The sequence below is a fragment of the Pantoea sp. USHLN298 genome, from assembly GCF_037149395.1.
GTDB lineage: Bacteria > Pseudomonadota > Gammaproteobacteria > Enterobacterales > Enterobacteriaceae > Pantoea > Pantoea astica.
Map to the genome: position 1 here is coordinate 115,344 of NZ_JBBCRO010000002.1, position 113,920 is coordinate 229,263.

The following is a 113,920-nucleotide window of genomic DNA, read 5'->3' on the forward strand; positions in this document are numbered from 1 at the left end:
CCGGTCACGGCTGTCACCCTGCAACAGGCGCGGCGTGAAGCGCTGACCAATTTCACGGTCTTCTGCCAGCACATCAGCCTGATGCCCACCTTACGCAGCCTGCTGTCCCAGCAGGATGTGCGGATTGATGCCTTTCTGGCACCGGGTCACGTCAGCATGATCACCGGCACCGCGCCATACCGCTTCATCACTCAGACCTTTCGCAAGCCGCTGGTGATCAGCGGCTTTGAGCCACTCGACATGCTGCAAAGCGTGCTGATGCTGGTGAACCAGATTTGCGAGGGGTCCTGTAAAACCGAAAATCAGTACCGCCGCGTGGTGACGCAACAGGGTAACCTGCTGGCACAACAGGCGATGCGCGAGGTTTTTACGCTCTCCGGTAGCAGTGAGTGGCGCGGCCTGGGGCTGATCGAAACCTCGGCAATAGCCCTGACGCCAGCCTATGCCGCGTTTGATGCGGAACGGCGCTTTCGCCCGCAGGCGCAGCCGGTCGCGGACGATCCGCGCTGCCGGTGCGGTGAGGTTCTGACCGGGCGCTGCAGACCGCATCAGTGTCCGCTGTTTGGCAACGGTTGTACGCCCCACAACCCCTTTGGGGCGCTGATGGTCTCTTCTGAAGGCGCGTGCGCGGCGTGGTATCAGTACCGGCATCAGGAAACGACCACGGCGGCAACACCGCAGCAACAGCTTCAGCAACAGAAGGCAGGCCTGAATGAGTAAGGATAACGAGGTTGTCACCCTGGCGCACGGCAGCGGGGGACGGGCGATGCAGCAGATGATTGAACAGATCTTCCTGCGGGCGTTCGACAATCCCTGGCTTAATCAGCAGGAAGATGGCGCGCGGTTGTTGCTGGGCAGCCTGAGCGCGCAGGGCGATCGGCTGGCGTTTACCACGGACAGCTACGTGATCGATCCGGTTTTTTTCCCTGGCGGCAATATCGGCAAGCTGGCGGTGTGCGGAACCGCCAACGATCTGGCGGTGAGCGGCGCAACACCGGCTTATCTCTCCTGCGGTTTTATTCTGGAGGAGGGCTTACCGCTCGCCGATTTGCAGCAGATCGTCAGCCTGATGGCGCAGACCGCGCGTGAGGCAGGCATCGCGATTGTCACCGGCGACACCAAAGTGGTGCAGCGCGGCGCGGCCGACAAAATTTTTATCAATACCGCCGGGATCGGGGTCATTCCGACGGCGGTTAACTGGTGTGCCAGCCAGATTAGCGCGGGCGATAAAGTGATCGTCAGCGGTACGCTGGGCGATCACGGCGCAGCAATCCTTAATCTGCGTGAAAAGCTGGGAATGGTGCTGGGGGTGGAGAGCGACTGCGCGGTGCTGGCACCGATGATTGCACCGCTGCGCGGGCTGAGCGGGGTTCATGCTCTGCGCGATGCGACGCGTGGTGGCGTCAATGCCATTTTGCATGAGTTCAGCGCGGCCAGCGGATGCGGCTTCTGCATTGATGAGGATGCGCTGCCGGTTAAGCCAGCGGTGCGTGGCCTGGCAGAACTGCTGGGACTGGAACCGCTGAACTTCGCCAATGAAGGCAAAGTGGTGGTGGTGGTCTCTGCAGAGGCAGAAGAGCAGGCGCTTTCCCTGCTGCGCACGCATCCGCTGGGTGCTGATGCCGCAACCATAGGTGAAGTGACCCGGACGCCGCAGGTCTCTCTGCGCGGGACGCTGGGTATTTCACGCCAGCTGATGTTGCCGCATTCGGAGCCATTACCTCGTATTTGTTGATCTCATCAGGGCGACGGCGGCGCGGAAAGCGGTAGACTTTTCAACGCGGTTCGCCCCCCAGGAACAACTTATTTCACTCAATTTCGATATCCAGAGCCAACGCTATGCAGAGTGCAACCATGAGCACCTCCCCACACCAGGGATTACTGGAACTGACACGCATGTTACTGCTTCAGCAGACCATGCCAGCGCTGCTGCAAGCCCTGAACCAGGTGATTCAGACCGCCGGAATGGCAGATAGCGTGTCGCTGGTGTTGTTCGACAACAACAGTGAGCGCGTCAGTTTTTACGGCCTCGACGCGCATCATCAGCCGATCAGTTATCAGGATCAAACCCTGCTGGCAACCGGCCCGGTGCAGGCGTTGCGGAGTAATCCAAAAACCCAGGTCTGGCGCAGTGAAGCGCTGCACCTTCGCTATCCGCAACTGGCGGCACTGAACCTCTATCCGCCGTTCAGCGACTACTGTCTGGTGCCGCTGCTGGCCTCGTCCGGCTTGCTGGGCGGGTGTGAGTTTATCCGCCAGCAGGCCGCCCCGTTCAGTGAGGAGGAGAAGAGCAGCCTGTATGAGCTCGCCACGCTGGCGGCGATTGCGGTCGGGCAGATTCAGCTGCGCGAAAACGCCTTACTGCAGCAATCCCTGCTGCGTCACGAGCGTGACGATTTTCGTATTCTGGTGGATATCACCAATGCGGTGCTGTCCAAATTAGATCTCGATGAGCTGACCGGCGAAATCGCCAAAACCATTCATCACTTCTTCCATATCAACGCCATCAGCATCGTGTTATGTGATGCCGGTCAGGAGAGCGAGCAGGCAAATGTTTACGCCACCCATTACCTGCAGGCCGATGTTGCGGAGCGAGAGCAATCGCGGATGACGCTGGCCGGCACGCTGGAGCAGCAGGTGATGAAAAGCGGCGAGATGCTGCTGACGCATCTGAAGCCAGAGGGAGAAACTGAAGAGCGAACGCTGTTCCATCTGCTGTGGCGCGATCAAACCAAAACGCTGTGCGTTCTGCCGCTACGCTTCGGGCATAAAACGCTGGGAGTGTTAAAGCTGGCGCGCTGTCAGCCCGATAATTTCAATTCCACCAACCTGCGGGTGCTGCAGCAGATCGCCGAGCGCATCGCCATCGCGGTGGATAATGCACTGGCCTATCAGGAAATCAAAAGCCTGAAAGAGAAGCTGCAGCATGAAAACCTCTATCTGACCGAGCAGATCAACAGCAACAATCCTGACTTCAGTGACATCGTCGGGCGCAGCCCCCGTATGTCAGCGGTGTTGAAACAGGTGGAGATCGTGGCGAAAAGCGACTGTTCGGTGCTGATCCTCGGTGAAACCGGCACCGGTAAAGAGCTGATCGCCCGGGCCATCCATAATCTCGGCGATCGCCGCGATCGTCGCATGGTAAAAATGAACTGTGCGGCAATGCCTGCCGGGCTGATGGAAAGCGATCTGTTTGGCCATGAGAAGGGCTCCTTTACTGGCGCAACGGCGCAAAGAATGGGGCGCTTTGAGCTGGCGGATCAGGGCACGCTGTTTCTCGATGAGGTCGGCGAGATCCCACTGGAGCTGCAACCGAAACTGCTGCGCATATTGCAGGAGCAGGAGTTTGAGCGGGTCGGCGGTAACAAACTGATCTCGGTGGATGTCCGCATGATCGCGGCCACAAACCGTGACCTGAAACAGATGGTCGCAGACAAAGAATTTCGCAGCGACCTCTATTACCGGCTGAACGTCTTCCCGATTGTTATTCCGCCGTTACGTGAACGTCCGGAAGATATCCCGCAGCTGGTGAAGTTTCTGACCTACAAAATCGCCAAACGCATGAAGCGGACGATCGACAGTATTCCGGCCGAAACACTGCGTTTGCTGAGCCGGATGCCGTGGCCTGGAAATGTACGGGAGCTGGAAAATGTCATTGAGCGTGCGGTACTGCTGACGCGTGGAACGGTGCTGGAGATGCCGTTTGAAGAGTTTAATCAGCCCCTGACATTCGCTGCACCGATCCTGCCATCCGGGGCGCCGCACTCCGCGCCCGTTTCCTCCCTGAGCGAAGAGGATGAACGTCAGCGAATTATTGCCATGCTGAAGGAGACGAACGGCGTCGTTGCCGGACCGCGCGGAGCCGCCGTGCGTCTGGGGCTGAAACGAACCACGCTGTTATCCAGAATGAAAAAAATGGGCATTGATGTGAACCCGTCATAGCGATAGCCGACGGCTGAACGTTTTTGCTGCTGAGCTGAATCTTGCTGCTTTCTTCCCCGCGTTATCCTCTCATCGGTGAAATTAAAAACGCGCGCGCCGGGCGTTTTTAATTCACCTCGCCGTGGCCTGTCGGGTGAAAAACGTGGCCGAACCGGAAAAAATGAGGCGGAAATCACAAATCTGTAACGACATCACCCGGCGATTAACGCGGCCGGTGAACCCTCAGCCTGATTCCCGTCGGTCAAAGCCTAACCCACTGATTTATTTAAGTTCTGTAAATCTCCGCCGCGGCTTTAATTTGTGATCCTACTCACAAATAATCCGGTTAATTAGCCGCTGTCAATCTCTTCACCAGAAATATACCGCGCGTAACTGTGATCTCCATTGCAAATAACAACCCCTTATCCCGGAACAATGAACGCCAGCACCAATTACGTCAGCGGGGTGAAAATGATGCGGATCGGAATGGTTATTAGCGGCGGCGATGTCAGCGGTATTAATAATTTTGTTTTCCAGCTCGGTCGTCTGGCTCAGGCGGAAATCGTGATATTCGATGGGGGTATTCCAGGCTTATTAGCGCATCAGCATCGTGATATTAGTCCGCGCGATCTGCTCGACTTTTCTATCGCCCCGATTCCGGTGATGCAATCGGGCCGGACGCAAAAAAAATTGTTGCGCAGCGAATATGAACTCATTGCCCGTCAATTGAAAAGTGCCCGCATTGATCTATTAATCATGGCGGGCGGGGATGGTTCATTGCAATTTCTGCATCATCTGTCGGAGTTCGGCGTGAATTGTTTTGGCGTCGGCATGACGATAGATAACGATGTCTTTGGCAGTGACTATACCCTCGGCTTTTCCACCGCCTGCGAGCAGGTCCTGAAGGAGGTGGCAAAACTGCGTAATACCGGACGTGCGCTGCCCGGACGGGTTTTTATGCTGGAGCTGCTCGGCGGCTATTGCGGCGAGCTAACTCTGCAGTCGGCCCTGAAATCCAACGCCGATTTTGCCCTGATCCCGGAGTGTCAGATCCCGCTGCCGCAGCTGGCCCAGCGTATCACTCAGCGGCTGGCGCAGCAGAACAGCGTGGTGATCCTCTGCTCAGAAGGTTACACCCGTGAATACTCGCCCGGTTTTCAGGGGGCGATCGATACCTTAATCAAACAGCTTGAACCGTTAATTGGTGTGCGTATCCGCAAAACCATTCTCGGTTACGGATTGCGTAATGGTGAACCGACCTGCGAGGAAATTTATCAGGGCACCATTATGGCCAGTGAAGTGGTGCGTTGTATTCAGTCGGGAATGCGTAATAAAGCCGTCATTATTAATGGCAGCAATAAACCGATTCCGATTGATTTAATAAGCATGCAAAAACGCCTGGTCGATACTGACGGGCATCATTACAAACTCGCTAAACAACTGAATATATTGTGAGGAGATAACCATGCTGAAAATTTTATGTGTTTGTGGCTGCGGATTAGGGTCCAGTTTTGCGATTGAGATGAGCGCAAAAGCGGTATTAAAAAAGCTGGAAATTGACGCGGATATTGACCACACCACCATTTCAGAAGCCAATGCGTTTAAATCAGACATGATTCTGACGCAAAAAGCCTTTGCCGATGTGTTAAATGCCGACGCCAGTCCGGAACAGATCAAACGGGTCATTATTCTTAATAAGCTCACCGATAAAGCGGAAATAGAGCAGAAGATTGTGGCCTTTTTAAAAGAACGCAACATGAAGGTCGCTGCCCATGAATAGTGTGATCGACTTCCTGGTAAAAGACTTATTAGGGCAGGCCTCGATTCTGATCGCCTTTATTGCCCTGATCGGTCTGTTGCTGCAAAAAAAATCGGCGGGCAAGGTGGTGGAAGGCACCTTTAAAACCCTGCTGGGCTTTTTAATTATGATGGCCGGGATCAATATCATCGTCGGCACGCTGACCTTCCTTAACACCATCTTTACCCACGGCTTCGGCATGCAGGGCTATATCACCGATGTGGCGGCAATTGCCGGGCTGGCGAACCGGGAACTGGGATCGGAAGTGGCGCTGACGCTGCTGGTGATTTTTATCGTCAATATCATCATCGCCCGCATTACGCCGTTTAAGTACATCTTCCTTACCGGCCAGGCGCTGCTGTGGATGGCGACGATTGGCGCAGTGATTGGCTACAAAGCCGGGCTGACCGGTCTGCCGCTGATCCTGACCGGCGGTATTTTTGGCGGGATTATGGCGGTGGTGATGCCTGCGCTGGCGCAGCCGGTGGTGCGGCGGATTACCGATTCCGATGATGTCGCGCTGGGTCACTTCTGCACCATTGGCTATCTGGTGACGGCGGCGGTGGCGAAAGTGGTCGGCAAGGGATCGCGCTCCACCGAAGACCTGAAGCTGCCGGATAACTTCAAATTCCTGCAGGACACCTATCTGTCAATGGCGCTGGTGATGGTGCCGATGTACCTGATCCCGGCGGTGGCGGCCGGTCCGGCGTTTATCGCGCAGTACAGTAACGGCATGAACTACCTGATGTACGCCTTTATGCAGTCGATTCAGTTCGTGGCCGGGGTGTTCGTGCTCTACAGCGGGGTACGTCTGCTGCTGAACGAACTGGTGCCAGCCTTCCGTGGCATTGCGATGCGGCTGGTGCCGGACGCTAAACCGGCGCTCGACTGCCCGGTGATGTTTCCCTACGCGCCGAACGCGGTGATCGTCGGCTTCCTGGCCACCACGCTCGGCTCCATTGTGGGCATGCTCATCTTTCCGATGTTTGGCCTGGCGATGATCCTGCCGGGACTGCTGACCAACTTCTTCGCTGGCGGCACTGCCGGGGTGTTCGGTAATGCCATCGGCGGACGGCGCGGGGCGATGATTGGCGGCTTTGTCCACGGCCTGTTCATCACGCTGCTGCCCGCCATTCTGGTACCGATGCTGGAGAGCTACGGCTTCACCGGTGTCACCTTCAGCGACTCCGATGTGATCAGCACCGGTCTGGTACTGGGCCACGCCTTCCAGAACAACTGGCTGTTTGTCGCGCTGTTCATCGCTTTTGTTACTGCACTCGCCTGGTTTGTTAACGGGAAATCCACTAAGCCGCAAGAGGAAAAAATCCATGAAACTTTATAATTTCGCCGATCTGTTACAGCTGGCTAAGCAACGCGATTTTAAAGCGGTCGGCTCCTTTAATCTGCACTGTCTGGAGATGCTGCCCGCCTATTTTAAAGCGGCGGAAAAAACCAATAGTCCATTAATGATTCAGATCTCTACCGGCACGGCGAAATATCTCGGCCATAAGCTGCTGGTTGATGCGATTAAATCGCTGTCAGAGAGTATGAAAGTACCGACCTGCCTGCATCTCGATCACTGTTCCGATTTAGCGGCGATTCAGACCGCCATCGATGCCGGCTTCAGTTCGGTGATGTATGACGGTTCGCACCTGCCGATTGACGAGAATATTGCCAATACCCGCCGGGTAATCGATATGGCGCGGCCACATAATGTCTCGGTAGAAGCGGAGCTTGGGGCGATTGGCGGGTCGGAAGATGGTAAATGCGTGGAGATGGAGGCGATAGCCTTTACGCCGGTGGAGGATGCCAGACGCTTCGTCGAAGAAACCGGCGTCGATATGCTGGCGATTTCAATCGGCACCGTGCATGGCCTCTATACCGGGAAAGCGCATATCCAGCATCAGCGGCTGGCGGATATCACGGCCGCCACCCACACGCCGCTGGTGCTGCACGGCGGGACCGGCGTCAGTGACGAAGATATGCGTTTAGCGGTCAGCAGCGGCATTGAAAAGGTGAATGTCGGCACGGAAATGAACGTTCAATGGGTGGCGCAGTGCAAAAATAGTTTTGAAAAAGGCAAGGTCAACGACAGCGTGCGTAATTTCCTGGTGCCTGCCAATGATGCGGTAACCAGCGTGCTGGTGGAGAAGATGCAGTTATTCCGTTAACCGGCGAAGGTAAGGGCGCGTCAGTCGTCAGCCAATCTCTTCACCGGCCGTTCCAATGTTAATTAAGCCATAACCTGAGGTGCCCCGGCGCCATTCGGGGCAGGAGACGCTATGTTTGGATTCTTAAAAAAGTCGCCGCCGGCCAATCAGCCAGACGCCGATCAGCAGGATCATCTGGCGGAATTAAGCCGTGAAAAAATAACCGAGCTGGAAAATAAGCTGGCAATCGATCCGCGTAATGGCGAAACGCAAAAACAATTAATGCTGGAATATAATCGGGCATTAACGTTATTTGCTAAAAGCCGTCACTACCGCAATGAAATTGATGCGCTGTTTGTCAAAATCGATGAATTACGCAACGTCATTCGCCAGTCGATTTAAGGAGCCGTGATGAGCATTAAGCAGTTATTGCAGCAAGCCAACGCGATTCAGGTAGGGATTGACGCCACGGACTGGCGTCAGGTAATCGCGCTGGCCGCCGAGCCGCTGGTCAGCGGTGGCTATCTTCACGCCAGTTACCCGGACGCGGTGATCGCCAATACCCTGGCGCATGGTGCCTATTATGTGTTTGAAGAGGGGATCGCCATTCCCCATGCACGGCCGGAAGCCGGAGTGATTCGTGACTGCTTCAGCCTGATTGTACTGACAGAGCCGATCGCCTTTGACGGCAGCGATAAAGCGGACATTGTGATTATGTTTGGTGCCCGCGACAGTAATGCGCATATCGAAGAGGGTATCCGCGCCATCGTGTCATTGCTGGAGGATGCGGAGACGCTGGTCAGATTGCGCCAGGCCAGCAGCGTTGCGGAGGTCATCGACATCTTATGACCACCAACAATTCGTTAAAGCGCGTGGTGCTGGTCAACGGCATTCCCGCCTCGGGGAAAAGCACGCTGACGCGGGCGCTCTCCCAGCGCTTCGGCTGGCCGGTGCTGACGCTCGACAGCCTCAAGGAACCCTTTATGGCCTGCTTCGCGCCGGTGGATCGGCAGCGCAACCGGCAGCTCGGCTGCGCCGCCTATCAGGCGATCTGGAACATTGTCGGCCAGGCGCCAGCCAGTCAGATCTGGCTGATAGATGCCTGGTTCGGCTTCCAGCCGCGCGCGCTGCTGGAACAGGGACTGCAACAGGCCGGCGTTGGCGCGGTACTGGAGCTGTGGATGCAGATCACGCCGGAGGAGGCCGTGGCGCGTTACCAGGCGCGGCTGTCGCAGCGACTTCCGGGTCATCCCGGCGCGGAATACCTGCCCGAACTGCGCCAGCTGGCGCAACAGGCGCAGCCGATGGCGCTGGGGCCGGTGCTGCAGGTTGATGCCTGCGCTCTGCATGAGGCAGCGGTCGCCCGCTGGTTACAGCAACAGCTGGAGAGAAACAGCTACACTTCACCTCAATGTTCACCCATTGAGGAGTTGCAGGATGTCATCACCCCCTTATCTGCAAACCGGTGAGAGTGCCGTGCTGTATGACGGCGTCTGCAAGCTGTGCAACGGCTGGGTCCGGTTCCTGCTGCGCCATCGGCTGGCGCGGCAGGTTCGTTTTGCGGCGGTACAGAGCGAGCAGGGCAAGGCACTGCTGCGCTGGGCGGGCTTACCGGAAGAGAACGTCAGTACCATTGTCTATATCGCCGGTGACCAGCACTGGCTGCGGGCGCAGGCGGTCTTTCGCGTCATGCGGCATCTGCCGGCACCCTGGCGCGGCCTCGGCGTGCTGCGCCATTTCCCTGACGCCATCAGCAATTTCGCCTACGACCGCATCGCCTTAAACCGCTATAAGCTGTTTGGTCGCTACGACAGCCAGCAGGCGATTACGCCCGATTATCCTGAGCGCTTTTTGCATCCGCTGAAACCGTCGCGCTGAAGCGGCGTGAGATATTACAGCGTAAACACCGTCCGGCAGCGGCTGTCGTCTTCGTCCCACGCCTGCGCGACCTCGCTTAACGGACGGGTGCGGAAAGGCACGGAGAATGGGTGGGCTCCGGCGGCCCGCAGCATTTCGCCAATCGAGGCGATCAGCTCGCCATCAGAGACGCTGCCGAGGCCGCTGCCCATCAGCGTCAATCCGGATGAGCGCAGCAGTTTACTGTGCAGCGGAATCTCCTGTCCGCTCAGCGAACCAATCTGTACAAAGCGCACCACCTTGTCGCCGCCACGCACCGCCGCCGTCATAATCGCCAGCGCACTGTCACCCCACAGATAATCCAGCACCACATCCACGCCTTGCGCCATCAGGTCGGGCAGCGCTGTTGGCAGCGCATCCAGCGTCAGGGTGATATCAGCCCCCTCATGCTGTAATTGTTGCAGCGTCTCTTTGTTGCGGCCGGTGGCGATGATTTTCCTCGCGCCCAGACTACGGGCAATGTGGATCGCCAGCCGACCCGAGGTGGAGGTAGCTCCGTTAATCAGCACCGTTTCCCCTGGCCGCAGCGCCGCCCGGCGGGTCAGGGCGGCCCACGAAGACATACCGGGATTGGCTATCGCCGCAGCGATGACCGGGTCGAGCGTCGGCGGCAGCGGAATCAGGCTTTTGCGACGTACCAGAGTGGTCTCTGCCATGCTGCCCCAGCTTCCGTCAAACGCCAGAAAGTAGACCGCATCGCCGTTATCGAGATAGCCAGTGCCGTCAATGCCGGGGATAAACGGATAGTGCGCGGCTGAACTGTAATGGGTACCCGCCGCGCGGGATTTTGCCAGCTGGCTGATGGCAGCGGCTTTCACCCTGACCCGCAGCTGCTCTGCTGTTGCCTGGGGTTCAGGAAAATCACCGTAGTGTGGTTTTTCGCCTGGCTGCGCGATGATGGCTGCTTTCATGGCTATGGACCTTCTGTTGTGGGTTTAATGAGTGTAGATTACACACATTATTCCTGCCTCTGGATAGCGTCAATGAAAAAGGTGCAAAATACACATAATGGTCAGTTTGATCCGCTGCACAACAGCTTACTGACCCTGGTCGGGGCGTTTAACCGCCCTCAGCGCGACCTGGCCATGATCAAAGGTGCCGGGATTGAGCTTGATCGCGCGCTGTTTCCGCTGCTGGTGCAGATCGGCCGGTTCGGTCCGATCGGGGTTGGAGAGCTCGCCGATCGGGTGGGGCGCGATTACACCACCGTCAGTCGGCAGGTGGCGAAGCTGGACGAGACCGGGCTGGTGCAGCGCCAGAAAAATGCCAGCGACAAACGGATCAACGAGGCGGCGATTACCCCAGCCGGTAAAGCGATGACCGATAAAATTGATGCGCAACGGGAGCAGATCTACCAGCGGGTGTTTGCGCACTGGCCGGAGGAAGATCGTGCCGCGCTGGAACAGTTACTGCAGCGTTTCGTCACCGATTTCAGCGCGCTGCGTGGCGACGAGCGGGAGGAGGCCTGATGCGCAACAGAGGAGCAAGTCACCATGCCGGTTAATGTCGATCTCAACGATCTCTATGCCTTCCGCGCGCTGGTGGAGTATGGCAATTTTCGCCTCGCGGCGGAATCGATCTGCCTGTCGCAGTCGGCCCTGAGCCGCAGAATAGACAAGCTCGAAACGGCGCTGGGTATTCGCCTGTTTGAGCGCACCACGCGGCGGGTCACTCTGACGCTAAAGGGACACGCCTTTGCCGAGCGATCGGACAAGCTGCTGGTGGATTTTGAAGAGGTGATGGCCGATCTGAGTGAGGTCAGCCTGACCCGTACCGGCCTGATCACCGTCGCCTGCGTGCCTTCCGCTGCCTATTACTTCATGCCCAATATTATCCGGCTGTTTCAGGCTCGCTATCCGCGGGTGCGGGTCAAGCTGATCGACAGCAGCGCCGCCAATGTTTATGACGCGGTGACAGGCGGTCAGGCGGATTTTGGCATCAGCTTCTCCGGCCGCAGCCAGCCCGATGTGCATTTTCTGCCGCTGCGCGACGATCCTTACGTGGCGGCCTGTCGGCATGAAGATCCGATTGCGGCCAGAGCGAGCCTGAGCTGGCACGAATTTTATCAGCAGAGCTGGATAGGGCTGGATAAAACCTCCGGTAACCGTAACCTGCTCGATCAGGCGCTGGCGCACATTGTGCCGGAGAAAGCCTGCATCTGCGAAACCCGGCATGTCACCACGATGCTGGGTATGGTTGAAGCGGGGCTGGGCATTGCTGCCGTGCCCGCGATGTCGATGCCGGTTTCCGGGCATTCTGCGCTGACCTCGGTGCCGCTGACCGATCCGCCAGTCAGGCGCACCGTCGGGCTGCTGCGTAAAAGCGGCCGCACGCTGTCGCATCTGGCCGTCGAGCTGGAAACGCTGATTATTGAACAGTATCAGGCTGTCTGACCGGCCGGGTGACGCCGGTCGGCTGCGACGTCACGATCGGGTGCAGCCCGGTCTCACGTACCACTTGCTGTACCTCGGGCGAGGCGAGCCAGCGCAGCAGCTGACGCGCCTCGTCCGGCTGCGCGGACTGCCGGACCACTGCACCGGCAAAGCGGGTGGTGTATTGCAGTGTGTCCGGCAACTCGCCCACGAAAGTCACGCCAGCGACCGGCAGCAGCTCACTGACCTGCTGAAACCCGATGCTGTATTTGCCTGCCGCGACTTGTGAGGCGACCGGGATGCGTTCGACTTTAAACGCCTTCGCCCTGACCTGATCCGCAATTCCCAGCCGGCTGAACAGCTGGCTGCTGACATATTTGCCGCTGGCACTGTCTGAATAGGCGATCGAGCGGGCGTTGAGCAGCGTATTGCGCAGCGCGCTTTCGCTGTCGATAGTCACCGGCGTTGCACCCTGTCTGATCACCGCACCGATGCGGGAATCGGCCAGTTCAACCCGTGAACCGGACAGCGTGCGGCCCTGTTTTTCCAGATCGGCCAGCGCGTCGCCCACCATAATCACCAGATCGGCGGATTCACCCCGCGCCAGCCGCGCCGGGATCGCCTGCGGCGTCTTGCCCATCGACGGACCGGCGACGGTGCGGATCTGAATGCCTTCACGTTGCGCATAGCGCGGGGATAATTGATCCCACGCCGCTTTAAAGCCGCCTGAGATCATCACGGTCAATGCTTTGGTCTGCGCGCAGGCACTGCCCGCCACGCTGATCAGCAGAGCGAATAAGACAAAATAACCTTTCATGCGGGTTTCCTTAGCTGAAAGAGTTGCGGGTCTGCGGCAGACGTTCACCGGTCCGGCGGTAGAGGTAGAGAGTGGCCAGCAGCGCACAGACGGCAGCAAAACTCATCCAGTAGCCGGGCGAGGCTTTATCCCCGGTCAGCTCAATCAGGCCGGTAGAGATCACCGGCGTGAAGCCGCCAAACAGCGCCGTCGCCAGGCTGTAGGCCAGCGAGAAGCCCGCCACCCGCACTTCGGCTGGCATAATCTCGGTCAGTGCCGGGATCATCGCGCCGTTATAGAGACCGTAAATCATCGACAGCCACAGCAGTACGCCCAGCATCATTGAGAAGCCCGGTGCCGCCGCCAGCAGGCTCAGTGCCGGATAGGCGGTCGTCAGCGCCAGCAGGGTCATGGCGATCAGGATCGGTTTGCGACCAAAGCGGTCGGAGAGCGCGCCGCCAATCGGCAGCCAGATAAAGTTCGATACCGCCACCAGCAGGGTCACCAGCAGGCTGTCGGAGGCGCTGAGCAGCAGCACTTTCTTGCCAAAGGTCGGGGCGTAAACCGTAATCAGGTAAAACGCGGTCGTGGTCATCGCGACCATCAACATCCCGGCAATCACCACCTGCCAGTTGGCGAGCAGGATGCGGAACACCTGTTTCACATCAGGATGGCTGCGCCGCGCGTTGAAGGCCTGCGTCTCTTCCAGCTTGCGACGCAGCACGAAAATAAACGGCACGATCAGGCAGCCGAACAGGAACGGAATCCGCCAGCCCCAGTCGCGGATCACCGATTCTGCCAGCAGCGCATTGAGAATAAAGCCCATCGCGGCGGCCACCATGATCGCCACCTGCTGGCTGCCCGACTGCCAGCTGGTGTAGAAGCCTTTACGGCCCGGCGTGGCGATCTCAGCCAGATAGACAGAGACGCCGCCCAGCTCAGCACCGGCGGAGAAGCCCTGCAGCAGACGGCCCAGCAGCACCAGCAACGGCGCCCACAGGCCAATGCTCTGGTAAGAGGGGATCAGCACAATCATGAAGGTGCCGGCCGCCATGATCGACAGCGTCACAATCAGCCCTTTACGGCGACCCACTTTGTCGATGTAGGCCCCCAGCACCACCGCGCCGAGCGGACGCATCAGGAAACCGGCACCAAACACGGCAAAAGTCATCATCAGCGAAGCAAATTCACTGCTGGCCGGAAAGAAGGTATGGGCGATGTAGGTGGCATAGAAACCAAACAGGAAGAAATCAAACTGCTCAAGAAAGTTGCCTGAGGTAACACGGAATATTGCGCCAATCCGGGCGCGGGTGGAAAGCGTAGAGGGTGAGGGAATTTGCATCAGTGAGCTCCAGTCTGTGAATGACGCTTTTTACCGCGCCTGTCATCGAAGAGTGGATCAGCGACCGGCGGTAAATAAGTGCAAAAAGGGCATCGATTGATGCGTGAACTGCATGATTCAGACAGGATGAAGCAATAAAGCCAGCAATATCAGGTGATTATTTGTCGGGCGCAAAATTAATCCGGCCATGTTAGCCGCGACCTCAGTTTGCAGAAATGTGACAGGATTCATAACTGTGTTACAGCGGGCGTGGGATGAGGCTGGCGGTATCCTGATGGTGGCCGCCAGGCGATGGCAAAGCCAACTTATTGGTGCTTCAGACCAAACCTTCTTATAAGACCCGCAGCGTGCGAGCTGTATCCCTCCATGCCTCCCATGAAAAAAAATGCTATCCGTTTTGTCTGCGTTAGCCAATGAGCAGTTAGATATATTGCAAGAAAAGCAGCATATGCTCGAGTTCATGATGTTTTTGTACATCAATTCGCTCGTACTAAATCTTTTCGAGATGGCGTGCTACAGGCTCAACCTCGTAACAATATTATTGAATTCGAAATGGCCGAAGCGATGGCATACTCATGGTGGCTTCTAAGCTACATGTTCGGAATGAACATTGGCTTCGGTTTATACTCAAGTCGTCATGATGCCAGACACGCATTGCTAGTAAATGACACTGAGTTGCCTTTCATTAAATCCGTTCAGCCGGTTGTAAACGTGCACCCGTTAGTTTCAGAGACAGAGTTCACTGCACCTGAATACGCGAATCTTTATTGTTCGATTTCTCCTCGCATTGCATACATCATCTGCGATTCTGGTCGTTTTTTATCAGGTAAGAATAAGGTTGATGAAGTCATCGTTACTGATTTGAATTCTAAAATGGTGGCTCAAGCTATGGTACATATCATCGGAAATACTGAGGATGTTATTCTCTCCTTACGAAATCATATTGGATTGCGCTATGCCAGGAAGAATGTAGCGCTACTGATTTAACAAATACTTTGGAGTCACTCCACACGGCTAGAAAAAGTCTTAATGATCTGTGGCGATTCAGTGTAAGAAAAATGACATAAATTTTTAGGTAAGGTGAAAGCGTGGCAATCTTTGACATTGAAAAAGACGAATTATTTCTACTCACCGATACTCAGCTAGAAGAGCTGATTGCTCGGCTTGCAGAAGCTGAAGTAGCATTGCACGGACATAGCCCAGCATGTGTGAATTGGTCAGGTTCAATTACCGCTCCTGACGGAGGAATTGATATCCATGTTCAGGTTCCAGTTGATCAATTTAAAACAGGTTTTCTTCTAAGGCCTGATACGGTCTTTCAGGCAAAAAAACATAAGATGCCAAAGGCTGCAATTGAGAAGGAAATGGGCGTCGGCAAAGCGCTTTCACCGATCATATCTGAACAAGCCAGAAAACAAGGCAGCTATATCATTGTCAGCCTGCGTGATGATTGCTCACCATCAGGAAAGGCGGAACGTCTCAAAGCGATGAGGGATGCAGTAAAAGATAATCCTAACAAAAGCACTCTTCATCTCGATTTCTACGACCGTTCCAAACTCATTCAATGGCTGCGCCAACATTCATCAGTCATGCTGTGGGTAAAAGGGAAGCTTGGGCAAGGGTATTACGGTTGGCAACCCTACGGAGCTTGGAGCAATCCACCCCAAGGTGTTACAGACACTTTAATCTCAGCCCCAGGAGTAACCATTACTTTACCGTCGGGAAAGGGGAAAAAACTTAAAATTGATGAAGCAATTAGCCCAATGCGTGCCCTTATTCGTTCGACGAATAAGGCGGTTCGTATTACAGGATTATCTGGTGTCGGGAAGACTCGGATCGTTCAGGCGCTCTTTGATGAAACTGTTGGAACAGATGCGCTTGACCGGACAGTAGCTATTTATGTTGATACTGGTTCTGAGCCAGTACCGTCGGCTACAGCAATGCTTGATAAGCTGATCGCTGAGGACCGACGAGCAATTATGATACTTGATAATTGTCCATCAGAACTCCATGCTTCGCTTGCCAGTAAGGTATCAGCCACAGGAAAAGAAGTAAGCCTCATCACAATCGAGTACGACATTAGGGATGACAAGCCACAGACAACTGAGGTCATCCATATTGAGACAGATGGTCCAGAGGTGGCAGAGCAACTTCTTATCCGTCGCTTCCCTTCTATTGGTCAGAATAATGCCCGTCGTATTGCTGAGTTTGCAGATGGGAATGCAAGAGTTGCTTTGGCTATAGCTGAGAGAGGGGAGGAAGGCGAGAGTTTGGCTCTACTTTCTGATGCGCAGTTGTTTAATCGCTTGTTTGAACAGCGTAATCATCCTGATGGTAATTTACGGGAGCAAGCTGAAATATTGTCACTGGTGTATTCATTCTCGCTATCTAGTCCAGATGCTGCTACCGACGAACTGGAAATATTAGGGACGCTCTTTGGGTATTCCAGAACCCAGTTATTTAAAGCCGTTACGAAGCTGATGGAACGTCATATCGTTCAGAAAAGATCTCACTGGAGAGCTATCTTACCTCATGCCATTGCTAACAGATTGGCAGCATCCGCACTCGACAGTATTCCCGTCGATCAACTTAGGGCGACTTTTGAAGCTCCTGGTTGTGAGCGTTTATTAATGTCTTTTTCACATCGCTTGGGGTTGTTGCATGACCATCCTGTTGCGAAAGAAATTGTAGAAGCCTGGCTTCAGCCTGAAGGGATGTTAGGAAGAATAGCCGAGTTAAATGATATTTCGTTACGAATACTTGGGTATATCGGACCGGTTGCACCTGAAGCATTGCTCAACAGAATTGAGGCCGTACTCTCATCATCTGATTTCAAAGGTATGGAACCGGGCTACAATCCGCAGCGACGTAGTATTCTGCGTCTTTTACAAATGATGGCATACGAACCGAACGCCTTTGAACGATGCGCCAGGCTTCTTATTCAAATGGCAGAGGACGAAGCCGATAATAATGACCTGGACTCTGCTCGAAACATGGTCCCAAGGTTTTTCCAGGCGTATCTGTCTGGTACTCATGCATCACTAAGCCAGCGTATTGCTTTAATGAACGAATGCATTCCATCAAACATTATTACGCGTAGATCTTTGGGCTTCAAGATGCTGTCAACCGCCCTGGATGGCCCACCGTGGTCAGGGTTTGGGGTTGGTGAGTTTGGAGCTCGACCAAGAGACTATGGATACGAACCCAACTATGATGAACTTGTCGAATGGCGCAGCGCCTTTATTGACGTCATTATCCATTTAGCGGCATCCGGAGCTCCTGAGCTTGAAAGGCCTGCAAGATCAATCCTGGCTGACAAATTCAGGGGAATTTGGTTTCAAGAAGCAATGCGAGACAAACTCGTCGATGCTGCCCGTACATTAAATGCTTTAAGTCCTTGGGGGGAAGGTTGGAAAGCCGTTCGTTCAACGGTCTATTTTGACTATACCAAGCGTAGCGATGGAGATGATGTTGAGCAGTTGCCGGATAGTCTTGCTGCCTTAGAGAAGGAGTTGGAGCCCATTGCGTTAATTCCAACAATAAAGACATACGTGTTGAGTATAAATCATGATTATTGGGCTCTGGATGCGGATTTTGATCATGAGGACTCCGATAAATATACCGCAGCCGGAAAACGACTTGAAGCTAAAGCACTTCAATTGGGACAGGACTTTGCCTTATCAAATCATGTGCTTGAGGAGTTAGGAGCAGATCTGTTCTCCATCGGTGGAATGCCTTATCGCGCTGTCTTTGGTCGAGGACTTGCTCGAGGGGCACATGATCTAAGTATTGGCTGGCAGCGACTTGTTGAACAAATTGAAAAACAGCCAGATGCTAACAAAGACTTTGGAGTTATTGGGGGATTCATCGAAGAAGTTGACTCTGTCGATCCATCATTAGCACAGAAGTTTCTCGACCAATGTGCGCAGCATCCTGAACTTCGACAAGTATTGGTTGGCTTGCATCCTTGGGGGAAATTTACAGTAAATGATCTGGATCGCTGTATGAAGCATTTGGACGATCCAGACATTCGCCCTTTCATGTATGAGTCGATTTTATGGCGAGAACAATACGCCAATTTGCCGAGAATTCGTCTTCTCGAGCTTGCTGAGCAACTCCTGAGTAAAGCAAGCGGAGATAATGTCATTTTGCATGCGCTCTCCATGAGACTGCATGGTAAAGACAAATCGGCAGATACGCTTGGCGCAGACTTTCGGTTGATTGGTCTTGCTGCTGCAATCCTGCGGATTAATAACAGCGACAGAGGCCAAATAGGGACAATTGATTTTTACATGGAGCGAGTTATCGATGCCGCATTGCGTTTCGATGGTAATGAGGCAAAAAAAATTGAGTGGTTGGACGCAATTTTCAATGTCATTGATGAACACTATGGATATTTTTTGGGATTCGAGAAGACTATAGCAACAACTGTTGCGTTAATGCCTGAATCATTTCTCAATTGCATTTTTGAATGCACCGAGGAACAGCAGCAGGGAAGACAGTTCTTTATTCGTCGTGGCAGTTTACGCCGTTCTCCTCTTGCTGATGTAAGTACTAGCGTCTTGATTGAATGGTGCCGTGCCAGAAATGATCCCAGCGTTTGGCCTGCTATTGCTGGAGGCGTAACTCTTTGGTCAAACAAGGATGAAGAGGGGGTACTGACAATACATGAAGCGGCTAGAGAACTTTTAGAGGCGTCACCTGAGCCACTAGCTGTACTAGGGGCTTTTGCTGAACGAATCACTCCATCATCCTGGACTGGTAGCCTGGCGAACTTAATGCAAGCTAGAGCAAGCGCCATCGGTGCGCTGAGTAAACACGAGCGTCCAGATATCGCCGAGGCGGCCAGAACAATTTGTGGAAAAATGATTCAGTGGGTGGAACGCGAAAAAGACCGCGAACAACGGGAAGATAGTGAACGGGAGCAGCGGTTTGAATAAAGGCTATAAGCACCAGCCTATGCGCAGCGAGTAACCGGCGAAGAGTATCTCACGGCCTTCACGTTGGGCAGCCTGATGCTGCGGGTTGTTTTTCCAGGCCAGCACTGCCGCTTCATCGCGCCACCAGGAAAGTGAGAGGATCTTTTTCTCATCGGTCAGGCTTTGAAAGCGCTCAATAGCGATAAAACCGTCGATCTGAGCCTGGGCTTAAAACAGTACAGCGATCATCGGTTGCCTTCTTAGGGGGGCAGCAGCACAGTAGCGGACGGGGCGGCGTGATGCTTCGGCCTGCCACGAAATATGCCTGTACGGTTAATCAACCAGACAATCATTTCACAATCATGGAGCAGGTAATATGTTCAGCGGACTGAGTGCGTTTCCCCTGACCCCTTTTACGGCGGATAAGCCGGATGAAGCGGCATTTTTACGGCTGTTGCAGCGGCTGACGGAGGCGAAAGTCGATTCGCTTGGCGTGCTGGGTTCTACCGGCAGCTACGCCTATCTGACCCGCGCCCAGCGCAGGCGGATCACCGAACTGGCGGTTGCCCATTCAGAGGCGATTCCGGTGATGGTGAGCATTGGTGCGGTCAGCACGACCGAAGTGCTGCAGCTGGCTGAGGATGCCCAGCAGGCGGGTGCGGCGGCATTACTGCTGCCGCCACTCGGCTATCAGGCGCTGCGCGAAGAAGAGGTATTCACGCTTTATCAGACGGTCGCGTGTCACGTCTCGGTGCCGATCTGCGTCTATGACAATCCGGGTACCACCCATTTTGCTTTTTCCGATGCGCTGCTTGGCCGCATCGCCGCGCTGCCGGGCATTGCCTCAATAAAAATTCCCGGCGTACCCGCCGATTTGCAGGCGGCCCGCGAGCGCATTGCACAACTGCGGTCTCGGCTGCCGGAGAGGGTCTCAATCGGGGTCAGCGGCGATGCGTTTGCCGCCACCGGTCTGCTGGCAGGCTGCGATGGCTGGTACTCGGTCTGCGGCGGGCTGTTTCCCCGGATCGCACAGGCGATGACCGCGGCAGCAAAGGCGGGCGATGATCAGCGTGTCAGCGCGCTGGATGCGCAACTGCAACCGTTATGGGCACTGTTCCGCCAGCATGGCGGAAGCCTGCGGGTAATCGGCGCCGCAGCGGGGCTGCTGGGCCTGACCGAACGCGACTGCCTGCCGCGCCCGCTGCTGCCGCTCTCCGATGCGGATTGCCAGCAGATTGCTGCCGTGCTCGCGGCGCTCGATCTCTCTTAATCCCCACCTCAGAAGGCGTTAACCATGTCGCACCAGGTTAAAGCCTTCTTCCTCCTGCGGCGGGTCGAAATAGCGGGTAATCAGCGCGAACTGTTCGTCCGTTGCGGCAAAGGCGTGTTCGCCGCCCTGATTACGGGCGTGCAGACGCGATTTACACAGCGCATCCGGGACGTCCAGATAATGCAGGCGATGGTCAGCAGAGGATGCCTTGATTAGCGACATCATCCAGGCACGATTCGCCTTGGTGTTGGCGGGAAAATCGAGCACTACCGGGACGCCCGCCCGGAGCAGCGCTACCAGGTGCGGGGTCATCGCCGTTTTCAGTTGTGCCGCACAGCGGACATAGTCGGCGACCGACTGCATTTGATCTGCATAGAGCGCAGCCAGCCAGTGATCTTCACTCAGAATGACGCAACCAGGCTCTGCGGCGAGACGGGCAGCGAGGGTTGATTTACCGGAGGCGATTTTGCCGCACAGCAGATGCAGCGTTGCGGGTGTCAGGGTATCAGGATTCATAGGGTTCCTTATCGGGTTAACGCCGGTAAGGCCCGCCTTACCGGCGGGAGAAAGAGACAGGCTATCCCACCGCGATACAGACGGTGTTAATCATCTCTGACTGGGGTAAAGCGTATCGGTTCATCCTGTGAGACTAGCAAAGTCTGCGGGATTAAGCAGCCAGATATCGCGCCGCTGGCGCCTGACAGCAATTGTGGTCACGCCGCGCTGAAGGGGAATAGGCCAGCCAGCGGCGGAGCGCTGCCGGGGCGGAGGAGCAGCGGGCGCGGTGACAGCCTGCTATCAGCAGCCCGCAAAGGGACGCAGTCACCGCGTTGCCGCAAACGGTCACCTTCACGCCTGTTTCGCCATCAGTAAGGTCAGCAACTCCCGGCAGCACGCCTCTTCTTCCGCGCTGTCTGCGGCAGCCAGATGACGCAGCAGCGCCATACAGCTGGTTTCCTTGCCCGCTTCCATCAGCTCTTCGACCAGAAAATTCAGTTTATCCTGTTCAGTCGCGTGAAACGCCGGATTGATCAGGTGGACATTTTCCTTCACGGCCAGGGTATTGCTCTCTGTATGGTTCATAGAATTATCCTGTTTTGGGTTAAAAAATGACCTGGTGAACCCTTTAAACCTATACATGAAACGTGTTTTTGTACAGATTTTGACGGGAATCTTTTTAAGCGCAACGGGTATCAGAGGCGGGGTGAAGAAAATAAGAATAGTTGAGCAAGCCCCGGTTGGCGCGGGATGCGGAGCGGCAATCGCCGGGAATTGCGTAGCGGGTAAATATTAAAAGCCTGCTAATCATTTGGTTAGCTAACCAGTCTGCCGGAAAAAAAAGGTGAAAAAATAATCCGCGGTCCGGCCAGCGGCAGCCGGAGCCGTCAGAGACACGCCAGACCGATGCGGGAGAGTATTCAGCATCAGCCAGCGCGCGACAGGTTGCACGCCGACTGATTCACGCTTTGTCAGGCGGTGGCGTCGCGGGCGGGCAGGAAATCGTCGCGTTGTGGAGTAAAGGTATCCAGCAGCACGCCGGGTTCGAGGCAGACGCAGCCGTGTACCACATCGGGCGCTTTGTAGAGCGTATCGCCCGGACCCACTTCCCGCGTTTCCCCATTGATGGTGAAGGCGAAACGGCCGCTGAGCACATACGTTAACTGCTCATGCGGATGGTGATGTAGCGGGCCGACGGCATCTTTTTCGAAACTGACTTCGACCGCCATCAGGGTACCGCCATACGCCAGCACCCGACGGGTTACGCCGTTGCCTAAATCTTCCAGTGGCCGCTCTTTTTTATAGATAAACATCAGAACTTCCTTATGCAGGTGGACGCCAGGGTAGCCGTTTTGTGACGCTACTCACAGCGCGGAGGTGAATTAGTCCATGCACTTTAGCGGTTTTTCATTAAAATGAAACGGTGTTTCAATTAAATGCTAAGGGCAGATCATGAAAATCGCGTTAATGATGGAAAACAGCCAGGCGGCTAAAAACGCTATCGTGTTGAAAGAACTGGAAGGCGTTGCGCAGCCGCTGGGCCATCAGGTCTTCAACGTCGGGATGAGCGACGAGCAGGATCACCATCTGACCTATATTCACCTCGGCATCCAGGCCAGCCTGCTGCTGAACAGCAAGGCCGTTGATTTCATCGTAGCGGGTTGCGGCACCGGACAGGGCGCGCTGATGTCGCTCAACATTCATCCGGGCGTCAACTGCGGATACTGTATCGATCCGGCTGATGCTTATCTGTTTGCGCAGATTAATAACGGTAATGCGCTGGCGCTGCCGTTCGCTAAAGGTTTCGGCTGGGGCGCTGAGCTCAACCTGCGCTTTATCTTCGAAAAAGCCTTTACCGGCGAGAAAGGCATGGGCTATCCGCCAGAGCGCAGAGAGCCACAGGTGCGCAATGCCGGTCTGCTGAATCAGGTGAAAGCGGCGGTGATCAAAGAGAACTATCTGGATACGCTGCGCGCGATCGATCCTGAACTGGTGAAGACTGCGGTCAGCGGCCCGCGCTTCCAGCAGTGCCTGTTTGAGCACGGACAGAACGCGGAGATCGTCTCCTTTGTGCGTCAGCTGACTCAGTAAACGCGCCAGGGTGCAGAAGCAGAAGGCCAGGGTGACCTGGCCTTTTTTATGCCTGCCGCCCGTCGCCGTATTCAGTGCGCCTTTACCGGCGTAGCGTGGCGGCTCGCCTCCACCAGCATTCGGGTATAGGGCATACTCGCCCGATTGCTCACCAGCGTCGGGACATCCAGCGTCTCCAGCACCTTGCCCTGTTGCATCACCGCCACCCGATGACAGAGGTGCGCCACCACGCCCAGATCGTGCGTCACCATCAGATAGGTCAGGTTATCCTGCTGCTGCAGGTCACTCAGCAGGTTAAGGATCTCCGCCTGCACCGACACATCAAGCGCCGAGGTCGGCTCATCCAGTAACAGCACCGCCGGTTCCAGAATCAGCGCTCTGGCGATCGCCACCCGCTGACGCTGACCGCCGGAGAGCTGGTGGGGATAACGGGTCTGCCAGGCGCGATTTAATCCGACTTTCTCCAGCATAGCGATCACCCGCTGCTGACGCTGGCCGATGCCCTGAATCTGAAGCGGCTCTTCGAGGATATCGCCAATCGTATGGCGCGGATGCAGCGAACCGTAGGGGTCCTGAAACACCATCTGCACCCGACGGCAGCGAGCCCGATCAATGCAGTGCGCCAGCGGCTGGCCGTCAATCTCCAGCGCACCCTGCCAGTGGTTAAACAGTCCCGCCAGGCATTTCAGCACCGTGGTTTTGCCCGATCCTGACTCGCCGACCAGCCCAAAGATTTCGCCCTGGCTGACCTGCAGATTGACGTCGAACAGCACCTGACTGCGGGCGCTCTCCTCACCAAAGCTGAGATTAAGATTGTTGACGGTAATCATGCTTTCTCCTTATTCGGTTAACCAGCTGGCGTGACGTTGTAACACCGGCAGGCGGCTGCGACGGTGATCGAGGTCCGGCAGCGCCGCCATCAGGCCCTGGGTGTAGGGATGCTGCGCCCGATCCAGTTCGCTGGCGGCCAGCGACTCCACGACGCGACCGGCATACATCACCAGCACCCGATCGCAAAAACGGCGCACCAGGTTAATGTCGTGGCTGATAAAAATCAGCCCCAGCCCGCGCGCCTTGACCAGATCGTCGAGCAGCGCCAGCACCTGCAGACGCACCGACACATCCAGCGCGGAGGTGGGTTCATCGGCAATCACCAGCTCCGGTTCGGTAATCAGCATCATGGCTATCATCACGCGCTGCCCCTGGCCGCCAGAAATTTCATGCGGATAAAGCTGATAGACCCGTTCAGGATCGCGAATTTGTACTACCTCCAGCATCGCCAGCGCCCGCTGACGGGCTGCCGCCTGCTGGCCGCGATGATGACTGCGCCACGCCTCGGCAATCTGCTCGCCGACCCGGACCACCGGATTGAGCGAATATTTCGGGTCCTGCATGATCATCGAGATCCGTTTGCCGCGGATGTCGCGCATCCGGGCCGGCGTAGCGTGCAGCAGATCGACATCGCCAAACTGCATCCGGCTGGCCTCAATCCGCGCTTTCGCCGGTAGCAGTTGCAGCAGCGCCCGGCCAACGGTTGATTTACCGGAGCCGGATTCACCCACAATGGCCAGTTTCTCCTGGCCGAGCTGAAAGGATACGCCGCGTACCGCCGGGGTGCTCTGACGTCCGTTAACAAAATTTACGTGCAAATCGCGCACGTCGAGCAACGGCGAAGCGTTACTCACTGCGGGGATCGAGCAGGTCACGTAGGCCATCTCCTAAGAAGTTAAATGCCAGGCTGTTAATCAGAATTGCCAGACCGGGTACGGTGACGACCCACCAGCACTCCAGCATGTAGGTGCGACCACTGGCGATCATCGCACCCCATTCCGGATCGGGCGGCTGCGCGCCGAGGCCGAGAAAGCCGAGGCCCGCGGCGGTGAGAATGATGCCCGCCATGTTCATGGTGATGCGAATAATCACCGACGGCAGGCAGAGCGGGATGATGTGCTTCCACAGCACCCGCAGCGGCGATGCCCCTTGTAAACGCACCGCAGAGATAAAGTCCGCCTGACGCAGCGACAGGGTTTCTGCCCGCGCCAGGCGGGCAATCGGCGGCCAGGCGGTAAGGGTAATGGCGATCACCACGTGCTCCAGTCCCGGACCCAGCGCGGCGACAAAGGCCAGCGCCAGCACCAGGCTGGGAAAGGAGATAAAAATATCGGTGACGCGCATCAGTACGGCATCAACCTTGCCGCCAAAATAGCCGGCGGTCACGCCCAGCAGCAGGCCGAGCGGCCCGACGGTCACCGACACCAGCAGTACGATATAGAGGGTGATACGCGCCCCCCAGACCAGCCGGCTGAAGATGTCACGGCCAAATTCGTCGGTGCCGAACCAGTGTGCGGCACCCGGCGGCATCAGCGCATTGTTGAGGTCCTGGATCAGCGGATGATAAGGGGCGATCCACGGTGCAAACAGCGCCACGATACAGAGCAGCAGCACAATGCCGCCGCCGATGGCGGTCAGCGGATTACAGGCCATGCGCCAGATAAAGTATCCGCTACGGGCAGCGAAACGGCGGCAGCGCGCCAGTCGCTCACGCGTGGTGCTGGTGGCTGGCGCATCTAAGGAAATCGTCATACTTTGGTCCTCGGATCAAACACCTGATAGAGCAGGTCGGAGAGCAGGTTAAGCAGCACGAAAATCAGGCCGACCACCAGTACGCAGCCCATCACCGCGTTCATATCGCCCAGCATCAGGCTGCCGGTCAGATAGGAACCAAAGCCCGGCCACGAGAAGACGGTTTCAATCAGCACCGCGCCTTCCAGCAGTGAACCGTACGCCAGCGCGACCACGGTCAGCAGCTGCACCAGAATATTGCGGAAGGCGTGTTGCCAGATGACTTGCCACTCGGTTAAGCCTTTCACCCGGGCGGTGAGGATGAACTCCTGCGACAGCTGCGCCAGCATAAAGCTGCGCGTCATGCGGCTGATGTAGGCCAGCGAATGAAAGCCCAGCAGTGAGGCGGGTAACACCAGATGATTCAGCGCATTCCAGAATACCTGGCTGTTGGCGGCCAGCAGGGCGTCGATCAGCATAAAGCCGGTGCGGCGTGGCACCACGCCATCCAGGCTGAAGTCAACCCGGCCCGCGCCACCGACCCAGCCGAGATGGGCATAAAACAGCAGCAGGCCCATCATCCCGACCCAGAAGATCGGCGTTGAGTAACCCGCCAGGCTGATCATCCGCACCAGATAATCGATCACGCTGTTACGCCGGGCGGCGGCCAGCACGCCCAGCGGCACGCCGAGGCCGGCACCCAGCACAATCGCCAGCGTTGCCAGTTCAACCGTCGCCGGAAAGACGCGCAGAATATCGTTGACCACCGGCTGACCGGTGAGCAGCGCATGGCCGAGATCGCCGTGCAGCAGCGCATTGAGGTAGATGCCGAACTGGACCCACAGCGGCTTATCAAAACCGAGCTGATGATAAACCTGCTGATAGGTCGCCTGATCGGCATCCGGTCCGACAATCGCCAGCACCGGATCAAGCGGCATCACCCGCCCGATAAAGAAGGTCAGCATCAGCAGGCCAGAGAGGGTGATCAGCACCTGCAGGCCGCGTTTGCTGATGCGACGGCAGTGATTTCGGGTGAGCGTCAGAGTCATTGTGCACCTCCGGCCAGGCTATCAGGGGTTTTCCAGACGTCGCGCAGAAAGGTGGTGGCCGACGGATGGGGCTGATAATCCTGCACCCGGTTGTTGACCACCACCGAATCGAGCATCTGGGAAAGGGGCATCAGCGCCGGCACCAGCTGGTCATAGCGTTGCTGAATGGCGAAATAGGCCTGCTGTTGCCGGGCGATGTCGCGTTCCACCAGCGCGCGATCGATCATGCTGTTGAGTTGCGCATCATAAAAACCGGTGCGCCAGCCCTGGAAATTGGTCAGGCGGGCGCTGTCGGCGTTGTTCGGGTTATAGACCAGTGAACGCAGGCTGGAGTGCGGATGCGGCTCCACGCCGCTGCCGCCGCGGCCGACCAGCAGGTTGAACTGACGATCGCGCATCGCCCCGTAGATCTGATTACCGGTGCCGGTGATGATTCTGGCGCGGATGCCCGCCTGCAGCAGCGTTGACTGAATGGCAATGGCGATATTGAGGAACGGCTGATCGGCCAGCACCCGCAGCGTGGTGTCGAAACCGTCCGGATAACCCGCCTCGGCCAGCAGTGCTCTGGCGCGCGGCACATCCAGCCGGTAGCCGGGATCGGGCAGCGTGGCCGGCATACCCGCCTGAATCGGCCGCTGATGCAGTTCGCCATAGCCGGTCATCAGGCTCTTGTTGATCCCCTGATAATCCACCAGATAACGCACCGCCTCGCGTACCCGGCGATCGCTAAAGTGCGGGTCCTTCATACTCATCGCCAGGTAGTAGAGGGTGCCTCTTCTGACCGCATCAATCGCCAGATCGGGATCGTGGCGCAGGGCGCGGACATCGGGAATCGACATATTACTGGCGATGTCGAGATCGCCTTTTTGCATCATCAGTCGCAGCGTCTGCGACTCCTGCAGATGACGGAACACCACCCGTGACATTTTTGCCTCGCCGCGCCAGTAACCGTCGGCCCGGCTCATGCGCAGCACATCTTTTGCCTGCCAGAGATCCAGCCGGAACGGACCGGAACCCGCTTCATGGGTGGTGAGCCAGCGGTTGCCCCAGTCACCATTGACCTCATGCTGCTGCACCGTTTTACGATCCAGCACCACCATGCTGCCGAGCGCAGCCAGCGAGTAGATCACCAGCTGCGGGTCGTTGGGTTTTGGCAGGGTAATAACCACGGTGCGGGCGTCAGGGGCGGTGATCATCTGGTCAACGTTGTCACGGCTGAACCCGTAGGATTTCCAGACCGACGCCTGCGCCAGATTAAGGTGCAGTACCCGCCGCATCGACCAGACCGCGTCGTCACTGGTCAGCGGGTTGCCGGAGTGAAAAGTGACATTGTCACGAAGATGAAAGGTCAGGGTTGTTTGGTCGGCGCTGACCGACCAGCGTTCGGCCAGCGCCGGACGCACGTCGGTCAGCTGTTTCGGGTTGAGTTCCACCAGCCCGTCATAAAGATTAACCACGATGCCCACCACCTCATTACCGGTCATTGCGGCCGGATCAAGAGTGAGCAGGTTATTCATGTTCATGCCGACGATCAGCTGGTCATCCGGGGTCTTTGCCTGGATTGACGCGCTGCCCGTCAGCATCAGCAGCGTGATCAGCCACGCGCCACATCGTTGTGTCAGGGTCATAGGTAAAGTCCAGCGGGTCAGAGGTTTTCCCGTTTACGACTCTGCCTGCTGCTGGCCAACGGGATGGCAGGCAGCAGGCGGGCGACGGGGTTATTATTGTTTGACGTATTTCGGTAGTGCGATTTACCAGCGGTTCAGCGTGTGCGTCTCGATCCAGCTAAAATTAATGTCCTCACCCAGCCCGGCGCGGGTCGGCAGAGTGACAAAACCCTGTTCATCCATCGGATCGACCAGGCTGTTGAGATAGGCGGGTGGCGTCTCATAGTCGAGGAACGGATGCAGCAGGCCGCGTTCGTACCAGCGGCAGTTGCGGATTGCGCCGACCACCGCCAGGCTGGCGGCACCGTTGCCGTGAACTTCACAGTCCATGCCAAACGCCTCGGCGAGGTTGGCTACTTTGAGGGTGGCAGAGATGCCGCCGACGCCGTTGGCCCCGGCACGCAGAATGTCGCAGGCCCCGGCGCGCACCCAGTCGGCACGGCTGTGATGCTTGCCACCCAGACTCTCCGGGCCGAGGACGTCAATCGACAGGTTCTCCGCCAGCCAGGCGTAAGAGGCCATGCTTTCCTCTTCCATCGGCTCTTCAAACCAGGCGAAGTTGAGTTTTTCCAGCGCCTTGCCGATGGTCAGGGCATCGCTGCGGCTGTACCAGTGGTAGCCATCCAGCATCAGCGCGATATCCGGGCCGACCGCTTCCCGCACTGCGGCGCAGGCTTTGATATCCATCGCCGGGCTGGGGGCAAACGAGACCGGCGGCATCCAGGTGTGCAGTTTGATCGCCTGATAGCCGCGCGCCACCAGTTTTTCAGCGAACTGCGCATACTCATCGGGGGTTGAGAGGCCGCCGTGCAGCTCATCGCCGCACATGGTGCTGCCATAGGCCGGGATTTTTTCCCGATAGCCGCCCAGCAGCTTGTGAACCGGCTGGTTAAGTTTGCGGCCAATCAAATCCCACAGCGCCTGTTCGACCGCCGACAGCGCCCGCTCGGTGAGCTGATGGGCGCTGCCGCGCTGCCAGTGCGCCAGATCCTGCCATAACCGCTCGCGGTCAAAGGCGTTCTGACCGATCAGCACCTTACGAAAGAAGGCATTGACCACATGCGAACGGATCACTTCTGGCGGGGCAAAGGCGTAACCGCAGGTGCCGTCCTCACTGGTCAGGGTGAGCAGCGCCATCTGCGCCTCGTTTTCCGGGCCGGGATGGGAATGTCCGGCGCTGTCGCTGCAGCGTTGGGTCGGGTAGGTAAAGAGAGTGACATCAATCGCGCTGATCTTCACGGCTAAGCTCCTGTGGCTGACGGTCCTGACGATTATTAAAACGTCGTTTCATTTTTCAATCTAACTGCAACATTTTGTTAACGCATTAGCCAAAGCGATTACATTGATGGCGAATATGTGGGCAATCGCCCTGGGCGCTGTGAGCATATTCACGAAAGCCGGCCATTTTGTGAGCAGTGACACAGCCGCTTTCTGGCGTTATCCGGGGAATAAAGGAAGTCAGGCAGCGTTCCATGCGCTGGCGGGCGCAACTTACCCGGCTGATGCGGGCGCTAAAACATTTCCCGTCACCACTTCCCCTGATGCTGTTTTTAAGTGATAGTAACGCCGCTTGACATTAATAATTCTCATTATCATTACTCTGGATGTTAACAATGAAAAAATGGTTTTTAGCGCTGGGGCTAATAACGCTGGCAGGGATGGCGTCAGCCAAAACCCTTACCGATGTGGCAGGTCGTCAGGTTGAGGTGCCGCAGGAAGCAAAACGCATCATTCTGGGCGAGGGACGTCAGATCTACCTGCTGGCTGCGTTTGATACCGACGCGCCGTTTAAGCGGGTGATTGGCTGGCGCGATGATTTTCCGAAAGCGGACTGGGATGGTTATCAGGCCTATGAGCAGCGCTATCCGCAGATCAGGCAGCTACCCACCTTTGGCGGCGCGAAAGATGGCACCTTCAACGTGGAGCAGGCGTTAACGCTGAAGCCCGACCTGGTGCTGATGAACCTGGAGTCGAAAGCGGCCACCGACGAAGGCAAGCTGATTGAAAAGCTGCAGGCGGTGGGCGTACCGGTGGTGTTTATCGATTTCCGTGAATCCCCGTTTGTGAATGCGGAAAAAAGTATCCGCATTATGGGCGAACTGCTGAATAAACCTGAGCGGGCGCAGGCGATTATCGATTTTCGCCAGCAGCAGATTGATCGGGTCACCTCAAAACTGGCCAATTTCACCGGCTACCGGCCAAAAGTGATGATTGACCGGGCTGGCGGCTACAGCGATGAGTGCTGCATGTCATTTGGTAATGAAAACTTCGGTCAGATGGTGGAGATGGCTGGCGGCCGTAACATCGCTAAAGATCTGATCCCCGGTACCTTTGGCACGGTTAACCCGGAGCAGATTATTGCCAGCCAGCCGGATGTGGTGGTGGTGACCGGCGCAAACTGGAAGAACTACAACACCGTGGGTAAATGGGTCGGCGTCGGACCGGGTGCTAATCAGGCAGAAGCCATTGCACGATTGAAAAACCTGATGATGCGGGACGCGTTCAAAACCCTGCCGGTGGCACATAACGGCAAGGCACACGCCATCTGGCATCAGTTCTACGACAGCCCGTATCAGTTTGTTGCGATTCAGGTGCTGGCCAAATGGCTGCATCCCGATCTGTTTGCCGATCTTGATCCGGACGAGACCTTCCGCGCGTTCCATCAGCAGTTCCTGCCGCTGCCGTATCAGCCGGGTTACTGGGTGACGCTGCCCGCCGATAAGTCCTGATCCCCTGGCGGTGACGGCGCTGTCACCGCCCTGATTTTCACTTCCTGCCGAATTAACCCTTCGCTTTTCTTCATGTTTACTAATCTTTTACAGGCGCGAGATCGGTTGTTGCCGGCAGCTTCACGGCTGGCCCGATCCGCTTTCATCGCTAAAATGGAGAGAAACATGCGCAATACCTCGGGAAGATCGGCGTTCGCCGTGACGCTGTACGCTCTGCTGGAGCCGGTGCCGCTGGGCTTTTTTGTCGCCGCCTGGCTGTTTGACATCCTCTATAGCCAGACCTTCGTGCTGTTCTGGACCGATGCGGCCGGCTGGCTGATCGCGCTGGGGCTGGTGCTGGCGATTGTGCCGCGACTCATCGCGCTGGTTTATCTGTTTCGCGGCAGCGACAGCGCAGAAAAGAGCCATTTCTGGCTGTGGCTGGTGGCGATTGTTATCGCCATCGTCAATGCGTTTATCCACAGCCGCGATGCCGCCGCCGTGATACCGCTTGGCGTAACGCTTTCCACGCTGGTGGTGGCGCTGCTGCTGCTGGCGAATGTGCAACTTGCGTTACGTCAGCGTAGCGCTTAAGGAGGAGCCACCATGAAAATGCAGCATAAATCCTTACTGGCGCTCACCCTGACGGCTCTGCTGGCCGGCTGTGATGATGGTGCGCTGGTCGATCCGCAAAAACAGATCGGACCCAACCCGGAATTGCCGCAGGCGCAGAACTTCTTTATGCCGCCGATGCAGGTGCCGGAAGGGACACCGTGGAAAGCGGGCGAGATGCCTGAAGTGGCACAGGGGCTGAAAATCGAGAAAATCGCGGAGAATCTGCAACATCCGCGGCAGGTTTACGTGCTACCGAATAATGACGTGCTGGTCGCCGAATCCAACGGACCGCCGAAGCCAACCACCCGTCCTAAGCAACTGATTATGGGGATTGTGCAGAAGGCGTCAGGCAAAGGCGGTGCCGGCGGAAATCGCATTACGCTGCTGCGTAACGTCAACGGGAAGTGGGAACAGCACCGCTTTATTGAAAATCTGCATTCGCCGTTTGGCATGCAGCTGATTGGCAATACGCTTTATGTCGCCAATGCCGATAGCCTGGTGAAATTCCCGTATCAGGAAGGGCAGACGGAGATTCGTACGCCGCCAGAAGAGGTGACCGAGCTGCCGGGCGGCCCGATTAACCACCACTGGACCAAAGCGCTGTTAGCCAGCCCGGATGGCAGCAAACTCTATGTCGGCGTCGGCTCGAACAGTAACGTCACCGAAAACGGCATTGGTGCGGAATACCGGCGCGCGGCGGTGCTGGAAGTGGACGCGGCCAGCGGGGCCAGCCGTATCTACGCCAGCGGACTGCGCAATCCGACCGGCTTACAGTGGGAGCCGCAGAGCGGCAAACTGTGGGCGATCGTCAACGAACGTGATGAAATTGGTTCCGACCTGGTGCCGGACTATCTGACCTCGGTGCAGGATAAAGGCTTTTACGGCTGGCCCTACAGCTACTTTGGTCAGCATGTCGATAGCCGTGCCGAACCGCAGCGTCCTGACCTGGTTGAGAAGGCGATAAAACCCGATTACGCGCTGAGCTCTCACGTCGCCCCGCTGGGACTGCTGTTTTACGGCGCAGATAACATGCCGCAGTATCGCGGTGGTGCCTTTATCAGCGAGCACGGTAGCTGGAACCGCACGCCGCTCAACGGCTATAAAGTGGTGTGGGTGAAGTTTGAAAACGGCAAGCCGGTCGGACAGCCACAAACGGTGGTATCTGGCTTCCTGACGGAGGATGAGAAGCAGGTGCGCGGTCTGCCGGTTGGCCTGGCCAGCGACCAGCAGGGCGGCGTATTAATCGCCGATGACGCCGGCAACACCGTCTGGCGGATCAGCGCCGCCAACTAATACCGGTATGACGGGCATAAAAAAAGGATTTGGCATGATGCCAAATCCTTTATTTTTTTGTTCGCTACCCGGCTGGTAACCGCGCTGCGAACGAGGTGCTCAGCCCTCTCCACACAGCAGATTGTAAAATGTGCGGCTAAGGATTTCAAGTTTCGCCAAAATACTGTATGTTTATACATGTGTTGAGTGTTGGGCAACGCCTCATTGTCGACTGGCCGCTCCCAGGGGCACGGTTTCCAAAATCCCGGCAGGCATCAGGTGGTGCTGGCCTGTGGCTTTAACCATGAGTGCCGCTCAGCCCTCTCCACAAAGATGTGCTTAGGCGCCCGGCGGGTAGAGTCAAAGCCTCGGTTGCCGAACAGCGCGCTCCTGTTAAAGGAGAAGGAAAGTGATGGAACTGACTAAGCTGATTCTGGATCTCATCCGGGTCATCTTGCAGATCATCGTTGCCCTTATGCAACTGACCGGTCACGCAGGTTAACCGGAACTTGAAACAAGGCGGAGCTAACCACTCCGCCTTTTTTCGCTGTCAACGGGCTGTCATGCTGGCCGGGTAGAGTGTGGCGGCAGCGTGACGCCAGCCCGGTGTCACCTTTTGCCATCGGGAGCCTTATGTCAGAGACCGCCGTTATGCCCGCCAGACTCCAGCAGACCCGGATTGATGAGAGTGTGCGTATGCGTGAAACCCGCATCGGTCAGCAGTGTGAAATTCTGGCGAACTCGACGCTGGAATATTGCGAGCTGGGCGACTTCTCCTACGTCGGGGAGCATTGCAGCATCGCCGATAGCCAGATTGGCCGCTTCTGCGCCATCGCCAATCAGGTGCGCATCGGGGCACCCAATCATCCGATGGATCGCGCCTCTCAGCATCGCTTCACCTACTGCCCGGAATATTACCAGGCTGACGCCACGCGCGATCGCGGCTTCTTCGCTGCGCGTCGGGCCGATCGGGTGATCATCGGTCATGATGTCTGGATCGGTCACGCGGTGATCGTGCTGCCAGGCGTGACCATCGGTGATGGTGCAGTACTGGCCGCGGGCGCGGTCGTGACCAAAGATGTGGCGCCTTACAGCGTGGTGGGCGGCGTACCGGCTAAACCGCTGCGGGTGAGGTTTACCCCGGCGATCGCCGCCAGCCTGCAACGCATTGCCTGGTGGAACTGGCCGCTGGAGAAACTGCTGGCCAACCTGGCGGACTTTCAGCACGGCGATATTGAACAGTTTTGCCAGCGTCACGACGCCCGATCAGCCTGACGTCAGATCAAACGCCTCCCCGGCGTTAACCGAAGAGGCGACCCGTCAGGCGGCGGAGGTTTCCGCTACGTCAGATGACCGGCTCTCCGCCACCAGTGGTTTCTCCGGTTGCAGCAGGGTCATCGCCAGCATACTGCCAAAGGCGATCAGCGCGGTGACGGTGAACATCGCGTTATAGCCATAGTATTCCGCCAGCCAGCCGCACAGCATCGGCGAGATAATTGCCGCCAGGTTGGCGATCGCCAGCGTCATTCCGCTGTAGGTGCCGACCGAGGCTTTGGGTGTCACGTCAATGACCACGGACCAGTAAACATTATTCACCAGCGCATTGAGGGCGTTACCCAGCGTCATCAGAGCAATAATTCCGGCAGCTGATGATACGTAAGGGATCGCCATAAAGCAGCAGGCGGTCCCGCACAGCGTCACGGCGGCAAACAGGTTTCGCGCCAGCCGCAGATTGTTAAAGCGCGCCAGCAGCAGGTCAGCAATGCGTCCGCCCAGCAGTACGGTCAGGCAGGCTCCGCTCCACGGGATCATTGCCACGTACCACAGTGAATGCAGGTCGTAATGGAAATTATCCTGCAGGTATTTTGGCATCCACGTCACCAGGGTAAAGGTGATGTAGAGGAAAGAGAAATAGCCCAGCGCGTTACACACCAGCGTGCGGCTGGTGAAGAAGCGCCACCACGGCAGCGCCACGCCATCGGAGTCGCGCTGCCGCTGACCGTCGCGGATCAGGCTGCGTTCTGCGGCGCTGGTGGCAGGACTGCTCTCCGGGCCGTCACTGAAGGTGCGGGCAAACAGCGCCATCGCCAGCAGCGAAAAAACGCCGAGCAGGATAAACATCATGCGCCAGTCACCGGTCAGCAGCAGCAGCCCGACCGCTATCGGCGCAGTCAGCAGTGCCCCGACCTGGGTAGAGAGCAGGCCAATGCCCAGCGCAAAACCACGCTCGTTATCCGGTGCCCAGTGGGCAATCGCCTTGTTCATCAGCGCATAGGCGGGGCCTTCCGAGAAGCCGAACAGGATGCGCAGGGCGGCAAACCCCATCAGGGCGGAACCGCCAAACAGCGCGATACCCAGCTCACCGGCCCAGGCGGTGGCAATCTCCAGCAGTGACCAGAGCACGCCTGCCATTAACCACACTTTTTTGGTGCCGATGCGATCGGCAAGAAAGCCGCCGCACAGCGAACCAAACAGATAGCCGAAGCCAAAGTAGCCCAGCACTGCGCCCAGCTGAACTTTACTGAAGTGGTACTCAGTGGCAATCGCATTGGCGGCAAACGAGAGCGCGCCGCGGTCGATGTAGTTGATCAGAGCGATCAGGAACAACAGTGAAAATATGGTGTAACGGTAACGGCTGGCCTTCATCTCACTTCTCCTGAATGGGGATAACAGGATCGATAAAGCAAAATGAGTGCCGGAAATGGCGGAAAGGGGAAAAAGGACCGACTTGCCCGCGACAACGGGCGTTTCCCGCTGCCGCATCGGACAGCCGGGATGGAGAATTACCCGGCTAATTATTCGCCTGCGCATCAATCCGGTGCAGTGGCTGCCTGAAAACAGGGAGCGCAGGGAAAACCATCAGGCCGCGCTGTGCTGCGCCAGCGGGCCCTGGGGCAGCGGCACCACCGGGGGTTCGGCCGTTTCGCCGACATGTTGCAGCACCTGCAACTGATAACCGGCATCGGCTACTGCACTCTGTTCACTGAGCAGCACACCCGCTTCATTAACGTTTTTCCCCGCCACTTTCATTTTTGTGGTGGCACTGGCCAGCATCCATTCATATTCAATATCAACGTGACCACTATCAATACAGCGAATGCCATGCTGGCTCAGATCATAGGCCAGTACCGTTGCGGTAGGACCCAATGAAATTAAGACCAGATCATAATCAGAGGCGTGCGCTAATATCGCGGCGAGTAAACGGTCATAAACCGAAAAGGCATTGCGGTTGAGCGTGGTGATGCGTTTAACTTCGCGCGCATCTGCCAGTAAATCATTGCCTAATCCCAGCCGCGTTCCGCTTCCCTCAACAATTAACAGCCGGCGGTCTTTATAGAGTTGCTTAAATTTATCAAATATCGTCTGGGACAATTGTTTAGTTTTATAATCGTGATAAGGACGGGTGACAGAGGTATTACCATACTGGTACTGAGAATTGAGCAGAGAAGCATAATATTTAAAATAAAATGACTTGTGAAAGAACCAGAACAGGGCCGAACCTGAACGCATATTTCGCGTGGTGCGAAAGGCATCCGGCAGGCAGACCAGACAGTGAGGATTTGCCTGCGGTCCCTGTTGCAGCAGCGCTTTTAGCCTGGCCGAAAGCTGCGGGTTAAAAGGCTGAAAACCTATATTTTTATAGTAGGTCATCTCCAGTTCACCATCCCCGTAGCGTGCCAGCGATAATTGCGGGTTCGCTAATAACAGATCGATAGTCTCTTCAATCGACATAACCGAATAACGTTTAACCTGCGCCTGCGCCGCCGGATAACGCATCGCCGCATTGATGAATTTAAACGGGAAACGAAATTTACGATAAATAGCATGTAGTGCGGACATGATTAGCCTGCCTGTTTATCCTGCCACGCAAAGCCTGCTGCGCCCGCAGAGAAGAAGGGGGGATGTGTTTCTATTTATATCACATCATAATTAGCTGCCAAGCTGAGGAATATCTTAAAGCGTTTTTGCGCGGTTTAATTAACAGGGTGGTTAATATTTTTTCGGGATTACGGGATGGCTTGTAAAAAGATTGTGTATTGTAAAGTGTCGGGGTGAGATTAATTAAGACTAATCGCACAGGGCTAACCGGTTGTGCTAATGAATTATTTTTCAGCTTTATTTTGCAATGCGTAAATCCCGCATTGGATATTCCCGCCGCGGCATAAGATTTATAGCCACCACACGGCACTCCACTGATTACTATTTTTTGACATTCCTCTTCTGCGCCGTATCGCCCCCGGACCGGAGTTGCTGAAGCAAAATTTGTCTGTTTAATCTTCACCTTTGAACAAAAGGTGCGGTCTGTTTTGCCCAATGATTAATTTTTTGTGATGAATGTCGCGGTTTTACCGCTTCGGAAAGTAAAAAAAGCAGCCGTTACGCTATCACAGAGTGTGAGATTAATAAGTCAGTCTAATGTCTTACCTTTCGACATGTTTTTACATATTTCTTACGTTAGTTAAAATCCCGTTGATTTTATGTTTTCAAATTTGATTTTCTACCGCCGCTAATGACCCGAGGATGGATCATGATTAACAAAATTACCAGTGTAATCATGGCGATATTTGCTATTGCCCTGATTTACATGGGAGGACAACTCCTGCTGGTGGGAGGCAGTGCATTCTATGCGCTGATCGGCGTGGGCGTTCTGCTCAGCGCTATCCTGCTGTTTATGAACAAGCGCAGCGCGCTGACGCTCTATGCGCTGCTGATGTGGATCACCCTGTTCTGGATTATCTGGGAAGTGGGCTTTGATAAATGGCAGTGGATCCCGCGCGGTGACCTGTTTGGCGTGCTGGGCGTCTGGCTGGCCCTGCCGTGGGTGGTTCGTCCACTCTATCAGGGGCAGCGCCGCTTCCATCCCTTCCTCGGCGGTACGGTTGCGCTGATGGTCGTGCTGGTGATCGGCCTCTGTTTCTACGATCCGATCCCTCAGCAGGGCACCATCAATAACGCCCGGACGCCGGCAGCCAGCAACGGCGCGGCAGACGAGTGGAGCGCTTACGGCGGAACCCCTGACGGCCAGCGCTTCTCGGCGCTGAATCAGATCACCAAAGATAACGTGAAAGATCTGGAAGTGGCGTGGACCTATCATACCGGCGATCTGCGTCAGAGTGATGATGCCACCGAGTACACCTTTGAAGCGACGCCGCTGAAAGCCAACGGGATGCTCTACTTCTGTACGCCGCATAACGAAGTGCATGCGCTCGATCCGGAAACCGGTGCGGTGAAGTGGAAAACTGCGCCGGATAAAAACCGCTCCTATCTGCAGCAGCACCAGACCTGTCGTGGCGTCAGCTACTTCGACGCCGGTCAGCAGGCGCAGCAGCAGAGCAGCACCCAGCCGGCGATCTGCCGCAAGCGTATCTTCAACGCCACCACCGATGCCCGCCTGATTGCGCTGGATGCCGATACCGGTAAAGCCTGCGCCGACTTCGGTGACAACGGCGTGGTGGACCTGCGCGCCAACATGGGCGAGCTGCGTCCCCATGCGCTGATGCAGACTGCGGCACCGCTGGTGGCAGGCAATCTGGTGATTGTTGGCGGCTCGGTGATGGATAACGGTTTCAACACCGGCAACCCATCTGGCGTGATCCGTGCCTACGATGCGATCACCGGTCGCCTGGTGTGGAACTTCGATCCGGCTAATCCGGCCAATACCGCACCGGTTGATGCGGCCGCCACCTATCCGCAGGATACGCCGGTAGCCTGGGCGACCCTGAGTGCTGACCTGAAAAATGGTCTGGTCTATGTGCCGTTTGGCAACGCTTCGCCGGATGAAGTCGGCATCGAACGCGATCCCAATAGCAACACCGAGAAGTTCCGCGATGCGCTGGTGGCGCTGGATCTGAAAACCGGTGCCTTCAAATGGCGTTATCAGAGTTCGAACCACGACCTGTGGGATCGTGATAACCCTTCACAGCCTTCGCTGATTGATATCGACTATCAGGGCAAGTCACAACCGGCGGTGATCCTGCCGACCAAAACCGGCAACCTGTTTGTGCTGAACCGTCTGACCGGCGAACCGGTTTATCCGGTGGAGCAGGTTAAGGTTTCCACTGACGGCATCAAAGGCGAGCAGTATGCCGCCACTCAGCCGGTCTCCAGCCTGAACTTCATTCCGCAGCCGCTGACTGAAAAGTCGATGTGGGGGATCACGCCGTTTGACCAGATGAGCTGCCGGGCCAGTTTCCGTGAGCTGCGTTACGACGGTAACCCGTGGACGCCGCCAACTGAGAAAGGCTCGCTGATTTTCCCGGGCAACATCGGGGTCTTCAACTGGGGCTCAGTGGCCGTCGATCCGCAGCGTCAGATGCTGATTGCTGCGCCGGTCCGTCTGGCTTACAAATACAACCTGATCAAGCGCACGCCGGAAACCGAAACCCAGCGTACCTTCAGTAAGGACGGCACGCCGTACTGGAATGAAAACTTCCACGGCGACTATGCGATTCACATCCAGCAGCTGGCTTCCGGCCTGGGCATTCCGTGCATCGCGCCACCGTGGGGACGCATGGTGGGTGTCGATCTGAAAACCGGTAAAACCGAATGGCTGCGTCGGGTGGGTAACACCAAAAACCTGAAAACCAGCTTCCTGCCGGGCCGTTTCCCGATCGGTTTCCCGATGGGGATGGTGGCACACGGCGGTCCGTTACTGACCGCGGGCGATCTGGTGTTCCACGGGGCGACGGCGGATAACTTCTTCCGTGCCTATGACAGCACCACCGGTGAGCTGCTGTGGCAGACCGAACTGAGCGCAGGCGCACAGGCCACGCCATCTACCTTCATGGGTAAAGATGGTAAGCAGTATGTGGTGATTGCCGCGGGCGGACACGGTTCGCTCGGCACCACGGCGGGCGACAGCGTGGTCGCTTTCCGACTGAAGTAACCTGACAGGCTGAGCGCCAGTGGCTGGCGCTCAGCTTTCCTGATTTTCTTTCCCCCGTTTTTCTCTTCGCCGCTTCGCCGGACCTTCCCACTTAACGCCTTGTTTCTTCATGCTTTCCTGTGATTTCTCTCCGCATCTGACTTAATAACATATCGAAACTATTTCGTGATGGCTCTCTCAGTTTGACGATTATCCCGCCCGGAGATGCTTGCGCGCCAGAGCACAGAGAGTAGATTAATGTATAACTTCACAAATAATCGTGAATACGGAAAGTACATCACAAGTCGCTATCTGAAGGATTGATCCTCATGTCCGAACTGAAATTTGCCACCCGTCTTAACTCCTTCGCCTCGGGCGCTCATCTTTACTGGCCCGATTTGCAGGGCAAACCGTCGGTACTGCAGATGATTGCCCGCGCCGGGAAGGTTAAAGGCTTGACCCATCTCGATCTCAATTTCCCGCAGCACCTTACCTGCGACATAGCCACGCTGCGTCAGGCGATTGCTGATGCCGGTCTGGCGGTCAATGGGATGCAGATGCGCTGGGATGCCCCGCAGTTCAAAATCGGTGCCTTTACCCATCCCGATGCGAAAGTCCGTCGTGAAGCAATCGAGCTGACTAAGCGCGGCATTGATACCGGCCGGGAGTTTGGCTCACGGCTGATGACGCTGTGGATGGGGCAGGATGGATTCGATTACTGCTTCCAGGCGAATTACAAAAAAATGTGGGAAGACGCGGTCAGTGCGGTGCGTGAAGTGGCGGACTATGCGCCCGACGTCGACGTCAGCATTGAATACAAACCCAACGAGCCGCGTGCTTACAGCATTTTCCCTAACGCCACGACCTGTCTGCTGGCGGTGGAGGAAGCGGGCTCTCCGAACCTCGGCATTACGCTCGACTTCGCCCACGTACTGTTTGCCAATGAGATCCCGGCTTATGCCGCGGCGATGGTAGCGCGCCGTTCCCGTTTGCTGGGGCTCGATCTGAACGACGGCTGGGGTAAACGCGATGACGGGCTGATGGTGGGCTCGGTGAATCCGCGCGCCACGCTGGAGTTTCTCTGGCAGATGCAGCGTGACGGCTACAGCGGTGCGTACTACTTCGATACCTTCCCGGACGCCAGCGGACTCGACCCGATTCGGGAAGCGGAAAGCAATATCGCCACCGTCACCCGTTTACTGAAATTGTGTGAGCAACTGGATGACAACGCAGCATTACAGGCGGCAATCGATCGTCAGGATGCGGTGGCTTCACAACAGATCGTCAATGACATCATGCTGGCACGCTAACGGTCACACCGCCGGTAAAAAATAAAAAAACCTCTACCCAACACCCAGAGAAGAAAGGTCATCGTATGAAGAAACTCCTGCTTGCCGTCATTGCTTCCTCACTGCTGTGCAGCACCGTCTATGCGGCGGAACTGGCACCGCTGCAGTCCGACACCGAACCGGATCGCACTGACTGGACCCAGCTTGATACTAAATATGGCGCTCTGCCAAAAGTGGACAAGACGCTGAAGATTGGTGGGGTATCGAAAACCCTGACCAATGAATACTGGCGCTCCCTCGGCCAGGGTTATCAGAACGTGGCGAAAAAATATGGCTTCACCGTTGCGTATCAGGCGGCAGCCAATGAAGATGATCAGCTGGGTCAGCTGTCGATCGCCGAAACCCTGATCTCCCAGGGCTTTAACGGCCTGCTGGTTTCCCCGCAGACCGACATCAACCTGGAGCCGGCGCTGGAAACGGCTAACAGCAAGAATATCCCGGTGGTTAACGTCAACGATGCGGTGATGCCCAACGCGCGCTACTACGTCGGTAACGTGCAGAAAGACAACGGCGTGCGGGTAGCGAAATGGTTCATTGAACACCATCCACAGGGCGGCAAAGTGGCGGTGATCGAAGGGCAGCCGGGCGTCTATGCCGCCGGACAGCGTACCCGTGGCTTTAAAGAGACCTTGCAGGCCAACGGCAAATTCACCCTTGCCGCCAGCGTACCGGCCAACTGGAGCCGCGAGCAGGCCTTTAACGCCGCCTCGACCATTCTGCAACAGCATCCGGACCTGATTGGTTTCTACGCCAACAACGACACCATGGCGCTCGGCGTGGTGGAAGCGGTGCGGGCGCAGAACAAAGCGGCACAGGTGGCGGTGTTTGGCACCGACGGTATCTCCGATGCGTACGCCTCGATCAAGCGCGGTGAGCTGACCGGCACGGTGGACAGTTTCCCGGTGCTGACCGGCGAAGTGGCGATGGACGTGATGATTCGGCTGATTAACGGCCAGAAACTCTCGCGGGTGATCTCGACGCCGCAGGCGCTGATCACCAAAGAGAACGTCGAGGCCTTTTCGACCAAAGACAACAGCCGGTTGCGTCAGTTACTGACCCAGCAATAAGTCAGGCGGAGCGCGTATGGAACAGAATCGTTTAATGATGCGTGGCATCAGTAAAACCTACGGCAACGCCGCCGCGCTGCAGAGCGTCGATTTTTCAGTGCGGCCTGGCGAAGTTCATGCCCTGATTGGTGAGAACGGCGCCGGGAAATCGACGCTGCTGAACATCCTCTCTGGCGTGCGGGCGGCGGACAGTGGCGAAATCAGCGTTAACGGTCAGCCGGTGCAGATGAAGAATCCACTCAGCGCCCGTCACGCCGGTATTGCGATGATTCATCAGGAGTTACAGCACGTTCCGGAACTCTCGGTGGCGCAGAATATGTTTCTCGGTCGCCCGCTGACCCGAGCCGGTGGCTGCTGGGTGGATAAATCGGCCCAGCTGGCGCGGGCCACGCTGATCCTGAAAACGCTGGACCCGAGTATCGATCCCAACACACCGATTAAGAATCTCAAGGTGTCGCAGCAGCAGATCGTTGAAATCGCCCGGGCGCTGCTCGATGACGCCAAAATCATCGCGATGGATGAGCCGACCTCCAGCCTGACGCCAACCGAATTTGACCGGCTGGCGGAGCTGATTGCCGATCTGAAATCGACCGGCGTCTCACTGATCTACGTATCACATAAGATGAATGAGATTTTCCGGGTCTGTGACCGCGCCACCATCATGCGCGATGGCAGGCAGGTTGGGGTGGTCAATATCTGTGATGAGAATGAAGAGAGCATCGTTGCCAAAATGGTCGGGCGTAAGATCGACAAACTCGATCACCAGGCCTTCGTCAGTGACCGCGAGGTGCTGCGGGTAGAGAACCTCGGACGTGGCAATGAGGTGGTGGCGGCGAACTTCAGCGTGCGGGCCGGTGAAGTGCTGGGTATTGCCGGTCTGGTCGGTGCAGGTCGTACCGAGCTGCTGAAACTGATTGCCGGTATCGACAAGCGCACCAGCGGCACGGTGAGCGTGAACGGCACCGCCGTGAAAAATCACAACGTGCGGGCCGCCATTAAAGCGGGCATCGGTCTGGTTCCGGAAGACCGGAAAAAAGAGGGCATCATTAAGGAACGGGCGGTGAAGATGAATATGGCGCTGCCTTCGATGCACCATTTCACCTTCGGCGGCCTGCTCAGTCAGGTGCGGCTGAACCGCAAAGCGCAGACGGTGATGGGCGATCTGAAACTGCGCCCGCTGGATATCGAAAAAAGCATCGGCACGCTGAGCGGCGGGAATCAGCAAAAGGTCATTATTGGCCGCTGGGTAGCCGCCGACGCCAGGGTGTTTCTGTTTGATGAGCCAACGCGCGGTATCGATATTGGCGCCAAGTCTGAAATTTATCACTTAATTGAAAAACTGGCCCAGGCAGGCAAGGCCATTGTAGTGGTCTCATCCGAAATGACCGAAATCATGCGGATCTCCGACCGGGTGCTGGTGATGCGCGAAGGGCGAATTACCCAGGAGTTAACCGGTAGCGCGATCACCGAAGAGAATATTGCCCGCTTTGCCATTAAAGAGATTGACCAGACCGCCTGACCTCTTATCGGACTCTATTAAAGGTTATAACTATGATGACTCAGACCACCACGCCGGCGGGTGTACGCACGCCCGCGCTGCTGAAATTTAATCTGCGCGATGCTGGCACCTTAATTGGATTATTAATCATCGTGGTGACATTTTCATTTCTGTCGCCGGTCTTTTTTACCCTGCCGAATCTGCTGAATATTCTGCAACAGTCCTCAATTAACGCCTTAATTGCGCTGGGGATGACGCTGGTGATTATTTCCGGCGGTATCGATCTCTCGGTTGGTCCGAGCGCGGCGCTATCGGCGGTGCTCGGCGCAACCCTGATGGTGTCGGGCGTACCGGTGCCGCTGGCGATCCTCGCCACGCTGGGCGTGGGGGCGCTGTGTGGTCTGTTCAGCGGCACCCTGATTGCCTATGCGGGCCTGCAACCTTTTATCGTCACGCTGGGCGGCCTGTCACTGTTCCGCGCCATTGCGTTGATCTACACCGGCGGCAATCCGATCTTTGGTATTCCGCTGGAATTTCGCAGCCTGATCAACAGCACGCTGTTCGGTATCCCGACGCCGATTGTGATTGTGGCGGTGATTGCGCTGCTGCTGTGGACTGTGATGAATAAAACCCCGCTGGGGGAATATATTCTGGCAATTGGCGGTAATGAAGAGGCGGCGCGGGTTGCCGGTGTCCCGGTGAAGCGCACCAAAGTGACGGTCTATATCTTCTCCGGCCTGCTGGCGTCACTGGCATCGCTGATCCTGATTGGCCGACTGGGTGCAGCCGAGCCGACCATTGGTAACCTGTGGGAGCTGGATGCCATCGCGGCGGCGGCGATTGGCGGCGCCTCATTGATGGGCGGCAAAGGCAGCATATTCGGCACGCTTATTGGGGTGATTATCCTCGGTGCGTTACGTAATGGCTTGACCTTACTGAACATTCAGGCCTTTTACCAATTGCTCGCTACCGGCCTTATTATTATCATAGCGATGTTGATTGACCGGGCGACCCGAGGCAAGTAATGAAGCAAGATCCGCGAGCCATTGGTGCTCAGATTCGTATGCGTTTGCCCCAGCTGACGCCGTTAGAACGCCGTGTTGTTGAGGCGATTATCGCCAGAACCGATATTACCGAGCAGTCGTCATTAAAAGAGATTGCCGGAGAGAATAATGTCTCTGAAGCGATGATTGTTAAGATCACTAAAAAACTTAACTTCACCGGTTTCCGGCATTTCAGAAGCAGCCTGATTTATTACAACCAGTCTGAGGTGGCGGGATTGCATGCGGAAATTGAGCCGGATGACTCGTCGGAACAATTGCTGGCAAAAGTATTCAGAACCTCTATTCAGGCGATCGAAGAAACCTTATCGATTCTGGATGTCTCTGAATTTAATCGCGCGGCAGACATTATCTATAAAGCACGGCATATCGATCTTTATGCCGTAGGCGGCTCGGCCGCCGTTGCGCGCGATCTTTCGCACAAGATGCTGAAGATTGGCATTAAGTCGACGGCCTACGATGACGCCCATATTATGCTGATGTCAGCCGCGGTGTTATCTGATGACGATGTGGTTATCGCTATCAGTCATTCGGGTGCCACGCGCGCGGTGAACGATCCGGTAAAACTGGCGGGACGGAATGGCGCGAAGGTGATCGCCATTACCAACTATGCCGAATCGCCGATTGCCCGCAGCGCGCATGTGGTCCTCAATTCAACGTCTCAGGGATCGCATCTGTTAGGGGAAAACGCCGCGTCACGCATCGCCCAGCTCAATATTCTGGATGCGCTGTTTGTCGCTATCGCGAAAAAAGATTTAAAGCGGGCGGAAAAAAACCTGATGAAAACCCAGCATGCGGTTCAGGATCTGCGGGAATTTTAGCTATGAGCAAAATTGCAGTCACCGGCAGTCTTCATTATGACATTATGCTGGACGCGCCCCATCGTCCGGAGAAAGGCGAAACGGTGATGGGCACTGCCTGTCACTATAAGTTTGGCGGCAAGGGCGGCAATCAGGCGGTGGCCGCGGCCCGCGCGGGCGCAACGGTGCGCTTTGCCGGGGCAGTGGGCAGCGATCCACAGGGCCACTTTCTGCGCGATCATCTGCTTCAGGCGGGTGTGGATTGCGCCGCCGTTACCATCATTGATCATCTGCCGTCGGGCATGAGCGTGGCGATTACCGATGCCGAAGGCGATTATGGCGCGGTAGTGGTCTCTAACGCCAATCAGCACATTGCGCTGTCGGCTTTTGAGCAGCCCGCCTTCTGGCAGGACGTGACGATGCTGGTGCTGCAAAATGAGGTGCCGGAAGCGGTCAATCTGCGGGCGGCGCAGGCGGCCAGGGCACGCGGCATAGCGGTGTGCGTTAATGCCGCGCCGGCCAGAACGCTGTCAGCGGCGTTCGAGAGCTGTATTGATCTGCTGGTGGTGAATGCGATTGAGGCGCGTGATATGTGTCAGATCAGCGTGCAGGATCTGGCTTCAGCGCGGGCTGCGGCCGAGGCGCTGAGCAGACGCTTTGCGCGGGTGGTAGTCACGGCAGGCGAACATGGCGTGGCGTATAGCGAGGCGGGCGAAACCGGCAGTCTGGCGGCGCAAAAAGTGACGCTGGTCAGCACGCACGGTGCGGGCGATTGCTTTGTCGGAGTGTTGTGTCAGCAATTAAGCGACGGGGCGACGCTGGCGGCTGCGGTGGGTGAGGCGAACCGGGCGGCGGCAGAGCACGTTTCGCGGCTGCCACACTGATTAGCGGGCGTGCAGCGCCAGTGACGCTGCACGCTTTACCTCAGGACGCGACTTTCACCACGGTCTTACCGAAGTTTTTGCCGTTCAGCATATCGATAAACGCCTGTGGCGCATTCTCCAGCCCTTCAATCATATGCTCGCGATAGTGGATCTTTTTACTCTCCACCAGCGGACGCATCGCTTCAAGGAACTCCGGATAGCGGTCACCGTAATCCTGGAAGATGATAAAGCCCTGCATACGAATGCGGCGTTTCAGGATACCCGCCATGATCAGCGAGGTTCTGTCCGGGCCAGCCGGCAGCTCGCGCTGGCTGTAGGCGGAAACCAGACCACAGACCGGCACGCGCGCCGCGGTATTCAGCAGCGGGAACACCGCATCAAACACCTTACCGCCAACGTTTTCGAAGTAGATATCAATGCCATCCGGGCAGGCATTTTTCAGCTGCTGTTCAAAATCGGCGCTGTGGTGATCGAGACAGGCATCAAAGCCCAGCGTTTCCACCGCGTAACGGCATTTCTCTTCTCCGCCTGCGACACCCACAACCCGGCAGCCCTGCTGTTTACCCAACTGGCCAACGGTTGCGCCGACCGGTCCGGTGGCCGCCGCGACGACCAGGGTTTCGCCCGCTTTCGGCTGACCGATATCCATCAGCCCCATGTAGGCGGTAAAGCCCGGCATCCCGAGAATGCCCAGCGCCCATGACGGATGTGGCAGGTCATTGCCCAGCTTCGCGATCTCTTTGCCATCCGAGACGGCATATTCCTGCCAGCCGCTTTGCGCCAGCACCCAGTCACCGCTCTTAAAGTCACTGTTTTTTGAGTCGGCGACCTGACAGACGGTACCGCCGACCATCGGCTGATCCAGCTCGGCGGGCGCGGCGTAAGATTTTCCCTCATCCATCCGGCCACGCATGTAGGGGTCGAGCGAAAGATAGACGGTGCGCAGCAGCACTTCGCCTTCTTTCAGTTCCGGGATGGGCTGCGCCACATAGCGAAAATTCTCTTTGGTCGGCTCGCCATGCGGGCGAGAAGCCAGTAACCATGCGTGATTCTGGCTGGCGTGTTCAGTCATGCTGTCATCCTTTTATTGCGGGCAATGCGCAGTGCATTGCCGGGTGAACGTCGACAAAGTGTAGATGACATCTGGCGGTGTGCGTTTAGCGCTGTGGGCGGTAACGGCAATGATTCGGGATGGCGTGAGTTATGCAGCGCGCGGCGGCAATTGCATTCGCCACGGCAAAATGGTGTGATGAATCATCGTGATAGAAACATCCGCTTGCAAAAGGATCGACAGCGTGGCGTTACACTCCTCGGCCTGGTTCAGTTTCAACGGCATTGAATGCTCGCAGGTCAGCGCCCGCGACGCCCTGTTTCCACGTCATCTGCACGACGAGTATGTGATCAGCGCTAACCTGACCGGCGTTGAGCAGATCTGGCTGGCGGGCAAAACCGCCGAGGTGAAGGCCGGGCAGGTCACGCTTTATAATCCGGCCACGCTGCAGGCCTCACGCTTTGATCATCAGGAGGTGAACTTCATCAGCGTGCATCTGCCGCAGACGCTACTGCAAAACCTCGCCACACAGCACAACCTCACCAGCCACCATCAGGCTCCGGCGTTGCGTGAAGGCGTGCTGGATGAACCTCGTCTGTTTAGCGCCTTGTGTGCCTTCGCCGGGGCGAGCCGCGACGATGACCTGGCGGATCAGCAACAGCGGCTGCTGTCGCTGTGTGGCGAACTGCTGCAACCTGAACAGCCCGCCGACCGGGCGGAGCATCGGCTGGTGGTCCTCGTTAAAGAAGCGCTGCTGGCGACGCCTGAGATCAAACCTTCGCTGGACGATCTGGCCAGTCAGGCGGGCGTCAGCAAGTATCATCTGGTGCGCTGTTTTACTCGCCATACCGGTCTGCCACCGCTGCAATATCACATGCAGCTGCGGCTGCATCGCGCCCGTCAGCTGCTGCGCAATCGGGTGCATCCGCTGGAGGCGGCGCTGGAACTCGGCTTTTACGATCAGAGCCATTTCATCAATGCGTTTCGGAAAGTGATGGGCGTGACGCCGCACGACTACGCGCAGCAGACCGGTCAGCGCAGCATAAATTCCCGATAGCCAGAGACGATCACGATAATCGCGAAATAGCTGAAGATGATGGCCGAGGCGATGGCGCAATATTTCAGTAAGCGCTGACCCAGCGCCCGGCCGCCCAGATGCCCGATCAGGCACAGAACGCCGGTCCAGATCACGCCGGCAATAAAAAAACCGCTGAGAAAGGCGACGGAAGTGCCAGTGCTCTGCTGACCGATGCGGGAAATCAGCGCGCCGCCAACGGTGGCAAACCACAAAATCGCACTGGGCGAGGAGATCGCCAGCAGCACGCCACGGGAAAATTCCTGTCGCAGCGGGCGCGGCGGCGCGGCTTTTTCAAAGGCAATCGGCGCGGTGGGTTGCCATGCGGCCATCGCCATTTTCACCGCAAACCACAGCAGCATCGCGCTGCCGCCCAGCCACAGCACCCAGCGTACCGGAGTAAACTGCAGCAGCACCGCCAGGCCGGAGAGCGCCAGCAGAGCATAAAACAGATCGCCGATACAGGTGCCGATCCCCAGCCAGAACCCCTGGAAATAGCCACGCTGCATCGCCAGGGTGATCATCGCGATGTTAGCGATACCGATATCCAGACAGAGCGACAGGCTCAGCAGAAAACCATTCGAAAAGGGCATCATGCTTCACCGCCTGAGAGTAAAGTCACGTAAAGCGTTCGGGTCAGCATCGGAGTTTCCTGTTATCTGTTGGAAGAAAACCCGAGTTCATCACTAACCGGCCAGGGGAATATTGGAAAAAATTGCGCCTGGATTAACGCCGGGCCAGCCACTCAGCCTGTGACAGGGCATAAAGGCGGCTCGGCGGAGCACCGGTGACATCCTGAATCTCACTGACATAGTGCAGGCCGGCTTTCTCCAGCACCTTAATCGACGCCTGATGATGCTGTCTGACCCGCGCCTCAATCGTGCTTAGCCCCAGCACGGTAAACCCATAATCGACCGTGAAGCGGGCAAACTCCGTGGCGTATCCCTGGCCCCAGGCGGCGGTTTCAAAGCGGTACCCCAGATTATTCATCCGGCGCTCATCCAGCAGGTGCAGGCTCAGCCCGCCAAAACCGATCGGGTGATCGGGCTGCGCCTGACGGGCAATCGCCCAGCGGCCGAAGCCGTCATCCTGCCAGCCCTGTAGCCAGTTACGCAGCTCGCTATGGGCCTGCTGGCGATCGCGCATCGGGCCAGCCGGATTAAAGGTGTTGGTGGCGGGATCGCCATAAATCCGAAACAGATCGGCTTCATCTTCTGGCCGCACCGGCCGTAACAGCAATCGTTCACTCTGCAACATTTTCAGCCTCTGTAGGATAGGGTTGCGCACCCGGCGTAACGGGGAGATCGGGATGCTGTGATAAATAACAGTAAACCCTGAGGAGAGAAAGCGATGAATATTCAACACCTGCGTATCGCGCGGCCGGTGGCCGATCTGAACCTAAGCAGCAGGATGTATTGTCACGGACTGGCGCTCAGCCCGATTGGCGCGTTTGAACAGCATCAGGGATTCAGCGGCGTGATGCTGGGTCGGGTCGATTTAAACTGGCATCTGGAATTTACCCGCTGTGATGCGCATCCGCTGACGCCGCAGGTTTCCGACGACGACCTGCTGGTGCTCTATATTCCAGCCAGAGAAGAGTGGCTGACCCACTGTAAGCGGATGGATCAGGCGGGATTCCAGCGGCGGCCAGCTTTCAATCCGTACTGGGATCGGCAGGGAATAACCTTTGTTGATGCCGATGGCTATCGGGTGGTTTTGCAGCACGCCGCCTGGCAACCCTGACTACTCTGGCTGGCGCGTCTCGTGCAGGTGCCGCCACAGCAGCTGTTCACCCTGCAGCGTAAACAGCACGCTAGACCAGCGGACTATGGGCGTCTGGCCTGGCTGGTGGTGATGTTCAGCCGGACTACACCTTTCCGATGCAGGGCATCTATGCCGTCTACCCGGATACCCGTCACGTTCCGGAGAAGGTACGAGGCTTTATCGACTTTTTACGTCAGCGGATCGCCTCAGGCGCTGGACAAGGCGAACAAACGCGGTAAGTCTGTAAGCTGCTTACTTAATTCACCGCTAGCCTTGCCCGGAGAGAACCATGAATCTGCTCTGTCTTCATACTGCGGCCAGTAATATCGCCATTTTCGATGACGCTGCCGCCTCGCTGGGCGTGACTGCGCGTCCGCTTAACCATCTGGTGATGCCGGAATGGCTGGCGGAGGCGGAGCGTAGCGGCGGGATGAGCGTGGAATTACGCGCCCGGATTGCCCGGCTGATTGAGGCTTTGCTGCCGCAGATGGAGGCAATAGTGATGACCTGCTCAACCCTGGCACCGGTCGCCGATGACTTTGCCGTTGCCGGTCAGCCTGGTTGGGTGCTGCGCAGCGATAAAATGCTGGCCGAGGCGCTGCAGCGTTATAAAGGTCCCTCGGTGGCGCTCTGTGCAGCGGAATCGACGCTTGAAGCGACGCGGGCACTGTTTTGCCGGGCTGGCGGCGAGGTTGAAGTCCGGCTGGTGGCCGGTGCCTGGGCCGCCTTCAAAGCCGGGGATAATGCGCGTTATTTTGCTCTGATTGCGGACGCGGCAGAGCAGGCTTATCAACAGGGAGCAGGTCAGGTGGCGCTGGCGCAAAGTTCCATGACGCCGGTGGCGCAGCGGTTTGCTGTCGGCCAGCGACCGCTCACCGCGCCGCATCTGGCCTTGCAGGCCTGCTACGCCCTCAGATAAGGGTGACGCCGTGGGCAGTCAGCGCCTGCTGCAGCGGCTCGCCCGGCGGCGTATCGACCACCAGCGTGCTGGCCAGCGAGAGATCGCCAATTGCAAAGGCGGAGGCGGAGTTGAGCTTCTCCGCTGAGGCCATCACCACAGTTTCCGCTGCCCGGCCAGCGAGCGCGCGTTTTACCGTGGCCTCTTCAAAGTTACCGGTGGTAAAGCCTGCCGCCGGATGCACACCGGTGACACCCATAAAAAACAGGTCGGCATTGATGCGGTTGATCGACTCCAGCATCGCTGCGCCGACCGCCACCACCGAGTGCTTATAGAGCTGGCCGCCGATCAGAATCACTTCGATGCGCGGATGGTCGGCCAGCGTCAGCGCCACGCTGGGGCTGTGGGTCACGGCGGTGAAATCCAGCGTGGCGGGCAGCAGCCGTACCAGTTCCGCGCTGGTGGTCCCGCCATCGATCAGGACGATCTGTCCCGGCTGAATCAGCGCTACCGCTTTCTGCGCAATGGCGCGTTTCGAATCAGTTTGCACGCTTTTGCGTGTTTCAAAACCCGCCAGAGCCGCTGAAACCGGCAGAGCGCCGCCATGAACCCGCTGCAGCAATCCTTCGGCTGCCAGCTCCCGTAAATCCCGGCGAACGGAATCTTCCGAGACGCCAAACCGCTGGCTGAGATCGCCCGACTGCACCTGTTTTTCGCTGGCAAGCAGGGCGAGGATCGCCTGTTTACGTTGTCCCGAGAGCATAGTTATGGTTGCCTGTTTTTTCTTGATATTGCACGATTGTGCATGATAGCTTGACCGCTGTCCACCCATCGAGGAGATCACCATGCAGCAGAGTTCTGACCGAGTGCGCATCATCAGCGAGCAGTTGCTATCCGATAACTGGTACACCCTGAAGAAATACACCTTTTCGCTGTTGCGACGTGATGGGCAGTGGCAGGAGCAGAGCCGGGAAGCCTATGATCGGGGCAACGGTGCGGTGGTCCTGCTGTATAACCGTGAAAAAAAACGGGTCGTGCTGACGCGACAGTTCCGTTTTCCCATCTACCTTAACGGTCACCACGGCTTTCTGATTGAAGCGGCGGCGGGGTTACTGGATAACGCCTCGCCGGAGGCGCGCATTGTCGCCGAAGCCGAAGAGGAGACCGGTTTTCGCGTCACGCGGGTGGAGAAGGTGTTTGAAGCCTTTATGAGCCCCGGATCGGTCACGGAAAAGCTCTATTTCTTTATTGCTGAATATGCCGATCAGCAGCGCAGCGGTGAAGGCGGCGGTATCGCAGAAGAGGGCGAAGATATTGAGGTACTGGAGATGGATTTTGACCAGGCGCTGCAGGCGATTACGGACGGTGAAATCATGGATGCCAAAACCATCATGCTGCTGCAGCATCTGCGGCTGAAGGGTATTCTTTAGTACGCCGTCAGGCTGGCAGGCCGCAGCGACGCGGCCTGCCGATGAGCTTATTCGTCGCGGGTCAGAATGCCTTTAACATCGTGCGGTTCTGAACGCAGATACTGTGGCGGAACCCGGACTTTACCGTCCAGCGCAGCCGCTGCGTGCCACGGCCAGCGTGGATCGTAGAGAATACCGCGCGCCAGCGCCACCAGATCGGCTTCGCCCTGTTGCAGCAGATCTTCCGCCTGCTGGGGCTCAGTAATCAGGCCGACCGCAATCACCGGAATCGAGACCTGCTCACGGATATCGCGGGCAAACGGCACCTGGTAATTCGGGCCGACGCTGATTTTTTGCTTCTCCGACAGGCCACCGCTGGAGACGTGAATATAGGCGCAGTTGCGCGCTTCCAGCTCGCGGGAGAACGCGATCGACTGATTCACTTCCCAGCCGCCCTCTACCCAATCTGTTGCCGAGATGCGCACGCCGACCGGAATTGACGCCGGTACCGCATCACGCACCGCCTGGAACACTTCCAGCGGGAAGCGCATCCGGTTTTCCAGTGAGCCGCCATACTCATCGCTGCGCTGGTTCGACAGCGGTGAGAGGAACTGATGCAGCAGATAGCCGTGTGCGCCGTGTACCTCAATCAGCTCTATGCCCAGTTTCACTGCCCGACGGGCGCTGTCGACAAAGGCTTGTTTAACCCGCTCCAGCGCATCACGATCCATCGCCAGCGGTCTGGCTTCATCTTCGCTGTAGCTCAGCGCTGAAGGCGCGACGGTTTGCCAGCCCTCGGGGGCATCAGGCGCTATCTGTTTGCCGCCTTCCCACGGCACCGCGCATGACGCTTTGCGTCCGGCGTGTCCCAGCTGAATGCCAATCGGAATTGAGGAGTAACGGCGCACATCCTCCAGCACGGATTTCAGCGCCGCTTCATTGTCATCGTTCCACAGCCCTAAATCGCCGGGAGAGATACGGCCGATATCTTCGACGGCGGTGGCTTCAATAATCAACAAGCCGGCACCGGAAAAGGCCAGCTGACCAAGGTGAATACGGTGCCAGGCGGACGCGTTGCCGGAATCGGCTGAATACTGGCACATCGGTGCAATCACAATGCGGTTATCCAGGGTAAGTTCGCCCAGTGAGACAGGTGAAAAAAGTTGGCTCATGTTATCTCCATGGTTTTATGACTAACGTGACAGGGAATAACTATAGCGGGCGATTGGGCGGATCGGGTGCGGCGCAAGGTGACATTTTATGTCAGCGCGCGGGTTGGCGGTGGATTTTTGCCGCGTTGAGTCGGGCCGCAGATGACAGACTAAGCGGTGAGATAAGGCGAATAACCGCAGAGAACCGGCGAACTGCGTCGAACTTTGCGGGCTGACGAGCATACCTGCGCCATGCCGCCATCGACAAACGCCTTGCGGCGTTTTTACAGCAGGGTGAGATGGTGGAAATTTTGCCTGACTGGCGACCAGCGGGTTATCCGTTTCATCTGGTCTATCCTCAGAATCGGCACGTTACGCATCGGTTGCGGGTGTTTATTGACTGGCTCCGCGGCGGGTCGCGGGAGAAGGGCAATCCGGCACGCAGGCGCGCCGGATTCAGTCAGAATCTTAGTTACCGCGATAGGTCGAGTAACCGAATGGGCTCAGCAGCAACGGAATGTGGTAGTGCTCGCCGTTGGCATCCATGTTGAACTCAACCGGGATCTCCGGGAAGAACGTTTTCTGGTTGTTCTTCTTATAGAAGTCACCGGTTTTGAACACGACGCGATAGCTGCCAGCGCTGGCCATTTTATCCTGCGGGAACAGGGCGCTGATGCGACCATTATTGTCGGTGACGCCAGTGGCCAGTTTCACCCAGTTATCCTGCTGTTTCTGATCCAGTTCCACTTCAATGCCGGCGGTTGGCTGGCCGGTTTGCAGGTTCAGGACGTGGACGCTTAACGGATTTTTAGCCGCCACGGGTTGTGCAGCAACAGCAGAAGCAGAAATGCCAGTGGCCAGAAGTACAGTTGCGATCAAAGCATGTGAGGTTTTCATCAATGTTTCCTTTATTGACGGGGTTTATTTGCAGCAATAGTAGGGTGGATAACCGCAAAGCGATATTTTGCGGCGGAAAATGTGAAATTTCTGAGGTGGAGCGGTCAGAAGTTGTGGTCATAAGCGATTTTAGTTACATCATACAATTATTCTTTCAACTAACAATCATCTGGCAAAGTGCGGTTTTCATCCGCCATACAGTAAGAAAAGCGAGCCGGATGGCTTTTTTTTATTTTTTATTGCTCCCTGGAAGGGTGAAAATGGTGGGTAATCGACACAGATGGCGGCAGACTACGCTATAAACGACGAAAAATGATATACAGGGTAAACTTGTCTTTTAAGTAGCTCACTATTTAATAGTTTACAACCAAAGTGCAGCGTGGCATTGTTGCGTCAACCAGATAGCACACTACTTAATAGCAAATTAAAGGAAAGCCATAATGAACATGAAACTGACCGCCAGCGCACTGTTATTAGCCAGCCAGATGAGTACCGCCTTTGCAGCACCCACTGAAAATAGCCCGCAACCGACCGCTGGCGTCGCCGCTTTTCTGACGGCGCTCAACAGCGGAGGCGGCAAGCCGATTGAGCAGCTCTCCGTCAAAGAGGCCCGTGCGGTACTGACCGGGGCACAAAAGGGCGCTGAACTGCCGCCGGCAGAGGTTTCACAAAAAATCATTACGGTACTGGGCAAGCCACTGACGCTGACCATCGTAAAACCTGAGAATGCCAGCGCGACGTTGCCGGTGTTTATGTTCTTCCACGGCGGTGGCTGGGTACTGGGTGATTTCCCGACCCATGAACGTCTGGTCCGTGACATGGTGAATGCCTCCGGCGCGGCAGCCGTATTTGTTAATTATGACCCGTCGCCAGAAGCACATTTCCCGGTGGCGATTACGCAGGCTTATGAAGCTACTAAATGGGTGGCCGAACATGGCGCTGAAATTGGCGTGGACGGTAAACGTCTGGCGCTGGTCGGTAACAGCGTCGGCGGAAATATGGTGGCTGCCGTTGCCTTGCAGGCGAAGCAGTTTAAAACCCCAGCCATTCGTTATGATGTGATGCTGTGGCCGGTTACCGACGCGCGTTTTGATACCGCTTCTTATGATCAGTTTGCCGACGGACATTTCCTGACGAAGAATATGATGAAGTGGTTCTGGGATAACTACACCACATCAGAGAAAGATCGTAATAACATCCTGGCATCGCCGCTGCGTGCAACCACCGGGCAGCTGAAAGGATTGCCGCCAACACTGATTCAGACCGCTGAGCTGGATGTGTTACGTGATGAGGGTGAAGCCTTTGGCCGGAAACTGGATGCGGCAGGCGTGCCGGTTACCGTGACACGCTATAACGGCATGATCCATGATTACGGTTTGCTGAACGCACTGAGCCAGGAACCCACCGTCAGAACGGCCATCAACCAGGCCGGTGAAGCGCTGCGATCGCATCTGAAATAAGGGAGCCGGGCGGTAGTGATGATGCCGCCCGGATTGTCGGCGTGTCAGCGAGCAATAAGAGGAAAGGTATGTTACTCCTTGATTTTGAAAGATAAAACCATTGAGGGATTAACCTGTTCACAACCCTGAAATCATATCGGTAGTTGGTCTGATTAATTATTAGTTTTTATCTTTACCCGTCCTGTGCCGGGTAAAGATAAATTAAACGGCAGACGAGACTTTGTGGGTCGAAAAACTGGAATGGGAAGACGAAAGGGTATAAATTTGAAGCGTCGTCTACTAAAGGCTATCGGGTTTCTTAAAATGTCTCCATCTGACATCAAACAAGCACAACACAAGCGTTATGATGAAAAAGCGGCAGCTGTTGTCCGGGGTGAACTCGGATATAAACCCGCGGAGAAATCGCGCTACAGCAAATCCTGTAAGCTTTCATCTAAGCATGTCGTCAGTTTTCCTGATGCTGCCCGATAATGTAAAATAAACCCTCTTCCAGCAGAGGGTTTTTTATGCCTCATGATCCTGTCATCCCGTCTTTTGAACAAGCCTATATCCTCAATAAGCAGTTGATTGATAAAGCCAGTACTCTATCTTAGCGAGTTAAAACGTAATCCGGAGATAGAAGTCGCCCGAATCAAAGCGATGATGCTTCCCGCCGTGTACTTTTTGCTGGAAAAATTTGATGCTGTTACCGATCCGGATGATGAAACGGAAAGGTGTGCAGTCAGGTTTCGTGAGATGAAAGCTTATGTCGATGAGTTCTTCAGGATATCGATGCTGGAAGCAAGCATACGTGTTCAGGTCGGGCACAACATTAGCCTGCATCTTATTCTGGAACAGCTGGCTGCGATATTTGAAGCGGAACCTGAAAGTTACTATGTGCCGCAGGCTTTCTGGACGAAAGAGTTGCCGATCAAAGCCGCCGCTTTGAAAAATAATGTAGACAGGATAAGACGAGACAGGAAACGTCGTGCTGACGAACAACAGCAAAAAGAGTTACGCAGCAGGTTGAATAGTGAAACGCATAAACAGGGAAGAACGTGAAATCACTGATTGCCGATGCGCCAACGCTGGCTTCATAGTTAAATGATAAAATCGGGAAGAGAGAGGAAAGGGGAAAAGTGAGCGCTGTGGCTAAGCCAGATAAGGACGTGTTAATCTATTATTTAACATAATATACATTATGCGCCCTTAGATAACCCTCCGATTATGATGCCCGGACATCGCTTGATTTTGCTGTTTACTGTGCTTTCAGCATGAATCCGCATTGGTTTCCTCCGTTATCAGAATGGCCGCCTGGCCATACTCATCCGACGCCCATACACCTTTAACGCCTGATTCTCATTCTGCGTTCCCTGCATAAACTGCCTGCCTCCACGACAGCTGTTTTTTTCGCTGTACTGCGCTGCCAAATTTATTCGCTACCGTCTTATTCGCTACAACGTTCTCTTCGACGAACTTCCCGATCAATACGCCTTGTAGCATCATCCTTTGTTTCAACACATCCTGCCGGATTTGCCTTACGACAAACCTTCTTCTGCAACGGCAACTTTGTTCGGCGACCTGCATCATTCATTTCAAACGGCGTGACGTCGTTGCCGGTTGTAGCTGTGCTGCCAGATAATACGCGCTTCGCAGCTCTCTTTCAGCCAGCTCATGCGCACTGTATCGGGCTTTGCCGCTCCTGTGCCGCTGAAAATTATCTATGCCACTGGCGGCGCTCAAAGCCAATGGTCTTACTCGGTTACCAGCCGATCGCCATAAAACGCACGGTCAGACACCCCATTTTTGACAACGCTACGTAAATTCTGCGCCTGCTATGTGGCTCATGGGCCGCAGAATTTATCACAGCGCGCCATTTTATCACTGACTGAAACCTCACCTTATGGTGAATGCTGAAATGCATCCGGCCTGCATGACAACGGCTTTCAGCCAGGTTACAGTTTCCGGCTTCGGCTTTCACTCCCGATGAGGAAACATGAAACGCTTATTTGTTTATGGCACGCTTTGTCCTGGCCGCGAGAATGCGCATCTGCTGGAAAATATTGGCGGCGAATGGCTGGCCGGTTCGGTAACCGGCATTTTCTACCCGCGTGGCTGGGGTGCGGCAGCGGATTTCCCCGGCATTATCCTTGATGATCAGGCGGCACCCGTGCCGGGCTATCTGTTTATCTCCGAGCAACTCGACGCGCATTGGCCGATGCTGGATGAATTTGAAGACGGCTACGATCGGGTTGAGGTCACGGTAAAAACAGAGAAAAATCAGCAGCTAACCGCCTGGATTTACCAGCTGCAGCCGCCCTTATCCGCCTGACAGCTTTACGGATTCGGCACTGTTTTCGTTGCCTGCACCCTGCTCTTTTAGCTCGTTATCGTCGCTGTTCACGTTTGCTTTACAAGGTTTGTGCCGCGTTCAGCGAGCTAACCTTACACACGGAATTACCGCTTCGTTCGGTCTCTCTAACTGATCGACAAAAACAGACAGGCACAATGTCAGATGGATAATTATTAGATATGCCTTATGTATGATGTAACTAAAATAGCACATTTCTAATGACTTCAGCGAGACGCTCTCCTTCCGCCTGAACAATGAGCCGCGCTTCCTGCGTGAGGTTCAGTTGATGGCTAATCGCCTGTGCCAGGCTGCCCGCGCCGACTTCCGCCTGTGGAGTTAACGCAACCCGCTGCGGGCGGCCATCGTCCGGATCTTTGCTGCGATAAACCTGCGGCTGGCTTTCCAGTTCAGCTTCCACCAGCCGTATACTCTGAGGCTTTACGCCACGCAAGCTGACCCGTTCGGATACCGACAGCGCTCCAGGGTTTCGGACCTCGAATGACGCTGCGTGCCTGTCTCCAGACGGACCCGCCGCACACACTGGCGATCACCCTTCTCACTTCCTCGCCAGGCGCCAGGGATTCGGCTGTTCCAACAGCATTTGTGGTTGCGGTGACATCGGGTTATTCGTCCTCGGGTTAGCGGTGCTTTTCGCCGACTTTTATAACACGATCAGCCCGGCCAGCGCTGTTGCGGGAACAGCGAGACACGAATGTTAAACAGGTGAACCAGCGGTGCCACCGCCGCACTCTCCTGCCGCGCGATGGTTTCCAGCCGCAGCAGCAACAGATCCAGCTCCTCCAGCAGATCCGGATGCGGCAGCAGCTGAAGCGACTTCATTTTACGCTTCAGATAGAGTCCCAGTTCGTGAAACATCTGGCCGCTGTCGAGACGGTGTGCCTCTAATACCTCACGATAGCGGGCATAATAGTCATAACAGTTGGCGCCGAGCCAGGTTTCGCTAATCAGATAGCCACCCACCACAATGTCCGGTACCGGATCGAGCCGTTTACGCGGCAGAATTATGTTCACCCGGTCCAGCATCCGGGCAATAAACTGTTGCCGCGATAGCAGCGTGGCCGAATTACGTTCAACTTTTTTAATAAAACTCAGCAGGTCACGTAGTCCGCGCAGCACCGCGCGTCGGGCAATCCACGAGGGCCGCTTGTTACGGATCAGCGCCGTCAGCACCACCGCAAACATAATGCCCACCATCGACGAGATAGCTGCATTCAGGGTGACGATCAGATCCGGCACGTAGTGATGACTCAGCCCGATAAAGCCCGGTATCTGGATCGCCACGCTCAGTCCAATCAGGTTAGTGGCCGGATTAGCGATTACCAGGCTCAGCAGCATCAGCCCCGGCAGCAGACAGATCATCAATGCCTGCAGCGTGTTGGCCTGCGGGATCAGAAAGGCGATATAAAACAGGCTGACCACCAGCGCAATCACCACCCCTTTAACGAACAGTTTCATCGGCGTCACCGGTGAATCCACGCTGGCAAAAAACGAGCTGATAATCGCGGCCATCAGCGGCGCATTCGCCCCATCCGCCCAGCCGCTACCAATCCAGAACAGGCTGGAGAGAAAGGTCGCCAGAAAGGCCGTCAGCACCGACAGGATCAGCAGTCCATTATCAATATGACGATGCTCGCGGATATTCCTGATCGCCGCCCCATCGCCATGGCTGTAAAGATCGCCGGCGCGGGCGCTGACGTTCTGATAAGCATCCGCAATACGAACAAAGTTCGCCAGCCGCTCCAGTAAGCCAATCAGCAGCAGGCTCTCTTCGGTCGCCAGGTTTCCCGCCTGCCAGTCACGTTCCAGCGTCGCCTGTCCTTCTGCGATGGCGTTACGCAGCCCTTCAATATCGTTGACCCGATCGTGATTAAGCCACAGCAGAAATTGCTGGAACACCGAAGTGACGCAGAGCGGAAAGCGGATATTCAGTTCCGCCAGCACCCCGAGCCGCGATTCGATCGCCGTCAGCGTCGGCAGCAGATAGGTCAGATGCTGATACTGTACGCTGACCAGACGGATAACATTACGCGCCGCCTCTCCTTCATACACGCAGTGTGTCAGCAGCGTTTCGACATTCAGCGGATAGCCCGCCATCTGGATCAGAATATCCTCGCGCTCCAGAGACTTATTCTTCGCCATGCCGCTGACCAGTTCATCACACAATTTACGCGCATTCTGAAACCAGTGGTCGACGCTCTGCCCGAGCAAATGGTGCATCGATACCGGAAAAACCAGCCGGTGAACCAGGGTGCTGCACAGGATGCCAAGGGTGATCTCCTCAATACGGGAAATCACCGTATTCACGATAGCCGACGGCGTGTTTACCTCCGGGAAGCCCATGATCGCCGCGCTGTAACCGGCCAGCATAAAGACGTAGCTTTTCGGCGTGCGGTCATGCAGCGACAGATAAAGGCAAAAGGTCACCCACAGCGAGACGCACAGGCTGAACAGCAGCGGCGACTGCACCGTTTCCGGGTAGATCAACAGGATAAAGACGCCGCCGAGCACGGTTCCCATCAGACGAAACAGCGATTTCGAGACGGTCGAGGCGGCATAAAGCTGAGAGGTGACAAATACGGTGGTCAGCGCCCAGGCTGGTTTTTCAAAGTTAAGAATCAGAGCAACAGATAACGCGATAAACGCGGCCAGGGAGGTTTTGCAGGCAAACAAAACCGCGTTTTTGGTAAACCATTTCATCGAATGAGAGGACCGAAATACTTCTGTGGCGCGTATCCTGACAGAAGCGCGCGGCTTTTACTCTCAGTTAAATTATACAAATTATTACCGGCCTTCCCTGGCCGGTTCAGGCTGCGGCTGACCGGGCCGGCAGCACCAGATTCGACTCAGCGACGGGTCAGCGCCAGACGAATCCCAAGGCCGATAAAAGTGGCTCCGACCAGCCGATCCAGCACTTTCTGTAACCTCTTATTGTTCGCCACCGCGCCTGCGGCCCCGCCCGCCAGCAGCGCAAACATCACGTCGGTCATCAGGCCGACCAGCGCATAGGTCATCCCCAGCAACAGGAAGGCACTGGCGTGATGCTCACTTCCAGCCACCACAAACTGCGGGAAGAAGGCGATAAAAAACAACAGCACTTTGGGATTGGTGATTGAGGTGATGAAACCGCGCAGCAGCAGTAAGCGGGTGCCCGGCTGCGCGCGCGGCGGCGTGATCTCCGCTGCTGCGGATGTCATAAAGGTTGACCCAATCATTCTGGCCCCCAGGTAGATCAGGTAGGCCGCACCGAGATACTTGATCAGCGTGAACAGCAGCGGCGAGGCAGCAATCAGCGCAGTCAGCCCCAGCGCACTGGCCACGGCATGGGTACAACTGCCCAGTGCAACCCCGGCGGCTGACAGGATACCGGAACATCGTCCCCTGGCGACGCTTTGTCCCACTACATAGGCCAGATCGGGTCCTGGCGTAATACAGAGCAGTAAAATGGAGGCAACAAATAGCGGGAAATGCACAATATCGGACATTACGGCTCCTGACCTTTATCCGGGGTTAACAGGCTATTAACTTAACAGCCGACCACGTTTTTTTAAACCCCGTCGCTGATCGGTTGCCGCACCAGCGCGCGGTGCTGATCCAGCAAAAACGGCCGCAGATAACCCACCGTGTTAGAGAGTAAAATCACCTCATCGGAGAGCTTCAGCCGCAATACCTCACTCAGGTAAGTTTTGCGTTGCATCATCCGTTGCCAGACCGCCGGAAATTCAGCCGCCAGTTGAGCACGCAGTGCCGCGTCCGCCAGACCAACGGTATCCTCAATACTGCAGCCGCCGTAACCGGCCACCGAAGGAATGATATCGATCTGCAGCAACATGCCGCTCTTCAGGGGAATGGCTGAACCGGGCGAAACCGGTGAACTGAGCCACTCTTCGTCAGCCACCAGATGCCCCGGATTAAGGTGCCAGCCATACTGCGCTTTGGGGAGTACCGCCTCGATTAACCCATAGAGTTCGCCACCGGTGATGCCGATGCGTAACTGCTCCAGCCAGCTGACCACCGCATGATAATAGGGGATCGCCAGCCGGGTCAGCCAGTCTGCAACGTGACAGGGTAACTCTGAAGCCTGGCTGACCACATAGGCGGCGCGGCTGGTCAGCCCGCCTTTGTAGCCGACGGTTAACGACAGCTTATCCCCCGTCGCAATCTGTTTATCCGATGGATAAAGCTGCGCGTTTGCAAAGCGATCGCCGGTAGCCGCAATGGTCATCACGCTGTGAGGCTGGCCATCGCGGTTAAGCAGCGCGCCAATGCGTTTCTCGCTGATGCCTGGCGCTACGCTATCCAGTGCCGTTAGCATGGCAGTGGAAGCCCGATTCGCTCCCGCTTCGTAAAAGGCCACCTCATCGGCGCTGTTAATGCAGCGCGCGCCCTCATCGGGTGAGATAAATAACCCGGTCGCGTTCACCAGATGTGCCATGCCGCCCGCCGCTTCAGCCGCTGCCGCACAGATAAAGTGTGGTAAATCGAACATCGCTGGCTGCTGGCTGCTAAACAACTTCCAGCCCACCAGCCCGGTACGCCTGTCGGGCACAATTCCCGCCTGGCTCAGCAAACGGGAGAGCGACGGTTCACCGCTCATCGGCTGATTGGGCAGCGAAAACAGCGCCGCGTGCAGACAGCGGCCCGGATTACGGGCAAACGGCACCAGTTTGAGGTTTTCGTTGCCCATGATGTAGGCCAGTTCGCCCTGCTGATTAACCACCAGCAGCGCCTCTTCGAAGCGCGGAATAAAGCCCGCCAGATACTCAAAGTTGCTGCCGTGCTCTTTATCGGCATAGATGATCAGCTGCGCAATCTGATGCTGTTTCATGCGCTGAACTATCGCCGCCAGCCGGCGATGCAGGGTTTCATCCGCCATGACGTGGCTTACCGCGTCAGGAAAGGTCGGCGGTGGCGCAATGTCTTCCAGAGCGTAACGATCAGTGTGCATAACAGAATCAGTGTGCATAACAGGCTCCAGGCTAACGGGAAAAAGAATCAGTTTATGGGGTTCCGGACCGCCCTGTTGCCGCCGCGATCAATCTTTCTGCCGTAACCGCTCCAGCATAATCAGCGAGTGGCTGAAGATGGCATCGGCGATATGTTGCGGAAATCCTGCGGGCAGCGCATCCCGCACCGCGATCACCGCTGGCGGAAAAGCCCGGATAAAGAAGTCAAAAATCTGTTGCAGGCTGCCGCTATCAAAATTGACGCTTTTTGCCGTAGCGAAAAAGTGACGCGGGAATATCTTATCGATCTCGGTTTTCTTACCCTTGCTGGCCCGCAGCCCCATCGCCAGCTTCAGCGCGCGCTTATTCAGGCCGGTGCCGCCCAGCACCGGATAGGCGGAAATCACGTCGTAAAAGGGCGTCAGCCGGTAGCTGCCGCCGCGCTCAATAAACAGCGAGAAGTTCTTTGCGTGACCATCCGTTGCCCCTATCAGCCACTGAAACACCTGGAACATCATGAAGTGATAACGATCCTCTATCGCATTACTCGATCCCATCAGCAACTGCATGATCTCCGCGATGCCCGGCCCGCCGTCCGATTCATATTTGGTGGAAGATGGCAGCCCCAGCGCCTGACAGAAATCCTCCTGCGGCAGCCGTATCAGCCGGGTTCTGTCGCGTGACCAGCGGCGATCGAAGCGCTCCACCGCCAGCGCCCGCATCGCGCCAGCACGGATAATGGAGGCCTGCGGAACGTTAAGCCCCAGCGCTCTGGCCAGCGCCAGGCAGAGATACTCATTTTCTACGCTTTCGCGCATATCCAGCGTCGCCGCCGGCTGCTTAATTTCGCCAATTGGCAGTTTGATTATGTGCGACGTCGGCGTGGCCCCGGCAGGAATACTCCAGCCCTGCTCAGTGTGCAGCAGGGCGGTTTTCTCCTGCGCGCCCGCTACCGAAATCCGGAAGTCGGTCTCTTCGCGCAGCATCCCAAGCGGAATGTCGGACTGATAGGCTGACAGCACACTCTCCAGTCGTGCCTCATCCAGCAGCTCGTAACGCACCTGTAACGGCGGCAGCGGCATCTCCGGCGGCAACAGCATGGTCGCACCGACGCTGTCACGTCCCACTTCCTGCAACAGGTCAAACGGCTGACGGGATTTTATCTGGTAGCGCGCCACAATCCGGTCACGAATCAACGGGCTATCCGGCAGCAGGTTATCGAAAAAGTTAATTACCGCGTGGGAGGTGATGACCGGAACCTGCAGCGGCATTGAGAGCGACAGCGGCCTGGCGAGCGGATTGCTCAGCCACGCTTTATCGTACTGAAATTCGTGCGCGCCATTGCGCTGACGCGTCAGCACCCCAACCCGCTCGCCGTTCATCCACGCAATCAGCTTCTGCATTACCAGTCATCCTCGTCACTGAGCGCCGGTGGTGCGGCGACCGTTTTCTCCTGCACCTCCAGGCTCAGCTCCAGCGACTGTAACAGCTTAAACAGCGTCGCCAGCGAGGTGTTGTCCGGCGCATTTTCAAAATGCGAAATGGTCGCCTGTTTCAGACCCACCTTTTTGGCCAGCTCGCTCTGGGTCCAGCCATTACGCTGACGGATAAGTTTCAGCCGGTTAGCCAGCTGCAGCGGACTGTATATCATCGTGTCTGTTCCTCCGAAGTCGGCAGACGATCAGCATAGCGCATTCCGATTATCCCCGAAAGAGGATAATTAGCTCATTATCCCCAATAAGGGATAATTATCATTTTATACCCATCAGGGGATAAGTGATTTATTATCCTCTGTTGCGGATATGCACCCCAGTGAAGTAGCACGACAGGAGGAAAATCATGACACTAAGCGCGACTTTTACCGTGACGCAGCAGCCAGAGGACAAAGACCGGGAGGCGTTATTCGCCGGGCTCGGCAGTTTCAACCGGCAGTTTATCGGCAGTGAAAACCACGGACCGCTGGCGGTATTTGATCATGACGCGGACGGTAAGTTGCGCGGCGGCGTAATGGCCTCGCGCAAGGGGAACTGGCTCTGTATCGATTATCTGTGGGTGGACGATACGCTGCGCGGCACCGGTCTGGGCAGTGCTTTACTGCGGGCAGCAGAACAGCAGGCGATAACTTACGGATGTCAGCAGGCGCTGGTGGATACCTTCAGTTTTCAGGCGCTGCCGTTTTATCTGAAACAGGGTTATCAGCAGCAGATCTCCCTGCCCGACTTTCCGCAAACCGGTATGCAGCGCCACTACCTGACCAAAACGCTGAAGGGATAAAGATCACGACGCTGAGGTGGCTGTACCGACCTGAGCGTCGTGACAGGGTCACAAGCCGGCGATGCGACGCAAATCCGCTTCAGCACCGGGAGCCACCGCCAGCACCTGTGCCCCTTTGGTGATGCGATCGCCGTCGGTGTTGAACGGATGCACCCAACCGCCCGCCTCTTTCACCAGACAGTAACCGGCCAGACAATCCCAGGCGTGCATATAAGGTTCGTAGTAGCCCACTACCCGACCAGCCGCCACCCATGCCAGCATCAGGGCGCCTGAGCCGATGCGGATGAAGTTACCGCCCGCTGTCAGCAAGGCCGCCACAATCTCCCCAACCTGCTGTGGGCTGACGTAGCTGTTGGCACCAAAGCCCGTGACGTGATTCTGTAGGGTGCGTGCCGGATCAACCTGCAACCGACGGCCATTGAGCGTTGCGCCCTCGCCCAGCGCCGCCACATAGCATTCATTAAAGGTCGGAGCATAAATCACCCCGATAATCGGCACGTCGTCCCGCAGCACGGCAACCGATACACACCAGTTTGGCATCCCATTAAGGAACGGGCTGGTGCCATCGATCGGATCGACTACCCAGGTATAGGCGCTCCGGCCCGCCTGCAGGCCCGTTTCCTCACCGAGAAAGCCATCCTCCGGGAATGCCTCTCGGATGGCGGCGGCGATCATCTGCTCTACGTCGCGATCGGCAATCGATACCACATCCTGCAGATCATATTTGGTTTCCACCACCAGCGTGTCGCGGCGGGAAAAGTAGGATAACGCTGTGGCACCGCCCGCGCGGGCGACCGTCTCAGCCAGCGCCAGACGCGACATCATTTCATCGTGCAGTTCCATTGTGACTCCTTGCGGTTAAGCAGATTAGCGGGCAATCAGGGCCAGCCCTTGCGGCTTAAAATTAACGCCAACCCGGGCGGCAAGCGGCAGGCGCTGCTCCATGTGAGGATCGATGATAAACAGCGACCCCAGCTCGGTGGTGACTTCATATTCGATATGGTCGCCCAGCCAGGTGCTGTGAATTACTTCCCCCTGTAGCGCGCCCTGCCCGTCGCCGGACAGCGTGATAAACTGCGGCCGAACCGCCAGCTGACCGCTGCCGATGGTGGCTCCGGCATCGCGCAGCCGGAAACGCTGATTGCCGACCCGAACCAGCGCCTCACCGGCTTCCGCCTGCTCAATGTCGCACGGCAGAATATTGGCTTCGCCCATAAAGTCAGCGATAAACACCGAGTTGGGCGAATGGTAAAGGGTTTCCGGCGCGCCCTGCTGAGCAATATCGCCCTCTTTCATGACAATAATTTTATCGGAGACCGCCAGCGCCTCTTCCTGATCGTGCGTCACATAGACCGCGGTAAAACCCAGCCGCTGCTGCAGATCGCGAATATCCGTCCGCACCCGACGCCGTAAACGCTCATCCAGATTCGACAGCGGCTCATCCAGCAGCAGCACCTGCGGTTCCAGCACCAGCGCGCGGGCCACCGCAATACGCTGCTGTTGTCCGCCGGAAAGTTCAGACGGCAGACGCTGCCCCTGACTTTCCAGCCCGACCAGCTTCAACCCTTCCCGCGCCCGATCCTGCGCCTCCCGCTTGTTCATTCCCGACGACTGCAGCCCGTAGAGGATATTGTCGAGCGCGTTCATATGAGGAAACAGCGCGTAGGACTGAAACACCATCGCCACGTCGCGTTCATTGGCCGGCAACTGGGTGACATCTTTACCGCCGATCAGAATACGGCCCGAGGTGGGATGCTCCAGCCCGGCCAGCAGCCGCAGCGTGGTGGTTTTGCCACAGCCGGACGGCCCCAGCAGCGTCACCAGCGTGCCTGGCTCCACAGTTAATGAAAGATCCGGCAGTGCCGTAAAGCCATCAAAGCGTTTCGCGACATGTTCAAAAACGACCGATCCAGCATGGATGGGGGTCATACGGCTCTCTCCTGAGTCAGAGTGGGAACAGGTGCGGCAACGGCCGCAGATTGACTGGCACGGCGCAGGCGGCGTTCACCCACCAGCAGCTGAAACAGCCCGATAATGGCTAACATCACCACGATCAGTACCGACGAGTAGGCAATGGCGACACCATACTCGCCATTCTCCACCAGCCCGACAATGTAAGAGGTCGCCATGTTGTATTGCGCGCTGACCAGAAAAATCACCGCACTGATCGAGGTAATGGCGCGCACAAAGGCATAAACCAGCGCCGCGCTGATCGCCGGTTTGAGCAGCGGCAGCACCACTTTACGTAAGGTCCGGAAACTGTTGGCACCCAGCGTCAGGGAGGCTTCATCCAGGCTTTTATCGAGCTGGCTCATCGCCGCAATGCCGCCCCGCACTCCGACCGGCATGTTACGGAACACAAAGCAGGCGATCAGGATCATCGCGGTGCCGGTGATCTCCAGCGGCGGCAGGTTATAGGCCATCACATAGCTCACACCGATGACGGTGCCCGGAATGGCAAAGCTCAGCATCAGCATGAACTCAAAGGTCTGCCGCCCGGCGAATTTCTGCCGCACAATCAGCCAGGCAGTCAGCAGCCCCACCACCGCGGTAAGCGGCGCAGCAATCAGGGCGATCTCCAGCGTGGTCCAGAAAGAGTTCCAGGCGACGCCGCTCCAGACCAGTTGCCCCTGATTCAGGCTGACGCTGAAGGCGCGGATATAGTGATCCAGCGTCAGCGCGTTATTCAGTCCCCACGACTGCACGAAGCCGCCAATCATGATCATGCCGTAAATCACCAGCGTGAACAGGCCCCACGGGATCACCATGCCATAGACGCTGTAGCGCACCGGGCGCGGCAGCAGCACATGACGGCCGCCGTCGCCTTTGCCGGTCACGGTGGCGAAACTTTTCCCCGACAGCCAGACGCGCTGCAGCAGAAACGCCGTCAGGGTGAAGCCCAGCAGGATCATCGCCAGCACTGCGGCACGGCTCGGATCGTTCTGCGCCCCAACCACCGAGAAGAAGATTTCGGTCGACAGCACGCCGTGACTGCCGCCCAGCACCATCGGGTTGCCAAAATCCGCCATGCTTTCGATAAAGCTGATCAGAAAGGCGTTGGCCAGTCCGGGCGCCATCAGCGGCAGAGAGATGCGGGAAAAGGTGCGCCAGCGGCTGGCACGCAGGGTCTGAGACGCCTCTTCCAGCGACGGGCTGACCCCTTCAACCACGCCAATCAGCACCAGAAACGCAATCGGGGTAAAGGACAACACCTGAGCAAGCCAGATCCCGGTGAGGCCATACAGCCAGCGGCCAGGCTCAACGCCAAACAGCGTCGCCAGCGAGGTGGTGACCACGCCGGAACGACCAAACAGCAGGATCAGCGCCAGCCCGATGACGAACGGCGGCGTAATGATCGGCAGAATAGTCAGCATCCGCAGCGCTTTTTTACACGGCAGCGAGGTCCGGGTCGCCGCCAGCGCAAACGCCAGCCCCAGTAATGTGGAGCCGCTGGCGGTCATCAGCGCCAGGCCCAGCGTGCGCCACGCCGTGCCGCAGGTGCCGCCGGTCACACAGGCGACGCTCCAGATAGCCGGGTCCTGCAGATTGGCGATCAGCCCGTCAGGCTTAAAGCTGCCATCAATATCCTGCACCGAGGCGACAAACAGGCTGAGGACCGGATAGAGCACAAAGGTGGTTACCAGCGCCACCAGCAGCACAATCGCCGCCACCACAAAGGCATCACCTTTCAGCACGCCGCGTTCGGCCAGCGCAAAGGAAAAAATCAGCAGAAACACCGTCAGCAGCAGTAGCGCGCCCGCACCCATCGCCGGCTGCCCCTGTTCCAGCGGGCCAGCGAGGTTCTCCAGCCACAGCCAGTTCCAGCCGCTAAACCCGATAGCATGGCCTTCCACTACCAGGAACAGAATGCCGCAGACGCTGAACAGCAACAGTAAGCCGCTGCGGCTGCGCCCCGGTGGCAGAAATACGCAGGCAGCAGCAAGCAGCCACAGCGCCACGGCAATAGCCAGCCAGCCATGCTGCATCAGTTGCCACAGCGCCGGCGCGCTGTTCTCATCACGCCACAGCGACACCAGCCAGTGTCCCGAGAAAAAGCCCTGCTCCAGGCTGTACCAGGGCAACAGCATCAGGGCAGTCGCACCGGCCATTAACGCGCCGGTTAAGCGACGATTGTGCGCATTCATGAATCACCTCGATCTGATGCGGACACCAGGCTTGCGCCACCGCGGTTCTGCAGGTATCCGGCTTCGCATCGCCGGACGAAAAACAGCATTACTGCGCGCTGGCACCGATCTCTTTATCCCAGCGTCCGAGCAGCGCTTTGCGTTTCGCCGAATCCCCGTAGGTTTTGAAGTCATAATCGATCAGTTTGATGTTCTCAAAGCGCGGCGCATATTCGGAGATCTCCGCCTTGCGGTTCGACGGCAGCTGGAACGATTTCGCTTCTTTCATGTGCGACTGCGCCTCAGCGCTCAGCGCCCAGTCGTACCAGCTTTTGGCGTTCGCCAGATTACGCGCCCCTTTGATGATCGACATCGATCCAATCTCATAGCCGGTGCCTTCACAGGGCGCGACCGGTTTAATCGGGAAGCCATCCACTTCCATCGCCACCGCATCATGCATAAAGACGATGCCGAGCGTGGTTTCACCGCGGGCGGCGGCTTTTACCGGTGCCGACCCCGATTTGGTGTATTGCGAAACGTTGGCGTTGAGCTTTTTCAGGTAATCAAAGGCCTTGTCTTCGCCCATGATCTGCACCAGCGTCGCCAGGGTGTTATAGGCGGTGCCGGAGGAGTTAGGATTAGCAATCTGGATTTCCCCTTTAAAGCCCGGATCGAGCAGATCGGCCCAGCAGGCGGGCACCTTCAGCTTTTTCTCCGCCAGCAGCTTAGTGTTGTAACCCCAGCCCAGCGCACCGGCATAGACGCCCACGGTGCGATAGCCGGAGATCTCCGCCACTTTTTGCGACCACGACTGCTGCTGGTCGAGCAGCGGTGATTTGTAGGGCTGGGTTAATCCCTCTTCCGCCGCCTGCATGTGCGGATCGCCGGTGCCCGCCCACCAGATATCGGTACGGGGATTACGCGCCTCACTGCGAATACGCGCATAGGCTTCTCCGGCTGACAGCCGCACCATGCTGAGATGGATATCGGGATGAGACTGGCTGAACAGGCGGGTCATCTGCTCACAGACCACCACATCCGCCGAACAGACCATGTTGAGATTGCCAGCCGCGGCAGCCGCAAACGGCAGAGCCGGACAACTGACGATAACCGCAGCGAACAGAGATGAGTAACGCATGGTGTTCTCCTTGAGGGCGAGGATAGCGCCTGGACGCGCTTTTATTTTGCACTGCTGTGCAAAGTAGTAAGGCGACCCGATTGCTCTGTCAATTAGCATGTGAAGCAATTGACAGTCGCTGTCACAAATTTGCAACACCAGCAGCGAGATTACTTTTGCACAGCCTTGCAAACTCAGGCAGACTCAGAACGGATCATGCATAACGCGGGAGAAACTCATGCATCAACTCAAGGCGGTGGTCAGTGCGCAGGATGTCGCTGACCGGGCGGGCGTGTCCCGCTCGGCGGTATCGCGCACCTTTACGCCAGGCGCCAGCGTGTCGGAGGCGACCCGGGCGCGGGTGATGAAAGCCGCCGAAGAGCTGGGCTACCACGTTAACCATCTGGCGCGCGGTCTGGTGCGCAACCGCAGCGGCATTGTCTGCCTGATCGCCTCTGAAGTGGATACGCCCTACCGTGCCAGCCTGGTCCGCTGGATGACCCAGTACCTGCAGGAAGCGGGAAAGGTAGCGATGCTGATCAACACCGACCGCTCCGACGATCGGGTCTCTGCCGCGTTACAGCAGGCGATCAACTTTCGCGCCGATGCTTCGATCATACTTTCCGGCATGCCTGACAGCGCCATCACCCGGCTCTGCTATAAACATGGCCAGCATCTGGTGCTGATTAACCGCGATGAATCCCTGCCCGGCTCGCTGAGTATTAACCTCGACTCGCGTCCGGCGGCGGAGATGGCGGTCAACGCCTTTGTCCGGGCCGGCTGCCAGCGCATCGCATTTGTTAATTCGCTGGCCGGTACCCCAAGCCTGCTGAAACGCGAGCGGGATTTTCTGGCAGCGGCAGAGAGAGCCGGGGTCCCGGTCCAGGTGGAACATTTTGGCTCGACCTCCTATGAAAGCGGTCAGATCCTGGCGCAGCGGCTGCTGACCCGCAAAGTCCGTCCTGACGCGGTGTTCTGCGCCACCGACCTGCTGGCGTGCGGCTTTATGGATGAGGCGCGCCACCGTTTTGCCCTGCGCATCCCGGAAGATCTGTGCATTGTCGGCCACGACAATATCCCGCAGTCTGGCTGGTCATCCTATAACCTCACCACCTTCGCCCAGCCGGTGGAGCAGTTTGCCCGTGACGCCATCCGCTGGCTGACAGAGAGCGAAGCGCAGCAGGACCAATTAACGCCCGCCGCTGAACAGCAAAGCGATCGGCGAATATATCAGGCTGATGTGGTCTGGCGGGGTTCGGTACGCGGCGGGTAATCCCTTTTTTATATTATTGCCGGTGCCTGAGCGCCGGTGAAATAACCTTCACTCTCTTTCACGCTTCGCTTTAAATATCTCTCCTCTTCTCGCCAGAATATCGCCATCCGGCGGCACAACCTCCGATTTTATGACTATTCTTGATCAGCATTATTAATTCACCCTGACCGCCACTGCTCAATGAATAAGCAGTCAGATGTGACAAATATCACATTTGTGCCAGGCTTAATCACTCAGATAATGATGTACAAGGAGCTTACAATGACGACACCAACGAACAAGACGCTCGATCTCGATCAATTTCCTAAGCCTCCTTTTGAGGAACAACCGCAACAGGCACCAGGCTTAGTCAGCAAAATGATTCCGTTTCCCGACCACGGTGAAACCAGCTACCGCGGCACCGGCCGCCTGACCGGCCGTAAAGCGCTGATTACCGGCGGTGACTCCGGTATTGGCCGTGCCGTCGCGATTGCCTATGCTCGCGAAGGTGCAGACGTGGTGATTAACTATCTGCCAGAAGAACAGCCCGATGCCGATGAAGTGATTAAATTAATCGAAGCGGAAGGCCGTAAAGTTTTCGCTATTCCGGGCGACATTCGTTCTGAAGAATTTTGTCAGCAGCTGGTAAAACAGGCGGTCGATAAATTAGGCGGCCTGGATATTCTGGTGAATAACGCCGGACGCCAGCAGTTTAATGAGTCCATTCGTACCCTGACTACCGAAGATTTCGACGCGACATTTAAAACCAACGTTTATGCGATGTTCTGGATCACCAAAGCGGCGCTGGAATATCTGCCACGCGGCGCGTCAATTATTAATACCTCGTCAGTACAGGCCTTTAAACCCAGCGATATTCTGCTGGATTACGCCCAGACCAAAGCGGCGATTGTCGCCTTTACCAAATCACTGGCGAAGCAGCTGGGTGGCGACGGTATCCGGGTAAATGCGGTAGCGCCTGGCCCATACTGGACCGTGCTGCAATCGAGCGGCGGTCAGCCACAGGAAAAAGTGAAGCAGTTTGGTGCCGATTCACCGATGGGTCGTCCCGGCCAGCCGGTTGAAATCGCCCCGCTCTACGTCACGCTGGCCTCGACGGAGAGCAGTTACTCTTCCGGCCAGGTCTGGTGCTCAGATGGCGGCACCGGCACCCTGTAAACCCGTTCCCCGGTGGCCGCATAATGCGGCCACTTTTTTGTCCTGCCTTCGCCTGTTGTCTTTGTCGTCACAGTGATACAAGGAAGAAAACCATGGAAAACGAAATTTTCCGGCAGCCGTCCCGGGATAATGGCTTTGCAGGTCTGGGTGATTATGCCGCCATTGGTGAAGGGCGTTCGGTAGCGCTGATTGCGCCGGATGGCTCGATCGACTGGTGGTGCGCCCCGAACCTCGATGCTAAACCGCTGTTTGACCGTCTGCTGGATGCCGGTGTCGGCGGCTATTTTCAAATCGTGCCGCGCGAGCCTTATCAGGTCACGCGCCGCTATCGCGATAACAGCAATGTGCTGGAAACCCGGTATGAGACCGACAGCGGCACGGTGCTGCTGACCGAATCGATCAACAGCACGCTGGCGGGACGACTGCCGTGGGGCGAACTGGCCCGTCGGATTGAAGGCGTGAGCGGCGACGTTGAACTGGAGATCAGCCTGCGATTCGGCACCGCGGCTGAAACCCGTTCTCCGTGGATTGCCGACACCGAGAAAGGCAAGGTGTTTCACATTGCTGACGTGATGGCGATGTTCCGTACCAGCGACGATATCCGCATTACCTTACTGGATGATGAGCAGGTCTGTGCCACGCTGCGGACCTCGGCCGGTTCGCGCTCACTCTGCGCGCTGCTGATCACCGAGAATGAGCCGCTGGCAGTGCCTGAGCTCTCCGCCATCGATCAGCGGATCGAAACCAGCCACACCGGCTGGACCAGCTGGGTGGAGAGTCTGAGCTATGACGGCAGCTATCCGGCGCTGGTGAAGCGCTCTGCCCTGTCACTCAAGTTTCTCTGGTACTCACCGACCGGTGCGCTGGCGGCTGCGGCCACCACCTCGCTGCCGGAAGGCATTGGCGGCGAGAAGAATTACGATTATCGCTACGCCTGGGTGCGTGACGCCTGTCTGATCATCAAAGCCTTTGTTTATCTCGGCGCGCTGGAGGATTGTAAAGCGGCCTTTTCATGGCTGTCACAGACCATCCTGCGCCACGGCGTCAGGCTGCGTGCCTGCTATGCGCTGAATGGCGATGAAGTCCCGGAAGAACGCTTTCCGCCGTTAAGCGGCTATCAGGATTCTCAGCCGGTTCGGGTTGGCAATAACGCCCGCGATCAGGTGCAGCTCAGCATGTATGGCGACATGCTGGCCACCGCGCAACTGTTTATCGAAGCGGGACACGTACTGGATATCACCACCTCACGGATGCTGGGCGAGCTGGCGAACTGCTGTGCCGATCACTGGCGGCAAAAGGATTGTGGTATCTGGGAGTTGCCGGACTTGCAGCACTACACCCACTCCAAAATGGCCTGCTGGATGGCGCTGGATCGGGCGGTCGCGCTGGCCGAAAACCAGCACATCGAACCCACCTGGCTGGGCCGCTGGCAGCGGGAACGCGACCGGATTCGGGACTGGATTGAGACGCACTGCTGGTCAGAACAGAAGCAGGCTTACCTGTTTTACGTCGGCAGTGAGGATCGCCTTGACGCCTCGCTGGCGCTGGTACACAGCTACGGCAACGCGGTTAATCCGCAGCGGATGCTCTCGACCTATCGTGCCATCCATCATGAACTGGGCAATGACAGCGCCATGCTCTATCGCTATAGCGGCGTCGACCAGGAAGAGAGCACGTTTCTCGCCTGTGCGTTCTGGCTGGCAGAGGCCTGGGCCGAGATGGGGAACATTGAGCAGGCCGACCAGGCGATGGAGCAGATCCTCGCCACGCTTGACCGGCATGGCAACGTCGACATTTTTAACGAAATGTTTGATGTGCGCAGCCAGAGCTGGCGCGGCAATATGCCGCAGGGGCTGAGTCACCTGGCGCTGATCTGTGCCGCGCAGGCCATTTCAGAATCCAGAGCTGCCCACTGAGGCGCAGGCCTGACCGGTCAGGAGCTATTGCAGCCTGAAGCGCGGGTCAAAGAAAAATGGCTCGACCACCACCTTGCTGATAATCGCCGCCGCGGCCGGGTGAGCAGGATTCAACAACGCATTCCACTCTCCGGTCAGGGTGCTCGGGACTTTCAGTATCAGCCCGTTATCCGGGCTGGCCAGCCAGCCGTCGCCAATCTCCCGCGTCGATGGCGGTGCGGGATCGGCCTGCCAGTCGGCGGGAAGTGCCGCCAGCGACAGCTCGGCAATCAGCGAGTCAGGCACGCTGATCGACAGCATCGAATAGTCCTGCGCCAGATCCTGAATAGTGAGATGCACCAGCGCTTCCAGCACGCACAGCGCCCGGCTCGACCCCAGATAAACGCAGCCGGTGCCCACTGAATTCCAGCGTCCGCCGTAGGTGCGGGCACCAAAACCATCAAAGGCGGTCATCGCATATTCGCTTTTTACCAGCCGGTAAAAATGCACTGATGCCATCAGGTAATGACGCCATGTTCAAGCTGACCAATCAGATTCAGTACCGCTTCCGCGCCCGCAACGGTAGTGGTCATCTCTGCCGGTTTTTTGCCGCCCAGCGCTTTGGCTGGGGTTTCCAGCCACTGTACCAGCCGCGCCGGATCGTCACGCAACAGCGTGCTGGCGGCAGAGAGCACGCGGATCAGCATATAAATCCGTCCGCTTTGATCGGGCGAAAAAGTCTGCTCAGGATCTTTCACTTTGCGGTTGTAGGTGCTGCGATCGATGCCCGCCAGCCGGCACAGCCAGGCTTCATCAAATGCGGACAGCGACGCGGTACGTTTCAGTACCCCGCTGCTGAAGCCGACGGCAATCCGCTGATGCGCATCCGGCAGGGTTTCCGGCAGGTTCAGCGCATGCAGCAGTGAACGGTTGCGGCCACTGCTGGCGGGCGTATAAATGGCAATTGACATAGCATCACCCTCTGTTCATTTGATTTAAATTTTAGCGCAAATGAACAAGGCGCGCCAGCGGAGAGTGACGCCGGAGATTACTGCAACGCCTCAAGAATTTGCCAGGCGGTTTTTATCCGCAGCGGATTGGGGTAGTTCTTGTTGGCAAGCATCACGATGCCGGTATTCCTGCCGGGAATAAACGCAATGTAGGCACCAAAACCGTTGGTGGCACCGGTTTTATGCACCCAGCTGGCGCTTTGAGAAGGCACGACGGGATTGAGTGGCGTGGCGGGCTGAGGTTTAAGCGCGACGCCGTTTTCACTGTCAGCGATCACCGTGGCGGCGCTCACCGGCCAGTCGTAGATCTCCCAGCCCAGTCCCTGATAGAAACTGCGCACGCTAAAATAGCGGGACTGCGACGTGCGAATCGCATTGCGCAGCACGGTATTTCCTGAAGAGAGACGATTAGGATCAGCATTCGCCTGCATAAAGGTCAGCATATCGCGGGCGGTCGATTTGATTCCGTAGGCCTCCGCGTCCAGCATTCCCGGCGATACCCGCACCGGCTGGCCGTTTTTGTAGCCCCAGGCATAATTCAGCATCATTGACGGCGGCACGGTTATATAGGTGCGCGTCAGCCGCAGCGGCTGAAAGACATTTTTCTCCATCGCCTGCTCGTAATCGCCCTTCACCATCAGCGCACCAAACAGACCGATACTGGCATTGGAATACTGACGCAGCGTGCCCGGCGCGGCCTGCGGTTGCCACTGCTGATAATAGTTAAGCAGCGAGGCCTGATCGGTTACCGCATCCGGTAGCTGCAGCGGCAGGCCGCCCGCGGTATAGGTCGCCAGATGCAGCATCCGGATGTGCCGCCACTGCGTGCCGGTCAGCTGTGGCCAGTATTTCTGTACCGGATCGTTAAGCGCGATATCCCCATTGCGGATCATCACGCCGGCCAGCACGCCGGTGAAGGTTTTACTCACCGAGCCGAGTTCGAACAGAGTATTTTCGGTGACCCGGCGGCCGGACTCCCGATCCGCGACGCCGGCATTGATGAACTGGGTGCGGCCTTTATAGAGGATCGCGACCGACATACCGGGGATCTCCTGCTGCTCCATCAGCGGTTCTATCGCGGCTTTAACCAGAGAAGTGACCTGCTGTGAGGTGAGATCGGCGGCAACACAGCTGGCAGAAAGGGACCACAAAACAAGGTAAGACAAAGACTTTTTCATTGGCAATTAACAGTTTTTTCTCTGATTCAAATTATTTGCACTGATCGGCACAGGCCTGCACACAGATTTGTGCCTGTGAACTGCACGCTCCGGTATCACGGGTGTTGCAATGGGATCGTTCGACATAGCAATTGGTCTGACAGGCTGAGACATCGCAGCGTGCGGCGACGGGCGTCAGCTGTGGCAGCGGCGCACGCGCCGGAAACGGGGATGAGGGTTGAGCAAAGGCGCTGCTGCCCAGCAGTCCGGACAGCAGCAGGCTGATGACTATTTTCATGATTAATCTCCAGATGAACGCTGCACTAAGTATGACTAATCTGGCACGCGTCGTCTGGAAAATCTTATCAAACGGGGATCACCGGAGGATGTTGAGTGACGTTGATCACGCCGCGGTGATAAATATCGTGCAGCCGGACGATATAACGCTGCGGATCGTGCTGATCTTTGATACGCAGAATCGCCGCCTCCCCTTTTTCCTGCAACATCTCAGGCCGATCGAAGATGGCGAGCAGTGTCTGTTTCAGACCCGCCACCAGCGCCTGACGCAGCTGCTGTTTCTCCTGAGGCGTAGTGACACTGTATTCACGATCGCCGTTGAGCGCGCCGCCAATCACCCAGCCCGCGCTGGCCGGATTAATCTCCGGTAAGGCACGCACGTTGCTGGTGATCACCGGGCAGCCGTTCGCCTGCATCTCCAGCACCGAAAAGCCGTAGGTCTCCTGCCAGGTCGGCAGCAGGCCGATGTCGCTGTCACGAAACAGCTGCAGCAGCGCGGCATTATCCAGCCGGGAGCGGTGGGTAAAACAGCGATAACGTCCGATGCGGCTCTCAATTGAGCGACAGAATGCCTCATCGTCCTGATGTTGCCGGTGCGCTACGTTATGACGTTTGGTGAGATCGCCGATCAGCTGCACATCCAGCTGCGACTCTTCCAGCTTGCGCTCTTCAATCAGCTCACTTATCGCCAGTACCACTTCGGCCCCGCCTTTACGGTAGAACTCGTTGCCGGCAAACACCAGCCGGAATATGCCAGCCTGGCGTGGCGCTTTATGCGGCGTGAACAGAGTCTGTGGCGGATGCAACACCACCGTTTTACGTCTGATCTGCTGCGCCACGCCGTCTCCGGGCGGGAACAGTTTCATCTGTATGTTCAGCGTCGCGTCCGAAATGGCTATCAACCCAAGACAGTTCTCTTTCAGCAGATGCGGGATCAGCCGCTTCAGTTCGGGGTTATCCTGTTTTGCAACGCCCGGCACCGGTAAAACGCGCGGTAATTCCGTTTCAAACGAGGCAACCCATTTCTGACGGGTTATCGCCACTTCATTAAACAGATGCAGGACGTCTGGCCGGGATGCGGGTGAAAATGGCAGCGGCAGAAAAACGAAGGATTTATTTTTTTTGAGTAAGCGAGTCCGTAGCGGGTTAATAAAGTAAAACAGATTGTACTTTTTGAGATTTATATATTCATTTTCCGGATTAACTAAAATATTACGCTGCTCCGGATAGTGGTTATTGGTGATTCCGATTTTCATGATCGTATTCCAGAGTCCTTGAGTCCCGGGAGATCTATATCATGCGATGTCGGCAGGCGCGCCTGCAGAATATCCTAAAAATGTTTTTAGCGGCCAATCGCGCAATTTATTTATGATTGCCGATCGGGGTTTATTCCTGGTCTGTCGCAGCAGCGTAACGGTTACAGAAATATTTTTACATCCGTTCTCATATTTCATTAATTAACTCGTTGATTAATGAAGAGGAATAAAGCGCCGTCAGCCGGTGCGCCATTTATTATGTGTAAGTTTAAAGATTTGTTAAAAATAATCCGGCGTGCCCCAGGGGCGATCAGTTGATAACAATTCAACTAATCAGTTTTCCTGTAGTGGCTTTTCAGAGATCGGCCTGTTTTATGCATCTGACGGTAGCGTCTGTCATTAGCAGTGATTGTTTGCCTCATCTCCTGACGCCTGCCTGATGAAACAAATGATACAGCAGCCGCTTTTTTTGCCTGCGATGCACTGTTTAAGCGCATCGCATTGCAACATAAGCGTGCGCCAGCATCCTCTGGCGCAGCATCATTAGGTTGTCGTGACACGCTATGTCATTGAACAGTCTGTAAATCCTGATTTTCTGGCTGCGTGGTAAGGCACTGGTACAAAAGTTGCAGTATCCGTTGCAAGCAGACAGGAGATAACTATGAAAGCGATCGTAATCGGTGGTGGTATCGGCGGCATGAGTAGCGCCATCGCGCTGGAGAAAGCGGGTTTTGAGGTTGAGGTATTCGAAGCGGTAAAAGAGATGAAGCCGGTCGGGGCCGCGATTTCCATCTGGCCAAACGGCGTTAAATGCCTGAATGCGCTGGGCATGAAGGCGGCGCTGCGCGCACTGGGTGGCAATATGGCCTACATGGCCTATCACGATGCGGTGAGCGGCGCACCGCTGACCCGCTTCAGTATGTCGCCGCTGGTGCAGCAGGTCGGTGAGTTCCCCTATCCGGTGGCGCGTGCTGAACTGCAGGCGATGCTGATCGATACCTTTGGCCGTCAGCGGGTCAATTTCGGCAAACGGGTCATTCAGGTTGAACAAGGCGATCACGGTGTGATTGCCACCTTTGCCGATAATAGCCAGGTTCAGGGTGATTTTCTGATTGCCGCGGACGGCACCCATTCGGTGATCCGGGATTATGTGCTGGAGCAGACGCTGGAGCGGCGCTATGCCGGTTACGTCAACTGGAACGGGCTGGTGACGATAGACGAAAGCATCGCTCCTGCCGATCAGTGGACGACCTTTGTCGGCGAAGGCAAGCGCGTGTCGCTGATGCCGGTGAGCGATAACCGTTTTTATTTCTTCTTCGACGTGCCGCTGCCCAAAGGGCTGCCGCAGGACCGTAGTACCGTTAAAGCCGATCTGAGCGGCTATTTTGCCGGCTGGGCCGCACCGGTGCAGAAGCTGATTGCCGCGATCAATCCCGACACCACCAACCGGGTCGAAATCCACGATATCGAACCGTTCAGCCGCCTGGTTAAAGGTCGCGTTGCCCTGCTGGGGGATGCAGCCCACAGCACCACACCTGATATCGGTCAGGGCGGCTGTGCGGCGATGGAAGATGCCATCGTGCTCGCCTCTACGCTGGCGTCGCATTCATTGGGGATTGAAGATGCCCTGCTGCGTTATCAGGCGCGCCGGGTTGAGCGGGTCAAAGATCTGGTGCTGAAAGCGCGTAAGCGCTGTGACGTCACCCATGCGAAAGATCCGGCTGTGACCGCAGAGTGGTATCGTTCGCTGAAAAGTGAAACCGGCGAGCGGGTGCTGGCCGGCATGTGTGAAACCATTGAAGGCGGACCGCTGGGTTAACCCGTCCGTTCCTTAGATCAGCGGGCGGCATGACCGCCCGTCGATTAGCTACTCCGCCAGGCCGCGATTCTTCAGCATTGGCTCCAGCTTCGGCTGGCCGCCACGCCAGCTTTCATACAGGGTTTTCAGGTCGCTGCTGTTGCCACGCGAGAGGATTTTCTGACGGAAAATCTCGCCATTTTCCCGTGTCAGTCCGCCCTGTTCAACAAACCACTGGTAACCGTCATCAGCCAGCATCTGGGTCCAGATATAGGCGTAGTAACCGGCGGCATAGCCTCCGCCCCAGATATGCTGAAAATAGCTGGAGCGGTAGCGCGGCGGCACCGCCGCTAACGCCAGATTGTCGCTCTGCAGTGCCTGCTGTTCAAAACCGTCCACGCTTTGCGGTGCCCGGTCGCCTGGCAGACTGTGCCAGTGCAGATCGAGCAGCGCGGCCGCCAGCAACTCACTCATCTCGTAACCTTTGTTGAATTTTCCGGCGCGGATGATTTTTTCGTGCAGCGCGGCGGGCATCGGTTCTCCGCTCTGATAGTGGCGGGCGAAATGGCGGAACACCTGCGGCTCACTGGCCCAGTGCTCATTAATCTGCGACGGAAACTCCACAAAATCGCGCGGCGTCTCGGTGCCTGACAGGCTCGGATAGCGCTGGCTGGCGAACAGGCCGTGCAGCGTATGTCCAAACTCGTGAAACATCGTGATCACCTTATCCCAGCTCAGCAGCGCCGGTTCACCGGCTGGCGGTTTGGTGTAGTTGCAGACGTTGTAGATCACCGGCTTGCTCTCCAGCAGCGTCGACTGGTTAACAAAATTGCTCATCCACGCCCCGCCGCCTTTGCTGTCGCGCTTGAAGAAGTCGGTATAGAACAGCGCCAGCGGTGTTTGATCGGCATCGAAAATTTCGTATACCTGCACGTCGGGATGGTAAACCGGCAGATCCTGGCGGGGCGAAAACCGGATGCCATAGAGCTGCGTGGCCGCCCAGAACACGCCATTCTGCAGCACCGAGTTCAGCTCGAAGTAAGGTTTGATCTGGCTCTCATCGAGATCGTACTGCGCGTGACGCACCTGTTCGGCGTAAAAATTCCAGTCCCAGGCGCGCAGCGTAAAGCTCTGCTGCTGGCGATCGATAGTCTGCTGGATAGCCGCCGCTTCACGTTCAGCCCGCGCACGGGCGGCAGGCACGATGTTACGCATAAAGGCAAACGCAGCGTCCGGGGTTTTCGCCATCTGGTCCTGCAATTTCCACTCGGCATAACTGGCAAAGCCCAGCAGCCTGGCCTGTTCGGCCCGCACCTGAGCCAGACGCAGCACCAGCTCACGCGTATCATTTTCGTCGCCCTTTTCGGTTCGGGTCATGCCCGCTTTAAACAGCGCCTCACGGGTTTCGCGATCGCTCAGGCTTTGCAGCGCCGGTTGCTGAGTGGTGTTCTGCAGCACCAGCAGCCAGGCATTCTCCAGCCCGCGGGCGCGCGCTTCTGCCTGCGCGACCGCCAGGTCTGCAGCGGAAAGCCCCGCCAGTTTCTCTGCCTGATCCACCACCAGACCGCCTGCCTTGGTAGCAGCCAGCAGCCTGTTGGTAAAGCGGGTACTGAGACGCGCCGCTTCCTGATTCAGGGCTTTTAGCTGCTGTTTCTGCGCTTCGGGCAGATTGGCACCCGCCAGCTGAAAGCGCTGCCAGATCACCTCAACCAGCCGCCTGGATTCAGCATCAAGCTGGGCGCGCTGCAGATAGACCGCATCGAGCCGTGAGAACAGCGGCCGGTTAAGCATGATCTCGTCGTTGAGTGCGGTCAGCTCCGGTGCGATCTCTTCATCCACCTGTTGCAGATAGGGGCTGGTGTGCGCCGAGGTCATGGCGCTGAACACCAGATTAACCCGGTTCAGCAACTGCCCGCTCTTCTCCAGCGCCTCATAGGTATTGAGGAACGTTGGCTCGTCACTGCATGTGGCGATCGCCTCAACTTCCCGACGCTTTTCTTCAATGCCTGCCTGCAAGGCGGGCAGAAAATCCTGCTGCTGAATCTGGTCAAACGGCGGCGCCTGATAAGGCAAGGGGCTGACGCTAAAGAAAGGATTCTGACGGGCGTTCATGATTCGCTCCTGAATGGGCATCGCAAAGCCTTATCCTGGCAGGTTGCGGGCAGTTGAACAACTCAGGCCAGGTGCTGCTGATAAACGCTGATCACTTCACCGGCAATCGCTACGGCGATCTCGGCGGGCAGCTTGCCTTTGACGTCCGGCAGGCCAATCGGACAGCGCAATTTCGCCAGCCGATCGGCCTGCGCGCCCTTGCCCGCCAGCCGGTAGCGGAAGCGCTGGCTTTTGGTCTGCGAGCCAATCACGCCCGCATAGCGAAAATCACCGCGTTTCAGCACCGCCTCACACAGCTCGAAATCGAGCGGATGATGATGGGTCATAATAATGAAATAGCTATCGGGAGCCGCCTGCGCCACGCAGTCGAGCGGGTCTTCCGGTTGCAGCGTAACCACGCCTGGCGGCACCCGCTCAAACTGGCCGGGACGGCTGTCGATCCAGCGAATGTGACAGGGTAACGTTGCCAGCAAATTAACCAGCGCCTGGCCGACATGTCCGGCGCCGAACAGCAGGATTTCAGGCTGACACTGCAACAGCGGCTCAAACAGCAGCGTGGTTTTGCCGCCGCAGCACTGACCCAGCCGTGCGCCGAGGCTGTACTCCTCGGTATGCGGTGCGCGGGCTCCGCTCTGCAACATAGCGCGCGCCTGGGCAATGCACTGAAATTCAAGCTGGCCGCCGCCAATCGTCAGAAAGTTCTCCTGCAGCGTGACTACCATCTTGCTGCCGCTGTCGCGCGGTACTGAACCGCGCTCACTGAGCACGGTGATCAGCACGCAGCTCTGGCGCTTTTCACGCAGCTGGTGCAGCACGCTTATCCAGTCATGGTAGATCATCACAGGCTCCTGCCAGCTGCAGCACCGCGTTCAGTATCCGTTCCGGCGTGGCGGGCGCGTCCAGCAGCGGAGGATGCGCATAACCGGCCACGCTGGCTACCGCATCCTGTAGCGCGCACCAGGCCGCAATGCCCAGCATAAAGGGCGGCTCGCCGACGGCTTTGGAGTGGAAAACCGTATCCTGCGGATTTTTGCGGTTCTCCACCAGCGTCACCCGCAGATCTGCCGGCACGTCGCTGATGGCCGGAATTTTGTAGCTGGCCGGCCCATCGGTCAGCAACTGCCCCTTCTGGTTCCACACCAGCTCTTCACAGGTCAGCCAGCCGACGCCCTGCACAAAACCGCCTTCGACCTGACCGATATCGATGGCCGGATTCAGTGAGGCCCCCACGTCATGCAGGATGTCAGCGCGCAACAGACGATATTCGCCAGTTAAGGTATCGATCACCACTTCACAGCAGGCCGCGCCGTAAGCGAAGTAGTAAAAGGGCTTACCGCGCCCGGCCAGTCGATCGTAATGAATGCCCGGCACACGATAGTAACCGGTGGCGGATAGCGGCACCTGATTGAACCACGCCAGCTGCGCCACTTCTGCGAAGGTGTAATGTTTTTCCCCGGCGCGCACAATGCCGTTACGGAAACTGACCGCCGATGCTTCACACTGATGCAGCTGACACAGCATCTGCGTCATGCGTTCACGCAGGATCTCCGCCGCATTCTGCGCCGCCTTACCGTTGAGATCGGCCCCGCTGGAGGCCGCCGTCGGCGAGGTGTTCGGCACTTTGCCGGTATCGGTGGCGGTGATCTGAATCTTATCGACCTCAATCTGCAGCACTTCAGCCACGATCTGAATGACTTTGGTGTTGAGCCCCTGACCCATCTCGGTGCCGCCGTGGTTGAGCTGCACCGTGCCGTCGGTGTAGATCAGGATCAGCGCGCCCGCCTGGTTAAGGAAGCTGGAGGTAAACGAGATGCCGAATTTAACCGGCGTCAGCGCCAGACCGCGTTTCAGCAGCGGGCTGCGGGCATTGAACGCCTGAATCTCCGCCCGCCGCGCCTGATAATCACTGCTCCGTTCCAGCTGTTCGGTGATTTCGTCCAGCAGATTATCCTCAACCTGCTGATGATAATGGGTGATATTGCGATCCTGCTTACCGTAGTAATTGCGCTTGCGCAGCGCCAGCGGATCGAGGCCGCGGTGCCGCGCGATGTGATCCATGATCTGCTCAATCGCCACCATGCCCTGCGGACCGCCAAAACCCCGATAGGCAGTATTTGAGGCTGTATTTGTGCGGCAGCGATAGCCGGTTATCAGCGCATCGCCGAGGTAATAGGCGTTGTCGGCGTGGAACATCGCCCGATCGACGATCGATCCACTGAGATCGAGTGAATAACCGCAGTTACCCGCCAGCTCAATCTTCACCCCACATAACAGCCCGTCATCCTCAACACCGACCTCGTAACGGACAAAAAACGGATGCCGTTTGCCGGTGATGCGCATGTCGTCGCGGCGGGAAAGCCGCATCTTCGCCGCCCGGCCAGTCTGGCGCGCCACGATGGCGCAGAGACAGGCCACGCCCGCCGCCTGGGTCTCCTTGCCGCCAAATCCGCCGCCCATCCGCCGCATATCAATTGTGACCTGATTCAGGCTGATGCCCATCACTTCCGCCACCAGCTTCTGCACTTCAGTGGGATTCTGAGTCGAGGAAAAGACCTGCAGCTGCTGATCTTCGCCGGGAATGACCATTGCCGTCTGGGTTTCCAGATAGAAGTGTTCCTGACCGCCAATATGAAAGGAACCGCTGATGCGATGCGGGGCGCGTGCCAGCGCGGCATCAACGTCACCGCGCCGATGAACGTGCGGCTCCTGCACAAAGCTGCCCTGCGCCAGCGCCTGTTCAACATCCAGCAGCGGTTCAAGCACCTCATATTCAATCACGGCAGCGGCAGCGCCCAGCCGGGCAGCGTCCGGGGAATCGGCCGCCACCGCAATCACAATCTGACCCATATATTCGACTTTGTCGTGCGCCAGCAGCGGATCGCCCGGCTCCAGCGGACCAACATCATTGATGCCGGGCACATCCTGCCAGGTCAGCACGCTGACTACGCCGGGAATGGCGTAGCACGGCTCAACATCAATCCGGGTTATGCGCGCATGAGCGTGTTCACTCAGCCGCGGACAGAGGTGCAGCATACCGGGCAGCTCAGGCTTGTCGTCAATAAACCGCGCCTCGCCGGAGACATGCATCTCCGCGCTTTCATGTTTATTGCTGCGGCCAACACCGCTCTGGATGCCGGCGGTATGCTGCGCTTTGCGCACCTCTTCACTCAGTTCAGGACGGTTATGAGACATAGCGGGCCACCTCGATACAGGTTAATTCGCCGTTGTAGCGATGGTAGTAGCGCCGCAACAGATTACGCGCCACCTGCAGGCGGTAGTCAGCGCTGGCGCGGAAATCGGAGAGCGGCTGGAAATCTTCCGCCAGCGCGGCGGCCGCGCGTGACACCGTCACGGCGTTAAAGGGTTGATCCAGCAAGGCCTGTTCGCAGTGCGTCGCCCGTTTCGGCGTCGCGGCCATGCCGCCAAAAGCGATGCGCGCCGCGCGTACCTGACCCTGCTCAATCTCCAGGTTAAAGGCCGCAAACACCGCTGAAATATCATCATCCAGCCGCTTAGAGACTTTCCAGGCCACAAAGTCAGGTGACACCGTCACTTTATCGATACGTATCGCCCGGATAAACTCGCCCGGCAACAGTCTGGTCTGCCGGTAACCGGTGAAAAACTGGTCCAGCGGCAGTAACCGTTGCTGCTCGCCCTGCTGCAGCAGCAGAGTGGCGTTCAGCGCCAGCAGCATCGGTGAGGCATCACCAATCGGCGAGGCGTTGGCGATATTGCCGCCCAGCGTACCCTGCAGCCGGATCTGTAACGACGCGAAACGTTGCAGCATTTCGCTGATGCCCGGAATCCGGTCGGTCAGAAATTCGGCAACCTGCTGCAGAGAGGCGCTGGCACCGAGCAGATAGTGATCGTCAAATTCACTGCACACTTTCAGCGCCGCAACCTGCTCCAGCGCGATCAGCACCGGTATGCGCTGATGCTGCTGGGTGATGGTGAGGCTCAGATCGGTGCCACCGGCAATCAGCCGCGCCTCAGGATGTTCCAGATAGATCTGCGCCAGCTGGGCCGGGGTTTTAGGCAGATAACAGTGCCGCCCGTCGCCGCTGAGCTGCTGCATCTCCTGATTCGCCAGTGCCGTCAGCCGTTGCGCCACGCTGGCCGCATGGTGATCGAACGGGTCGCTGACCGGCTGTGAACAGAGCTGCTGCGCGGCCGCCATGATTGGCCGGTAACCGGTACAGCGACAGAGATTGCCCGCCAGCGCACTCTCCGCCTGATGGCGATCCCAGCCGCTGACCGATTTTTGCAGACTGAACAGCGACATCACAAAGCCGGGCGTGCAGAAGCCGCATTGCGAGCCGTGGCAATCCACCATCGCCTGCTGCGCCGGATGCAGAGCACCGCCGTGACGCAGATCCTCGACGGTGATCAGCTGCTTGCCCTGTAGCGTGGAGACCAGCGTCAGGCAGCTATTGACCGTTTCATACTGCATCGCGCCATTGACCGCTTTACCGAGCGTGACGCTACAGGCACCGCAGTCACCTGAGGCACAGCCCTCTTTGGTACCGGTGCGGCGCAGATGGCCGCGCAGATAGTTAAGTATCGTCAGATTCGGATCTAACGCCTCTTCGGTAACTAATTGATTATTTAACAGGAACTGGATCATGCCGCTTGCTCTCCCGCGTCGCGCTGCCATACCGGACGCCCGTTGACCCAGGTCTGGGCGATATTGCGGTCATCGCCGAGCGTCATCAGAACAAACAGTTTTTCCCAGATATCTTTGCTGTTGCCGATACGCAAAGTCTGTAAGGCGGAAACGGCCGGATCGAGCACCACAAAATCCGCCTCTTTACCCGGATTGAAATTGCCAATGGCGTGATCGAGATCCAGCGCCCGCGCGCCGCCCAGCGTGGCGTGATAAAAGGCTTCGGCGGCGCTCAGCTTATACTGCTGCAACTGGCCCACTTTGTAGGCTTCGCCCAGCGTTTGCAGCATGCTGAAGGTGGTGCCGGCGCCCACATCGGTGCCAATACCGACTTTAACGCCCTGCTGCCAGCTGCGTTTAAGGTTAAACAGCCCGCTGCCAAGAAACAGGTTTGAGGTCGGGCAGAAAGCGATGGTGGAATCGGTGTCGTGCAGGCATTGCCATTCGCCGTCGTCGAGATGGACGCAGTGAGCAAACACGCTGCGACGCCCGGTGAGCTGATAGTGATGGTAGACATCAAGGTAGCCGGCGCGCTCCGGGAACAGCTGCTTCACCCAGGCGACCTCCTGCGGATTTTCGCTCAGATGAGTATGCAGCCAGGTATCCGGGAACTCCTGCCGCAGTTGCTGCACTTTTTCCAGCAGCTGTGGCGAGGAGGTCGGGGCGAAACGCGGCGTCAGCGCGTAGCTCAGTCGTCCGCGCTGGTGCCAGCGCTCAATCAGCGCGCGGGTCTGCTGATAACTCTGTTCCGGAGTTTCGGTCAGATTGTCAGGCGCGTTACGATCCATCATCACTTTGCCGGCAATCAGCCGCATGTTCAGCGCTTCCGCCGCGCTGAACAGCGCCTCAACCGACTGGGGATGCACGGTGCCAAACACCAGCGCGCTGGTGGTGCCATTCGACAGCAGCTGATGCAGGAAAAAGGCCGACATCCGGGCCGCGTGGTCCGGACAGTGATACTGCGCCTCCACCGGAAACGTATAGTGGTTGAGCCACTCCAGCAGCTGTTCGCCGAACGCGCCGATCATTTCGGTCTGCGGATAGTGAATGTGGGTATCGACGAAGCCCGGTACGATCAGCTTGCCGCGCAGGTCAATGACCGGCTGACCCGCCAGTGCGGCGCTGCACGCCTCCCACGGCGCTAACCCCACCACGCGTCCGTCGCGCAGCCGCAACACGCCATCCTCCAGATAGCGCGCGGCAGAGAGCAGCCCGTCGGGCTGGTCCACCACCGAGGTGAAGTCAAAAAAACTGGCGCGTATCGCCGTATCTGTCGCTGGTGACATGACTTTTCCTTTCTGAAAGCACTGCGGCCTTCTTTTCATTATGCAGATGATTGCCTTAATACCCTGTTGCAACTGCCGTGCCAGATCGCAATCACCGCTTTTACTTTTACTATCAAAGAGTTAAATAAAATCGCGCTTGTTGCGCAACTGATGCAGGACAATAGGGCCCCGCAACCGATTGCTTTGCAATCGCAATCGGTTGCCTGGCAAGCTCGTCACGAATCGGGCGGGTTTAAGCGGCTGAATGCGCGCCTGCGCTGCCCCGTTTGTGTGCATTGCGCCCCAAAACAGCGCAGCTGGCGGGCCGGTAAAATGCCTTTACAACCCGATCGGTTTTTCGGCGGGCGCAAGCGGAAATGAAATGCTATGGTGAAGCCATCGACTCTGAAAATGGCATAAGGAACAGTGAGATGATTATTTTTGTCACCGGCGCAACCGCCGGTTTTGGTGAAAGCATCACCCGTCGCTTTATCGCAAATGGTCACAAAGTGATTGCCAGCGGACGGCGTGCCGAGCGGCTGAAAGCGCTGAAAGATGAGCTGGGCGAGCATCTCTATACCGTGCAGCTTGATGTGCGGAACCGCGCGGCAATTGAAGAGGCGGTGAATCAGCTGCCTGCCGACTGGCGTGACATCGACGTGCTGGTGAATAACGCCGGTCTGGCGCTGGGGATTGAGCCCGCGCACCGCGCCAACGTCGAAGACTGGGAAAACATGATCGACACCAACACCAAAGGGCTGGTCTATATGACGCGCGCCCTGCTACCGCAGATGGTGGAGCGTAACGTTGGACATGTGATCAATATCGGTTCAATCGCCGGTAGCTGGCCTTATGCCGGTGGCAACGTCTATGGCGCGACCAAAGCCTTTGTGCGTCAGTTCAGCCTGAATCTGCGTACCGATCTGCACGGCACGGCGCTGCGCGTCACCGACATCGAGCCGGGACTGGTCGGCGGCACCGAGTTCTCTAACGTGCGCTTCAAGGGCGACGATGATAAAGCGGGCCAGGTCTATGAAGGCGCCACCGCTTTAACGCCGGAAGATGTCACCGAAGCGGTCTACTGGGTCGCCACGCTGCCTAAGCATGTCAACATCAATACCCTTGAGATGATGCCCGTCAGCCAGACGCTGGCCGGTCTCAAGGTGCACAAGCCGTAACCCTCAGGGCCAGCCGCACCGGCTGGCCCTATCCGCGTCCCCAGCCCAGCACGATAATCAGCATACCGATAAAGGCGACGATCGCCCCGCTCCAGTCCCAGGCGCTGAGTTTCACCCCATCGACCACCCGTAACCACAGCAGTGCAGTCAGCACGTAAACCCCGCCATAGGCGGCATACACCCGTCCGCTGGCCGCAGGATGCAGCGTCAACAGCCAGACAAACAGCGCCAGGCTGGCGGCGGCGGGCAGCAGCAGCCAGACGGAGCCGCCCTTTTTCAGCCACAGCCACGGCAGGAAGCAGCCGATGATTTCCGCCAGCGCGGTGATAAAAAACAGCACGGCGGTTTTAATCAGCACCCCGACCTCTCATAAACGTAAACAAACCACTCACGGCTGGTGAGCAAAGAAACGGCGATGATATACTAACGCTACCCGCGGCAACAGCCGTTCCCATTGGTGATGTCTGCGTTAACTGAAGGAAAGCGCAATGAAAAAATTTATCCCGGTCCTGTTGGTGAGCCTGCTGTCAGCGGCAGCATTCAATGCCAGCGCTACCACCAATCGCCTGATCATTGAAGATGGCAGCAGCGCCGCCAGTAATGAAGCGGCGCGTCAGGATAAAGAGCAGTGGAATGACACGCGGATGCTGCGTAACAAAGTGAACAGCCGCGTCGAGAAGGAATTTGATAAGACCGATCGTGCTTTTGATACCCGCGATAAGTGTGAGCAGAGCCTGAATCTCAACGCCTACTGGGAGCCGAATACCCTGCGTTGTCTGGATCGCCGCTCCGGCCGACCGATTGCACCCTGATTTTCAGCTATAGTAATGACGGACAACTAACATAAGGAATACGTGATGAAGCTACAGAGGGTTTTGTTAACCGCGACGTTGTTTGCGCTGCCGGTACTGGCACAGGCATCCTGTGAATCGGTAAAAACCGAGATCAGCCAGAAAATTATTCAGAACGGTGTGCCCGAATCGGGTTTTAGTCTCGACATCGTCGCCAACGATCAGGTTGATCAGGCTGGCGGTCAGGTGGTGGGACATTGTGAGAACGACACACAAAAGATTGTTTACAAGCGCATGGGGCGTGACGATGACGCCAGCGTGCCAGACAGTGCCGGCAGTTCACAGGACGCGCCCGCACAGTAAATTGCCAGGGCGACGACCTGTCGCCCTGCTCCGCTATTCTGCATGTTCCGGCCGCTGACGCGGCATCATCCACGCCACGCCCAGCGCAAACAGCGCTATCACCAGTGCCACCACAAACACCCAATGCAGTGAGCTCGCAATCGCCTGCACCATCTGCTGTAGCGTCTCCGGGGCCAGCTGACGCCGACTCTCATCCGCCATAATCTGCTGCACCGGGTCCTGCGCCTGCGGCAGTCGCCACTGCAGATTGAGGTTCAGCACCGCGCCCATGATGGCGGTGCCAATCGCCGAACCCATCATCCGGCTGAACATAATCGAGGCGGTACAGATGCCGCGAATCTGGTAATCCGCCTGATTCTGTACCGATACCAGAAAGGTGGTGCTGGTCATGCCCATACCGGTACCGATGACAAACGCGGTAAAGCCCGCCTGATACAACGAACTGTCAGGCTGCAACAGCAGCAGTAATCCACTGCCGGTAATCAGCAACAGCGCGCCCAGTTGTGCGGTGAAACGGTATGAGGTGCGCAGCATCAGACGGCCGCTCAGGGTACTGGCCAGCGGCCAGCCAATCGACATCATCGCCAGCGCACTGCCCGCCTGCAGTGGCGAACCGCCGCCGATCCCCTGAATCCAGGTCGGCAGAAAAGCGCTGATCCCCATCATGGCGGCCCCGATGATCAGGTTGCCGGCGTTACCGGCAATAATCAGCCGGCTGCGCCAGATAATCAGTGGGAACAACGGTGCGTCAGCCTGCTGCTCGTGGCGCTTGAGCCGCCAGCCAGCAAACAGCGAAAACAGCAGGAACGGGATCAGCCAGTAGCCCAGCTGTTCAGCCTGCAGTAGCGCAACCAGCAGTGCGCTGACGCACAGCATCAGCCAGCCACTGCCCGCCAGGTTCAGCGGCTGCGCCTGCGCCTCCTGTTGATGCGCCGGTAACCAGCGCGCCAGCATCAGCATACTGATCAGCCCTATTGGCAGATTGACCCAGAAAATCACCGACCAGCTAAAGTGCTGTACCAGCCAGGCGCCGGTCAGCGGACCGACGATGGCGGCCACGCCCCAGACGCTGGAGAGCCAGCCCTGCACGCTGGCGCGCTCACGCGGTGAGTAGATGTCCGCCACGATAGTTGAGCTGAGCGGCATGATGGCACCGGCTCCCAGTCCCTGAAAAGCGCGGAACAGAATCAGCCAGGTCATGGTATGGGCAAAGCCACACAACACCGAGCCGATCAGGAACAGCGTGGTGCCGATAAAAAACATCCGCTTACGGCCATAGATATCCGCCAGTCGTCCGTAGAGCGGGACGCTGACCGCCTGCGTCAGCAGATAGATGGAGAATACCCAGCCAAACTGCGAAAAGCCGCCCAGTTCAGCAATAATGGTCGGCATCGCGGTGGCAACAATGGTGACCTCAATCGCCGCCATAAACATGGCCAGCATACAGGCGATTAAAATCCAGTGGCGGTGCCCGGTCTGAATCTGTGCGCTTTCAGTCATAGAGATCCTTTTTTAAGCTGCAACACTAGCGCAGATTGAGTGAATGCAGTTTCCCGTCAGTGCGCATCACGGGCGCAATGTGTGACGTTGTCACCAAAAGTCGATGAAAAATTTTCATTGATGTGTTAGCCCAATCACCACGCGGCCTTAACACTATTTTAACCTGTTTTTCACCGACTGCTTTAGGGCGTTAAAGCTAGCGCGGCTCGCTTAGGGCTGCTATAGCATTAAAGCCTGTTTTTCAGCGTTCAGTTAAAAATCGTCGATAAACAGTCATTTGATGTGCATTTTATCGCAGTTTCGGTATTGGAAGCGGCGGCGGGTTTTGCTGCTTCTGTCGGGCTGCTAGTGATGGGTATAACAATTGAGATCGTAATCAGGGAGAGTCCCTTATGCAAAATGCTTCACTGGCCCGCCGCGCTGGTCTGGCACTGCTGGCTGTGGCCGCGGTGATTGGCGCGCTAATCTGGGGCCTTGGCTGGGACCAGTTAGTCGCCAGAAAAGTTGATCTGCTCTATCTCGGCCAGCAACACCTGTTTTTAGTCTTCTGGTCAATGCTGTTTGCTCTGCTGGTCGGTATTCCCAGCGGCATCATTCTCAGTCGCCCTTTCGCCCGTCGCTGGGCCGAATATGTGATGCAGATTTTTAACGTCGGTAATACGCTGCCGCCGCTGGCGGTGCTGGCATTAGCGATGGTGATTATCGGCATCGGCGACCGTCCAGCGCTGATTGCGCTGTTTCTCGCCTCTCTGCTACCTATCGTACGTAACACTTTCTCCGGCCTGAGTGCGGTCCCTTCTTCACTGATCGAAGCCGCCAACGGCATTGGTATGACCAAAATGCAGCGTTTGCGCCAGGTCGAACTGCCTGATGCGCTGCCGGTTATCCTCGCGGGCGTGCGTATTGCCACCGCCATCAATGTGGGTACCGCGCCGCTGGCGTTTCTGATTGGTGCCAGCAGCTTCGGCGAACTGATTTTTCCCGGCATCTACCTCAACGACTTCCCGACGCTGATCCTGGGTGCGGCGGCGACTGCGCTGGTGGCGCTGGTGCTGGATATGCTGCTGGCCGCGCTCGGCCGCTTTCTCAGTCCGCACGCTGCGGCATAACAATAAGGAATTTGCGATGCTTACGCGCTGGATAAAAAAGAGTGCCCTGACCCTGCTGGCGACGCTGGCATTAAGTCAGACCGCCCAGGCGGCGGCCCCGCTGGTGATGGCCACCAAGAGCTTTACCGAGCAGCACATCCTGTCGGCGATGACGGTGCTGTGGTTACAGAAGAAAGGCTTTGAGGTGATCCCAAAGCGCAATATCGCCACCACTATTGGCCGGAATGCGCTGCTGAATAAGCAGATCGATATGACGTGGGAGTACACCGGGACTTCACTGATCATTTTTAACCATATCAACCAGCCGATGTCGTCAGAGCAGGCCTATGACACGGTTAAAAAACTCGATGCGAAACTGGGCCTGGTGTGGCTTCAGCCCGCCCCGATGAACAATACCTATGCTTTCGCCATGACCCGGCAGCGGGCGGAGAAAGAGGGTATCACCACGATGTCGCAACTGGTGGCAAAAATTGAACAGGTACGCCAGCGCGATCCCGACCATAACTGGCGACTGGGGCTGGACCTGGAGTTTTCCGGCCGCTCAGACGGCATGAAGCCGCTGCAGAAGACTTACAACCTGGCGCTGGATCGGCCGCAGATCCGCCAGATGGACCCTGGCCTGGTCTATAACGCCATCCGCGATGGCTTCGTCGATGCCGGTCTGATCTACACCACCGACGGCCGGGTGAAAGGCTTTGACCTGAAAGTGCTGGAGGATGATAAGCATTTCTTCCCGAGCTATAACGTCACGCCGGTGGTGCGTAAGGATGTGCTGGAGAGCCATCCTGGCCTGGAAGCGGCGCTGAACCAGCTCTCCCCGCTGATTACCGATGAGTCGATCACCGAGATGAACAAGCGGGTCGATATCGATCACCAGTCACCGGAACAGGTGGCGCGTGATTTCCTTAAATCTAAAAACATGCTGTAAGGAGGCACTGTGGATACCCTTCACTACATCATGGATAACTGGAGCAGCCTGCTGACGCTGAGCTGGCAACACACCTGGCTGGTGCTGGTCGCTGTCGGGCTGGCAATTGTGATTGGCGTGCCGCTCGGCATTCTGATTGTCCGGGTGCGCTGGCTGGCGACGCCGATCCTCGGTATTGCGACCGTGGTGCTGACCATCCCGACCATCGCGCTGTTTGGCCTGATGATCCCGCTGTTTTCGCTGATCGGTCAGGGCATTGGTGCGCTGCCAGCGATTACTGCGGTGTTTCTCTACTCGCTGCTGCCGATTGTGCGTAACACCCATACCGCGCTGGAGAACCTGCCCGGCGGTCTGCGTGAAGCCGGTCGCGGCATCGGCATGACCTTCTGGCAGCGGTTACGCTGGGTGGAAATTCCGATGGCCCTGCCGGTGATCTTTGGCGGCATCCGCACCGCGGTGGTGATGAACGTCGGCGTGATGGCGATCGCTGCGGTGATTGGCGCCGGTGGGCTGGGCCAGCTGCTGCTGGATGGCATCAGCGGCAGTGATATTCGTATGTTAATCGCCGGGGCGTTAATGATTTGCCTGCTGGCAATTGTTCTTGACTGGCTGCTGCACCGTTTGCAGCAGGCGCTGACTCCTAAGGGAATTCGATAATGATTACACTGGAAAACCTGACGAAAACCTTTACCCAGAAAAACGGCACCACCATGAAAGCCGTGGATAATGTCAGCCTGAAAGTCCCTGCCGGTGAGATGTGCGTATTGCTTGGACCGTCGGGCTGCGGCAAAACCACCACCCTGAAGATGATTAACCGGCTGATCCCGGCGACCAGCGGCCGGATTCTGATTAATGGCGAAGACACCAGTAACCAGGATACCACCACCCTGCGCCGCAACATCGGTTACGTGATCCAGCAGATCGGTCTGTTCCCGAACATGACAATCGAAGAGAACATAACCGTGGTGCCGCGTATGCTGGGCTGGGACAAGAAGCGCTGCCGGGAACGGGCCACCGAACTGATGAGCATGGTGGCGCTCGACCCGAGCAAATTCCTGCATCGCTATCCGCGTGAAATGTCAGGCGGCCAGCAGCAGCGTATCGGCGTGATTCGTGCGCTGGCGGCAGATCCACCGGTGCTGCTGATGGATGAGCCTTTTGGTGCCGTTGACCCGATCAACCGCGAAGTGATCCAGAACGAGTTTCTCGATATGCAGCGTCAGCTGAAGAAAACCGTGATGCTGGTGAGCCATGACATCGACGAAGCGCTGAAGCTGGGTGACCGGATTGCGGTCTTTGGTCAGGGGAAAATCGTGCAGTGCGCCAGTCCGGATGAGCTGCTGGCGACGCCGGCCAATGATTTTGTTGGCTCCTTTGTCGGCCAGGACCGGACGCTAAAGCGCCTGCTGCTGGTGCAGGCGGGTGACGTGACCGATCAGCAGCCGACCATCACCGTCCGGCGTTCCACTCCGCTCGAAGAGGCTTTCGGCACCATGGATGAGAATGACATGCGCTCGATCACCGTGGTGGATGAGGATGGCAAACCGCTCGGCTTTGTGAAGCGACGTGAAGCGCGTCACGCCAGCGGCCGCTGTGAAGAACGCCTGCACACCTTTAAGGTGACCGGTAAAGCGGAAGAGAACCTGCGCGTGGTGCTGTCAAAACTGTATGAGCACAATACCGTCTGGATGCCGATCGTCGATGAAGAGGGCCGCTACAGCGGTGAAATTTCGCAGGATTATATCGCGGACTACCTCAGTTCAGGCCGGACCCGCCGCCGCCTGAATCCGTAATGAAAAATCCGTCATAAAAAAAGGGCCATCACGGCCCTGATGCCCGTCAGTGAGGCAACCGGTGATAACGCACTCTGGTGCCGCTCCGGGGCTGGCGGTCATCGCGCGGTACCTTCACTTTATTCCTCTGTCTGACGGACCGCCGGTGATAACGCACTCTGGTGCCGCTCCGGGGCTGGCGGTCATCGCGCGGTACCTTCACTTTATTCCTCTGTCTGACGGACCGCCGGGGATGGCACATCCTGTGCCGCCCCGCCTGTCGCCCGCGTGCTGCGGGCTTTCCTTCATTCTGTACAGCGCTGCGGATTGCCTGCCCCGGAGCGGCATCAACCTGCTCTGAGCTTCAGTGCGTGCTGTTAAAAGGTTATGCCTGTTCTTCGCTGCCGCTCAGCGCTGACGCCTCTGACGCCGTTTCGGCACGCGCCTCGTCTGGCAGCACCATATTCAGCAGGATCGCCAGCAGTCCGCCAGTGGTCACCGCATGACCAAACAAGGTATTGATCAGTGGCGGAAGCTGCTTCAGCACCTCCGGCACCGCTTCAACGCCCAGACCGACGCCAAACGACACCGCCACGATCAGCATCTCACGACGGCCTAATGGCGTTTGCGTCATCACCCGGATGCCCGCCGCAACCACGCTGCCGAACATGACAATCGTCGCCCCGCCCAGTACCGGCGGCGGGATTTGCTGCAACAGTGAGCCAATCGCCGGGAACAGGCCGAGCAGCGCCAGCATCATGCCCAGAACCATCCCGACATAACGGCTGGCGACACCGGTCATCTGGATCACGCCATTGTTTTGCGCAAAGGTGGTGTTGGGAAAGGCCGAGAAGATCGCAGCCAGCACGCAGCTCAGGCCGTCGGCGACGATACCGCCCTGCAGCCGCTGCTGAAACGCCGCGCCGCTGATGGGCTGTTGTGAAATCAGGCAATTCGCTGTGAGATCCCCTACCGCCTCAATCACGGCAATGACCGAGACCAGCGCAATCGGCAGGAAAAGGGTCCAGTCAAAGGCAAAGCCAAACTTAAACAAGGCGGGCAGCACCAGCCAGTCGCTGCTGTCAGGCGCTTTCAGCTGCAGATGGCCGGTTAATGCCGCTGCAATGCAGCCGACCACAATACCGGTCACGACCGCAATCAGGCGCGCCCAGCGGTTGCGCGAACGGTTCAGCGCCACAATCACCAGCAGCGTCAGCCCACCCAGCGCCAGATTGCCCGGCGCGCCAAAATCGCGGGCGTTGTGTCCGCCAGCCCAGTCGGTAATGCTGACTTTAATCAGGCTGATACCGATCAGAGTAATCACCGTGCCGGTCACCACCGGCGTCAGCACTTTTCGTAACTGACCCACGCAGCGGCTGATCAGAATCGGGATCAGTGCCGCCACCAGGTTGCAGCCGAACAGCATCGCCAGGATCTCTTCAGGCGATCCCCCGCGCGCTTTCACCATCAGCCCGCCCGATATCAGCACGCCAAGAAAGGCAAAGCTGGTGCCCTGCAGGCAGATCATGCCCGCCCCAACGCCCATAAAACGCCTGGCCTGCAGGAATGTCCCCAGGCCTGAAACAAACAGGGACATGCTAATCAGATAAGGGATATAGGCCTGCAGACCCAGCACCGAACCGATAATTAACGGCGGCGTGATGATCCCGACGACGCTGGCCAGCAGATGCTGTAAGGCGGCGAAAAACGCCGGGACGGGACCAATACGGGCGTCAAGTCCGTACAACAAACCTTTCTCGTGCGATTGCGACATGATGGTGCTCCGGCAACAGTTATTAGCGGAGTTAATGCATTTTTTACGCCATCACGTCAGCCTCACCTCGCTTTTCCCGCCAGGTGATTGAATATTTAAGATAATATTTTTGTGACACGCCGGTAATCAACCTGCAACTTTACGTTCACTACCGGCAGATATGAGTCATTTTGTTTCATGATCAGGCGATCTTTGCACTCACAGCGTGCAGGTCAGGCCGATCCAGCAGTGAAATATCGATATAGGGCGTCAGATCGCGCTGCTCTGCACGCGGCAGATAAGGCAGTTCACCCAGCAGTGGCGCACGAATTTTTTCACGCAGCACTTCTATGATGTCGCTGTACTGCGCCAGCCCCGGATTGATGCGGTTAGCAACCCAGCCAACCAGCGGTAATCCATCCTGCAGGATAGCCTCTGCCGTTAAGAGCGCATGGCTGATGCAGCCCGGCTGGATGCCAACCACCAGCACCACCGGGAGTTGCTGCTCGATGACCCAGCAGGAGAGCGGCCGCGCATCGTTCATCAGGCTACGCCAGCCACCGGTGCCTTCGACCACCACCCGGTCCGCCTGCTGCGTCAGGTTCGTTAAGCCCTGAGTCAGAGCGTCATAATCAATAATCGGGCCGTTGTGGGTTGAGATTTCCTGCTCTTCAAACAGCAGCGGATTGATGGCCTGATACGGCAATGCCACAGAGGACGCGCTTTGCAGCACCTGCGCATCTTTATTGCGCAGGCCGTCAGCGGTTTTCACTGCGCAGCGCGCCACGGGTTTGTACCCGACCGCACTGAAGTTTGCCTTGATAAAACTTTGTAACAGGGCGCGTGACACCACGGTTTTACCCACTGCGGTATCGGTGCCGGTAACAAATAGTCTCTTCACTCCACTCTCCTCTTAAACCGTTAATGGCTAATCGACGATTAACCGTGCGGATAAGCGGCATTTTAAGGAATGGTTGATGAGAACAGATTGCGTTAGCGCAAGATTAGTCTGGCTTAACCTTGCAATAGCTTCACTAACAGGTAACCGCTATAGAGCGCGTCCTTAATCAGCGCCGCGCCACCCAGCGTGCCTGGCTCGCTAAAGGCGGTGGGTGCCAGCTGGATAACGGCACTGTAGGCCGGCAGAGACTGTTGCAGAATGGTGTTGCTGACCGCCGGAAACAGCACCTCTGCCGCGGCATTCAGCGGCGAACCAATAAGAATCTGTTGCGGATTAAAGATATTGACCATCATCGCCAGGATTCGCCCGACATGATGCCCGACGCTGGCGATGGTATCGCGTGCCAGCCGATCGCCCGCCTGGGCCGCCTCACAGAGCGATGCCAGCGTCAGCGGCTGCTGATTAAGCAGGCTGTCGGGCTGGGTCGGCAGACGCTGAGCAGCCAGCGCCAGCAAACTGCCGATGCTGGCGACCGTCTCAAGACAGCCATGATTCCCGCAGTAACACTGCTGACCGTAAGGATCGATCTGAGTATGGCCGATCTCCACCAGCGCCCGGCCGCGTTTATGCAGCAGCTGACCGCCGCTGATAACGCCAGCCCCTACCGTTTCATCAATCACAATCTGAATCACATCTTCGGCGCCGCGAGAAGCACCGAACAGCGATTCGGCCAGCGTCCAGGCGGAAATATCATGCTGCACAAACACCGGTAAGCCGGTACGGGCTGCCAGCGCGTCACCCAGCGGCATGTCACGCACCTGATAGCCCGGCAGGCGATGCACCACGCCAGAGGCGGCGTTAATTAAGCCCGGCAGGGTGACCGCGATGGCGGTCAGGCGTTCCAGCTTCTGCTGATGACGAATAAAGAAGGCGTCAACCTGTTCAATCAGCGCGGTCAGTAGCGGCTGCGCCGCTTCGTCCGGCAGCGGCAGCGTATCTTCTGCCAGTTCGCGGCTGCTGAGGTCACGCAGGGTAAAGGTCATGGCACCGCGATGAAGGCGAATCGCCAGATAGTGCCAGGCATCGGTATCCAGAATCAGCCCAATCGCCGGACGACCCCGGCTACCTGGCTCCTGAAACTCCGTTTCCTGGACCAGATGGGCATCCAGCATTTCACGGACGATCTTGGTGATACTGGCCGGCGCAAGCTGGGCGCGTCGGGAAAGTTCGATGCGCGAAATAGGACCGTATTGATCAATTAATCGGTAAACGACGCCTGCATTGGTTTGCTTAATTTGGTCAATATGGCCAGGTTGACTGTCCAGATTCACAACCCTGCTCCCGGTTATTTTCGCGCTTCTAAATAAACATGCGTCATGGTGAGGCAGATCAGGCGGCAGCGTCAAATATTTGATTAGAAATGTGATTTATCGCACATATTGTCGTGGAGACTGGCCGAAGTTACGCCTTATTTTGCTGCAGCAACGCCATCATATGGCGCATTTGTTCATTTATTTCGCGCTCTGCGGACCAGACCAGCCACAGCTCGGAAAGGGCATCGCGCTCTTCCAGCGGCAGCCAGACCACATCCGCCAGCTGCGCCCGGCGAAAAGAGGCTGGCAAAATCGACACGCCTAACCCGGTCGCCACCAGTCCCAGAATAGTCATCGCCTCACCCACTTCCTGGGTGATGTAGGGTTTGATCTGATAACGGTGCAGCAGCGCCAGAATCTCACTGTAGAGCGCGGTGCCGACCTGGGGATCAAAAAAGACAAAAGGCTCAGCCGCCAGCGCGGCAACGGAGATTTTCTCTGCTGTCGCCAGCGGATGGGCCCAGTGCACCACCGCATAGAGCGGCTCGCTCAGCAGCAGCTGGTGGCGTAAATCCGCCGGTAACGGCGTGTTGCGCATCACCCCGAGGTCCAGCCGCCCATCATGAAGCGGTGCCAGCTGCTGACGGGTATTGATCTCCTGCATCTGAATATGCACCTGCGGCCAGCGCTGACGGAACTGGTAGAGCGCATCTGACACCACTGCGGTAAAGGGTGCCGAAGAGGTAAAACCGATGCGCAGTTCGCCCTCTTCACCGCGATGCAGCCGCGCCGCCCGATCTGACGCCTGTTCAACCTGCAACAGGATTGCGCGGGCATCCTGCAACAGCTGCTGTCCGGCAGCCGTCAGCTGCACGCTGCGGTTAGTGCGATTAAACAGACGAGCTCCGGTCTCATTTTCCAGCTGAATAATCTGCTGGCTCAGGGGTGGCTGAGAGATATTCAGTCGCAACGCCGCCCGGCCAAAATGCAATTCTTCGGCTACGGCAATGAAGTAGCGCAGGTGACGCAGCTCAATATTCATATGTTAAACGTCTTATTTGAGATTATTAATATATTAGACATCATAATCACCCTTTTTTAAGCTGACGACAGGTTTTTTATCACTAAAGGAAAGATCGTGAGTCGCACTAATCAGGCCGCTACCGTCGAGGATCAGGTTGCCGGCAGACCGACAGCATCACCAGCCTCATCAGGCTGGATTACCCGCGGTACGCCGCAATTTATGCGCGTTACGCTGGCCCTGTTTTCAGCCGGTCTGGCGACCTTTGCCCTGCTCTATTGTGTGCAACCGATTTTGCCGGTGCTGTCGCAGCAGTTTGGCGTGTCGCCAGCGGCCAGCAGCCTGTCGCTCTCTATCTCCACCGGGCTGATGGCGCTCGGCCTGCTGGTCACCGGGCCGCTCTCTGATGCTGTCGGGCGTAAATCTGTGATGGTGACCGCCCTGATGCTGGCGGCGATTTGTACGCTGATCTCCGCCACCATGACCAGCTGGCACGGCATTCTGATTATGCGCGCGCTGATGGGGCTGTCACTGAGCGGCGTCGCGGCGGTCGGCATGACCTATCTGAGCGAGGAGATGTCACCGCGGGTTGTCGCGTTCTCGATGGGGCTCTATATCAGCGGCAACTCAATCGGCGGCATGAGTGGTCGCCTGCTGAGTGGCGTTCTGACTGACTTCTACTCCTGGCGCGTCGCGATTGCGGTTATCGGCTGTTTTTCACTGGCCTCGGCGCTGATGTTCTGGAAAATCCTGCCACCGTCGCGCCATTTTCGCGCCACCTCGCTGCGCCCGCGCAATCTACTGATTAATTTTCGCCTGCACTGGCGCGATGAAGGGTTGCCGTGGCTGTTTGCTGAAGGGTTTCTGCTGATGGGCGCGTTCGTCACCCTGTTTAACTACATCGGCTATCGCCTGCTGGCTGCGCCCTGGCACCTGAGTCAGGCCGTTGTGGGCCTGCTGTCAGTGGTCTACCTCACCGGCTCCTGGAGTTCCCCCAAAGCGGGTGCGTTAACCGGCCGGATGGGCCGTGGCCCGGTGATGTTCGGTGCCACCGCGATTATGCTGGCAGGCCTGCTGTTCACTGCATTTAATTCGCTGTGGCTGATTCTGCCTGGCATGATGCTATTCACCGCCGGCTTTTTTGCTGCTCATGCGGTGGCCAGCAGCTGGATAGGACCGCGAGCGCGTCGGGCGCGGGGTCAGGCTTCTTCGCTCTATCTGTTCAGCTATTACGTCGGTTCCAGCGTGGCCGGGACGCTTGGCGGGCTGTTCTGGCACAACTATGGCTGGATCGGCATCACGCTGTTTATCAGCGCCCTGCTGCTGCTGGCGCTGCTGGTTGCGTGGCGACTGCAATCTAAACAGCTCTGAGGTCAGCCAGACTGACCGCGCGACCCGGAACGCTTTTGGGCCGCTTTTGCCGCAGGCGACACAACCTTCAGATCCAGCCGTAACAAAACGCGGTTTTCCCGCTATAATCGGTCTGATTGTGATATTTGCTTACATTTGTCGCTTAACACAGCAAAAAGGAACGCCTGTGGCTCTCTACTATTACGTGAACAAACAATCAGGCTACAACGAAAACCATGTGGTCCATGCCGCTGGCTGTGCGTTTCTGCCGCTGCCCGCTGACAGACTGTTTCTCGGCAGCTTTTATCAGGTCAACGCGGCTCTATTACAGGCGAAAAAGTATTACCCAGGCGCGATGGGCTGCGATACCTGCTGTCCGCTGAACGGTAAATCCGGCCTTAATCAACAGCAAAGCGTGGCCCTGAAACATACCCTGGCGTCACGCTAGCGTCGTGGCGGCGGAAAAGTTATCCCGCTGCGCTAATTTGTTAAGATTTACCGCTATTTTCCGTTATGTTAGAAGGCCTGATTTTGTTTAGCGGGTTTTACCATGCGGGAAAAATATGCTGGATCTCAAATTGCCCTTCACTGGCTGACCTTTGTGCTGGTGGTCATCGCCTATGCCACGATTGAGCTGCGCGGTTTTGCACAGCGCGGTTCGTGGCAGGGTTATGCCATGATCATTACCCACTTCAGCGCAGGCGCGTCGGTACTGGTGCTGATGATTGCCCGTCTGGTGCTGCGCACCCGTCATCGTACGCCAGCGATTACGCCGGCTATACGTCGCTGGCAAACCGGGCTGGCGCATCTGACCCATACGCTTATTTATGCTCTGTTTATCACGCTGCCGATTCTTGGGCTGACGTCACGCTATCTGAAAGGCCGCGAGTGGTGGCTGTTCGGCATCAGTATGCCGGTGGCAGCCGTACCCAATTTTGATCTCGCCGACTGGCTGATTGACTCGCATGAGACGCTGGCACCGCTGGGTTACTGGCTTATCGGACTGCATGCGGTGGCGGCACTGTTTCATCATTATCTGCTGAAGGACAATACGTTGCTGCGAATGATGCCGGCACGCCGACGCGGTCAATAACCTCAGGCTATCGCCCGGCCAACGGGCGATAAAAAATAATCAGGATTAAAAACGGTTTATAAGGTTCCCCTTCCCGGTTTATTCACTACAATAGTCAGTAATTTGTGACGCAGGTCACTTTCGCTGGATGTTTCTGCCACATCCGATTCGCTGTTCTGACTGACTTGACTCCTCATGCAATCAACTACTGTTTCACGTAAAACGGCCTGGCTTCGCGTGGTGTTGCTGGCTATTGCCGCCTTTGTGTTCAACACCACTGAATTTGTGCCAGTTGGCCTGCTCTCCGATATCGCCGCTGATTTTTCGATGCAGACCGCTGATGTTGGCATTATGCTGACCATCTATGCCTGGGTGGTGGCGCTGCTCTCTCTGCCGCTGATGCTGCTGACCCGCAATATTGAGCGACGAATGCTGCTCGGTGTGCTGTTCCTGATTTTTATCGCCAGCCATGTGCTGTCAACGGTAGCCTGGGACTTCCGATCGCTGATCGTTTCACGCATCGGCATCGCGCTGTCCCATGCGGTGTTCTGGTCGATCACCGCCTCGCTGGCAATCCGCGTGGCCCCGGCCGGTAAGAAAACCCAGGCGCTGAGCATGCTCGCCACCGGTACGGCGCTTGCCATGGTGCTGGGCGTACCGATTGGCCGCGTGGTCGGTCAGTATCTGGGCTGGCGTACAACATTTGGCGCTATCGGCCTTTCCGCGCTGGTGCTGATGATCATGCTGGTGCGGATTCTGCCGCGTCTGCCGAGTGAACACACCGGCTCACTGAGCAGCGTACCGATGCTGTTCCGTCGTCCGGCGCTGGTCAGCATGTATCTGCTGGTCACGCTGGTGGTGACGGCGCATTACACCGCCTACAGCTACATCGAACCCTTTATGCAGGCGGTTGCGCATTCGGGCGAGAACTTCACCACTCTGCTGCTGCTGATGTTTGGTTCAGCGGGCATTATCGGTAGCCTGTTGTTCAGTTCGCTGGGCAATAAATTCCCTTCCGCTCTGCTGATTGCCGCGATCGCGCTGATTACGCTCTGCATGGGGCTGCTGATTTTCGCTGCGGTTCGGCCCACGGCGATCTCCATCCTGTGCATTGTCTGGGGGATGGCGATGATGATGATCGGCCTGGGGATGCAGGTGCGGGTATTGTCGCTGGCACCGGACGCGACCGACGTCGCGATGTCGCTGATGTCGGGTATCTACAATATCGGGATTGGCGCAGGTGCGTTGCTGGGGAATCAGGTCAGCCTGCACTTTAAGATGGCCGATGTGGGCAATGTCGGTGGGATGATTGGTCTGGTGGCGCTGCTCTGGTGCGTCTATATTTTCCGCCGCTACCCGCAATTACGCAGTAACGGCTAGAAAAAAGGCTTCAGATAAGGGTTTATCTGAAGCCTGTTTCAGCTTATTTATAAAGTACTGCGGTGCCATGCAGGTTGTTGTTGCCAGAGGTCGAAGTGATGCGGAAAGACTTTGCGCCGACATCGCTGGCCTTTTCTGACAGTTGTTGTTCCAGCGAGGTCAGGTTAGTGCTGCCTGTCGCGCTGATGACGCCGATTTTTTGCTGATCCAGCGGTGAATGTGTCACCTGCTGGGCCGCCACGCTGGCAAAGGAGAGGCTGCTGAGTAGCGCAGCCATCGCCATAATAGTGAACCTTTTCATAACGAACCCCTTCTCAACAATCAATTACTGATAAATCACAGCCGTGCCGTGTAATTTGTTCTGACCACTGGTTGAGGTGATGCGGAACGATTTGGCACCGGCTTCATCCGCTTTGGCATTTAACTGTGCTTCAACAGACTGCAGGTTGCTGCCGCCCTGGACTGAAATAGTGCCGACAGGCTGCTGATTGATTGGGTCACTGCTAACCTGTTCAGCGGCGAATGCGCCAAAAGTCAGAGTAGTCAGTGCGATGGCGGCCAGGCTGAGTTTGATGCTTTTCATGGGTTTCTCTCTCTTCATATTCGGTAGTGGAAAATGTGTGTCGTTATTTAATTAACGATCATTAACTAAATGATAGAACCCTTTGTGGCAGGTCGTCAATATTTATTTAATGAGCGTTATTTTATTCGCGAAGTGGCGTGATTATGGGCTTCGGCCCCCTTTTTCACTTAACCTTAGGGGCGATAAGCGAGCGCCGTCGCACAAAATGGCAATGGGTATTGCGGCTGCGTGAACCGGCCCTTGCACATTTTATTAATGATCGGTAATTTAATAGGGTATTTCACTACCCGAGAGGATCTATGAGCCAGATTCAGGAATGCGACGTGAAGAAGTGCCGCGGTCGTCCCAAAGTTTTCGACCGAGAAGCTGCGCTCGATAAGGCGCTGAACCTGTTCTGGACCCACGGTTACGAGGGGACGTCGCTGGCCGATCTGGTGGCGGCAACCGGGGCAAAAGCGCCCACGCTCTATGCTGAGTTCGTCAATAAAGAGGGATTATTCCGGGCAGCCATGGAGCGCTACGTGGAGAAGTTCAGCGCCTGGCGTGATACGTCACTGGGTAACGATGAGTTGCCGGTCGATCAGGCGATCGAAGGCTATTTTCGTGCCACGGCGGCCTGCTTCACCGATCGCGATTCGCCCGGCGGCTGCTTCTTTATCTGTACGTCTACCACCCTGTCAGCGGCCTCAGCTGAGATCGCCACGATGTTGCAGCAGCAGCATCAGTCACAGGAGAGTACGCTGAGCCATTTTCTGCTGAGCCGTCAGCAACGTGGCGAACTGAGCGAATCAGTAAATATTGCGGCGGTCGCGCGCTATCTGGGTTGTATGCTGCAGGGGATGTCTGTTCGGGCGCGCGAAGGTGCGCCGCGGGCCGATCTGGACAACATCATTGATACGCTGATGGCGATGTGGCCGACGCTGACCGGCTTGTGTCAGCACAAAGCGTAAAATCAGCGTAAAAAAATCAGGGCGGTGATAACACCGTCCTGATTGTTGGTAAGCCGATAGCCTTTCTGTGACCCGAAGGCGATCAGTCAAGAAAGAAAACCGGTTTTAAAGGCTGGCTGATCGGACTGTTGTCCTGATTAGAAGGCATCAGATCCTTCATCGATGCCCACCAGCGCTGGCACACTTCCGTCTCTGCAACAGCATTCCAGCGCGCTTCTGACTCGATCTCAACGCTGGCGAACAACAGGTTGCGATCCGCATCCAGCCAGATGGCATAGTTGTGCGCGCCATGCGCCTTCAGCGTTTCGGCCAGTTCTGGCCAGATGGGGGTATGACGACGTTCATATTCTGCGTGACAGTCAGCATTCACCTGCATCACAAAGGCTTTACGAAGCATTGGCTGGCCCCACGTCCAGCGCCGCCTGCCACGGATTCACCCCGAAGCGTTCGCCCAGCGCCACCAGTTGTTCGGTGGTGATACTCTGCCGCATCCCGCCCATCGACAGCACCTTAACGATCACTTCAGAGGATTTTTCCGCGGTATCAATCAGACCAAAGGTTTCATCCAGTGTGGGTCCGCTGCCAAAGATGCCGTGGAACGGCCACATTACCAGGCTGTGCGACTGCATCTGTTCCGCGGTGGCCGCGCCAATACCGTCGGTGCCGGGTACCATCCAGGGTAAGATGCCGACGCCATCCGGGAACACCACCAGACATTCGGTACTGCCTTCCCACAACAGACGGGTAAAGCGGGCTGAATCGAGTTCAACCACATAGCTCAGGGACATGAAGTTAGTGGCGTGGCAGTGCATGATGACGCGATCCGCGCCGTTGCTGACCGCTTTACGCACGCCATGTGACTGGAAATGGGAGGCCAGTTCAGACGTTGGCAGGCCGCCATTCGACAGTCCCCAATGAATTTTGAACGAGAGTCCTTTGTCATCCACCTGCAGCAGCGCCAGACAATCGGCGGGATCGAGCTGCACGTTACGGAAGAACTTGCCCGATCCGGTCACCAGAAACCAGCAGTTTGCCAGCGCGGGCGCGGGTTGTGTCAGTTCAATGCAGCGCGGTTGTGCATAGAAATCGGCAGCAAAAGGTTTCACCTCCTCCTCCAGCAGACGCAGGCTGACGTTACCGCCGTTACGCTCATCCCAGCCCTTCAGCCACATATCGCTGGTTGCTTTAACCATTCCCTGAACAAACCAGGAAGAAAGAATGCTTTGCATAGTGAATCCTTAACGTTGACTCAAGATTTGTTGTTCATAGTGACGGACATCGCTCAGCCAGCTGGCATCAGCGGGCACATCGTGACGCAGGCACCAGGCTTCCCATACCGCCTGCCACGGCAGTGACTTCTGCTCTTCCAGCAGCGCCAGTCGGGCGGTGTAATCGCCGTCAGCTTCCACCTGGCGCAGACGATCGGTGGGTTCCAGCAAGGCGCGCAGCAGCGCTTTTTTGGCGTTGCGGGTGCCGATAACCCAGGCCGCGATGCGGTTGATGGAGGCATCAAAGAAGTCGAGACCGATGTGTACCTTGTCAAACAGCTGATGACGGACAATCTCGCTGGCGATCGCCTGCGTTTCATCATCCAGCAGCACCACGTGATCGCTGTCCCAGCGCACCGGACGGCTGACATGCAGTAACAGACGCGGGACATAAAGCATGGCGGCGGAGATTTTGTCGGAGATCACTTCGGTCGGATGGAAGTGACCGGCATCCAGGCATAGTGCCGTCTGGCGGCTGGCGGCGTAACCGAGATAAAACTCATTTGAGCCCACGGTGTAGCTCTCAGCGCCAATGCCAAACAGCTTGCTCTCTACCGCGTCGATATGGTGCTGCGGGTTGAGTTTTTCTGAGATGATCTCATCCAGGGCGCTCATCAGGCGCTGACGCGGGGCCAGACGATCCACGGTGATATCTTTCATGCCATCCGGTACCCAGATGTTCATGACCGAAGGCGTGCCCAGCTGTTCACCAAATGAGGCGGAGACCCGGCGGCTGGCTTTACAGTGGTCGATCCAGAACTGGCGAATGGTTTTATCGGCATGGGAAAGCGTAAAACCGTCGGCACTCAGCGGATGCGAGAAGCAGCTCGGATTGAAGTCCAGCCCCAGCTTGTTCTCTTTGGCCCAGCTGACCCAGTTAGCGAAATGTTCCGGTTCAATCGCATCACGCGCCACCGGCTTGTCGCTCTCCAGATAGATGGCGTGCAGGTTCAGGCGCTTAGCGCCGGGAATCAGTGACATCGCTTTATCAAGATCGGCCCGCAACTCGCCTGCGTTTCGGGCGCGTCCCGGATAGTTACCAGTTGCCTGAATACCGCCAGTTAATTCGCCCTGCGGGTTTTCGAAGCCCCGGACATCATCGCCCTGCCAGCAGTGCATGGAAACCGGGATGCTATCCAGCTGGCGGATGGCCTGTTCAACATCAACCCCGATGTCGGCGTAACGTTGTTTAGCCAGTTCAAAAGCCTGTTCAATCTGCTTAGTCATAAGCGAGTTCCTTAGCGGGTTGACTCAGCGCCACAAAGCGTGCCTGACTGGCACCAAAAGCGCTGTTTGTTTGCGGTTCAAATTTTTTGAGCGGGAAATTGTTGACCACGCAGCAGCGGAAATCGGCTACATCGGTCAGCTCGCCGAGCGCGATCAGCTGACAGCCTACGTTGCCCAGCGTGGATGCTTCGATCGGTCCGGCCAGCACCGGAATCTGACAGGCATCGGCGCACAGTTGATTAAGGAAATGATTCTGGCTGCCGCCGCCCACAACGTGCAGCTGGCTGAAGGGTTTGCCGCGCAGCTGTGCCAGCTCCGTGATGACTTCGCGGTAGAGCAGCGCCAGGCTGTCAAAAATGCAGCGCGCCAGGGTCGCGGCGGACTGCGGCACCGGCATACCCTGCTCCGCACAGGCATTCTGGATCTCATTGACCATGCTGTCCGGATTGATAAAGCGGGCATCGTTCGGGCTGATCAATGACACGCAGGCGGGCTGTCGGGCGGTGTCGGCAATCAGCGGGCTGAGATCGTCGATATGAAGTTCATCGCAGACGCGCTGCAATAACCACAATCCCATGATGTTCTTCAGTACGCGGTAGCCTTCCGCGCCGCCCTCATTGGTGATATTGGCACGCAGTGCCGCCTCTGACGCGTAAGGTTGCAGGCTTTCAAAGCCCATTAATGACCAGGTGCCGGAACTGAGATAGGCAGTATCGTCCTGCATTAGCGGCGTCGCCAGTACCGCGCTGGCGGTATCGTGGGTGGCGACGGCAATCACCGGAATGCGCTCACCGCGGGCGTTTAGCCAGTGGCCGACGGTATTACCCGGCGGCTGTGGCTGGCCGAACCAGGCGGCATCGACACCGGCCCAGCTGAGCAGATCGCGATCCCATTCGCCGCTGTCGATATTCAGCATCTGGGTGGTGGTGGCGTTGGTGTATTCCCAGTTGAGATTGCCGGTCAGGCGATAGTGCAGATAGTCCGGGATCATCAGCGCATGCGCGACGCGGGCCTGCCAGTCGGGCTGCTGCTGGTGCAGCGCACGCATCTGATAAAGCGTGTTAAACGGCAGAAACTGAATGCCGGTGCGGGCATAGATTGCACTGTGGCTCAGATCGCGCTGCGCCTGCTCCATCAGACCGTGGGTGCGGGCATCGCGGTAGCTGACAGCTTCACCCACCTGCTCGCCGTCACTATCCAGCAGCACCATGTCCACGCCCCAGGTATCAATGCCGATGCTGTCCGGCACTACGCCCTCTTCATCCAGCTGCGCCAGTCCGGCCCGGATCTCCTGCTCCAGCATCGCCACATCCCAGCAGTCATAGCCGGCACGACGCTGGCGGGTATTCGCGAAACGCCGCACCTGGCGCAGGCTGAGGTGGCGCTGAGCGGCATCCCAGTGTGCGAGCATCACCCGTCCGCTGGATGCGCCGAGATCGATAGCAACAATATTTCGCTTGGTCATGGCAGCATTTTTTCCTGTGATTTGATGGTCACAGAGTAGAAATCCTGCCGGGTCGCCACCTTCCCGACAGTGCCAGCGGGCGAAGGCCACTGGCAGACTTGCAAAGAAGTTCGTGAGAGAGATCACAGAGACGATAGCTAAGGCGATGTGACCCCTGCCGCAAATTTGTTAACTGCTGAGGATTTCTTGAATAATCAGCAAGATTACTGCTGAGATGAGCGGAAAATTCAAGGTAAGGTGACCCTGTGCTGATTAGACTCCGTTACGGTTTTGTTAACAGTGGCGAGAGGCGATAATGACCATTTTGCACAGTGCGGATTTTTTCCCGGAAGGCGATTATGCAATCGCCATTGAGCCGCGTGTTCCACAGCAGGCTTTTCCGGAACATCATCATGATTTTCATGAAATTGTGCTGGTAGAGCATGGGTCAGGCATTCATGTGTTCAACGGGCAGCCGCAAACGCTGTGCGCTGGCTGCGTCTGCTTTGTGCGCGATCACGATCGACACCTGTATGAGCAGACCGAGAACCTCTGCCTGACCAACGTGCTGTATCGCAGTCCGGGTGCGTTTCGCTTTCTCTCCGGACTGCAGGCGCTGCTGCCCTGTGATAAGGATGGACACTATGCTTCGCACTGGCGTATTAATCACAAAGTGATGGCCCAGGCGCTGAGTGTGGCGACGCAGATGCGGCAGGATGAGGTCTGGTCACTGGAGAAGCAGGCACGCCAGGAGCAGCTGTTTCTGCAACTGCTGGTGCTGCTGCGTGAAGCGTGTCGTGACGAACAGAGCCAGGATCAGGAGGCACGTCTGCATCGGCTGCTCGACTGGCTCAACGATCACTACAGTGATGAGATTGTCTGGGATGAACTGGCCGATCGTTTTTCCCTGTCGTTGCGCACGCTGCATCGACAAATGAAGCAGCAAACCGGCAGCACGCCGCAGCGTTACCTCAACCGGCTGCGGTTATTGCAGGCGCGCCATTTGCTGCGTCACAGTGATATGCGAATTACCGATATCGCCTTTCAGTGTGGATTTGGTGACAGTAACCACTTCTCCACCCTGTTCAGGCGCGAATTTGGCTGCGCACCGCGAGCGGAGCGCCAGCAGATGTTGTAAAGGAGCACAGTATGGCGTTGATACTCAGCCGGGATGATTATTTTCCTGCCACCAGCTTACCGGTGGCGGTAGCCGAACGGATGCCCCAACCCTCTTTTCCGCCGCACCAACATGAGTTTAGCGAAATCGTCATTGTCTGGCGCGGCAACGGTCTGCATCTCCTCAACGATCGTCCCTGGCTAATCACCTGTGGCGACGTTTTTTATATCCGCGACAGTGACTGCCACAGCTACGACAGCGTCAACGACCTGGTGCTGGATAATATCCTCTATTGTCGTGACCGCTTCACCCTTGGGCTGGACTGGAATCAGCTGCTGCCACCCCAGGGCGCCGATGCGCCCGGCTACTGGCGTCTGACCACGCGCGGTATGGCGCTGGCGCGCGGCGTGATTAGTCAGCTGGAACGCGAAAGCCGCAAAAGCGATTCCCTGTCGGTGCAGCTGTCTGAGGCGCTGTTTTTGCAGCTGGCGCTGATCCTGCGCCGTCATGGCTATGCTGCCGATCGCCCGTGGGCGCTACCGGAAGGTGAGCAGTTAGATTTGCTGATGTCCGCATTACAGGGGGCGATTGCCCGTCCTTTTGACCTCGCCGAGTTTTGCCAGCATAACCAGCTTAACGAGCGGGCGCTCAGGCAGCTGTTTCGCCAGCAGACCGGTATGACCATCAGCCATTATCTGCGCCAGCTGCAGCTCTGCCAGGCGAAGTATCTGCTGCGTACCCAGGATTGTCTGATCAGTGAAGTGGCGGCCCGCTGCGGCTTTGATGACAGTAACTACTTTTCGGTGGTGTTTACCCGCGATACCGGCCTGACGCCCAGCGCCTGGCGTCAGCGTTTCATTTCACCCGGCCACGCATTAAAAAACGCGGATTTTGAATCACAATAGCGCGAGCCTGCATCGGCAGGCTCGCGCTTCACTGCAGTTTCCACTCAGGCTGCCATGCCCAGCCCAACGATATTGGCGGCGATGATAATCACCACGCAACCAATCGATAAAACGCTAACCGGCCGACGACCCGCTGACTTCCACTCTTTCATCAGCAAACCGACCAGACCGCCACACAGCACGTAGAGGCTCATGTGCAGCATCCAGCTCACATAGTCATACTGCGCCGGAATTCGGGCATGTCCCCAGGCGTAAAAGAAGAATTGCAGATACCACATGGTGCCGCCGAGGACGGCAAATGCCACGTTCGCCATCAGCAGGGGTTTTGCCACCGAGAAATCACGGCGCACTGACAGTTCGGGTCGGGTTGCCAGCCGGAAGAAACAGAACGCCAGGTTGACCAGCGCCCCGCCGCCCATAATCACCACATAACTGGGCAGCGCGACATAGAGCGGATCGATGCCCAACTGCGCGGCGGCCTGATGCATCGGCTTCGCGGCATCCATCGCAAACGACATTCCGGCAGAGAAAATGCCGCACATCACCGCCAGCACCAGTCCTTTTTTCAGATTGAACTCTTCCGCATTAATGCCCAGCGCCCGTTCTTTCAGCAGGCCAGCCCGGGTCACTATGCCCACCCCAATCAGCGCCACCAGTACGCCAAGCAGGGTTAAGCGGCCACCGGCCGAGGCGAACAGCTCACCAAACCGGCCTTGCAGCAGCGGCGTCATCAGCGTGCCAACCACCAGCGTAATGCCAATGGCAATACCGATGCCCATCGACATGCCGAGATAACGCATCGTCAGACCATAGTTGATGTTACCGATCCCCCACATCGCGCCGAACAGAAACACCGGCATCAGCTGGGCCAGGCTGAAACTACTGTAATAGGCGCGGAAGTCGGGCAGCAAAATGGCGCTCACCGCCCAGGGCAAAATCAGCCACGACATCACACCACCCACCGACCACATGGTTTCCCATGACCATCTTTTCACCTGTTTAAAAGGCGCGTAGAAACACGCGGCGCTGGCAGCTCCGACAAAATGCCAGAAGATTCCTGCAATAATGGCACTGTTCATTGTTTTTTCCTGGTTAGGTTGAGGCCTGACGGAAACCAGACGATTTCC

Annotated in this window: 107 protein-coding genes and 2 pseudogenes (1 of these 109 running past the window's edge); 55 read left to right on the forward strand and 54 right to left on the reverse strand. The window is 57.1% G+C overall.

Translation table 11 applies throughout. The features are described from left to right. The 11 genes from hypD to WFK59_RS05235 all read left to right on the forward strand — a co-directional run. Positions 1-720 carry the 3' portion of a hydrogenase formation protein HypD gene (hypD, locus tag WFK59_RS05185; protein ID WP_336755198.1) on the forward strand. The gene continues 453 nt to the left of window position 1, outside the view, so only the last 720 of its 1,173 coding nucleotides appear in the window; the start codon falls outside the window, past its left edge; it ends in the stop codon at positions 718-720. After that, positions 713-1,735 carry a hydrogenase expression/formation protein HypE gene (hypE, locus tag WFK59_RS05190; RefSeq protein WP_336755199.1) on the forward strand — a complete coding sequence of 341 codons (1,023 nt, stop codon included), beginning with the start codon at positions 713-715 and terminating at the stop codon, positions 1,733-1,735. The genes hypD and hypE overlap by 8 nt, the downstream gene beginning before the upstream one ends. A gap of 119 nt (positions 1,736-1,854) precedes the next feature. Next, positions 1,855-3,942, forward strand: a complete 2,088-nt coding sequence (gene flhA / locus WFK59_RS05195; RefSeq protein ID WP_442956297.1) for a formate hydrogenlyase transcriptional activator FlhA — start codon at positions 1,855-1,857, stop codon at positions 3,940-3,942. A gap of 453 nt (positions 3,943-4,395) precedes the next feature. Beyond that, positions 4,396-5,376, forward strand: a complete 981-nt coding sequence (locus tag WFK59_RS05200) for a 6-phosphofructokinase (RefSeq protein WP_233988176.1) — start codon at positions 4,396-4,398, stop codon at positions 5,374-5,376. Positions 5,377-5,386: 10 nt separating this feature from the next. Continuing rightward, positions 5,387-5,701, forward strand: coding sequence for a PTS sugar transporter subunit IIB (locus WFK59_RS05205; protein WP_031377537.1), 315 nt, complete (start codon positions 5,387-5,389; stop codon positions 5,699-5,701). Further along, positions 5,694-7,061: a PTS sugar transporter subunit IIC gene (locus WFK59_RS05210; RefSeq protein ID WP_293003630.1), complete on the forward strand. Its 1,368-nt coding sequence runs from the start codon at positions 5,694-5,696 to the stop codon at positions 7,059-7,061. The genes WFK59_RS05205 and WFK59_RS05210 overlap by 8 nt, the downstream gene beginning before the upstream one ends. After that, on the forward strand, positions 7,048-7,890 hold the full coding sequence (locus WFK59_RS05215; RefSeq protein WP_233984340.1) for a class II fructose-bisphosphate aldolase: 843 nt from the start codon (positions 7,048-7,050) through the stop codon (positions 7,888-7,890). The genes WFK59_RS05210 and WFK59_RS05215 overlap by 14 nt, the downstream gene beginning before the upstream one ends. A 111-nt stretch (positions 7,891-8,001) precedes the next feature. After that, positions 8,002-8,271, forward strand: coding sequence for a hypothetical protein (locus WFK59_RS05220; protein ID WP_336755201.1), 270 nt, complete (start codon positions 8,002-8,004; stop codon positions 8,269-8,271). A gap of 9 nt (positions 8,272-8,280) precedes the next feature. Further along, the gene (locus WFK59_RS05225) at positions 8,281-8,718 is read left to right on the forward strand and encodes a PTS sugar transporter subunit IIA (protein WP_233984338.1); all 438 of its coding nucleotides are present in this window, start codon (positions 8,281-8,283) and stop codon (positions 8,716-8,718) included. Continuing rightward, positions 8,715-9,338 carry an AAA family ATPase gene (locus WFK59_RS05230; protein ID WP_336755204.1) on the forward strand — a complete coding sequence of 208 codons (624 nt, stop codon included), beginning with the start codon at positions 8,715-8,717 and terminating at the stop codon, positions 9,336-9,338. The genes WFK59_RS05225 and WFK59_RS05230 overlap by 4 nt, the downstream gene beginning before the upstream one ends. Beyond that, entirely contained in the window at positions 9,307-9,747 is a 441-nt protein-coding gene (locus WFK59_RS05235) for a thiol-disulfide oxidoreductase DCC family protein (RefSeq protein WP_336755205.1), read from the forward strand. Before WFK59_RS05230 ends, WFK59_RS05235 begins: the two co-directional genes overlap by 32 nt. 14 nt (positions 9,748-9,761) lie before the next feature. Here the strand turns inward: WFK59_RS05235 and WFK59_RS05240 are convergent, their stop codons facing one another. Continuing rightward, complete coding sequence (locus tag WFK59_RS05240) at positions 9,762-10,697, reverse strand: quinone oxidoreductase family protein (RefSeq protein ID WP_336755206.1); 936 nt, start codon at positions 10,695-10,697, stop codon at positions 9,762-9,764. Positions 10,698-10,769: 72 nt separating this feature from the next. Here WFK59_RS05240 and WFK59_RS05245 point away from each other — a divergent pair, with 72 nt between their 5' ends. Further along, positions 10,770-11,255 (forward strand): MarR family winged helix-turn-helix transcriptional regulator, encoded by a 486-nt coding sequence (locus WFK59_RS05245; RefSeq protein WP_336755207.1) that lies wholly within the window; start codon positions 10,770-10,772, stop codon positions 11,253-11,255. 24 nt (positions 11,256-11,279) lie between these two features. Next, positions 11,280-12,179 (forward strand): LysR family transcriptional regulator, encoded by a 900-nt coding sequence (locus WFK59_RS05250; protein ID WP_233984333.1) that lies wholly within the window; start codon positions 11,280-11,282, stop codon positions 12,177-12,179. Here WFK59_RS05250 and WFK59_RS05255 read toward each other — a convergent pair. Next, positions 12,154-12,975: a substrate-binding domain-containing protein gene (locus WFK59_RS05255; protein ID WP_233984332.1), complete on the reverse strand. Its 822-nt coding sequence runs from the start codon at positions 12,973-12,975 to the stop codon at positions 12,154-12,156. The two genes, WFK59_RS05250 and WFK59_RS05255, sit on opposite strands and share 26 nt — an antisense overlap. A 10-nt stretch (positions 12,976-12,985) precedes the next feature. Further along, complete coding sequence (locus WFK59_RS05260; protein WP_233984331.1) at positions 12,986-14,296, reverse strand: MFS transporter; 1,311 nt, start codon at positions 14,294-14,296, stop codon at positions 12,986-12,988. A 552-nt stretch (positions 14,297-14,848) separates the two neighbouring features. On the opposite strand from WFK59_RS05260, the gene WFK59_RS05265 reads away from it, so the two are divergent. Further along, positions 14,849-15,283, forward strand: coding sequence for a hypothetical protein (locus WFK59_RS05265; RefSeq protein ID WP_336755208.1), 435 nt, complete (start codon positions 14,849-14,851; stop codon positions 15,281-15,283). 101 nt (positions 15,284-15,384) lie between these two features. After that, complete coding sequence (locus WFK59_RS05270; RefSeq protein WP_336755209.1) at positions 15,385-19,236, forward strand: hypothetical protein; 3,852 nt, start codon at positions 15,385-15,387, stop codon at positions 19,234-19,236. 3 nt (positions 19,237-19,239) lie between these two features. On the opposite strand, the pseudogene WFK59_RS05275 reads toward WFK59_RS05270, so the two are convergent. After that, a pseudogene (locus tag WFK59_RS05275) lies at positions 19,240-19,434 on the reverse strand (antibiotic biosynthesis monooxygenase family protein); the annotation flags it as partial. Between the two features lie 157 nt (positions 19,435-19,591). On the opposite strand from WFK59_RS05275, the gene WFK59_RS05280 reads away from it, so the two are divergent. After that, on the forward strand, positions 19,592-20,485 hold the full coding sequence (locus WFK59_RS05280; protein ID WP_336755210.1) for a dihydrodipicolinate synthase family protein: 894 nt from the start codon (positions 19,592-19,594) through the stop codon (positions 20,483-20,485). A gap of 18 nt (positions 20,486-20,503) precedes the next feature. On the opposite strand, the gene WFK59_RS05285 is transcribed toward WFK59_RS05280, so the two are convergent. From WFK59_RS05285 to WFK59_RS05295, 3 genes are all read right to left on the reverse strand, one after another. Next, the gene (locus WFK59_RS05285; RefSeq protein WP_336755211.1) at positions 20,504-21,001 is read right to left on the reverse strand and encodes an AAA family ATPase; all 498 of its coding nucleotides are present in this window, start codon (positions 20,999-21,001) and stop codon (positions 20,504-20,506) included. Positions 21,002-21,334: 333 nt separating this feature from the next. After that, positions 21,335-21,568 carry a hypothetical protein gene (locus WFK59_RS05290; protein ID WP_233984328.1) on the reverse strand — a complete coding sequence of 78 codons (234 nt, stop codon included), beginning with the start codon at positions 21,566-21,568 and terminating at the stop codon, positions 21,335-21,337. 386 nt (positions 21,569-21,954) lie between these two features. Further along, positions 21,955-22,296 carry a cupin domain-containing protein gene (locus tag WFK59_RS05295; protein WP_233984327.1) on the reverse strand — a complete coding sequence of 114 codons (342 nt, stop codon included), beginning with the start codon at positions 22,294-22,296 and terminating at the stop codon, positions 21,955-21,957. A gap of 139 nt (positions 22,297-22,435) precedes the next feature. Between WFK59_RS05295 and WFK59_RS05300 the strand changes: the two genes are divergently transcribed. Beyond that, positions 22,436-23,074 (forward strand): RpiB/LacA/LacB family sugar-phosphate isomerase, encoded by a 639-nt coding sequence (locus WFK59_RS05300; protein WP_233984326.1) that lies wholly within the window; start codon positions 22,436-22,438, stop codon positions 23,072-23,074. A gap of 71 nt (positions 23,075-23,145) precedes the next feature. On the opposite strand, the gene WFK59_RS05305 is transcribed toward WFK59_RS05300, so the two are convergent. From WFK59_RS05305 to WFK59_RS05330, 6 genes are all read right to left on the reverse strand, one after another. Beyond that, on the reverse strand, positions 23,146-23,904 hold the full coding sequence (locus WFK59_RS05305; RefSeq protein WP_336755213.1) for an ABC transporter ATP-binding protein: 759 nt from the start codon (positions 23,902-23,904) through the stop codon (positions 23,146-23,148). Positions 23,905-23,913: 9 nt separating this feature from the next. Beyond that, complete coding sequence (locus WFK59_RS05310; RefSeq protein ID WP_233984324.1) at positions 23,914-24,780, reverse strand: ABC transporter ATP-binding protein; 867 nt, start codon at positions 24,778-24,780, stop codon at positions 23,914-23,916. Continuing rightward, the gene (locus tag WFK59_RS05315) at positions 24,752-25,657 is read right to left on the reverse strand and encodes an ABC transporter permease (RefSeq protein WP_336755215.1); all 906 of its coding nucleotides are present in this window, start codon (positions 25,655-25,657) and stop codon (positions 24,752-24,754) included. Before WFK59_RS05315 ends, WFK59_RS05310 begins: the two co-directional genes overlap by 29 nt. Further along, positions 25,654-26,685: an ABC transporter permease gene (locus WFK59_RS05320; RefSeq protein ID WP_336755216.1), complete on the reverse strand. Its 1,032-nt coding sequence runs from the start codon at positions 26,683-26,685 to the stop codon at positions 25,654-25,656. The genes WFK59_RS05315 and WFK59_RS05320 overlap by 4 nt, the downstream gene beginning before the upstream one ends. Then, a complete protein-coding gene (locus tag WFK59_RS05325) occupies positions 26,682-28,313 on the reverse strand; it encodes an ABC transporter substrate-binding protein (protein ID WP_336755217.1) in 1,632 nt (543 codons plus the stop codon). The genes WFK59_RS05320 and WFK59_RS05325 overlap by 4 nt, the downstream gene beginning before the upstream one ends. A gap of 123 nt (positions 28,314-28,436) precedes the next feature. Beyond that, positions 28,437-29,591, reverse strand: a complete 1,155-nt coding sequence (locus tag WFK59_RS05330; RefSeq protein ID WP_233984320.1) for a mandelate racemase family protein — start codon at positions 29,589-29,591, stop codon at positions 28,437-28,439. A gap of 374 nt (positions 29,592-29,965) precedes the next feature. Here WFK59_RS05330 and WFK59_RS05335 point away from each other — a divergent pair, with 374 nt between their 5' ends. The 4 genes from WFK59_RS05335 to WFK59_RS05350 all read left to right on the forward strand — a co-directional run bounded on the left by WFK59_RS05335 (position 29,966) and on the right by WFK59_RS05350 (position 34,222). Beyond that, positions 29,966-31,081: an ABC transporter substrate-binding protein gene (locus WFK59_RS05335; RefSeq protein WP_336755219.1), complete on the forward strand. Its 1,116-nt coding sequence runs from the start codon at positions 29,966-29,968 to the stop codon at positions 31,079-31,081. Positions 31,082-31,246: 165 nt separating this feature from the next. Next, positions 31,247-31,654 carry a hypothetical protein gene (locus tag WFK59_RS05340; RefSeq protein ID WP_233984318.1) on the forward strand — a complete coding sequence of 136 codons (408 nt, stop codon included), beginning with the start codon at positions 31,247-31,249 and terminating at the stop codon, positions 31,652-31,654. A gap of 12 nt (positions 31,655-31,666) precedes the next feature. Continuing rightward, positions 31,667-32,968, forward strand: a complete 1,302-nt coding sequence (locus WFK59_RS05345; RefSeq protein ID WP_233984317.1) for a PQQ-dependent sugar dehydrogenase — start codon at positions 31,667-31,669, stop codon at positions 32,966-32,968. A 612-nt stretch (positions 32,969-33,580) separates the two neighbouring features. Next, complete coding sequence (locus tag WFK59_RS05350) at positions 33,581-34,222, forward strand: DapH/DapD/GlmU-related protein (protein ID WP_336755220.1); 642 nt, start codon at positions 33,581-33,583, stop codon at positions 34,220-34,222. Between the two features lie 45 nt (positions 34,223-34,267). On the opposite strand, the gene WFK59_RS05355 is transcribed toward WFK59_RS05350, so the two are convergent. Together WFK59_RS05355 and WFK59_RS05360 are read right to left on the reverse strand one after the other, a co-directional pair. After that, positions 34,268-35,593, reverse strand: a complete 1,326-nt coding sequence (locus WFK59_RS05355) for an MFS transporter (RefSeq protein ID WP_233984315.1) — start codon at positions 35,591-35,593, stop codon at positions 34,268-34,270. A gap of 213 nt (positions 35,594-35,806) precedes the next feature. Continuing rightward, a complete protein-coding gene (locus WFK59_RS05360; RefSeq protein WP_233984314.1) occupies positions 35,807-36,787 on the reverse strand; it encodes a GT-D fold domain-containing glycosyltransferase in 981 nt (326 codons plus the stop codon). Positions 36,788-37,475: 688 nt separating this feature from the next. Here WFK59_RS05360 and WFK59_RS05365 point away from each other — a divergent pair. The 7 genes from WFK59_RS05365 (at position 37,476) to WFK59_RS05395 (ending at position 46,471) form a co-directional block, all read left to right on the forward strand. Further along, a complete protein-coding gene (locus WFK59_RS05365) occupies positions 37,476-39,833 on the forward strand; it encodes a membrane-bound PQQ-dependent dehydrogenase, glucose/quinate/shikimate family (RefSeq protein ID WP_233984313.1) in 2,358 nt (785 codons plus the stop codon). A 308-nt stretch (positions 39,834-40,141) separates the two neighbouring features. Then, positions 40,142-41,122: a TIM barrel protein gene (locus WFK59_RS05370; protein ID WP_233984312.1), complete on the forward strand. Its 981-nt coding sequence runs from the start codon at positions 40,142-40,144 to the stop codon at positions 41,120-41,122. 65 nt (positions 41,123-41,187) lie between these two features. Next, positions 41,188-42,228: a sugar ABC transporter substrate-binding protein gene (locus WFK59_RS05375; RefSeq protein WP_336755222.1), complete on the forward strand. Its 1,041-nt coding sequence runs from the start codon at positions 41,188-41,190 to the stop codon at positions 42,226-42,228. 16 nt (positions 42,229-42,244) lie between these two features. Then, a complete protein-coding gene (locus tag WFK59_RS05380; RefSeq protein WP_233984310.1) occupies positions 42,245-43,747 on the forward strand; it encodes a sugar ABC transporter ATP-binding protein in 1,503 nt (500 codons plus the stop codon). Between the two features lie 32 nt (positions 43,748-43,779). Further along, positions 43,780-44,751 carry an ABC transporter permease gene (locus tag WFK59_RS05385; RefSeq protein ID WP_233984309.1) on the forward strand — a complete coding sequence of 324 codons (972 nt, stop codon included), beginning with the start codon at positions 43,780-43,782 and terminating at the stop codon, positions 44,749-44,751. Beyond that, the gene (locus WFK59_RS05390) at positions 44,751-45,608 is read left to right on the forward strand and encodes a MurR/RpiR family transcriptional regulator (protein ID WP_233984308.1); all 858 of its coding nucleotides are present in this window, start codon (positions 44,751-44,753) and stop codon (positions 45,606-45,608) included. The genes WFK59_RS05385 and WFK59_RS05390 overlap by 1 nt, the downstream gene beginning before the upstream one ends. Before the next feature lie 2 nt (positions 45,609-45,610). Then, the gene (locus tag WFK59_RS05395; protein WP_233984307.1) at positions 45,611-46,471 is read left to right on the forward strand and encodes a PfkB family carbohydrate kinase; all 861 of its coding nucleotides are present in this window, start codon (positions 45,611-45,613) and stop codon (positions 46,469-46,471) included. 40 nt (positions 46,472-46,511) lie between these two features. Here the strand turns inward: WFK59_RS05395 and WFK59_RS05400 are convergent, their stop codons facing one another. Beyond that, positions 46,512-47,543: an NADP-dependent oxidoreductase gene (locus tag WFK59_RS05400; protein ID WP_233984306.1), complete on the reverse strand. Its 1,032-nt coding sequence runs from the start codon at positions 47,541-47,543 to the stop codon at positions 46,512-46,514. Between the two features lie 223 nt (positions 47,544-47,766). On the opposite strand from WFK59_RS05400, the gene WFK59_RS05405 reads away from it, so the two are divergent. Continuing rightward, entirely contained in the window at positions 47,767-48,579 is an 813-nt protein-coding gene (locus tag WFK59_RS05405) for an AraC family transcriptional regulator (protein ID WP_336755224.1), read from the forward strand. Here WFK59_RS05405 and WFK59_RS05410 read toward each other — a convergent pair. After that, the gene (locus WFK59_RS05410; RefSeq protein WP_336755225.1) at positions 48,555-49,193 is read right to left on the reverse strand and encodes a LysE family translocator; all 639 of its coding nucleotides are present in this window, start codon (positions 49,191-49,193) and stop codon (positions 48,555-48,557) included. The two genes, WFK59_RS05405 and WFK59_RS05410, sit on opposite strands and share 25 nt — an antisense overlap. Before the next feature lie 130 nt (positions 49,194-49,323). Next, positions 49,324-49,854 carry a GNAT family N-acetyltransferase gene (locus tag WFK59_RS05415; RefSeq protein WP_336755226.1) on the reverse strand — a complete coding sequence of 177 codons (531 nt, stop codon included), beginning with the start codon at positions 49,852-49,854 and terminating at the stop codon, positions 49,324-49,326. Between the two features lie 93 nt (positions 49,855-49,947). Between WFK59_RS05415 and WFK59_RS05420 the strand changes: the two genes are divergently transcribed. Together WFK59_RS05420 and WFK59_RS05425 are read left to right on the forward strand one after the other, a co-directional pair. After that, positions 49,948-50,340: a VOC family protein gene (locus WFK59_RS05420; RefSeq protein WP_336755227.1), complete on the forward strand. Its 393-nt coding sequence runs from the start codon at positions 49,948-49,950 to the stop codon at positions 50,338-50,340. A gap of 310 nt (positions 50,341-50,650) precedes the next feature. Then, a complete protein-coding gene (locus tag WFK59_RS05425; RefSeq protein ID WP_442956298.1) occupies positions 50,651-51,280 on the forward strand; it encodes a glutamate racemase in 630 nt (209 codons plus the stop codon). Here WFK59_RS05425 and WFK59_RS05430 read toward each other — a convergent pair. Continuing rightward, entirely contained in the window at positions 51,273-52,022 is a 750-nt protein-coding gene (locus WFK59_RS05430) for a DeoR/GlpR family DNA-binding transcription regulator (RefSeq protein WP_336755228.1), read from the reverse strand. The two genes, WFK59_RS05425 and WFK59_RS05430, sit on opposite strands and share 8 nt — an antisense overlap. Positions 52,023-52,104: 82 nt before the next feature. Between WFK59_RS05430 and WFK59_RS05435 the strand changes: the two genes are divergently transcribed. Next, complete coding sequence (locus tag WFK59_RS05435) at positions 52,105-52,689, forward strand: NUDIX domain-containing protein (protein ID WP_233984297.1); 585 nt, start codon at positions 52,105-52,107, stop codon at positions 52,687-52,689. A 47-nt stretch (positions 52,690-52,736) separates the two neighbouring features. Here the strand turns inward: WFK59_RS05435 and WFK59_RS05440 are convergent, their stop codons facing one another. Further along, the gene (locus WFK59_RS05440; RefSeq protein ID WP_336755229.1) at positions 52,737-53,840 is read right to left on the reverse strand and encodes an NADH:flavin oxidoreductase/NADH oxidase; all 1,104 of its coding nucleotides are present in this window, start codon (positions 53,838-53,840) and stop codon (positions 52,737-52,739) included. 254 nt (positions 53,841-54,094) lie between these two features. Here WFK59_RS05440 and WFK59_RS05445 point away from each other — a divergent pair. Continuing rightward, a pseudogene (locus WFK59_RS05445) lies at positions 54,095-54,226 on the forward strand (LysR family transcriptional regulator); the annotation flags it as partial. Positions 54,227-54,287: 61 nt separating this feature from the next. Here WFK59_RS05445 and uraH read toward each other — a convergent pair. Next, on the reverse strand, positions 54,288-54,716 hold the full coding sequence (uraH, locus tag WFK59_RS05450) for a hydroxyisourate hydrolase (RefSeq protein WP_336755230.1): 429 nt from the start codon (positions 54,714-54,716) through the stop codon (positions 54,288-54,290). 440 nt (positions 54,717-55,156) lie between these two features. On the opposite strand from uraH, the gene WFK59_RS05455 reads away from it, so the two are divergent. The 3 genes from WFK59_RS05455 (at position 55,157) to WFK59_RS05465 (ending at position 58,487) form a co-directional block, all read left to right on the forward strand. Then, complete coding sequence (locus WFK59_RS05455; RefSeq protein ID WP_233984294.1) at positions 55,157-56,176, forward strand: alpha/beta hydrolase; 1,020 nt, start codon at positions 55,157-55,159, stop codon at positions 56,174-56,176. A gap of 567 nt (positions 56,177-56,743) precedes the next feature. Beyond that, positions 56,744-57,217 carry a hypothetical protein gene (locus WFK59_RS05460; RefSeq protein WP_336755231.1) on the forward strand — a complete coding sequence of 158 codons (474 nt, stop codon included), beginning with the start codon at positions 56,744-56,746 and terminating at the stop codon, positions 57,215-57,217. A 934-nt stretch (positions 57,218-58,151) separates the two neighbouring features. Further along, a complete protein-coding gene (locus tag WFK59_RS05465) occupies positions 58,152-58,487 on the forward strand; it encodes a gamma-glutamylcyclotransferase family protein (RefSeq protein ID WP_336755232.1) in 336 nt (111 codons plus the stop codon). Positions 58,488-58,707: 220 nt separating this feature from the next. On the opposite strand, the gene WFK59_RS05470 is transcribed toward WFK59_RS05465, so the two are convergent. From WFK59_RS05470 to hipB, 6 genes are all read right to left on the reverse strand, one after another. Then, positions 58,708-58,959 carry a hypothetical protein gene (locus WFK59_RS05470; RefSeq protein ID WP_336755233.1) on the reverse strand — a complete coding sequence of 84 codons (252 nt, stop codon included), beginning with the start codon at positions 58,957-58,959 and terminating at the stop codon, positions 58,708-58,710. A gap of 221 nt (positions 58,960-59,180) precedes the next feature. Further along, entirely contained in the window at positions 59,181-61,226 is a 2,046-nt protein-coding gene (locus WFK59_RS05475) for an FUSC family protein (protein WP_336755234.1), read from the reverse strand. Between the two features lie 146 nt (positions 61,227-61,372). Continuing rightward, the gene (locus WFK59_RS05480) at positions 61,373-62,011 is read right to left on the reverse strand and encodes a LysE family translocator (protein ID WP_233984288.1); all 639 of its coding nucleotides are present in this window, start codon (positions 62,009-62,011) and stop codon (positions 61,373-61,375) included. Between the two features lie 62 nt (positions 62,012-62,073). Then, positions 62,074-63,474 (reverse strand): M24 family metallopeptidase, encoded by a 1,401-nt coding sequence (locus tag WFK59_RS05485; protein WP_336755538.1) that lies wholly within the window; start codon positions 63,472-63,474, stop codon positions 62,074-62,076. An 87-nt stretch (positions 63,475-63,561) separates the two neighbouring features. Then, complete coding sequence (locus WFK59_RS05490) at positions 63,562-64,875, reverse strand: type II toxin-antitoxin system HipA family toxin (RefSeq protein WP_233984287.1); 1,314 nt, start codon at positions 64,873-64,875, stop codon at positions 63,562-63,564. Next, positions 64,875-65,123 (reverse strand): type II toxin-antitoxin system antitoxin HipB, encoded by a 249-nt coding sequence (gene hipB, locus WFK59_RS05495; RefSeq protein WP_336755235.1) that lies wholly within the window; start codon positions 65,121-65,123, stop codon positions 64,875-64,877. Before hipB ends, WFK59_RS05490 begins: the two co-directional genes overlap by 1 nt. Positions 65,124-65,311: 188 nt before the next feature. Between hipB and WFK59_RS05500 the strand changes: the two genes are divergently transcribed. Next, on the forward strand, positions 65,312-65,746 hold the full coding sequence (locus WFK59_RS05500) for a GNAT family N-acetyltransferase (RefSeq protein WP_336755236.1): 435 nt from the start codon (positions 65,312-65,314) through the stop codon (positions 65,744-65,746). A 48-nt stretch (positions 65,747-65,794) separates the two neighbouring features. On the opposite strand, the gene WFK59_RS05505 is transcribed toward WFK59_RS05500, so the two are convergent. The 4 genes from WFK59_RS05505 to WFK59_RS05520 form a co-directional block, all read right to left on the reverse strand. After that, on the reverse strand, positions 65,795-66,589 hold the full coding sequence (locus tag WFK59_RS05505; RefSeq protein WP_233984284.1) for an inositol monophosphatase family protein: 795 nt from the start codon (positions 66,587-66,589) through the stop codon (positions 65,795-65,797). Between the two features lie 24 nt (positions 66,590-66,613). Continuing rightward, positions 66,614-67,675, reverse strand: coding sequence for an ABC transporter ATP-binding protein (locus tag WFK59_RS05510; RefSeq protein ID WP_233984283.1), 1,062 nt, complete (start codon positions 67,673-67,675; stop codon positions 66,614-66,616). Beyond that, the gene (locus WFK59_RS05515; RefSeq protein ID WP_336755237.1) at positions 67,672-69,891 is read right to left on the reverse strand and encodes an ABC transporter permease; all 2,220 of its coding nucleotides are present in this window, start codon (positions 69,889-69,891) and stop codon (positions 67,672-67,674) included. The genes WFK59_RS05510 and WFK59_RS05515 overlap by 4 nt, the downstream gene beginning before the upstream one ends. An 88-nt stretch (positions 69,892-69,979) precedes the next feature. Then, positions 69,980-71,008: an ABC transporter substrate-binding protein gene (locus WFK59_RS05520; RefSeq protein WP_336755238.1), complete on the reverse strand. Its 1,029-nt coding sequence runs from the start codon at positions 71,006-71,008 to the stop codon at positions 69,980-69,982. A 217-nt stretch (positions 71,009-71,225) separates the two neighbouring features. Here WFK59_RS05520 and WFK59_RS05525 point away from each other — a divergent pair, with 217 nt between their 5' ends. From WFK59_RS05525 to WFK59_RS05535, 3 genes are all read left to right on the forward strand, one after another. Continuing rightward, positions 71,226-72,260 carry a LacI family DNA-binding transcriptional regulator gene (locus WFK59_RS05525; RefSeq protein ID WP_233984280.1) on the forward strand — a complete coding sequence of 345 codons (1,035 nt, stop codon included), beginning with the start codon at positions 71,226-71,228 and terminating at the stop codon, positions 72,258-72,260. A 261-nt stretch (positions 72,261-72,521) separates the two neighbouring features. Further along, positions 72,522-73,415, forward strand: coding sequence for an SDR family oxidoreductase (locus tag WFK59_RS05530; protein ID WP_336755239.1), 894 nt, complete (start codon positions 72,522-72,524; stop codon positions 73,413-73,415). Positions 73,416-73,507: 92 nt separating this feature from the next. Continuing rightward, positions 73,508-75,331, forward strand: a complete 1,824-nt coding sequence (locus WFK59_RS05535; RefSeq protein WP_233984278.1) for a glycoside hydrolase family 15 protein — start codon at positions 73,508-73,510, stop codon at positions 75,329-75,331. 24 nt (positions 75,332-75,355) lie between these two features. On the opposite strand, the gene WFK59_RS05540 is transcribed toward WFK59_RS05535, so the two are convergent. The 5 genes from WFK59_RS05540 to WFK59_RS05560 all read right to left on the reverse strand — a co-directional run bounded on the left by WFK59_RS05540 (position 75,356) and on the right by WFK59_RS05560 (position 79,030). Beyond that, positions 75,356-75,829, reverse strand: a complete 474-nt coding sequence (locus WFK59_RS05540) for an RES family NAD+ phosphorylase (RefSeq protein ID WP_336755240.1) — start codon at positions 75,827-75,829, stop codon at positions 75,356-75,358. Then, positions 75,829-76,281: a type II RES/Xre toxin-antitoxin system antitoxin gene (parS, locus tag WFK59_RS05545; protein ID WP_233984276.1), complete on the reverse strand. Its 453-nt coding sequence runs from the start codon at positions 76,279-76,281 to the stop codon at positions 75,829-75,831. The genes WFK59_RS05540 and parS overlap by 1 nt, the downstream gene beginning before the upstream one ends. A 77-nt stretch (positions 76,282-76,358) precedes the next feature. Continuing rightward, positions 76,359-77,498 (reverse strand): class C beta-lactamase, encoded by a 1,140-nt coding sequence (gene ampC, locus WFK59_RS05550; protein WP_233984275.1) that lies wholly within the window; start codon positions 77,496-77,498, stop codon positions 76,359-76,361. A gap of 31 nt (positions 77,499-77,529) precedes the next feature. Beyond that, positions 77,530-77,775 (reverse strand): hypothetical protein, encoded by a 246-nt coding sequence (locus WFK59_RS05555; protein WP_233984274.1) that lies wholly within the window; start codon positions 77,773-77,775, stop codon positions 77,530-77,532. A gap of 67 nt (positions 77,776-77,842) precedes the next feature. Beyond that, positions 77,843-79,030, reverse strand: a complete 1,188-nt coding sequence (locus tag WFK59_RS05560) for a glycosyltransferase family 4 protein (protein ID WP_336755241.1) — start codon at positions 79,028-79,030, stop codon at positions 77,843-77,845. A gap of 661 nt (positions 79,031-79,691) precedes the next feature. Between WFK59_RS05560 and hpxO the strand changes: the two genes are divergently transcribed. Next, entirely contained in the window at positions 79,692-80,849 is a 1,158-nt protein-coding gene (gene hpxO, locus WFK59_RS05565; RefSeq protein ID WP_336755242.1) for an FAD-dependent urate hydroxylase HpxO, read from the forward strand. 48 nt (positions 80,850-80,897) lie between these two features. Here the strand turns inward: hpxO and dcp are convergent, their stop codons facing one another. From dcp to guaD, 5 genes are all read right to left on the reverse strand, one after another. After that, positions 80,898-82,940 (reverse strand): peptidyl-dipeptidase Dcp, encoded by a 2,043-nt coding sequence (gene dcp, locus WFK59_RS05570; protein WP_336755243.1) that lies wholly within the window; start codon positions 82,938-82,940, stop codon positions 80,898-80,900. Positions 82,941-83,002: 62 nt separating this feature from the next. After that, positions 83,003-83,779: a xanthine dehydrogenase accessory protein XdhC gene (xdhC, locus tag WFK59_RS05575; protein WP_233984270.1), complete on the reverse strand. Its 777-nt coding sequence runs from the start codon at positions 83,777-83,779 to the stop codon at positions 83,003-83,005. Further along, positions 83,766-86,132, reverse strand: a complete 2,367-nt coding sequence (xdhB, locus tag WFK59_RS05580; RefSeq protein WP_336755245.1) for a xanthine dehydrogenase molybdopterin binding subunit — start codon at positions 86,130-86,132, stop codon at positions 83,766-83,768. The genes xdhC and xdhB overlap by 14 nt, the downstream gene beginning before the upstream one ends. Further along, on the reverse strand, positions 86,122-87,564 hold the full coding sequence (xdhA, locus tag WFK59_RS05585) for a xanthine dehydrogenase small subunit (protein WP_233984268.1): 1,443 nt from the start codon (positions 87,562-87,564) through the stop codon (positions 86,122-86,124). The genes xdhB and xdhA overlap by 11 nt, the downstream gene beginning before the upstream one ends. Continuing rightward, entirely contained in the window at positions 87,561-88,889 is a 1,329-nt protein-coding gene (guaD, locus tag WFK59_RS05590; protein WP_233984267.1) for a guanine deaminase, read from the reverse strand. Before guaD ends, xdhA begins: the two co-directional genes overlap by 4 nt. 410 nt (positions 88,890-89,299) lie before the next feature. Here guaD and ydfG point away from each other — a divergent pair, with 410 nt between their 5' ends. Beyond that, a complete protein-coding gene (gene ydfG, locus WFK59_RS05595) occupies positions 89,300-90,046 on the forward strand; it encodes a bifunctional NADP-dependent 3-hydroxy acid dehydrogenase/3-hydroxypropionate dehydrogenase YdfG (protein ID WP_336755247.1) in 747 nt (248 codons plus the stop codon). A 28-nt stretch (positions 90,047-90,074) separates the two neighbouring features. Here the strand turns inward: ydfG and WFK59_RS05600 are convergent, their stop codons facing one another. Then, positions 90,075-90,401, reverse strand: coding sequence for a YnfA family protein (locus WFK59_RS05600; protein WP_233988173.1), 327 nt, complete (start codon positions 90,399-90,401; stop codon positions 90,075-90,077). Between the two features lie 133 nt (positions 90,402-90,534). On the opposite strand from WFK59_RS05600, the gene WFK59_RS05605 reads away from it, so the two are divergent. Together WFK59_RS05605 and WFK59_RS05610 are read left to right on the forward strand one after the other, a co-directional pair. Further along, positions 90,535-90,858 (forward strand): DUF1283 family protein, encoded by a 324-nt coding sequence (locus tag WFK59_RS05605; RefSeq protein ID WP_233984265.1) that lies wholly within the window; start codon positions 90,535-90,537, stop codon positions 90,856-90,858. 45 nt (positions 90,859-90,903) lie between these two features. After that, positions 90,904-91,200 (forward strand): DUF1161 domain-containing protein, encoded by a 297-nt coding sequence (locus WFK59_RS05610; RefSeq protein ID WP_159859395.1) that lies wholly within the window; start codon positions 90,904-90,906, stop codon positions 91,198-91,200. 33 nt (positions 91,201-91,233) lie between these two features. On the opposite strand, the gene WFK59_RS05615 is transcribed toward WFK59_RS05610, so the two are convergent. Beyond that, complete coding sequence (locus WFK59_RS05615) at positions 91,234-92,700, reverse strand: MDR family MFS transporter (RefSeq protein ID WP_233984264.1); 1,467 nt, start codon at positions 92,698-92,700, stop codon at positions 91,234-91,236. Positions 92,701-93,092: 392 nt separating this feature from the next. On the opposite strand from WFK59_RS05615, the gene WFK59_RS05620 reads away from it, so the two are divergent. The 4 genes from WFK59_RS05620 to osmV are packed head-to-tail and all read left to right on the forward strand — an operon-like array spanning position 93,093 to position 96,530. Then, a complete protein-coding gene (locus WFK59_RS05620) occupies positions 93,093-93,809 on the forward strand; it encodes an ABC transporter permease (RefSeq protein ID WP_233984263.1) in 717 nt (238 codons plus the stop codon). Positions 93,810-93,825: 16 nt separating this feature from the next. Beyond that, positions 93,826-94,737: a glycine betaine ABC transporter substrate-binding protein gene (locus WFK59_RS05625; protein WP_233984262.1), complete on the forward strand. Its 912-nt coding sequence runs from the start codon at positions 93,826-93,828 to the stop codon at positions 94,735-94,737. Between the two features lie 9 nt (positions 94,738-94,746). Continuing rightward, positions 94,747-95,394 (forward strand): osmoprotectant ABC transporter permease OsmW, encoded by a 648-nt coding sequence (gene osmW / locus WFK59_RS05630; RefSeq protein WP_094119542.1) that lies wholly within the window; start codon positions 94,747-94,749, stop codon positions 95,392-95,394. Beyond that, the gene (gene osmV / locus WFK59_RS05635) at positions 95,394-96,530 is read left to right on the forward strand and encodes an osmoprotectant ABC transporter ATP-binding protein OsmV (protein ID WP_336755252.1); all 1,137 of its coding nucleotides are present in this window, start codon (positions 95,394-95,396) and stop codon (positions 96,528-96,530) included. The genes osmW and osmV overlap by 1 nt, the downstream gene beginning before the upstream one ends. Before the next feature lie 364 nt (positions 96,531-96,894). Here osmV and WFK59_RS05640 read toward each other — a convergent pair whose 3' ends face one another. The 4 genes from WFK59_RS05640 to WFK59_RS05655 form a co-directional block, all read right to left on the reverse strand. Continuing rightward, positions 96,895-98,283 carry a nucleobase:cation symporter-2 family protein gene (locus WFK59_RS05640; RefSeq protein WP_233984260.1) on the reverse strand — a complete coding sequence of 463 codons (1,389 nt, stop codon included), beginning with the start codon at positions 98,281-98,283 and terminating at the stop codon, positions 96,895-96,897. Positions 98,284-98,464: 181 nt separating this feature from the next. After that, positions 98,465-99,163, reverse strand: coding sequence for a dethiobiotin synthase (bioD, locus tag WFK59_RS05645; protein ID WP_233984259.1), 699 nt, complete (start codon positions 99,161-99,163; stop codon positions 98,465-98,467). Between the two features lie 113 nt (positions 99,164-99,276). Beyond that, the gene (gene mlc, locus WFK59_RS05650) at positions 99,277-100,494 is read right to left on the reverse strand and encodes a sugar metabolism global transcriptional regulator Mlc (protein ID WP_233984258.1); all 1,218 of its coding nucleotides are present in this window, start codon (positions 100,492-100,494) and stop codon (positions 99,277-99,279) included. Positions 100,495-100,624: 130 nt separating this feature from the next. After that, the gene (locus WFK59_RS05655; protein WP_233984257.1) at positions 100,625-101,518 is read right to left on the reverse strand and encodes a LysR family transcriptional regulator; all 894 of its coding nucleotides are present in this window, start codon (positions 101,516-101,518) and stop codon (positions 100,625-100,627) included. Positions 101,519-101,614: 96 nt separating this feature from the next. Between WFK59_RS05655 and WFK59_RS05660 the strand changes: the two genes are divergently transcribed. From WFK59_RS05660 to WFK59_RS05675, 4 genes are all read left to right on the forward strand, one after another. Beyond that, positions 101,615-102,868: an MFS transporter gene (locus WFK59_RS05660; RefSeq protein WP_336755254.1), complete on the forward strand. Its 1,254-nt coding sequence runs from the start codon at positions 101,615-101,617 to the stop codon at positions 102,866-102,868. Positions 102,869-103,034: 166 nt separating this feature from the next. Continuing rightward, positions 103,035-103,295 carry a hypothetical protein gene (locus WFK59_RS05665; RefSeq protein WP_336755255.1) on the forward strand — a complete coding sequence of 87 codons (261 nt, stop codon included), beginning with the start codon at positions 103,035-103,037 and terminating at the stop codon, positions 103,293-103,295. 102 nt (positions 103,296-103,397) lie between these two features. Continuing rightward, a complete protein-coding gene (cybB, locus tag WFK59_RS05670) occupies positions 103,398-103,940 on the forward strand; it encodes a cytochrome b561 (RefSeq protein ID WP_336755256.1) in 543 nt (180 codons plus the stop codon). A 174-nt stretch (positions 103,941-104,114) separates the two neighbouring features. Continuing rightward, entirely contained in the window at positions 104,115-105,299 is a 1,185-nt protein-coding gene (locus WFK59_RS05675; RefSeq protein ID WP_233984253.1) for a sugar transporter, read from the forward strand. Between the two features lie 43 nt (positions 105,300-105,342). Here WFK59_RS05675 and bhsA (WFK59_RS05680) read toward each other — a convergent pair whose 3' ends face one another. Together bhsA (WFK59_RS05680) and bhsA (WFK59_RS05685) are read right to left on the reverse strand one after the other, a co-directional pair. Further along, positions 105,343-105,600 carry a multiple stress resistance protein BhsA gene (bhsA, locus tag WFK59_RS05680; protein WP_233984252.1) on the reverse strand — a complete coding sequence of 86 codons (258 nt, stop codon included), beginning with the start codon at positions 105,598-105,600 and terminating at the stop codon, positions 105,343-105,345. Between the two features lie 24 nt (positions 105,601-105,624). Further along, a complete protein-coding gene (gene bhsA / locus WFK59_RS05685) occupies positions 105,625-105,882 on the reverse strand; it encodes a multiple stress resistance protein BhsA (RefSeq protein WP_233984251.1) in 258 nt (85 codons plus the stop codon). 299 nt (positions 105,883-106,181) lie between these two features. On the opposite strand from bhsA (WFK59_RS05685), the gene WFK59_RS05690 reads away from it, so the two are divergent. Further along, entirely contained in the window at positions 106,182-106,832 is a 651-nt protein-coding gene (locus tag WFK59_RS05690) for a TetR/AcrR family transcriptional regulator (RefSeq protein ID WP_336755257.1), read from the forward strand. A gap of 82 nt (positions 106,833-106,914) precedes the next feature. On the opposite strand, the gene rhaM is transcribed toward WFK59_RS05690, so the two are convergent. Genes rhaM through rhaB form a run of 4 tightly spaced genes read right to left on the reverse strand, consistent with a single transcriptional unit; the run spans position 106,915 to position 110,792 of the window. Beyond that, positions 106,915-107,229 (reverse strand): L-rhamnose mutarotase, encoded by a 315-nt coding sequence (gene rhaM, locus WFK59_RS05695; protein ID WP_336755258.1) that lies wholly within the window; start codon positions 107,227-107,229, stop codon positions 106,915-106,917. Beyond that, the gene (gene rhaD / locus WFK59_RS05700) at positions 107,219-108,061 is read right to left on the reverse strand and encodes a rhamnulose-1-phosphate aldolase (protein WP_233984248.1); all 843 of its coding nucleotides are present in this window, start codon (positions 108,059-108,061) and stop codon (positions 107,219-107,221) included. The genes rhaM and rhaD overlap by 11 nt, the downstream gene beginning before the upstream one ends. A 9-nt stretch (positions 108,062-108,070) precedes the next feature. Then, complete coding sequence (locus tag WFK59_RS05705; RefSeq protein WP_233984247.1) at positions 108,071-109,327, reverse strand: L-rhamnose isomerase; 1,257 nt, start codon at positions 109,325-109,327, stop codon at positions 108,071-108,073. Continuing rightward, positions 109,320-110,792 (reverse strand): rhamnulokinase, encoded by a 1,473-nt coding sequence (gene rhaB, locus WFK59_RS05710; protein ID WP_336755261.1) that lies wholly within the window; start codon positions 110,790-110,792, stop codon positions 109,320-109,322. The genes WFK59_RS05705 and rhaB overlap by 8 nt, the downstream gene beginning before the upstream one ends. A 295-nt stretch (positions 110,793-111,087) precedes the next feature. Between rhaB and rhaS the strand changes: the two genes are divergently transcribed. Next, complete coding sequence (gene rhaS, locus WFK59_RS05715) at positions 111,088-111,909, forward strand: HTH-type transcriptional activator RhaS (protein WP_233984245.1); 822 nt, start codon at positions 111,088-111,090, stop codon at positions 111,907-111,909. 11 nt (positions 111,910-111,920) lie between these two features. After that, positions 111,921-112,793: an HTH-type transcriptional activator RhaR gene (rhaR, locus tag WFK59_RS05720; protein WP_233984244.1), complete on the forward strand. Its 873-nt coding sequence runs from the start codon at positions 111,921-111,923 to the stop codon at positions 112,791-112,793. Between the two features lie 44 nt (positions 112,794-112,837). Here the strand turns inward: rhaR and rhaT are convergent, their stop codons facing one another. After that, positions 112,838-113,872, reverse strand: coding sequence for an L-rhamnose/proton symporter RhaT (gene rhaT / locus WFK59_RS05725; RefSeq protein ID WP_233984243.1), 1,035 nt, complete (start codon positions 113,870-113,872; stop codon positions 112,838-112,840). Positions 113,873-113,920 lie beyond the last annotated feature (48 nt).

Coding starts and splice junctions, on each gene's coding strand:
- rhaM (WP_336755258.1), bottom strand. CDS start 107,229: ATGCTTCGTAAAGCCTTTGTGATGCAGGTGAATGCTGACTGTCACGCA.
- WFK59_RS05455 (WP_233984294.1), top strand. CDS start 55,157: ATGAACATGAAACTGACCGCCAGCGCACTGTTATTAGCCAGCCAGATG.
- WFK59_RS05315 (WP_336755215.1), bottom strand. CDS start 25,657: ATGACGATTTCCTTAGATGCGCCAGCCACCAGCACCACGCGTGAGCGA.
- WFK59_RS05410 (WP_336755225.1), bottom strand. CDS start 49,193: ATGATGCCCTTTTCGAATGGTTTTCTGCTGAGCCTGTCGCTCTGTCTG.
- WFK59_RS05615 (WP_233984264.1), bottom strand. CDS start 92,700: ATGACTGAAAGCGCACAGATTCAGACCGGGCACCGCCACTGGATTTTA.
- WFK59_RS05420 (WP_336755227.1), top strand. CDS start 49,948: ATGAATATTCAACACCTGCGTATCGCGCGGCCGGTGGCCGATCTGAAC.
- ydfG (WP_336755247.1), top strand. CDS start 89,300: ATGATTATTTTTGTCACCGGCGCAACCGCCGGTTTTGGTGAAAGCATC.
- WFK59_RS05265 (WP_336755208.1), top strand. CDS start 14,849: ATGGCCGAAGCGATGGCATACTCATGGTGGCTTCTAAGCTACATGTTC.
- WFK59_RS05610 (WP_159859395.1), top strand. CDS start 90,904: ATGAAGCTACAGAGGGTTTTGTTAACCGCGACGTTGTTTGCGCTGCCG.
- WFK59_RS05245 (WP_336755207.1), top strand. CDS start 10,770: ATGAAAAAGGTGCAAAATACACATAATGGTCAGTTTGATCCGCTGCAC.
- WFK59_RS05370 (WP_233984312.1), top strand. CDS start 40,142: ATGTCCGAACTGAAATTTGCCACCCGTCTTAACTCCTTCGCCTCGGGC.
- rhaT (WP_233984243.1), bottom strand. CDS start 113,872: ATGAACAGTGCCATTATTGCAGGAATCTTCTGGCATTTTGTCGGAGCT.
- WFK59_RS05475 (WP_336755234.1), bottom strand. CDS start 61,226: ATGAAATGGTTTACCAAAAACGCGGTTTTGTTTGCCTGCAAAACCTCC.
- WFK59_RS05605 (WP_233984265.1), top strand. CDS start 90,535: ATGAAAAAATTTATCCCGGTCCTGTTGGTGAGCCTGCTGTCAGCGGCA.
- WFK59_RS05230 (WP_336755204.1), top strand. CDS start 8,715: ATGACCACCAACAATTCGTTAAAGCGCGTGGTGCTGGTCAACGGCATT.
- WFK59_RS05505 (WP_233984284.1), bottom strand. CDS start 66,589: ATGGAACTGCACGATGAAATGATGTCGCGTCTGGCGCTGGCTGAGACG.
- WFK59_RS05250 (WP_233984333.1), top strand. CDS start 11,280: ATGCCGGTTAATGTCGATCTCAACGATCTCTATGCCTTCCGCGCGCTG.
- WFK59_RS05640 (WP_233984260.1), bottom strand. CDS start 98,283: ATGTCGCAATCGCACGAGAAAGGTTTGTTGTACGGACTTGACGCCCGT.
- WFK59_RS05540 (WP_336755240.1), bottom strand. CDS start 75,829: ATGGCATCAGTGCATTTTTACCGGCTGGTAAAAAGCGAATATGCGATG.
- WFK59_RS05305 (WP_336755213.1), bottom strand. CDS start 23,904: ATGATTACCGTCAACAATCTTAATCTCAGCTTTGGTGAGGAGAGCGCC.
- WFK59_RS05300 (WP_233984326.1), top strand. CDS start 22,436: ATGAAAATCGCGTTAATGATGGAAAACAGCCAGGCGGCTAAAAACGCT.
- cybB (WP_336755256.1), top strand. CDS start 103,398: ATGCGGGAAAAATATGCTGGATCTCAAATTGCCCTTCACTGGCTGACC.
- rhaR (WP_233984244.1), top strand. CDS start 111,921: ATGGCGTTGATACTCAGCCGGGATGATTATTTTCCTGCCACCAGCTTA.
- WFK59_RS05240 (WP_336755206.1), bottom strand. CDS start 10,697: ATGAAAGCAGCCATCATCGCGCAGCCAGGCGAAAAACCACACTACGGT.
- WFK59_RS05355 (WP_233984315.1), bottom strand. CDS start 35,593: ATGAAGGCCAGCCGTTACCGTTACACCATATTTTCACTGTTGTTCCTG.
- WFK59_RS05705 (WP_233984247.1), bottom strand. CDS start 109,327: ATGACTAAGCAGATTGAACAGGCTTTTGAACTGGCTAAACAACGTTAC.
- WFK59_RS05390 (WP_233984308.1), top strand. CDS start 44,751: ATGAAGCAAGATCCGCGAGCCATTGGTGCTCAGATTCGTATGCGTTTG.
- WFK59_RS05520 (WP_336755238.1), bottom strand. CDS start 71,008: ATGCGTTACTCATCTCTGTTCGCTGCGGTTATCGTCAGTTGTCCGGCT.
- WFK59_RS05280 (WP_336755210.1), top strand. CDS start 19,592: ATGTTCAGCGGACTGAGTGCGTTTCCCCTGACCCCTTTTACGGCGGAT.
- osmV (WP_336755252.1), top strand. CDS start 95,394: ATGATTACACTGGAAAACCTGACGAAAACCTTTACCCAGAAAAACGGC.
- WFK59_RS05345 (WP_233984317.1), top strand. CDS start 31,667: ATGAAAATGCAGCATAAATCCTTACTGGCGCTCACCCTGACGGCTCTG.
- rhaD (WP_233984248.1), bottom strand. CDS start 108,061: ATGCAAAGCATTCTTTCTTCCTGGTTTGTTCAGGGAATGGTTAAAGCA.
- WFK59_RS05205 (WP_031377537.1), top strand. CDS start 5,387: ATGCTGAAAATTTTATGTGTTTGTGGCTGCGGATTAGGGTCCAGTTTT.
- WFK59_RS05360 (WP_233984314.1), bottom strand. CDS start 36,787: ATGTCCGCACTACATGCTATTTATCGTAAATTTCGTTTCCCGTTTAAA.
- WFK59_RS05210 (WP_293003630.1), top strand. CDS start 5,694: ATGAATAGTGTGATCGACTTCCTGGTAAAAGACTTATTAGGGCAGGCC.
- WFK59_RS05290 (WP_233984328.1), bottom strand. CDS start 21,568: ATGAACCATACAGAGAGCAATACCCTGGCCGTGAAGGAAAATGTCCAC.
- WFK59_RS05675 (WP_233984253.1), top strand. CDS start 104,115: ATGCAATCAACTACTGTTTCACGTAAAACGGCCTGGCTTCGCGTGGTG.
- xdhA (WP_233984268.1), bottom strand. CDS start 87,564: ATGATCCAGTTCCTGTTAAATAATCAATTAGTTACCGAAGAGGCGTTA.
- hipB (WP_336755235.1), bottom strand. CDS start 65,123: ATGATATACAGTCCGCTGCAGCTGGCTAACCGGCTGAAACTTATCCGT.
- hypE (WP_336755199.1), top strand. CDS start 713: ATGAGTAAGGATAACGAGGTTGTCACCCTGGCGCACGGCAGCGGGGGA.
- ampC (WP_233984275.1), bottom strand. CDS start 77,498: ATGAAAAAGTCTTTGTCTTACCTTGTTTTGTGGTCCCTTTCTGCCAGC.
- WFK59_RS05465 (WP_336755232.1), top strand. CDS start 58,152: ATGAAACGCTTATTTGTTTATGGCACGCTTTGTCCTGGCCGCGAGAAT.
- WFK59_RS05255 (WP_233984332.1), bottom strand. CDS start 12,975: ATGAAAGGTTATTTTGTCTTATTCGCTCTGCTGATCAGCGTGGCGGGC.
- rhaB (WP_336755261.1), bottom strand. CDS start 110,792: ATGACCAAGCGAAATATTGTTGCTATCGATCTCGGCGCATCCAGCGGA.
- WFK59_RS05625 (WP_233984262.1), top strand. CDS start 93,826: ATGCTTACGCGCTGGATAAAAAAGAGTGCCCTGACCCTGCTGGCGACG.
- WFK59_RS05560 (WP_336755241.1), bottom strand. CDS start 79,030: ATGAAAATCGGAATCACCAATAACCACTATCCGGAGCAGCGTAATATT.
- WFK59_RS05525 (WP_233984280.1), top strand. CDS start 71,226: ATGCATCAACTCAAGGCGGTGGTCAGTGCGCAGGATGTCGCTGACCGG.
- WFK59_RS05530 (WP_336755239.1), top strand. CDS start 72,522: ATGACGACACCAACGAACAAGACGCTCGATCTCGATCAATTTCCTAAG.
- WFK59_RS05285 (WP_336755211.1), bottom strand. CDS start 21,001: ATGAATCCTGATACCCTGACACCCGCAACGCTGCATCTGCTGTGCGGC.
- xdhC (WP_233984270.1), bottom strand. CDS start 83,779: ATGATCTACCATGACTGGATAAGCGTGCTGCACCAGCTGCGTGAAAAG.
- hpxO (WP_336755242.1), top strand. CDS start 79,692: ATGAAAGCGATCGTAATCGGTGGTGGTATCGGCGGCATGAGTAGCGCC.
- WFK59_RS05380 (WP_233984310.1), top strand. CDS start 42,245: ATGGAACAGAATCGTTTAATGATGCGTGGCATCAGTAAAACCTACGGC.
- bhsA (WP_233984252.1), bottom strand. CDS start 105,600: ATGAAAAGGTTCACTATTATGGCGATGGCTGCGCTACTCAGCAGCCTC.
- WFK59_RS05490 (WP_233984287.1), bottom strand. CDS start 64,875: ATGCAGAAGCTGATTGCGTGGATGAACGGCGAGCGGGTTGGGGTGCTG.
- rhaS (WP_233984245.1), top strand. CDS start 111,088: ATGACCATTTTGCACAGTGCGGATTTTTTCCCGGAAGGCGATTATGCA.
- flhA (WP_442956297.1), top strand. CDS start 1,855: ATGAGCACCTCCCCACACCAGGGATTACTGGAACTGACACGCATGTTA.
- uraH (WP_336755230.1), bottom strand. CDS start 54,716: ATGAAAACCTCACATGCTTTGATCGCAACTGTACTTCTGGCCACTGGC.
- bhsA (WP_233984251.1), bottom strand. CDS start 105,882: ATGAAAAGCATCAAACTCAGCCTGGCCGCCATCGCACTGACTACTCTG.
- WFK59_RS05325 (WP_336755217.1), bottom strand. CDS start 28,313: ATGACCCTGACACAACGATGTGGCGCGTGGCTGATCACGCTGCTGATG.
- WFK59_RS05335 (WP_336755219.1), top strand. CDS start 29,966: ATGAAAAAATGGTTTTTAGCGCTGGGGCTAATAACGCTGGCAGGGATG.
- WFK59_RS05515 (WP_336755237.1), bottom strand. CDS start 69,891: ATGAATGCGCACAATCGTCGCTTAACCGGCGCGTTAATGGCCGGTGCG.
- WFK59_RS05430 (WP_336755228.1), bottom strand. CDS start 52,022: ATGCTCTCGGGACAACGTAAACAGGCGATCCTCGCCCTGCTTGCCAGC.
- guaD (WP_233984267.1), bottom strand. CDS start 88,889: ATGTCACCAGCGACAGATACGGCGATACGCGCCAGTTTTTTTGACTTC.
- WFK59_RS05225 (WP_233984338.1), top strand. CDS start 8,281: ATGAGCATTAAGCAGTTATTGCAGCAAGCCAACGCGATTCAGGTAGGG.
- WFK59_RS05295 (WP_233984327.1), bottom strand. CDS start 22,296: ATGTTTATCTATAAAAAAGAGCGGCCACTGGAAGATTTAGGCAACGGC.
- WFK59_RS05555 (WP_233984274.1), bottom strand. CDS start 77,775: ATGAAAATAGTCATCAGCCTGCTGCTGTCCGGACTGCTGGGCAGCAGC.
- WFK59_RS05415 (WP_336755226.1), bottom strand. CDS start 49,854: ATGTTGCAGAGTGAACGATTGCTGTTACGGCCGGTGCGGCCAGAAGAT.
- WFK59_RS05400 (WP_233984306.1), bottom strand. CDS start 47,543: ATGACTGAACACGCCAGCCAGAATCACGCATGGTTACTGGCTTCTCGC.
- dcp (WP_336755243.1), bottom strand. CDS start 82,940: ATGAACGCCCGTCAGAATCCTTTCTTTAGCGTCAGCCCCTTGCCTTAT.
- WFK59_RS05440 (WP_336755229.1), bottom strand. CDS start 53,840: ATGAGCCAACTTTTTTCACCTGTCTCACTGGGCGAACTTACCCTGGAT.
- WFK59_RS05655 (WP_233984257.1), bottom strand. CDS start 101,518: ATGAATATTGAGCTGCGTCACCTGCGCTACTTCATTGCCGTAGCCGAA.
- WFK59_RS05365 (WP_233984313.1), top strand. CDS start 37,476: ATGATTAACAAAATTACCAGTGTAATCATGGCGATATTTGCTATTGCC.
- parS (WP_233984276.1), bottom strand. CDS start 76,281: ATGTCAATTGCCATTTATACGCCCGCCAGCAGTGGCCGCAACCGTTCA.
- WFK59_RS05485 (WP_336755538.1), bottom strand. CDS start 63,474: ATGCACACTGATCGTTACGCTCTGGAAGACATTGCGCCACCGCCGACC.
- WFK59_RS05425 (WP_442956298.1), top strand. CDS start 50,651: ATGAATCTGCTCTGTCTTCATACTGCGGCCAGTAATATCGCCATTTTC.
- WFK59_RS05215 (WP_233984340.1), top strand. CDS start 7,048: ATGAAACTTTATAATTTCGCCGATCTGTTACAGCTGGCTAAGCAACGC.
- WFK59_RS05350 (WP_336755220.1), top strand. CDS start 33,581: ATGTCAGAGACCGCCGTTATGCCCGCCAGACTCCAGCAGACCCGGATT.
- WFK59_RS05260 (WP_233984331.1), bottom strand. CDS start 14,296: ATGCAAATTCCCTCACCCTCTACGCTTTCCACCCGCGCCCGGATTGGC.
- WFK59_RS05200 (WP_233988176.1), top strand. CDS start 4,396: ATGCGGATCGGAATGGTTATTAGCGGCGGCGATGTCAGCGGTATTAAT.
- WFK59_RS05385 (WP_233984309.1), top strand. CDS start 43,780: ATGATGACTCAGACCACCACGCCGGCGGGTGTACGCACGCCCGCGCTG.
- WFK59_RS05510 (WP_233984283.1), bottom strand. CDS start 67,675: ATGACCCCCATCCATGCTGGATCGGTCGTTTTTGAACATGTCGCGAAA.
- WFK59_RS05320 (WP_336755216.1), bottom strand. CDS start 26,685: ATGACTCTGACGCTCACCCGAAATCACTGCCGTCGCATCAGCAAACGC.
- WFK59_RS05480 (WP_233984288.1), bottom strand. CDS start 62,011: ATGTCCGATATTGTGCATTTCCCGCTATTTGTTGCCTCCATTTTACTG.
- WFK59_RS05535 (WP_233984278.1), top strand. CDS start 73,508: ATGGAAAACGAAATTTTCCGGCAGCCGTCCCGGGATAATGGCTTTGCA.
- xdhB (WP_336755245.1), bottom strand. CDS start 86,132: ATGTCTCATAACCGTCCTGAACTGAGTGAAGAGGTGCGCAAAGCGCAG.
- WFK59_RS05375 (WP_336755222.1), top strand. CDS start 41,188: ATGAAGAAACTCCTGCTTGCCGTCATTGCTTCCTCACTGCTGTGCAGC.
- WFK59_RS05220 (WP_336755201.1), top strand. CDS start 8,002: ATGTTTGGATTCTTAAAAAAGTCGCCGCCGGCCAATCAGCCAGACGCC.
- WFK59_RS05620 (WP_233984263.1), top strand. CDS start 93,093: ATGCAAAATGCTTCACTGGCCCGCCGCGCTGGTCTGGCACTGCTGGCT.
- WFK59_RS05340 (WP_233984318.1), top strand. CDS start 31,247: ATGCGCAATACCTCGGGAAGATCGGCGTTCGCCGTGACGCTGTACGCT.
- WFK59_RS05690 (WP_336755257.1), top strand. CDS start 106,182: ATGAGCCAGATTCAGGAATGCGACGTGAAGAAGTGCCGCGGTCGTCCC.
- WFK59_RS05395 (WP_233984307.1), top strand. CDS start 45,611: ATGAGCAAAATTGCAGTCACCGGCAGTCTTCATTATGACATTATGCTG.
- WFK59_RS05500 (WP_336755236.1), top strand. CDS start 65,312: ATGACACTAAGCGCGACTTTTACCGTGACGCAGCAGCCAGAGGACAAA.
- WFK59_RS05435 (WP_233984297.1), top strand. CDS start 52,105: ATGCAGCAGAGTTCTGACCGAGTGCGCATCATCAGCGAGCAGTTGCTA.
- WFK59_RS05235 (WP_336755205.1), top strand. CDS start 9,307: ATGTCATCACCCCCTTATCTGCAAACCGGTGAGAGTGCCGTGCTGTAT.